Here is a 97,260-nt window from a genome sequence, read left to right on the forward strand (position 1 = left end):
CGGACCCCTCCGGCAGACCCAGATCCTCCCGGTCCCGCGCTCCCGGCCGCCGCGACGGGTCCGCGTCCGGCCGCGCCGGCACGTCGGACCGCTCCGGCAGGTCCGAGTCCCCTCCGCCGGGCACGCCGGACCCCTCCGGCAGACCCAGAGCCTCCCGGTCCCGCGCTCCCGGCCGCCGCGACGGGTCCGCGTCCGGCCGCGCCGGGACGTCGGGCCGTTCCGGCGGGTCCGGCATCCGGAACGCGTCGGACAGCAACTGCCGCATGTCGCGCGCGGCCGGAGCGGTGGTGTCCGTCCGGACCCGGCGCACGGCCGCCGCCCGGTCGTCGACGGTGCTCCGGCGGGCCCGGCGCCTGCGGCGGGCGCCCTCGCGCTCGGTCTCCTGCCGGGCCCTGCGGGCGTCGTCCCGGGCGGCGCGCAGCGCTTCGCGCGCGACGTCCGCCGCACGCGGCTCGGAACGGGCCGGCTCGTCACCCAGGGCGGACGACGCCCGCTCGTCGTCCCCGTGCCGCGTCCGCTCGTCGGGGGCGCTGCCCCTTTCGTCGCCGCCCTGTGCCCGAAGTGCCTCGCGGGCGATCTCCCCCGGCCTGGGGGCCTCGCCGCCGGTGTCGGCTCCTCCGGAACGGGGCGGGTCCTGCCGAGCGGGTGTGACCGGGTCCGGGGGTTGGGCCGCCGCCCGTTCCCGGGCCGCGCGCTCGCGGGCCTCCCGCAGGGCCCTGCGTGCCTCGTCCGCCGGGCGGGCGCTCACGGCGTGCTCCCCGGGAGGCGGAAGGACCGGCGGCGGGGCGTCATGACGTCCTCCGCAGGGACACCAGGTCGGACAGCTCGCGGTCCGTCAGTTCGGTCAGGGCCGACTCGCCCGAACCGAGGATCGCGTCGGCCAGGGCGCGCTTCGCGTGGAGCATCTCGGCGATGCGGTCCTCGACGGTGCCCTCCGTGATGAGGCGGTGGACCTGGACGGGCTGGGTCTGGCCGATGCGGTAGGCCCGGTCGGTGGCCTGTTCCTCGACGGCCGGGTTCCACCAGCGGTCGAAGTGGACGACATGGCCGGCCCGCGTGAGGTTGAGGCCCGTGCCCGCGGCCTTGAGCGACAGCACCAGGACCGGGACGGACCCGCTCTGGAAGCGGTCCACCATGCGTTCCCGCTCCGGGACCGGTGTGCCGCCGTGCAGGAGGTCGACAGGGACCGCGCGGCCGGCCAGGTGCGCGGTGATCAGCCGGGCCATCCCGACGTACTGCGTGAAGACGAGGGCGGAGCCGTCCTCGGCGAGGAGCGTGTCCAGCAGTTCGTCGAGCAGGGCGAGTTTCCCGGAGCGGGCGGCGAGCCGGTCGCCGACGGGGGTCTGCTCCTCCTTGAGGTACAGCGCGGGGTGGTCGCAGATCTGCTTCAGTGAGGTGAGCAGCTTGAGCACCATGCCGCGGCGGGCCATGCCCTCGGCCGTCTCGATGGCGAGCATGGACTCGCGCACCACCGCCTCGTACAGCGCCGCCTGTTCCCGGGTGAGCGGCACCGGGTGGTCGGTCTCGGTCTTGGGCGGCAGCTCGGGGACGACCCCCGGGTCGGACTTCTTGCGGCGCAGCAGGAAGGGCCGGACCAGGCGGGCCAGGCGCTGGACGGCCTCCTCGTCCTCGCCGGTCTCGACGGCCCGGGCGTGCCGGGCGCGGAAGGACTTGAGCGGGCCGAGCAGGCCGGGTGTCGTCCAGTCGAGCAGGGCCCACAGTTCCGACAGGTTGTTCTCGACGGGGGTGCCTGTGAGGGCCACCCGCGCGGGGGACGGGATGGTGCGCAGCGCCTTGGCGGTGGCGGAGTAGGGGTTCTTGACGTGCTGGGCCTCGTCGGCGACGACCATGCCCCAGCTCCGCTCGGCCAGGGCGGGGGCCGCCGAGCGCATCGTGCCGTACGTGGTGAGGACGAAGCCGCCGTCGAGGCCGTCCAGGGTGCGGTCGGGGCCGTGGAAGCGACGCACGGGCACACCGGGGGCGAAGCGGGTGATCTCGCGCTGCCAGTTGCCGAGCAGCGAGGCCGGGCAGACCACCAGGGTCGGCTCGGGGTGGGCCCGCTTCAGGTGCAGCGCGATGAGCGTGACGGTCTTGCCGAGGCCCATGTCGTCGGCGAGGCAGCCGCCGAGGCCGAGGGAGGTCATCAGATCGAGCCAGGCCAGGCCGCGCAGCTGGTAGTCGCGCAGGGTGGCGTGCAGGCCGGGGGGCGGTTCGGCGGGGCGGATGCCCGCGGTCAGGCGGTCGCGCAGGGCGGCGAGGGCGCCGGCCGGCACGGCCTCGACCGTCTCGCCGTCCACCTCGGCGGTGCCGGTGAGGGCGACGGACAGCGCGTCGACCGGGTCGAGCAGGCCGAGGTCCCGTTTGCGGGCCTTGCGCACGAGCGCCGGGTCGACGAGCACCCACTGGTCGCGCAGCCGGACGACGGGGCGGTGGGCCTCGGCGAGAGCGTCCATCTCGGCGTCGGTGAGCGGGTCGCCGCCCAGTGCCAGCTGCCAGCGGAAGGCGAGCAGGTCCTCGCTCTCGAAGAAGCCGGTGCCGTCGGTCGCCGAGCCGGGCGCGGGCCGCACCACCGCAGCCGCCGACAGGTCCTGGGCGAGGTCCCTGGGCCAGTGCACGGCGACCCCGGCGGCGGCGAGCCGGGTGGCCGCGACACCGAGCAGGTCGCTCAGTTCGTCCTCGCTCAGGGCCAGCACGTCGGGGACGTCCTGATCGGAGAGCCGGTCCAGCGGGGGCCAGATCCGTGCCGCCCGGCGGACGGCCAGGGCGGCGTCCACCCGCGCGCGGGGGCCGAAGGCGTCGTCGGCCTCGCCCGCCCACAGGGCCGCGGCGTCGGTGACGAGGGTGGGGTCGGCGAGGCTGTGCACCTGGACGATCGCCGCCCCGGCGCTGCGGCCGCCGTCCGCGCCCTCGTCGAAGAGGTCGTACGCCGAGAGGTCGAGGCGGAGCGAGATGCGCACTCCGGCGTCCATGCCGGCGGCGACCTCGGCGGCCCAGTCGTGGGCGGCCGGCAGGTGCTGTGCCTCGCGGGCGGCGAAGGGCCTGCCGGAGGTGTGCGGCGCGGCCGGGGTGCGGGGCAGGGTGTCGGCGACGGCGTCCAGGAAGGCGCGGACCAGGGCCTCGGGCTCGGGCAGGTGGAGGGGGCCGGGGCCGGGCAGCGGGACGGCGTGCCCTTCGGGGGGCAGGGCGGCGGCCACGGCACGCAGGTGGGCGATGTCGTCCGGAGCGAGGGGGCCTGCGCGCCAGGCGTCGTACCCGCCGGCGGTGAGGCCGGGCAGCAGCCGGCCGCGGGCGGTCAGCCGCAGCGCGTGCAGGGCGGCGGCGCCCCAGCAGGCGGTGGCGGGGTGGGCCGCCGGGTCGTGCCGGGCGCGCAGGAGCAGCGGCAGGGCGGCTTCCACGGGCAGGGACCGTGCCGGGGTGGTCCGCCGTCGCACTCCCGTGCCGTGCCGGCGTACGACGGTCAGTTCGGTGTCGGCGCCGGGCGGGGGTGTGCCGTCGGGGTCCCAGAACGCGACGCGTCCCTCGCGCGGCAGGGGCGCGGGCAGGAAGACGGCGGCGAGCCGGACCGGAACCGCCTCGTCCGCCACCCGCTCCCCTTGCAGCGCGGCCGTGCCGCCCATACGCCCTGTCACCTCCCGCCCCTGTGCCGGATCAGTCGTCTCCGACTCTACGGGCGGGGTCTGACAAACGGCTCCCGCGGCCGGTGCCCAGCGGACGCAACCCGGTCAGGGAACCGTGCGGGAGACGACGTAGACCCAGGGGTACGCCGGGTTGGACAGGTCCACGACCACGTCGTGCGTGGGGGCCGGGTTCTTCTGGCGGTGGACGAAGCCGTACCAGCCGTCGCCGCCGGGGAAGCGCCATCCCGTGATCTTGCGGTCGCGGGCGCCGATGGTGACGTCGCCCTGCTTCAGGTCCTTGCGGGTCAGGCCCAGGCCGGTGAGGTAGGCGTCGAGTCCGGCGGAGTTGGTCTCGAACTGGGCGTAGAGCCGGCTGGTCTTCCAGTTGTTGGTCTCGTAGTAGGCCACGTGCCAGGCGGGGTGCGGGATGGGCACCTGGTAGATGCGGCGCTGCAGCTTGGAGGGCCAGCCCGCGGTCAGACCGGTCGCCGAGTACTTCGCCTCCTTGTCCTTGCCGCTGTCCCGGCTCTGGTTGGCGGAGATCACCAGGTAGCCGGCCGGGATGCCGATGAGCAGCACGATGATGAGCAGGGTGAGGGCCCTGCGGCGGATCACGTGGCGGCGGTCCTCGGCCGGGCGCTCCTGGCCGTCCGGCCAGGAGCCCTGGTGCGGCAGCGAGGCGGTCACAGGGTCTCCTGGCTGCTGCGGAGCGACTGCGTGTACCGCTCGTAGCGCTCGTGGCGCTCCACGCGGCGGCGCTTGGCGCGGCGGAAGCGGCGGGCGACCAGCCGGGCGAGGTCGGCGGCGCCGACCATGCCGGCCTCGGGGCCGAGCTGGGCCCGGACGATGCGCGCCTCGGGGCGGTAGCCGCGGCCGGTGAGGTGCCGCTTGAAGGCGTCGCGGGCCGGGCCGATCAGCAGGTCGTCGGCGGCCGAGACGCCGCCGCCGATGACGAAGCAGGAGGGGTCGAGGGCGGCGGCGAGGTTGGCGATGCCGACGCCGAGCCACTGGCCGATGTCCTGCAGCAGCTCGATGCACATGGCGTCGCCGTCGCGGGCCAGCTCGGTGATCATCGGGCCGGTGATGTCGCCGATGCTGCCCTTGACGTGCTCGATGATCCCGTAGGCGACCGGCGAGTCCGCGGCGGCCAGCTCCCGGGCCTCGCGGACCAGGGCGTTGCCGGAGCTGTACTGCTCCCAGCAGCCGCGGTTGCCGCAGGGGCAGCGGTGGCCGCCGGGCACGACCTGCATGTGGCCGAACTCGCCGGCGACGCCGTACTTGCCGCGTTTGACCTGGCCGTCCTCCAGGATCGCGCCGCCGATCCCGGTGCCCAGGGTGATCATGACGAGGTGGTCCTCGCCGCTGCCGGCGCCGAAGCGCCACTCGGCCCAGGCGGCGGTGTTGGCGTCGTTGTCGACGAGCACCGGGACGGACAGCCGGCTGGCGAGGCGGTCGCGCAGCGGTTCGTTGCGCCAGGACAGGTGGGGGGCGAAGAGCACGCGGTTGCGGTCGGCGTCGACCCAGCCGGCCGCGCCGATGCCGACGGCGTGCACGTCGTGCCGGTCGGAGAGGTCCAGGACCAGCTCGGCGATGGTGTCCTCGACGACCTTGGGGCTCTTGGACTTGTCCGGGGTCTCCGTGCGGAGCTTCTCCAGGATGTTGCCGTCGGCGTCGACGACGCCCGCCATCACCTTGGTGCCACCGATGTCGATGCCGACCGTCGGCACGCGGGGCGCCGTCAGGTGCGAGCGGCGCTCCCGGGTGCCGACCGTGCGCAGCACGGTGGCACGGCGGGAGCCGATGGGGGCGGTGAGGTCGCGGTAGGTGCTCATCGCCGCCGATTCTGCCTCACGAGGAGGCGGGGTGCGGAGCAGAGGGGTGGTGCGGATCAGCGCCGAGTGGGGGCCGGTTGGGGCTCGTCGCGCAGGCCCCGCGCCCCTAGGAACGCACCAGCAACTGGAATTCGAAGCTGTAGCGCGTCGGACGGTAGGTGTGTGTGCCGTACTCGACCGCGCGGCCCGTGTCGTCGAACGTGACGCGTTGCATGGTGAGCAGCGGGGCGCCCGGCTCCTCGGACAGCCGCTCGGCCTCCTCGCGGGTCGCCGCCCGGGCGCCGATGGACTGGCGGGCGCTGTGCAGGGTGATGCCGGCGGCGCGCATCAGGCGGTACAGGCCGGTGGACTGCAGCTGGCCGGTGTCGAGGTCGATCAGGCCGGGCGGCAGGAAGTTGCAGAGGTGGGCCATGGGCTCGCCGTGGGCGAGACGGAGGCGCTCCACGCGGTGCACCTCGCTGTCCTCGGCGACGCCTAGGGCGGCGGCGACCTCGGCGGAGGCCGGGACGACGGTGTTGACGAGGACCTCGGTGGCCGGTCGCTGGCCGGCCGCCTCCAGGTCGTCGTAGAGGCTGCTGAGTTCCAGGGGACGTTTGACCTGGCTGTGCACGACCTGGGTGCCCACGCCGCGGCGGCGGACGAGCAGGCCCTTGTCGACGAGCGACTGGATGGCCTGGCGGACGGTGGGCCGGGACAGCCCGAGCCGGGCGGCGAGCTCGATCTCGTTGCCCAGGAGGCTGCCGGGGGTCAGCGTGCCGTGCTCGATCGCGGCCTCCAGCTGCTGGGACAGCTGGAAGTACAACGGCACGGGTGAGCTGCGGTCCACGCTCAGCTCGAGCTGCACGGTCGGGTCCACTTCTGGTTTCGGCACGGGCCGAGCGTAGCTCCGCGCGTTGTTGACGGGAAGTCGTGTAGTCAGATTGTCCGGACATACGGATTGACAGGGGCGGTCGGCGGCCGCACTTTGTTCCCATGCGCATCGGCGTCATCGGTACGGGCCGCATCGGCACGATCCACGCGAGGACCCTCAGCAGGCATCGCGACGTGGGCTCCCTGATCCTCACGGACGCGGATCCGGCGCGGGCCCAGGACCTGGCGCACCGGTTGGGCGAGACGGCGGCCCCGGGCGTGGAGGAGATCTTCCGCTGGGGGGTCGACGCCGTGGTGATCACGACGGCCACGTCGGCCCACGCCGAACTGATCGGCCGGGCGGCACGCTCGGGCCTGCCGGTGTTCTGCGAGAAGCCCATAGCGCTGGACCTGCCGGGGTCCCTGAGCGCCATCGCCGAGGTGGAGGCGGCCGGGACGGTACTGCAGATGGGATTCCAGCGGCGCTTCGACGCCGGCTACACGGGGGCACGCGAGGCCGTGCGCTCGGGCAGGCTGGGGCGGCTGCACACCGTGCGGGCGCTGACCAGCGACCAGGAGCCGCCGGCCGCGGCCTGGCTGCCGCTGTCCGGCGGGCTGTACCGGGACACGCTGATCCACGACTTCGACGTGCTGCGCTGGGTGACCGGCCGGGAGGTCGTGGACGTGTACGCGGCCGGGTCGGACGCCGGGCCGGCGATGTTCCGCGAGGCCGGGGACGTGGACACCGGCGCCGCCCTGCTCACGCTGGACGACGGCGCGCTGGCCACGGTCACCGCGACCCGGCTGAACGGAGCCGGGTACGACGTGCGCATGGAACTCGCCGGTGAGCGCGACCAGATCGTGGTCGGGCTGGACGACCGCACCCCGATCGCGTCCACCGAGCCGACCGGGCCGCCGGCCGCGGACAAGCCGTGGGCGGGTTTCCTGGAACGCTTCGGCCCGGCCTACGAGGCGGAGCTGAACGCGTTCGTCGACGTGGTGCGCGGCCGGCGGGCCAACCCCTGCGACGGGCGCGAGGCCCTGCAGGCGCTGCGGGTCGCCGAGGCGTGTGAGCTGTCCCGCCGCGAGCGCCGCCCGGTCCGCCTCGCGGAGATCGCCGGCGGGGCCTGAGCGGCGGAAGCCGCACCGGCACCGTGGCCCGGCGGTGCGCCGGGGTGAGCGTCCGCGGTGAGGTGCCGCGGGTGTGCGTCCGCGACCCCGGCGGGTGGCTGCGGTGAGGGCGTCACGAGTGCCGGTGAGGGCTGAGGTGCCGCGTAAGCGCCTGCCCGGCACCGCGACCCCCGCGAGTGGCCGCAGTGAGGGCGTCACGCCGGAAGCCGCACCGGCGCCGTGGCCCGGCGGTACGCCGCGGTGAGGTGCCAACGGTGAGGGTCCGCGTGGTGAAGTGCCGCGTAAGCACCGCACCAGCACCGCGACCCCCGCGAGTGGCCGCAGTGAGGGCGTCACGCCGGAAGCCGCACCGGCACCGTCGCCCGGCGGTACGCCGCGGTGAGGTGGGGGCGCGGCGCGTGGTCAGCGCTCCTCGTGTCCTTCCTCCAGCAGCCCCGCGTCGTGGGCGAGCAGGGCGATCTGGACGCGGTTGTTGAGGCCGAGCTTGGCGAGGATGCGCGAGACGTGAGTCTTGACGGTGGCGACGCTCATGTAGAGGCCGGAGGCGATCTCGGCGTTGGCCAGGCCCCGGCCGACCGCGACGGCGACCTCGCGCTCGCGGTCGTTGAGCACGACCAGGCGTGCGCGGGCCCGGCTGCGCCGGGTGTCGGCGGCGCTGCCCACGGCGTGCCGTACGAGCTGACGGGTGACGGTGGGCGACAGGACCGGGTCGCCGGCCGCGACCCGGCGCACGGCCGCGAGGATCTCGGCCGGCGGGGTGTCCTTGAGGACGAAGCCGGCGGCGCCGGCCCGCAGCGCCCGCAGCACCTGCTCGTCGGCGTGGAACGTGGTGAGGACCACCACCTGCGGGGCGTCCCGTCGGGCGCGCAGCCGCTCCGTGGCCGTGAGACCGTCGACCGCCGGCATGCGGATGTCCATGAGGACGACGTCCGGGCGGGTGCGGTCGACGAGGTCCTCCACCTCGGCACCGTCGGCTGCCTCGCCGACGATCTCGATGTCGTCGGCGCCGCCCAGCATGAAGGACAGCCCGGCCCGCACCAGCGGGTCGTCGTCGACGAGGAGCAGTCTGATCGCGGTCATGCGCACACCGTAACCACGGCCGGGCCGGACGAGAGGCCGGGATGGGCGCCGGACGGCCCGACGCCGCCTGCCTGTGAGCAGGGCGGTCGGGCCGCCCGGGCGGTGGGGGACGCTCAGGGCCAGGGCAGCCACGCCCGGACCTCGAAGCCGCCCGTCGGGGTGCGACCGTGTTCGAGGCGGCCACCCGCGAGGGTCGCCCGTTCGGTGAGGCCGATCAGGCCCTGGCCGGAGCCGGGCACGTGCGGCACCTCGCCCTCGGGGGGCGGGTTGTGGACCCGGATGCTCAGGCCGTCGCCCGGGCCCCCGGTGACGGTCACCGCGACCTCGGTGCCCGGGGCGTGCTTGCGGGCGTTGGTCAAGCCCTCCTGGGCGATCCGGTAGGCGGTGCGGCCGACGGACGACGGGACCGAGCCGGGGTCGTCGACGCGCTGGTCCAGACAGACCTTCATCCCCGCCTCCCGGGACTCGGCGACCAGGGTGTCCAGCGCCGCGAGCGTGGGCTGGGGACGCCCGGTGTCGTCCGGCTCGCCGGCCCGCAGGACACCGATGATCTCCCGCAGGTCCTGCAGGGCCTCGTGCGCGCTCTCGCGGATGACGCCCGCCGCCCGTGCCGTCTCGGCCGGGGGCGCGTCGGGCCGGAACTCCAGGGCGCCCGCGTGCACGCTCAGCAGGGTCAGCCGGTGGGCGAGCACGTCGTGCATCTCCCGCGCGATGGCCTCGCGGGCGAGCCGCTGTGCCTGCTCGGCCCGCAGCCGCGCCTCCGTCTCGGCCCGCCGCGCGCGGTCCCTCAGGCTCACCATCAGCTGCCGCTTGGCCCGGACGAACATGCCCCAGCCGACGGTCGCCACGGTGAACAGCACGGCGAGGACGACGGCGACCGGGTAGGGGATGTCGGCGTCGGGACGCAGCCAGTAGTACAGCGGGACCAGGGCCGTGTTCACACCTCCCACCCAGGCCGCGTAGCGGAAGGGGCGGTGCACGGCGAGGGTGAACAGGGCGATCAGGGCGGCGCCGCCCGCGGTGTCCGAGATCAGGGTGACGGGCGTCATCACCACCGCGAAGGCGAGGGGCCGGCGGCGGCGCAGCCAGACCGCGGCGCAGGCCAGTGCGCCGATCACCTGGTCGGCGACGGCGAGCCCGTGCGGCACGTTCGGGTTGTCGGCCAGCGCCTCCATGGCCGTCACCCCGAGCAGCACGGCCAGCAGGAAGCACGAGAAGTCGACGACCCAGTCGCGGGCCGTGCGCCGGGGCCGTCGTCCGGCCCGTGCGGTGTCGGGGTCGAGTTCGTGCAGCAGGGCGGACGGGAAGAACCACCGGCGCCCGGTGAGCAGCGCGGGCGCCTCTCCATCCGGCATCGGGGAAGCCTGCCCCGCTCGTTCTGCCTTCACGATCGGTCAATCTACGCAGCCGCGGGCCGTTCCACCCGGTCACGGCCGCGATCGTCGACCGAAGTCGCCCGGCCGCAGACTTTCGGCGCGGCCCGCGGCTCGCGCCCGAGACTTTGCGCCCCGGGTCCTCGCCCTGCGGCCGATGTCCGTGGGGGGGTCCGCGGAGCGAGGGTCGGGGGCATGAAGCAGGTACTGGAGATTCTCGGCTTCCTCGCCCTGGTGCAGGGCGTGGCGGGCCTGGTGCACGAGTTCACCGACTGGCACTGGGGCCTGGTGCAGCGGCTGGACTTCCTCGACGGGTACGAGGTCTACGCCAGCGTCGCCCTGCTCGTGCTGGGCGTCGCCCTGTTCGCGGCCGCCGGGAGCCGGAAGTCCGTCTGAGCGGGCGGACGGACCTCCGGCCGGGGCACCCGGTTCAGCAGCCGTGGTCGACGAGGTCGAACGACTCGTAGTGGTCGGCCGTGTAGTAGTCCTCCTGGCTCCGCTCACCGGTGACGATGCGCCGCGCACCGCGGGTGTCGGAGCCGGGGGTGACGACGGTGTACTCGTGGTAGTAGCCGGACGACCGGCCGGGCAGGATGCCCTCCCGGTTCTGGAAGACGGTGCCGTCCTGCTCGAACGGGAACGGGCCGCCCTGCTCGATCAGGTCGAGCGTGTCGTGGGCCTGTGACGGCAGGGCGCTGTAGCAGATGTCGCCGACGGCGGTGGGGGCGGCGCCGGCCGTGCCGGCGGAGACGGTTCCGCCGATGAGGAGGGCGGACAGGACAGCGGCTGCCGCGCCGAGCCGCGAGGCGTGTGGGGGGAATTTCATGCCGCTCATGATGACGCGCGTAGAGCGTGGCATGTCAATGACAAGCCCGGAGGATTTCCTGTGAAGCTCCCGGTGTTCGCCGGGAGTTCACCCCGGCCGGGGCCCCGCGCTGCTTCTCTCCCGGGCCGCAGGCGCGGCCGGTCTGCGGCTACGCGTCCTCCGGCAGGGTGAACTCGCCGTACTCCGGCCGGCCCTTCAGGTCGTACGTCTGGATCGAGACCCCGGCCCCCGTGACGCTGCCGCCGGTGTGCTCGAACGCCGTCGGTACGGCGCCCTCCGGGAACAGCCGGAATCCGGAGCCGAGCACGACGGGGAAGGTCAGCAGATGGAGGGTGTCGAGCAGGTCGCGTGCGAGCAGGGACCGGACCAGGGCCCCGCTGCCGTGGACCTGGATCTCGCCGTCGGTGCGGTCCTTGAGCGCGGTGACCTCCTGGGCGAGATCCCCGCGGAGCACGGTGGTGCCCGCCCACGCCGGGTCCTCCAGGGTCGCGGAAGGGACGAACTTGGGCAGGCCGTTGAGCTGGGAGGCGACGGGGTCGCCGGGGTCGGTCACCTTCGGCCAGTAGGAGGCGAAGATGTCGTACGTCCGGCGGCCGAGCAGGAAGGCGGACGGGCGGGCGAAGACCTCGTTGACGAACCGGCCGAAGTCCTCCTCGGCGTACGGGAAGCTCCAGCCGCCGTGGACGAAGCCGCCGCGGGTGTCCTCCTGAGGGCCTCCGGGGGCCTGGTAGACGCCGTCCAGGGTGACGAAGAGGGTGGAGACGAGCTTGCCCATGGCGGGTGCCTTCCCTTCGGGCTCGAGGTGCGTGGTGCGTGATGCCATCGGTTCAGACCGCGCCGGCGCCCGCAACTCATCGCCGGGCCGTGAGGCGGCCGGAGGTTCGACGTCCGTTGCCCGCCGGCGCGTGGACCCGCCGGCCGCTGGGATGGAGGCATGACAGTTCGAGGAACTCTGGACGGCAAGGTGGCTCTCGTGACCGGCGGGAGCCGTGGCATCGGCGCGGCGACGGCTCTGCGGCTGGCCCGGGAGGGCGCGGACGTGGCCGTCGGGTACGTCGACGGCGAGGAGGCGGCCCAGGCCGTCGTACGGAAGGTGGAGGCGCTGGGGCGCCGGGCGGTGGCGCTGCGCGCGGACGCGGCGGACGCCGCCGGGGCGGCCGGGGTCGTGGACGCGGCGGCCGGGGCGCTGGGCAGGCTGGACGTCCTGGTGAACAACGCGGGTGTGGGGGTGCTCGGCCCGCTGGAGGCCCTGTCCCTAGCGGACGTCGACCGCGTGCTCGCCGTGAACGTGCGCTCGGTGTTCCTGGCCTCGCAGGCGGCGGCCGCGCGGATGCCGGAGGGCGGGCGGATCGTCACGATCGGCAGTTGCATGGCGCAGCGGGTGCCGGGGCCGGGCGGCACGCTGTACGCGATGAGCAAGGCGGCGCTGATCGGCCTGACCAAGGCGCTGGCCCGGGAACTCGGCGCACGCGGCATCACCGCCAACCTCGTGCACCCCGGCCCGATCGACACCGACATGAATCCGGCGGACGGCCCGCACGCACCCGGCCAGGCGGCGCTGACCGCGCTGGGCCGGTTCGGCACGGCGGACGAGGTGGCCTCCACGGTGGCGTACCTGGCGGGGGCGACGTACGTGACGGGGGCGGAGTTCGCGGTGGACGGCGGCCACGCGGCGTAGCGGCCGGACGGCAAGGCGCGGAGCCGGGCGGCGACGCGGGGCTGCCCGCAGCCCCGCGTCACGGTCCGGCGCGCCGGGGAGGCCGGCGTCTCCCCGTGCGGCCGGTCGGCCGCCGCACCGGCCCCGCCGCCCGGCGTGGCGCCGGTGCGTCCGGATCAGCCGCCGAGCTCCTGATGGCGTGCCGCCAGACGGGCCGTGCCCTCCTGGGTGAGGGAGCCGAAGAGGCGCAGGCGGGAGATGCCGCCGTCGGGGAAGATGTCCACGCGCGCGTGCGTGCCGACGGCCGGCTCCGGCAGGACGAAGCGGTGGTTGGTGTCGGGCTGGAGGCGGGTGCGGGGCAGGATCTCCCGCCAGTCGCCGTCCTCGCCGTCCCTGACCGAGACCGACGCCCACCCGGCGCTGTTGCCCTTGAGGTACGCGGTGTCGATCTCCAGTGCGCGGATCTGCGCCTGGGCGCTGAGCCGGTAGCGGATCCAGTCGTGGCCCCGGTCGCGGCGGCGGCGGGTCTCCCAGCCGTCGTCCATCTTGCGGGAGCGGCCCGGCTGGATGGTGTGGGACGCGGGCGAGTAGAAGAGGTCGGAGGCGTCCTCGACCAGGCCGCCGTTCTCCAGGGCGACGACGTCGAACGTGCCGAGTGCGGCCAGCCAGGCCGGATCCGGGACGACCTCGCCGTGCACGCGCAGGCGGGCGATGCCGCCGTCGGGGTGCTGCCTGATCCGCAGGTGGGTGAAGCACTGCTCCGCGGCGACGGCGAAGCCGTTCGCCGCGTGGCCGCCGACCGGGGTGCGCGGGACGAGGGTCGTCCACTTCACGTCGTCGCCGAGGAGTTCGGCGGGCGACGGGGAGCCGGGCACGGCGGTGCCCTCGACGGACACGGCCTGCGGGTAGTTGCCGCGGAAGTGGGCGGTGTCGACGACGATCCCGCGGATCACGCCCGGGGCGCCGAGCCGGACCAGGGCCCAGTCGTGGTCCTCCTCGGCAGGCCAGGGGTGCTCGGCGGAGACGCCCCGGCGGCGCCGCGTCTCCCAGCCGTCCATGATCTTGCCCTTGTGGCCGAAGTGCTCGGGGTCGAACTCGGCGCGCTCCGGGACCAGCAGGTTCTCGCGCTCCGCGAAGAACTCGTCGTTGGCGGCGATGACGGCGGCACCCAGCCGCCGGTCGGCGAGGTTGGCGTACGAGGTGAAGGGGAGGTCGGCGGTGCGGTAGTCCGCGTAGGGGTCGCCGCCGGAGTAGGGGTTCGCGTCGCCGGTGAAGCTGGGAATCGCCGTCACGGTGATCAGGTCTTCCTTTCGGGTGTCCGGGATGGAGTGTCAGTCGGTCCGGGTGAGGAGCTGCCCCTTCGGCTCGGTGAACTCGCCGTCCGCCACGATCTTCCGCCCGCGCAGCCAGGTGGCCTTCACGACGCCCTGCAGGGTCCGGCCCGCGTAGGCCGTGACGCGGTTGCGGTGCTGGAGGGCGACGGGGTCGACGGTGAAGGTCTCGTCGGGGGCGAGGACGGCGAAGTCGGCGTCGCGGCCGGGCGCGATGGCGCCCTTGCGGTCGTCGAGCCCGACCAGGGCGGACGTCTTCGCCGACATCCAGCGCACGACGTCCTCCAGGCCGTGCCCGCGCCTGCGGGCCTCGGTCCACACGGCGGACAGGCTCAGCTGGAGTCCGGAGATGCCGCCCCAGGCCGTCGCGAAGTCGCCGGTCTTGAGGTCGGCGGTGGACGGGGAGTGGTCGGTGACGACGCAGTCGATGGTGCCGTCGGCCAGCGCCTGCCAGAGCAGGTCCTGGTTGGCGGCCTCGCGGATCGGCGGGCAGCACTTGAACTCGCTGGCGCCGTCGGGGACTTCCTCGGCGGTGAGGGTCAGGTAGTGGGGACAGGTCTCGACGGTGATGCGCACGCCCTCCGACCGCGCCTCGGCGATCATCGGCAGGGCGTCGCTGGAGGACAGGTGCAGCACGTGCACCCGGGCGTCGAGGGCCCTGGCCTCACGGATGAGCTGGGCGATGGCGGTGTCCTCGGCGTCCCGCGGGCGGGAGGCGAGGAAGTCGGCGTAGCGCGGGCCGGGCCGCTGAGGGGCGGTGGCGAGCAGGCGCGGGTCCTCGGCGTGCACGATGAGCAGTCCGCCGAAGGCGGCGATCTCGGCCATGGCGCGGGAGAGCGCCTCCCGGTCCAGGTGCGGGAACTCCTCGACGCCGGACGGCGACAGGAACGCCTTGAAGCCGAAGACGCCGGCCTCGTGCAGCGGGCGCAGGTCCTTGACGTTGCCGGGCAGGGCGCCGCCCCAGAATCCGACGTCGATGTGCGCCTTGTCGGCGGCGACCTGCTGCTTGGTCCGCAGGTGCGGGACGGTGGTGGTCGGCGGCAGGGAGTTGAGCGGCATGTCGACGAGGGTCGTGATGCCGCCGGCCGCCGCGGCCCGGGTGGCGGTCCAGAAGCCCTCCCACTCGGTGCGGCCGGGGTCGTTGACGTGCACGTGGGTGTCGACCAGCCCGGGCAGCAGGACGTGATCGCCCAGGTCCTCCAGGCGGGCGCCGTCCGGCACCGGGGCGTCGTGCGGGAGGACGGCCGTGATCGTCCCGCCGGAGACCGCGACCGACGCGGCGCGGGTCCCCTCGGGAGTGATGACACGCGTCGAGCGGAGCACCAGTTCAGCGTCGGACACCCGGACCCCTTTCTTCAACAATCTGTTGAAAGAGTCTTCACTCCCGCTCCGGCCCCCGTCAAGGGCAGACTGCTACAGGACGGCACCAGCGGCCACCCCTGGACTTTTCCGCGAAGCGGAATTAGCATACCGGGAAGCGAAATGCTATCGGAAAGGAACGCCCCGTGCCGACGTCCAGCGCCAGCACCACCGACTCCGCCCGGTCCTCGTCCAACGGTGGCGTCCAGTCCCTGGAGCGCGCCTTCGACCTGCTCGAACGGATGGCGGACGCGGGCGGCGAGGTCGGGCTGAGCGAGCTGTCCGCGAGCAGCGGACTGCCCCTGCCGACCATCCACCGCCTGATGCGCACCCTGGTGGCCTGCGGATACGTACGCCAGCAGCCCAACCGGCGGTACGCACTGGGCCCGCGCCTGATCCGCCTCGGCGAGTCGGCCTCCCGATTGCTGGGCACCTGGGCGCGGCCGTACCTGGCCCGGCTGGTCGAGGAGACGGGCGAGACGGCGAACATGGCACTGCTGGACGGCGACGAGATCGTCTATGTGGCGCAGGTGCCCTCCAAGCACTCGATGCGCATGTTCACGGAGGTCGGCCGGCGCGTGCTGCCGCACTCCACGGGTGTGGGCAAGGCGCTGCTGGCCGGTTTCCCGCCGGAGGAGGTGCGCGCCCTGCTCTCCCGTACGGGCATGCCCGCCGCGACGGACAAGACGATCACCACGCCCGACGGCTTCCTCGCGGCACTGGAGGACGTGCGCGTGCGGGGCTACGCGATCGACGACAACGAGCAGGAGATCGGGGTGCGCTGCCTGGCGGTCCCGGTGCCCGACTCCCCCACCGCCGCGGCCATCTCCATCTCCGGCCCCGCCGGCCGGGTCACGGAGACGGCGACGGACCGGATCGTGCCGGTGCTCCAGCAGGTCGCCGGCGAGCTGTCGCAGGCTCTCGCCAGCCAGAACCCCGCGTCGTGAGCGGCTTACGCACCTGGCCGGGCCGTTACACCGACCGGTACGGCAGCCAGGAACTCGCCTTCGAGTCCGACGGCCGGGAGCTGATCCGCACGACGATCAGGGGCGTGCTCTTCGAGGGCGAGACGATGGACACGCTCGGCGCCCTGGCCGGTGACCCGCCCGAGCGGATGTTCCGCTTCGCGGAGGGCCACCTGTGCTCCTGCCTCCTGGAGTGGGACGTGCCGCTCCCGGTCGAGGCCGCGGGGCAGGACCCCCGGACGGGTGTGCTGCGCTGCGCCCTGCGGCTGGGACACCCGGGGGCCTCCGGCGCCTTGGACGAGGAGAGCCTGACGGTGACCCTGTGGCTCGACGGGCGCGCCCACGGCGGGGAGGAGTACGGCGACTTCGAGACGGCCCTGCACGACATCCAGCGCCGGCTGGCTCCCGGGGACCGCCTGCGGGCCTGCATCGCGTGCGCCTGGTCCGACTACAGCCCGTCGGGCCACTCGATGATGACCGGCCTGGCCTGCTTCCGGGACACCAAGGACCGCTACCTGCGGGTCGACGGCAAGCACGGCCCGCAGGGGATCTTCGCGCTCTGGCCGCAGCTCACCGAGTTCGTTCAGGAGACGTATCTGTGCGGGGAGTTCGAGCCCCGCGGTGCCCACGGGGGTTACCGCGGGACCTTCCCGTGACGTCCGGCGGCCCGCTCACGCCTGCCGGCGTGCCGGGCGGCCGAAGAGGTCCACCGCGCGGCGCACGTCGGCCAGCGCCGGGGACAGGGCGCTCATCGAGCCGAGCGCGCCCGCGACCAGGAGCAGGGAACGGCGCAGGCGGGCGACGTCGGGAGCGCCGGTGGCGGCCAGGGCGTCCAGGGCCGCCAGTTCCTCCTCGGCGATGCTCCGGTCGGCGAACTCGCCCGGGTGGGCGGCGAGCCGGCGGCGCAGCCGGGACACCGCGGTGCGCAACTCGGGCACACGCGGGTCCGCACTCCCGCCGGCCGCGGGCCCCTGCCGCTCCTGCTCCGCGCTCCGCAACACGGTCCTCCCCCTCGCACCTCGTCGTGCGCCTGCCCTGCCGCCCCGAAGTCCCCCCGCCGCGGGCCCCGTTCGGGGACCCCGCCGGTTCGGTGCGGGCGACAGTAAACGACGCGGGCCGCCGCGCGCCAGTCCGTTGCGTCATCGGCTTGTTTCGCTGCGTGACTTTCCGGCCCCGGGCGCACACCCGTGCGAGACGCACCCCGCGCCGTCCCGAACGCGCGCGAGGCGTGCGGTATGCAGGAGCCATGACGACACCGGAGACGACGGACGGGACGCAGGCGGTTGCCGGGCTGCTGCTCGCGGCGGGAGGGGGGCGGCGGCTCGGCGGACGACCCAAGGCGCTGCTGACGCACCGGGGACGGCCGCTCGTGGAGCACGCCGTGCGCGTCCTGCGCGAGGGCGGCTGCGCGGCGGTCCACGTCGTGCTGGGCGCACGGTCGCAGGAGGTACGCGCGCGGGCCTCGCTGGACGGATGCGTCCTGGTGGACAACCCGCACTGGGAGCGGGGCATGGGGACGTCCCTGCGCGCCGGGCTGGATTCCCTGACCGGTTCACCGGCCGGGGCCGCCCTGGTGGCGCTCGTCGACCAGCCCGGCATCGGGCCGGAGGCGGTGGCCCGGGTGCTGGAGGCGTACGACGGCGAGGACGCGCTGGTGTCCGCCGCGTACGACGGGGTGCGCGGCCATCCGGTGCTGTTCGGCGCGACGCACTGGCCGGGCATCGCCTCGACCGCCACGGGTGATCAGGGGGCCCGCGCCTACCTGCGGGATCACGCGCCGGCGGTCCGCCTCGTCGAGTGCGGCGACGTGGCCCGGCCCTACGACATCGACACCGAGGCCGATCTGGCGCACCTGGAGTGAACGGGGTGGCACGCGGCGCCACCTTGCCTCGATCCGGAGAATCTCGACATCAACAAACGATTGAACTTCCACCATCTGGAAACTAGTATCCACTGATCAGAAGCGCCCTCCTCTCTGCGGGCGCCGATCGCCGTATCCGGGAAGACTGGCACCCGGTGCCAACCGCCGGTTCGTCTTCACAGCTCGCTGAAGGAAGTGACCGTTCATGTCCGCTCCAGCGCCGTCCCCGCTGGCCATCGTCGACGCCGAGCCCCTGCCCCGGCAGGAGGAGGTCCTCACCGAAGCGGCGCTCGCCTTCGTGGCCGAGCTGCACCGGCGGTTCACCCCCCGGCGTGACGAACTCCTGGCCCGCCGCGCCGAGCGCCGCGCCGAGATCGCCCGTACTTCCACCCTCGACTTCCTCCCGGAGACGGCCGCGATCCGCGCCGACGACTCCTGGAAGGTCGCCCCGGCCCCGGACGCCCTGAACGACCGCCGGGTCGAGATCACCGGCCCCACCGACCGCAAGATGACCGTCAACGCCCTGAACTCCGGTGCGCGGGTGTGGCTCGCGGACTTCGAGGACGCCTCGGCGCCCACCTGGGAAAACGTCGTCCTCGGCCAGCTCAACCTCATCGACGCGTACACCCGGAACATCGACTTCACGGACCCGGGGTCCGGCAAGACCTACGCGCTGAAGGCGAACGAGGAGCTCGCCACGGTCGTCATGCGCCCGCGTGGCTGGCACCTGAACGAGCGTCACCTCACCGACGCCGACGGCACACCGGTGCCCGGGGCGCTCGTCGACTTCGGCCTGTACTTCTTCCACAACGCCCAGCGCCTGCTCGACCTGGGCAAGGGCCCCTACTTCTACCTCCCCAAGACGGAGTCCCACCTGGAGGCCCGCCTCTGGAACGAGGTGTTCGTCTTCGCCCAGGAGTACTGCGGCATCCCGCAGGGCACCGTCCGCGCCACCGTCCTCATCGAGACCATCACGGCCGCGTACGAGATGGAGGAGATCCTCTACGAGCTGCGCGACCACGCCTCCGGACTGAACGCGGGCCGCTGGGACTACCTGTTCTCCATCGTCAAGAACTTCCGGGACGGTGGCGCGAAGTTCGTGCTGCCGGACCGCAACGCGGTGACGATGACCGCCCCGTTCATGCGCGCCTACACCGAATTCCTCGTCCGCACCTGCCACAAGCGCGGCGCGCACGCCATCGGCGGCATGGCGGCGTTCATCCCCTCCCGCCGGGACGCCGAGGTCAACAAGGTCGCCTTCGAGAAGGTCCGCGCCGACAAGGACCGCGAGGCGAACGACGGCTTCGACGGCTCCTGGGTCGCCCACCCCGACCTGGTGCCCATCGCCATGGAGTCCTTCGACAAGGTCCTCGGTGACAGGCCGAACCAGAAGGACCGGCTGCGCGAGGACGTCCACGTGGAGGCGGCCGACCTCATCGCGATCGACTCGCTGGAGGCCAGGCCCACCTACGCGGGCCTGGTCAACGCCGTGCAGGTCGGCATCCGTTACATCGAGGCCTGGCTGCGCGGCATGGGCGCGGTGGCCATCTTCAACCTGATGGAGGACGCGGCCACCGCCGAGATCTCCCGTTCCCAGATCTGGCAGTGGATCAACGCGGAGGTCGTCCTCGACAACGGCGAGCAGGTCACCGCCGAGCTGGCCCGCAAGGTCGCCGCCGAGGAACTGGCGACCATCCGGGCCGAGATCGGCGAGGAGGCCTTCGCGGCGGGCAACTGGCAGCAGGCGCACGACCTGCTGCTGCAGGTCGCGCTCGACGAGGACTACGCCGACTTCCTGACGCTGCCGGCGTACGAGCGGCTCAAGGGCTGACGGCGCCCGCTACCGCTCCGAGTGGCCCAGGGTCCTGCCCGGGGCCACTCGGTCGCGTACGGCCTTCTTCACGGCCGTCGGCTCCGGGAAGCCGTGCTCGCGCCGGTCCCAGACCACCTCGTCGCCGACGCGGACGACGAACACCCCGCCCGTTCCCGGCCTCAGGGCCAGCTCGGTCAGTTCGGCCTCGAAGGTGGTGAGCAGTTCCTGGGCCAGCCAGGCCGCGCGCGGCAGCCAGCGGCACTGCGTGCAGTACTCGATCTCGACACGGCCGTTCATCCCAGGTGCACCGACCAATCCTGCTCGGCCGCCGGCTTGCCGTGCAGGTCGGGCACCTGCCTCAGCCACGCGGGGCGTTCTCTCTGATTGCGCTGCGCCCGCCGGGTCTCCTCGGCGGCGAGCTCCTCCCGGCTGGGGAAGTCGGTGGGCAGCCACGCCGCCGACGCCTCCACGCGGGTGCGGAGGTAGCGCACGTACGCCTCGCGGGCCGCGTCCGGGCCGCTGAAGGCGGAGTCGCCGGCGAGCCAGTCGTCCGGCACCTCCGCGAGGATGCGGCGCAGCAGCTCCTCGGTGACCCTCGGGGCCAGTTCGGCGTCGGCGGCCCGGACGTCGGGCCCGTAGTGGCCGAGGGCGTGGTGGCGGAAGTCGTAGGCCTTGGCGGGGTCGGTGCCGTCCCAGCGGTGGTGGAAGACCAGCGCGGCGCCGTGGTCGATCAGCCACAGGCGCGGGCGGGCGACGCCCAGGGTGGGCCAGACCATCAGGTTGGAGCTGTGCACCGTGCGGTCGACGTTCACGGTCAGGGCGTCCAGCCAGACGATCCGCCCCGCCTCCAGGGGATCCACGGGGAAGACCCGGGCGATCTCCGGGGTGAGGTCGCGGGCACCGGGCAGGTGGTCCATGCCGAGGTTGAGGCCCGCGCTGGCCGCGTGCAGGTCCCGCACCTCCTGGTGCGGCTCGTCGCCGGCGACCGCCGGGTCGAAGTGCACCAGGACCAGTTCGGGGAAGCGCAGCCCGAGGGCGCGCGCCAGCTCGCCCACGACGATCTCGGCGACCAGCGCCTTGCGGCCCTGTGCGGAGCCGGTGAACTTCACGACGTAGGTTCCCAGGTCGTCCGCCTCGACGACGCCGGGGACGGAACCGCCGGAGTGCAGGGGTTCGACGTAACGGGTGGCGGTGACCTCTCTCAGCATGCCGCGAGGCCCCGCAGACGGTCCACCTGGCTCTTCACGGCCGACTCCAGCGCATACGCCCGAGCATACGCACCCCCGCCGCCCGTCGCGGCGGGGATCCCCCCGAGGCGGTAAGGGCACCCTAAGCGCGGCGGGTTAGGCTGCGACCGACCGTCCGACACGCACACCCGGGAGCCGGCCTTGCCGTACACGACCGACAAGGACGGCCGCGAGCCGCGCGCCCGGGCCGAAGACGGCTGGACCGAGCTGGAGTCGGCCGGGGAACTGCGCCGACTGCTGGGCGAGCCCTGGCCCGTGGTGATCGAGAAGGTGCACGACCGGCTCACCGGCCAGGACCGGGACATCCTGGCCCGCTCGCCCTTCTGCCTGCTGGCCACCTCCGACGCGCGGGGCAACTGCGACGTCTCGCCGCGCGGGGACGCCGCGGGGTTCACGCACGTCCTCGACCCGGGCACCATCGCCCTGCCCGACCGGCCGGGCAACCGGCGCGGCGACAGCCTCCACAACATCCTGGGCAATCCGCACGCCGGGCTGCTGTACCTGGTCCCGGGGGCCAAGGAGGTGCTGCGTGTGAACGGCCGGGCCCGGATCCTCACCGACGCCCCGTTCTTCGACGCCATGACCCGGGACGGCAGGCGTCCGGCACTCGCCCTGGTCCTGGAGATCGACGAGATCTACCTGCACTGCCCGATGTCGCTGCGCCGCTCGGGCGTGTGGGACCCGGCGTCGTGGCGGTACGCGGGGTGAGACCGTCACCGGCGACCGCCCGTGCCCGCCGAGGTGCACGGTCGCCGGGGGTGCCGGTGCCGTGGAACCAGCCGGTCCGAGCATCGATACCGCACGGGGTTGACATAAGGTCTTTGGATGCCTTCCCTTCGTGCACTGGAATGCCTCATCGCCGTCGCGGACACCGGATCGATCACTCAGGCCGCGCTGCTGCTGCACTCCTCGCAGCCCGCCGTGTCCCACCAGATCGCCTCACTGGAGCGCGAGACCCGCACGGCCCTGCTGCGTCGCGAGGCACGCGGAGTCAGGCTCACGGCCGCGGGGCGGGTCGCGGTCGCCGACGCCCGGCGGGCGGTCGAGGCGGCTGCCGCCGCCGTACGGTCGGCGCGGGCGGTGGGAGAAGCCGGGGGCGGGTCGCTGCGGATCGGCTGCGCGCAGAGCCTCACCGTCGCCTTGCTCGCCCCGGTGCTCCGCGACTGGCGCCGGCGCCACCCCGACGTGGCCATCACCCTGCATGAACTCGCCGTCATGGACGAGGCACTGAGGCTGGTCGAGTCCGACGACGTCGACGTCGCGGTGGTTCCGGACCCCCCGTCCGACCGATTCCGGATCACTGCCGTCGCCGAGGAGGAGATCGTGCTGGCCGCACCCACCGGCCACCCACTGGCCCAACGGGCCGAGCTGCGTGTCCAGGACCTCGACGGCGCGCCACTCGTGCATTTCACGGTGCACAACCGCCTCGGCGCCTGGCTCGACCAGTCCTTCGCCCGGGCCGGGGTCCACCCGGAGGTGGTCATGCGGACGTCCATCACCGCTACGGCACCCCAACTCGCCGCCGCCGGACTGGGCGTCGCGGTCTGCCCGGTGAGTGCGATCGGTGCGGGCTTTCCGGGTGCGGTCCGGCCGTTCTCACCGCGGTGGACCAGACAGTTGATGGCGGTGACCTCCGGCGACCCCGATCCGCTCGTCGCGCTGTTCATCGCGGGACTGCGCGGTCACGGAGTACGGGTTCCCCGCAGCGTACGGACGCAGCTCGACGAAGGCGCCGTGGGCTCGGGCGAGTGACCACCGAGCCTGTGACCTGCGCTTATCGAGACATGGAACAGGTGACCTCCAAGCTTTCGATGGATCGGGGCCGTGACTTGAGGAATCCTGAGGGGACGCCGACGGGTTCTGCTCGTCATGACACAGGCACACACCACATCTGAGACAACCCACGAGGCGGTCACGCGGGCCCCCAGGACACCCCTCGGGCTGTACGCGCTCGCTCTGGCCAGTTTCGCCGTCGGCCTGGCGGAGTTCGTGATCGCCGGCCTGCTGCCCGACGTGGCCGCCGACCTGTCGGTCAGTACCGGCAGCGCGGGCATTCTGGTGACGGCGTACGCGGTGGGCATCATCGTGGGCGCCCTCGCCCTGACCACGGCCTTCAGCCGGATTCCGCCGAAGTCGGCCCTGGTGCGGATCGGTGCCGTCTTCATCATCGGCAACCTCCTCAGCGCACTGGGACCGAACTTCGAGGTCGTCCTCGTGGGACGGATCATCGCCGGGATGACCAACGGCGCGTTCCTCGGCATGGGCATCGTCGTCGCCGTCAGCCTCGCCGACGCACGGAATCAAGGCCGGGCCATCGCCACCATGCTGGGCGGCCTGACGCTCGCGAACGTGCTCGGCGTGCCGCTGGGCACCGCGCTCGGCCAGCAGTTCGGGTGGCGGGTCGTCTTCGGCGTGATCGTGGCCCTCGCGGTCGCCGCGACCCTGGCCATCGCCGCGGTCGTCCCCCACGTGGCGTCCGCGCCGACGAGTTCCCTCGCCGACCTGCGGCATCTCCTCAACCGGCAGGCCCTCCTGGCGATGGGCATCGCGACGTTCGGGTTCGGCGGCATGTTCGGCGCCTTCACCTATGTGGCACTGACGCTCACGAAGGTCTCGGGCTACCCCACCAGCGCTGTTCCCTGGCTGCTCGTGCTCTTCGGCATCGGCCTCATGGTCGGCAACGCGCTGGCCGGCCGGCTGGTCGACCGCGCCCTGGACGCCACCCTGGCAGGGTCGCTCATGGGCCTGCTGGCCGTGCAGCTCCTCCTCGGATCGTTCGCCGGTCATCCTGTCGTGGCGGCTCTCTCGCTGGGCCTGATGGGGATGTTCGGCTTCGCCGCCGCGCCCGGCTACCAGCAGAAGGTGATGCGGCACGCGCGCGCCGCCGGAGCCATCGCGTCCGGCGCCCCGATCGCGGCGGTGAACCTCGGCAACGCGCTCGGCTCGTGGATCGGCGGACTCCTGATCACGGCCGGGCTCGGCTACACCTCCCCCATCTGGATGGGCGCGGTGGCCACCGGGCTCGCCCTCGTCCTCCTCACCGTCTCCGCCCGCACCGGACGACGACCGATGTCCTCGACATCGTCCGTCTGAGGTGTTCTCCGGCTCGCGCTACCGGCGGACGATCCCGCGCTCCGGCCGACGAGCCGCTCCAGGCAGGAACCCGCCGCGACCGCAAGGACGCCCCGCGCATCGAGCCCGGCGACCGGCCGAAGGCCCGTGGCCGCGATGAGGCGCTCCGGCACCCGGACGGGGACGAGGCATCCAGAAAATCTCTGGCTCGCCGTCGATTCATGCATGGTTTCGAGGGAACATCGGGCAGCCCGCGATCGCTGCACACCACATGGCTTCCCGCCCGCACCGAGCGGGAAGCGTCTCACACGAGAGAGAAGGCTCCCATGTCACAGGCATTCGTCACGGGTGGCTCGGGTTTCATCGGACGGGCCCTGATCCGCCGGCTCGTCGCAGAAGGCCACACGGTCCGCGCACTGGTCCGCAGCGCCGCGTCGGCCGACAAGGTCGCGGCCCTCGGCGCGCAGCCGGTGCAGGGGCGGCTGACGGAGCCGGCCAGCTGGCAGGACGCGGTGACGGGCAGCGACGTACTGTTCCACCTCGCCGCCGAGACGGACATCACCGCCGACCGCGAGCGCCAGGAGCAGGTGACGGTCGGTGGCACCCGAGCGGCCGTGGAAGCAGCCCGTGCCGCGGGGGTCGCCACCTTCGTCAACTGTGGCAGCGAGTCCGCGCTCCTGGCCGGCGAACCGCTGCTGGACGTGGACGAGACCGCACCGCTGCGGCCGGACTCGGAAGCCGCCTACTGCGCGGTCAAGGCCATCGCCGAGCAGGTCGTGCTGGACGCCGACGCACCGGGCTTCACCACCGTCTCCGTACGGCCGCGGTTCGTCTGGGGCCCCGACAGCAGCCTGACCGAGGGCCTGGCCGCCGCGGCCAAGGCCGGGCAGTTCGCCTGGATCGACGGCGGCCGGCACACCACCGACGTGACGTACGTGGACAACGCCGTCGAGGGCCTGATACGCGGATGGCGACACGGCCGGCCGGGGCAGGCGTACTTCGTCACCGACCAGCAGCGGGTCATCCTGCGGGACTTCCTGGAGACGCTTTTCTCGCTCTACGGCGTCGACGCGCCCATCCCCGACATGGACGCCGAAACCGCCGCCCAGGTGGTGCCGGTCCCCGCCCGGTGGTTCGTCGGACAGCCGTGCACGCTGCGCACCGACAAAGCCGTGAGCGAACTGGGATACCGGCCCGTCGTCCAGCACGCCGCCGGTTTCGCCGCCGTGAAGGAAGCGCTCGCCTCCGACGCCGCGTGACGGCCCGGCGGGTGACACCTGACCGTGGGGTCCGGCCCACTCGGGCGGTGGAACCAGTGCACATCCGGTGAGCACGGTCGTTCGACGGCCCCGCTTTGACGCCCGGCCATCCTGTGGTCGGGCGCACCGGTGCCGGGGGCCGGTCAGCGGTGTGGACCTGGACGCGGGGACGACCGGACGGTTACGCCCGGTGGCCTCACCGGCCGGGCCGGAACGGGGCGGACATGAGAGAGATAGGGTGCGGTCGCGTGATGCGTCTTGCGATTCTTGGTCCTGTTCGTGCGTGGCGGCGGGACGAAGAGGTCGACCTCGGGTCTCCACAGCAGCGGGGACTGCTCGCGCTGCTGCTCCTGCATGAAGGGCGCCCGGTGGAGACCGAGGCGATCGTGGAGGCCTTGTGGGGCGAGCACGGGCCTCGAGGCGCTCGGGGCACCGTTCGCACCTACGTCTATCGTCTGCGCCCCGTTCTCGGCGACATGGCGGTCATCGAATCGACCGGCAGCGGCTACCGCCTCACGGTGCGTGAAGGGACCTTCGATCTGAGAAGGTTCCGGGAGCTGACCGCCCAGGCGCACCGGGCGCGCCGCGCCGGCGCCGCGGCGAGCGCCGCCGATCTCCTGCGTCAGGCCCTCGACACATGGCAGGGACCGGCCCTGGCGGGTGTCCGGGGCCCCTTCTTCGACCTCGAGCGCGACCGGCTGGAGGAGCTGAGGCTGGCTGCCCTGGAGGAGGTGTTCGATCTTGAGCTGGAGGTCGGGGGGCACCCTGATCTGACGTCCGAGATCCGGGCGGCCGTGACGGAGCACCCGCTGCGGGAGCGGCTGCACGAGCAGCTCGTGCTGTCATTGTTCCGTGCCGGCCGCCGGGCCGAGGCCCTGGCCGCCTTCCAGCACACACGGCGGCTTCTGCGCGAAGAGCTGGGCGTGGACCCCGGGCCCGCCCTTCGATCTCTCCACAGCCGCATCCTGCGCGAGGGTGAGGATGCGCCCGCCGCCGCGGGCCGTGAGCCGTCCTCGGCCCTCGCGCCCGCGCCGGTTCCCGCCCAGCTCCCGGCGGACCCGGCAGTGTTCACCGGGCGCCGCGCGGAGATCGCGGAACTGTCCCTGACACTGCGTGACGCCGCGCACGCCCCGGTCGTCGGCATCACCGGCCTGGGCGGGATGGGCAAGACGGCGCTCGCCGTGCGCGTCGCGCACACCCAGCGCCATCTGTTTCCCGACGGGCAGCTCTTCGCCGACCTCGGCGGCTTCAAGGATCCGGTCGGCCCGCTGGAGGTGCTCGGCCAGTTCTTGCGTGCGGTCGGGGTGTCCCGGCTGCCGGCGTCGCTGGACGAACGCGCCGCGCTGTGGCGCACCACGGTGTCCGGCCGGCGCATGCTGATCGTCCTGGACGCGGCATCCAGCGGCGAGCAGGTGCGTCCCCTGCTGCCGGCCTCCCCGGGCTGCGCCGTCATCATGACCAGTGCGCGCCGCATCACCGACCTGCCCGGCATCCCCTGGTTGCGTCTGGGCGTTCTGCAGCCCGAGGACGCGTTGCAGTTGCTCGCCGCCATCTCCGGGACCCGGCGGGTGTTCGCGGAGCGGGAAGCGGCCAGCCACCTGGTGCAGGCGTGCTCCTACCAGCCGCTCTCGGTGCACGTGGCGGCCGCCCGGCTGGATGCCCGGCCGTCGTGGACGATCGACCAGATCCTGGCCCAACTCGACGACGACCTGCGCCAGCCGGTCGTCATGCACGAGGACTGCAAGATCGTCGACAGACCGTTCCGTGAGGCCCAGGCACGGATGGACGCCTTCCACCGCGACGCCTTCCACCTGACCGCCGTTCCCGACTGCGGCCGGCTGGACGCCGCCATGGCCGCGGCAGTGCTCGACCTCCCCGTCAACGAGGCCACCGCCGTCATGGAAGCCCTCGTCGACGCTCATGTGGTGGAAGCCGGCGAGAACGGCGACTACCACTTCCTGGGGCTCGTCAAGGCGTTCGCGCGGCGCCAGGCCCTCAACGGGCTGGGACACGAACACTGCCAGCAAGCGCTGCACCGGCTGCTGCGCCACTGCCTGACCGGCAAGGACACGGTCGGCGAAGAGGACCTGCGCGCGCTGCTGGACCAGGTCACCGACCTTCCGGACGCTCTCGCGGAGATGGTGTCGCTCTCGCTGCCCTGAGCCCTGCAGCGGCCGCGCGAGGCGATGCGTCCGCACAGGCCCCGCACCACGCGCGGTGAGAATCGTGCGCGGGACGACCTGCGGTCCGCGGGCGAAACTGCTTGTCGACGCGCCATCGACGCCACGTCGACACGGGCTCGATGCAATACACACATGCTCGATTCACTCACACACGCCGGTCTGGCAGCGCAGATCACCGGGCCCGTACTGGGACCGGAGGACGACGGGTTCGCCGCGGAGTGCGCGCCCTTCAACCTTGCCGTCACCCACCGCCCTTGCCTCGTCGTCGGAGCCGCGAACAGCACCGACGTGCAGGTCGCCGTCCGCTTCGCCGCACAGCGGCGTCTGCCGGTCGCCGTCATGGCCACCGGCCACCAGGCGACGATCCCGGCCGACGACGCCGTCCTCATCACCACTCACCGCATGACGCAGGTGAGCATCGACCCCGCAGCCCGCACAGCCCGCGTGACGGCGGGAGTCCGCTGGCAGCAAGTGATCGACGCGGCGACCCCGTTCGGGCTCGCCCCGCTCAACGGCTCCTCACCGCTCGTCGGAGTCGTCGGCTACACCCTCGGCGGGGGCCTGAGCCCCACCATGGGCCGCGCTCACGGATGGGCGGCCGACCACGTCACCTCCCTGGAGGTCGTGACGGCCGACGGCGAGTTGCGCTGTGTCGACGCCGCGTCGGAACCCGACCTGTTCTGGGCACTGCGCGGCGGCAAGAGCAATTTCGGCGTCGTCACCGCCATGGAGTTCGCCCTCTTCCCGGTGGAACGGCTGTGGGCGGGCGGACTCTTCTTCGACGGCGCCGACGCAGCGGCCGTCCTGCACGCCTATGCCCAGGTCACGGCCGAGGCCCCGGACGACCTGAGCTCATCGATCGCCCTGCTGCGCCTGCCGGCCCTGCCCGGCGTGCCCGACTTCCTCGCCGACCGCTTCGCCGTGCACGTCCGCGTTTCCTACCTCGGCCCGGCGGCCGAGGCCGACCGGCTGGTTGCGCCGTTGCGGGCGGCCGCCCCCGTCCTCGCGGACACGCTGGGTCCGATGCCGTACGCGTCCTTCGCCCAGATCCACAACGATCCGGCAGATCCGGCACCGTTCATGGAGCGCACCGCGATGCTGCGCTCACTGACCGCCGAGGCCGTCGAGGAGATCCTGGCCGCTGCGGGCCCGACGGCCGACTGCCCGGTGCACTTCGTCGAGTTGCGTCACCTCGGCGGCGCCCTGGCCCGGACCGCGGACAACGCCGTCGGACACCGGGACGCCCAGTTCGCGTTCTGGATCGTGGGTGTCGGGGCGCCCGATGCCTTCACCGCGATGAACGCCTACGCCGACGGGCTTCTGCAGCGGATGCGTCCCTGGTCCACCGGTGGGCGGTACCTGAACTTCATGGCCGCCCAGGACACCGGCGTGGCCGACGTGAGCGCGGCCTACGGCGAAGCCGACTACCGCAGGCTCCGCAGCATCAAGAGGCGCTTCGACCCGGACAACCTCTTCCGCCTGAACCACAACATCCCCCCCGAGGAGCGCCCGATGCCCGACGACAAGCTGCAGCTTCTGCTCGACCACGCCGCCATCGCCGACGCTCTGCACCGCTACACGGCGGGGCTCGACCACGGCGATGCCGAGCTGCTCGCCTCGTCACTGACGGAGGACGCCATGGTCGACCTGACACCGGCCACGAGCAAGATCGGTCTGGACTTCCCCGCGCTCAAGCCGCGCGACGCCGTCGTGGGAGCGCTCATCCCGGCGGTCGGCCCGCTCGACACCAGCCACGTGATCAGCAACATCCGCGCCAGCGTGAACGGCGACACCGCCCACGTGAACTGCTACGCCATGGCCCAGCACTACCTGCCCCGGGAAGGTCCCAGGCCGGACCGGACCCGGCACGCGCTGATGATGAACCGCTACGACGCGGACCTGACCCGCGACGGAAGCACCTGGCGCATCAGCCGGCTGACGATCGACAACGCCTGGTTCGAGGGCGACGAAACCGTCCTGCTTCCCGGCGACTGAGCTCAGGGCGAGCCCGTCCCACGGGGTGGCGCCCTCCAGTCGCAGGGCGCCACCCCGGTGCCGCCGTTCCCGGTCCCACTGCGGCGAACGCGGCCGCAGTGCGCCGACTCACGAACACGCCACCTGCTGACCACCCATGCCCACGATGCCCGCACTCCAGTACCCGTTTGGGAGCGTTCCGCGTGTCCACCACCCCTGATGAGCCGCACCCTCCTCGGCACCCACCCCTCGACAGCGTCCAGGGACGGCTCAAAGCGCTGATGCGGGACATCCGCCACGGCGCGTGGCAGCCGACCGGCCTCGAGCATCGTCTGGCCGAGCTGCTCGCGCAGTCGGCCGCCGGGACCGGGTCACTCGGCGCGGTCAGCGTCCGGGCCGCGATAAGGGAAGGCTCGATGGCGGCCATCCATGAGAACGGCGGACGCTTCATCACCCTTCTGGCCGACCTGCTGCCGCTGATCGAGAAACCCGGTGCGGCCGCACTGCACACGGCCGGCCTCGCCCTTGACCTCGTCGAGACGGTCACACAGACGGCACCGCGCCCACAGGGTGCTCCCCCACCGCGAGCCCTCCCCTGTCGGAGCGAGGCAGACAGCGCTCGGAGCGAAGAGACACCGCCCCCGCCGCCGCGGCTCGGCGACGACGGCAGGCGCCTGCGCGTGGACGCGGCGCGCAATCACGCCCGTCTGCTGAACGCCGCGGCACGGCTGGCGCGGGAGCGTGGCCTGAAGCACCTCACCATGGAAGCGGTGGCCACCGCGGCGGGTGTCGGCAAGGGCACCGTCTTTCGCCGGTTCGGCGACCGCGCGGGTCTGCTGCAAGCCCTGCTGCAGCGCTCCGAGGAGACCTTCCAGGCCGCACACCTCAGCGGCCTGCAACCAGCAGACGCCCGTGACAAGGCCGTCGAGCAGCTTCAGGCGTTCGGGGTGGCCGCCATACGGCGCTACGCCAAGGAGATGGAACTGCAACTGGCTGCCGAGCCTTCCCCCGAACAGCGCTACCGGCGCGCACCTCGCCGCTCGTATCACGAGCGGGTCAGCATCCTGCTCAGCCTGGCTGCACCGGAAGCAGACGCGGAGCTGCTCAGCCACGCGCTGCTGGGTTACCTGGAGCCCGCCCTTCTCTGGCACCTGAGCGACCAGTGCGGCGTCCCGCCGCAGCGGCTGGAGGACGGCTGGCTCGAGCTGGTCTCCCGACTCACCGGGACGCCACAGCCCCGCACGGCGTGACCCTCTTGGGACGTGCGCGGCCGAGCGATCAGGAGTCGACCTTCTCACTGACTCCGGCCCAGCCGTCGAGGTCGGCGAGCCGGGCGGTGAGAGCCTCGCGCATGGCGGTTGCGCTCACGGTACCGAGCGCCAGGCGGCGCGGCGGGTCGACGCTCGCAACGGCGGCGCGGATGCCTTCGGCGACCTTGCCCGCTTCCGACACCGGTGTCTCACTCTGCGGCGCGCGCACCGTCACGTCGTAGTCCGTCTGCGTGGTCTGGGCGGCGTCGATGTTGCCGCCGAACGCGGTGGCGGTCGGGCCGGGCTGGACCAGGGTCACGTGGATGCCCAGAGGCGCCACTTCCAGGGCGAGTGCGTCCGACAGCCCCTCCACGGCGTACTTGGTGGCTGCGAGCATGCCGAGCCCGGGGACGGCCGTCTGCCCGAAGATCGAGGAGCCCTGCAGGATGTGACCCGACCGCTGGCGCCGCAGGACGGGCAGGGTCGCCCGCAGCACGTTCAGGACTCCGAAGACGTTGGTGTCGAAGATGGCCCGGGCCTGGGAATCGCCGACTTCTTCGACAGCGCCGAAGACGCCGTAGCCGGCGTTGTTGGCGACGACGTCGATCCGGCCGAACCGTTCGACGGCTTGCTCGACTGCCTGCCGCACCGCGGCTTCGTCGCGCACGTCCGCATCGATCGCCAGCAGCCTGCCGGTGGAGTCGAAGTCGCCGAGCCCGGTGGTGTTGCGGGCAACGGCGACGACGGACTCGCCCGCGTTCAGGGCCTGACCGACCAGCTCGCGACCGATGCCTGAAGAGGCGCCGGTGATGAACCATACGGGCCGGATCGCGGGGAGGGTGTTCTCGATGATGTTCTCGTTCGCCATGGTTGCGACCATAAGCCATTCACTCCTAACTTCTCAAGCAACAGTCCAAAGACAGTTGCTACTGTTCGAGAAACAGTTCATATCCTGCGGTATTCTGCGTCCGTGGACGAGAACATGAGCAGCGACATCGTGCTGCGCTTCGTGAACACGCACGCGGACGCCGGGGGGCGGCGGGAGTTGTTCGGCACCGCCCGGGAGTTCGCGGACTGGGCGGTCGCGCACGAGCTCCTGTCGGCCGATGCCGTGGTGACCGAGTCGGACGCGGCCGCCGCGCGGGAACTGAGGGACGCGTTGATCACGGTCCTCCTCGCGCACGCGGGAGATCCGGCTCCGGGCCTGCCGGAGGCGGAGAAGTACCTGGCACAAGCCGGTGCGCGCTATCCGCTGACCGCTGTCGTCACCGTGCACGGCGCACGTCTCCGGCCGGCTTCCCAAGGTGTGCCGGGCGTGTTGGGAGGAGTGCTGGCGGCGGTCGCCGAAGCAGCCCAGGGCGACACCTGGAGACGGCTCAAGGCATGCTGCAATCCGCCGTGCCACTTCGGTTTCGTCGACCGCAGCCGCAACCGGTCCGGGAGGTTCTGCAGCCCGGGTTGCAGTTCCCAGACTTCGATGCGCGCACTGCGGCAGCGACGCAAGAAGGCGGGGCCACGCTGAGATCCCAGGTCGCTCCAACGCGCCACGCACGGGAGCCGTTGCCCCCGAGTGGCATCCCGGGCGCCCCGTTCAGCTCCTGGCCACCACCCGCAGGGGAGCGTGGCGCATGACGAAACCCATGGGGATCCACGGCCAGGCGGGCACCTTGGCCTGCGGGCGTTCGGCCTCGATGGCCTTCATCATCGACGTGACCCCCTTCTCCGTGGAGACCATCATCGGAGTCGGTTCGTCCCCGGTGGTCGTCATCTCGGACTCGATGTAGCCGGGGAACAGGGTTGTCACCTTGACCGGCGTGTCCAGCAGGTCGGCGCGGATGCCCTCGGCCAGCGTGGCGAGGCCGGCCTTGCTCGCGCTGTACGCGGTGAGATGCGGCAGTCCGCGCATCGCGCTCATGGAAGAGATGACCACGAGGTGCCCGCTGCGCTGGTCGCGGAAGATTTCGACGGCCGCCTCACACTGGGCCAGGGCGGCGACGAGATTCGTCTGCACGATTCTGGCGTTGGCCGGGAAAGCGCCGGTTCCGATAGGTGCCCCGTGGCTGACGCCCGCGTTGACGATGACCCGGTCGAGCGTGCCCAGGGCCTCCCGACAGGACCGGAAGACCTGAAAGACCTGGTCATGGGCGTTGACGTCGAGGGAGCGCACTTCCACCCTGATGCGGGGATGGGCGGCGCTCAACTCCCGCTGCAGGGATACCAGCCGGTCGGTGCGCCGAGCGCACAGAGCGAGGTCGGCGCCGCGGGCGGCGTGTTTGCGCGCCATGGCCTCTCCCAGGCCCGAACTGGCGCCGGTGATGAGGACGTTCTTTCTGACGGTCATGTTCGGAGCGCTCCTTGCTTGCGATTGCTTCGACGGAGCGTCATGCCGGCGTCTCGGCGGTCGCGGTCAGAACGGCTCGGCCCAGAGTGTGGCCGGCCATGGTGAAGCCCAGATAGGCCGGCGTGGCGTCGGCGGGGACGCCGATGTGTTCGGTGTCCAGGGCGTGCACGACGACGAAGTAGCGGTGCAGGCCGTGGCCGGCGGGGGGCGCGGCACCGATGTAGCGGGCGGCGCGGGCGTCGTTCGGCAGCTGGAACGCCCCCGAGGGCAGACCCGAGCCGGTGTCGTCACCCGCGCCTTCGGCCAGTTCGGTGACCGAGGCGGGAATGTCCGCCACCGCCCAGTGCCAGAAACCCGAGCCCGTCGGGGCGTCCGGGTCGTAGACCGTCACCGCGTAGCTCCTGGTGCCTTCCGGGGCACCGCTCCACGACAACTGCGGGGACACGTCCTTGCCACCGGGGACGCCGACGATCCCGGACATCTGCTCGATGTTCCACGCTGCTCCGTCGGACACGGTGGAGCTGGTGACGCTGAAAGCCGCCGCCTCGGGGAGGCGGGCGAAGGGGTTGTTCATGGTCTTCCTCTCGCGCACTGAGTGGGTACCGTCGATCGACCATAACACGGATAATCGATTATCCGCCTCTTCATCTATGATGCTGGCATGACCGAAGCAATGGACTCCTCTGAGCAGCAGGGACGGCGGATGCTCTCCGAGCAGGCTCACGCCCGCCTGCGCAGTGCGATCATGCGAGGCGAGCACCCGCCCGGCGCCCCCCTCAAGCCGCAGGAACTCGCCAAGGAACAAGGTGTGAGCCTGGCGGTGATGCGCGAAGCGCTGCTGCGGCTGGTCGGTGAAGGACTCGCCGACCGGTTGCCCAATCGGGGCTTCGCCGTGCCGGCCTTCTCCGACCGCCGCTGGCAACAGATCGCCGAGGCCCGCCAAGCCGTGGAGCCGGTCGTTCTGCGCCTGTCGGTGGAGCGCGGCGACCTTGACTGGGAAGCCCGCGTGCGGGCCGCGCACCACCGGCTCGCCGGTACGCCGATGTGGTCCGAGGACGAGGGCCCCTACTTCAGCGCCGCGTGGTCCGCAGCCCACTACGCCTTCCACCGCACCCTCCTGGAGGGGTGCCGGAACCCCGTACTGCTCGACACGTTCGACCGCATGTGGACGGCGAGCGAACTCGCCCGTCGCTGGTCGGGCCATCGCACGCCCGGTCGCGACGCCGTCGGCGAGCACCTCCTGCTGGAGCAGGCGGTCCTCGCACGCGATGCCGAGACCGCCGCAGAGGTCCTCACCCGGCACCTGGCCACCACCGCCGCTGCGCTGTCCGCCGACTGTGACGAGCAGAAGGACATGCCCTGATGCGCCTTGCCAACAGAAGTGGCCGCCTGCACCTGGTCACCGATACGGGAGCCGTCGACGTCGCCACCACCAGCGGCGGCAGGTTCGATGCCGACCCACAGAAGATCTATCCGAGATGGGCGGAGTTCCGTGCGTGGGCCGAGGCGGCCGAGCTGCCCGACGGCCGGCCGTTCGACCCGGCCGACTTGGGCTCACCCGTGCCCGCTCCGGCACAACTGGTGGCCGTCGGCCTCAACTACCACGACCACGCCGCCGAAACCGGCGTCGCGGCTCCCTCCCACCAGCCCTCGGTGTTCGGCAAGTTCACCTCGTCCATCAGCGGACCCTGCACGACCGTCCGTCTGCCACAGGGAAACGTCGACTGGGAGGCCGAACTGGCCGTGGTCATCGGCACCACCGCGGCCCATGTCACCGAAGCGGACGCCCCACGGCACATCGCCGGCTACACCGCCGCTCAAGACCTCACCGAACGACTGCTGCAGATGTCCGGTCCCGTCCCCCAGTTCGGCCTCGGGAAGTCCTATCCGGGCTTCACTCCGCTGGGCCCGTGGCTGGTGACGCCCGACGAGATCCCCGACCCAGGGGCCCTCCGCCTCACCTCCGCCGTCAACGGTGAAGTCGTTCAGGACGGCAACACCCGTGACCTCATCTTCGGGGTACCCGCGCTGATCTCCCACCTCAGTCAGGTCATCACTCTGTGGCCGGGGGACGTCATCCTCACCGGTACCCCAGCAGGCGTCGGCTGGGGCCGTCAACCACCCCGCTACCTCAGCCCGGGAGACACCCTCACCACTCACGTCGAACACATCGGAACCCTCACCCAGCGCTTCACGTGAACCGTCACGACTGTCGGCAGGACGCTCGACCGCCTCGACACCACATCGCTGACCAGGTCGCCGAGGCCGGGTCGGCCGGCAGGCTCGGCGCGACCGGGGTGTCCGGACACGTCCGGCCTCCAGCTTCCCTCGACCGTCGGCTTCAGCCGGATGCCCCTCCGACCGTGCGCTGCACCGATGCACGGAGAAGTCACACCACTTCAGAGACAGGAGACATTTCATGGACTCTCGTGGCACCGAGCGGACGCGGGCCCACACGGCCCGCGTGGACGACCCGCCTTTCTCGCCTCTGCGACTGGGAACATGGCCCACGCCGTTGGAACCGGCTCCCCGACTCGCCACGGCCCTCGGGCTGCGCACGGAGGACCTGTGGATCAAACGCGACGACCTCACCGGCCTCGCCGGAGGCGGCAACAAGATCCGCAAACTCGAATGGACGGTGGCGGGAGCCCTGGCCGGGCACGCGGACACCCTGATCACCACCGGCGCCGCCCAGAGCAACCACGCCCGCCTGACCGCGGCAACCGCAGCCCGCCTCGGCCTGGACGCGGTACTCGTCCTCCCGGGCAAACCGCCGGCCGCGGCGTCCGGCAACCTCCTGCTCGACAGCCTGCTCGGCGCCCGCCTGGTCTGGGCCGGCGACGCCGACGGCGAGGGTCTCCAGACCAGGGCCCGCCAGACCGCCGAGGAACTGCGCGGAGCGGGCGCGGCCCCCGCCGTGATCCCCTTCGGCGGCTCCAGCGTCCTCGGTGCGCGAGGCTACCGGGACGCCGGCAGGGAACTGCTCGAGCAGTGCCCCGGCGTCCGGCACATCGTCGTGGCCCTCGGCTCGGGCGGCACCATGGCCGGGCTGGTGGCCGCCGCCGGAGCCCGGCGCGTCCTCGGAGTGGACACCGGAGCCCGGCCCGAAGCGGTGGCGGCCGTCCACGAGTACGCGGCGGCCCTCGCACCGAGTCCCCTCGCAGTCGAGGAACTGCGGGTGCGTACCGACCAGATCGGCGCCGGCTACGGAACACTCACCCCGCAGACGGCCGACGCCCTGTCGCTGGCCGCCCGGTGCGAAGGCGTGGTCCTGGACCCCGTCTACACAGGCCGGGCCCTCGCCGGGCTGCGTGCCGCCGTCCGCGACGGGGACATCCGCCCCGGTGAGACGACCGTCCTGATGCACACCGGCGGGCTTCCCGGATTCTTCGGCCACTCCAAGATCCAGGCCCTGCTCGGCTGACGGACCGTGGCCGCTGTACCCGCAGCGGCCGGTCCGCACCGACACGGCACCAACCGCTCGACCGGACCCGTCGTGCCCGATTCCGCGGACGATCACACCATCGGAAGCGGCATCCGAAGAGCCTCGGTGAGCCGCTTGCCGCACGTCACGTCGCGTAGCCGAACCGGCGGAGGTTGGTCTTCATGAGGCGGGTGGCGATGGTCTTCTGCAGCGGGTTCATCTCCTGGCGCCAGCGGAGCGTCTTCGCCGTGTTGAAAGGCTGTCGGTACAACTGTGGCGTGAAGTAGGCCCCCTCCAGCACCACACCGACCTCATCCTCCGTGATGTTCTCCGGGTGCATCTGACGCGCCTCGGCTTGCAGTCCCAGGAATTCGAAAAGACGGCGGACCTCCTTGTCGGGATTGGCGACAAGCTCTTCGAACACGACTTGGTGCACCCGCTCGCTCAGGTCCTTCCGGGCCATCAGATCGAAGTAGGCGGTGGCGCAGGCGTTCCAGTGCCGGCTGACACTGAGAAGTGTGTCCCGTTCGGGATTGCGTTCCCCGCGGGCGCGGTAGCGGCGGTTGACGTCCATGTGGGACAGCACCACGTCACGACCGTCCCGGACCACGTTGACGAACACCGCTTCGGGCCACAGGTCGAGCAACGTCCCCGCGGCGAGGATGTTGCTGGGGGTCTTCTCCGACAGGTAGGCGGCTTCCGGGTTGCGATCGAGCACCTGCGTGAAGAAACCCTCGTAGAAGGCTCGGAACGCGTCCGCCAGTTGCCCGGCTGTGTAGTAGAAGGCCTGGCGATCGAGGCGCCAGTCCTCGGACATGCGCCGGTAGAGGTCGACGACGGCGCCGGTGTGGTCGAACTCGGGCCCTCCCGCGATTGCGGAGTGGCTCACCAGGAGCTTTTGAACCAGGGAGGTGCCGGAACGAGCCGACCCTCCGACGAAGACGAAGCGCATGGATGACCTCCAGAAGGCTTTCGACGGGGCGGTGCCGGAGCGGTGTCGGGCTGTCGCGTCACAGGGCGCGCTGCAGTGCGCTGCGACGGCTGCCCGGTCGGGCATTGCGCACCGGGCTGGTTGCTCGCAGGGGTGCGGCGGGGTGAGGGGGCGTGCGGGTCGGGGCGGTGTCGGCCAGGATTGCGTCGTGCAGGTCGCGCAGTGTCCGCGACGGTTCGATCCCCAGGTCCTCGACCAGCAGGCGGTAGCCGCTGCGGTAGGTCGACAGAGCGGCTGAGCGGTCGCCGGATCTGCTGAGGGCCAGCATCAACTGGTAGCGCAGGTGCTCCTGTTGCGGATAGGCAGCCACCATCCGCCGTAGCTCGGGAATGGCTGCACGGTGCCGACCGGTCTCGAGCATCAGCCCGAAGTACTCTTCGCACGCCATCAGGCGCATGTCCTCCAGCATCCCGATCTCGGTGTCCAGAGCGACCGTGCCGGCCAGCAGCTCCAGCGGTTTGCCGCGCCAGAGTTCCAGCGCCTCCCCGAACAGCACGGCCGCTTGGTCGAGGCGGTGGGCCCGCCGGGCGCGCGAGGCGTCGCGGACCAGCCGTCGGAAGACCTCGGCGTCCACCCGCTCGGAGTCGATGTCGAGCTGATAACCGCGGCTGACGGTGTGCAAGCGGCAAACCGAGTCGATCTCGCCGAGTGCGCGCCGGATCCGGCCCACGTACAGCTGAACGTTCTTCACCGCGGACGGGGGCGGGTCGTCCCACAGGACTTCCAGCAAGCTGCTCACGGAAAGAGGCCGGTTCGGGTTGAGCAGGAAATGCGCGAGCAAGACCTTCTGCTTTCTCGGCCCGAGGGGGAGCTCCTTTTTCCGGTGGACGACGCAAAAGGCCCCCAGCAACAGGAACTTCGTTTCGCTTCCGTCGGCCTCTCCGCTTTCACGAGCGGGTTCCGCAGGAGGCATCCGCGTCATCTCGCATCTCCGTCGCCGGTCCGAGCGCAGGAGAAATGCTGCGCTCATTCCACAGTAGCGACAGCGGCGACGAGCTTAAGTCACGAGAATCCGCCTCCTGCCGGCACCGCCGGCCGGACTCTCCTGTGTCGCCGCCCTTTGAGCGCGGCGGCCGCAGCGGCGCGGGAGGTGACCGGTCCGGTGCCGGCGGGCCTGCGCCCGGCCCGCCGGTGCCGCGTGTGATGTCGAATTCAGGCGGCATGAGACGTTTCGTGCCCCGGAGGCGGTTGGTGCAGGGCAACTTGGTGACAGGTGTGCTCACAGGTCCGCGCACCGACCACGGCCGACAATGAAGGCGTACGTTCGCACCCGCCGCCGCCTGCGGGCACCGGTGGTCGCAGTCTGCCTCGGTTCCCGTCCGCCTGGAGACGGCCAGAGAGAAGATGGGGAAGTTGTGAGCAGTCACGTCACGACGGGCGCGTCCGCGCTCAGCACTCGCGAGATAGAGGTGCTGAGGAACCTGGTGCAGGGGAGAACCTACTCGGCGACCGCCAGGAGAATGAACATCAGCCCGCACACGGTCGACACGTATCTGCGCCGCATCCGCCTCAAGACCGGTGTGAACAACCGCGCTCAGCTCCTGCTGCTGGCCCTGTCGGTGGCCGGTAGCGACATCGGCGGGTGACGCCGGGCACGGGGCGGCACGCACGGCCGGTGAGCCGACAGCGCGCGTGCCGCCGACGGCGCTCCCGCCCGTTCACGCGACTCCGGCGAGGCTGCTCACCGCGCGCGAGAGCACACCCCGCCCACCTGAGCGGGCGGCCAGCACATCGGCGGCTTCGCTGAACTCCAGCTGCCGCGGCGGGGCGGGTTGCCGCAGGGCCCGGGCGAGCAGGTCCAGGGCCCGGCGCTCGACCGCTGCGCTCGCCGCGTCGACCGCAGTCGGCGTGAGGGATCCGGCCGGCAGGAACTGCTCCCAGAAACGCGCCGCATGGTGCAGGCACCCCCGTATGTTCACCCCGCGCAAGAAGGGTGCCACCAGCTCGTCGGTGAGCCGGCGGACATACCGGCGTGGACCTCGGCTGCCCGGCCGCACCCCGCTGAGGGCGAGCAGGGAAAGCGTGCGGCACCGGTCGTTGAGCACCCCACCGTTCGCGACACCGACCAGATACAGCGGTGACAGCAGGTCGTGGTACGGCTCCTGCCGTGCGGCCGCCGCCCAGGCCATCCGCTCGAAGGAGAAGCCGCAGTCTATGACCGAGAAATCCGGGGCGGTCGGGCCGTCCACCTCGTAGTACCAGTTGATTTCGCCGAGTTCGATCCCGGCGCTGTTCACGTCGGCCCTGCACCCCCGGTAGGGGCCGTAGGCGCATTCCTCGTCGGTGAGCGCCACGGTGATCTCGCGGGCGTGCAGACCGATGGCCGACAACCCGTCGAGCCACAGGTCGAGGTGTGCCGGCACGCGGTGCAGCAGGTCCCCCTCGTCGGCCTCCAGGGAGGAGAGGTTGACGAAGGACGAGGAGACGCCCTCGTCCCGGCCGGCGCCGGGAAGGTAGCGCCATCGGACGCACGGCTGGGACAGGATCTGCAACCCCTGCGGCCGTGGGGCTCCGTCGTGGACGACAGGGTCGAGGTACTGCAGTGCGGAGACGATCAGGTCGGTGTCACGGGCGACGCCGGTGGGGTCGATGGCGAAGGGCGTCAGGCCCCTGCCCCGGAAGACGGCGTGCATCCGCTGCCACTGGGCGGGAACCGGACGGGCCGGCGGGCGAACGGCGTCCGTCCCGGGGAGGGACGCCGTGCCCGGACACCACGGGCTGCCGCACGCCGCCGCCTTCTTGGCGAAGTACCGGCGTCCGCAGTGGGTACACCGGCTCGGTCGCCAGCCACGTGGGCCCAGGTATCCCGCGAGGGCGCGGTCGAAGGCGGCTGCAGGCGAACGTGTCATGTCAGTGGACCTTCGGACGTTGCTCCTGTACGGAGCGGACGGTGATGACCTCGGTGCCGAGGTAGGGCACGAGGAGTTCGGGGACGCGGACGGAGCCGTCCTCCTGCTGGCAGTTCTCCAGGATGGCCAGGATCAGACGGTCGCAGAACCCGGTGGCGGAGATGGTGTGCGGGAAGCCCTTCTCCTCGCCGATCTTGTAGCGGATGCGTCCTCGGCGGGCCTGGTAGTCGCCCATGTTGGTGTTGGACGTCATCTCGCGGTAGCGCCCCTGGGAGGGCAGCCACGCCTCGGTGTCGTACTTGATCCGGCCGGGCGCGCCGAGGTCCTTGGACCCGGTCAGCACCACCTGGTAGGGAATGCCGAGCTCGGTCATCAGCCATTCCTCGTTGTCGAGGCACAGCTGGTGGTAGTGCTCGCTCTCGTCGGGTCGGCAGTAGACGAACTGTTCGAGCTTGTAGAACTGGTGAACACGCAGGATGCCCGCGGTGTCACGGCCGTAGGAGCCGGCCTCGGTGCGGAAGCACATCGAGTCGCCCAGATAGAGCAGCGGCAGCCGGTCGAGGGTCTCGCCGACGTGCATGCCGAGCAGCGACTGCTCGCTGGTGCCGATCAGCGTCAGGTCCTCGCCGACGGCGAAGTTGTCCTTGCTCTGGAACGGCAGGTATCCCGAGGCGAAGAGCGTCTCCCGGCGGGCCAGATAGGGCGGGGAGACAAGCTCGAACCCTTGCTGACGGGCCCGCTTGGCGAAGAGGTCGGTCAGGGCGTAGCGCATCTGGACGGCCTCGTTCATGAGGAGGTAGAAGCGCGAGCCCGCGACGTTGACGCCGTGGGGGATGTCGATCGTGGCGGTGAGCCGGCCGATCTCTTCGTGCGGGCGGGGCTCGAAGGCGAGGGCGGGCGGTTCGCCGACCGTGCGGATGATCCGGTTGTCCTCCTCCCCGCCGACGGGGACACGCTCGTCGAGCATGTTCGGCAGCCAGGAGAGGACCTCGCGCAGCTCGGCCTCGACCTTCTCCGTCTCGGCCTCGCGCTGGGCCCGTTCCTCCTTCAGGGCGACGGCACGACGGCGGTGTTCGTCCTTGTCGGTGGCGTTCTTCCACTGCTGGCCGAGCACGGTGATGTTGTGCCGTGTCTCGTCGAGCCGTCCGATGGCGGCTCGGCGCTCGCGGTCGAGGCGGACGATGCGCTCGATGTCGATGTCGTAGCCCCGGTCGGCGCAGTTTCGGACGACCTCGTCCTGGTGCTGGAGCACGTAGTTCAGGTCAAGCACGGGATTTCCTCACGTTGTTTCTCTGACCGGGGGCTGAGGCACCATGCGTCGGAGCCAGCAAGGCCTGGTAGGCGGCATACTCCGCATCAGCCACGGTGCTCCAAGAACAGTAACGGCTCGCGAAACGGAGGGCTTCCTCCGACCCCGTCAACTGTGCCTCGGGCACCAGCAGTTCACTCAGGCGTCGTGCCATGGCACGGGCCGATCCGTAGCGCACCGTGCTCACCGCGGGTGTGTCCCCGTACACCAGTCGGGTGAACGGAACGTCGTAACAGACCGCCGGAAGGCCACAACTGAGGGCTTCCAGCAGGCACAGCGAGAAGGTGTCGGCTGAACGCGACGGGTAGCAGAAGGTGCGTGCCGATCCCAGTACCCGGTACTTCTCCTCACCGGTGAGCCAGCCGGCCAGGTGGACGGCGTCACGCAGGCCGAGGCGGTCACGGGCGGCGAGGTAGGAGCGCTCCACCCGCCGGCTCTCGAAGGAACCGATCACCACCATGCGCGCCCCGGGGCGGAGTCTGCGCAGGTGCCGCATCACACGGAGCGTGTCGAACAGGCCCTTGCCCCTGGTGAGTTTGGCCATGAAGGCGACGTCGTAGCGGGCTTCGGCGGGTTGTGCGGCGGTGATCGCGGCAAGGTCCACCGCGTAGCCGGGGATGGCCCGCGCGGCCGGGGCTCCGGGGAAGTAGCCTTCGAGGTAGTGGCCGACGGTCTCGTTGATGATGATCCTGGGCAGGGTGCGCATGAGGCCGACCTGATGGATGTGGGTGAGCAGGTACCGCCAGGCGTGGCCGCGGCGCTCGCCGGGCAGGTGACGCACCAAGTCCCAGGTGAACGAACGGGTGGGGTGCGACACCGCGTCCAGGAACGGCACGGAATGCGGCACGACCGCGAAGGGCACACCGAGTTCGGCGAGGACCGGTGGCAGCGCGTGCATCAGGTCCCAGATCTCGCGGTAGAGGACCACCAGGTGGGGTCGCTCGTCGCGGACCGCTTCTCGGACCCGGTTCAGCAGCGGGAGCAGATCCTTGACTCTCCAGCCGTCGAGGGCGAACGGCACCACGCGGGTGGAAATCCCGCTGTCCGCCAGGACTGGGCCGCAGACGGCGTCAGCCGGCCCGAGGGCGATGAGCGAGATCTCGGCCCTTCGCGCGAGATGCGGAAGCACGTGGGCGAGACGGGTCACGGGTCCCCGGCCGCTCTCCACGTCCACATCGCTGATCAGCATGATTCTCATGGGGTCGCGTGCTCCAGGCGGCCGGCGCGGGCGGCGCCGGCCAGCAGATGGCCGGCGCGGGCGGCCAGGGCCATGATGGTCAGGGTCGGGTTCTGCCATCCGGGGGTGGTGAAGGCAGCACCGTCCGCCACGAGGACGTTCGGGGCCTCCCACAGCCGGTTCGACGCATCGGTCACGGAGTCGGCGGGCGTGGTGCCCATGGCCGCGCCGCCCAGTTCGTGGACGGAGGTGCCGGGCACGGCGGGAGTATCGGCGACCTCGGCGACGTCCAAGCCCGCCGCCGCCGCCATCTCGGCCATCGCAGCCGCCTGTTCGGCCGCCGCCTGCCGCTCCTGTGTGCCGTATCGCAGATGGATGTGGGCCTGCGGTATGCCCCATGCGTCGGGGGCCTCGGCGAGCCGGATGCGGTTGTCGCGGCGCGCGGGGATCTCGCCGCAGGACCACATGCGAAACGGCGCGGTGCCGGACGCCGCGGACGCCGCCCACTCGGCGCTGCGGGCGCTCAGGGGCAGGACCTCGGGGGCCAGGAGGGTGATGCCGTAGCCGAGCCGGTCGGGCTCGTCACCGAAGTGGGGGACGTGATCGACCGGCACGAACCCGGGAGCGGCCGACGGCTGCGGCGCAACGTCGGTTCCCGGCAGCGTGCCGCTGACGGACGGACCGGTGAGATGGTCGCAGAAGTAGCGTCCCAGGAGGTCGTGGCGGTTGCCGAGGCCTTCGGGGTGCTGCGGGGTGCGGGTGTTGAGGAGGATGCGGACCGATTCGATCGCCGAGGCGCACAGGAGGATCGCCCGGGCCCGGCGCCGGTACCAGCGTCCGGTGAGACGGTCGGCGAAGACGACACCCCGTGCCCGTCCGCCCTGGGGATCGAGTTCGAGATGGGAGACGACGGCGTTGGGGCGCAAGGTGGTCCTCCCGGTGTGCAGAGCGGCCGTCAGCACCGCGTCGGCGTCCGCGCGGGCGACGCGCCCGGCAAGGACCTGACGTGCGGGCCACCGGGCGGCGAGGGTGTCCGCCAGCAGCCGCCCGACGAGGCCCGGCCGACGGATGTCGACGCCCTCGGGAGCCGGTGCGGCCGGGGAATGCTCGCCTCCGCCCCACACCCGCAGAAAGGACTCGACCCGTCGGTAGTACGGGGCCAGATCCCGGTATCCGAGGGGCCAGGCCCGGGGCCTGTCTCCGGGGGACGGACGGGCGGCGAACTCACGGTCGGACATCCGCAGACTGACGCCGGCCCACAGGTGGAGCCGGCCTCCGAGCTGCCGGCCCCGGAACCAGTGGAAGGGCGCGTCCTCGTCCGTCTGGTAGGGGTGGTCGATGTCGTCGACGAAGAGGTGGTCCGTCATGGGCTCGTAGGCCGAGCACAGGGACTGCACCGGTTGACGGTGCGCGCCGTGCACGGCCCGGTCCACCCGGTGGTCGCCCGGCAGCAGCGGGCCGGCCTCCAGGACCAGCACGCGCGCGCCCCGTTCAGCGAGCGAGCGGGCGGCCCAGCCGCCTGCGGCGCCGGAACCGACGACGATCGCGTCGTAGTCGGTGTCGCTCATCGCCCGGCCGTCTCGGCCACCGCGGTGATCCCCAGGCGCACACCCGCGTCGCCCAACAGGCGCACCAGTTCGCCGTCGTCGAGGACGACCGGTTCCAGACAGGGGGCTTCCGGCAGGAACGGCTCCGCGAGACGCGCGTGCGGGGGTGCCGACATCAGCCAGCGCACCACCGAGCCCAGCAGGCCGTGGCCCACGATCAAACGGGGACCGGGCACCTCCAGGCAGGCGGACAGGCCGTCCAGCATCCGCCCGACCGCCTGGCACCAGGACTCGGTGGCGCCCGGCGGCGTGGCGTGCGGACCCGCCTCGGCCAGCCACGCGCCGTAGCGGGTCCAGGGGCCCCCTTCGAAGGCGCCGTAGTCGATCTCGTCGAGGCGGCGGTCGCTGTGCATGACGACCCGCCGGTCGCCGAGCAGTGCTCGTGCCGTCTGCCGGGTGCGGGTGAAGCCGCTGGTGACGCAGGTGGCGACGGTGTCCAGCCAGGGAGCGGTCACGGCACGGCAGGAGGCCGTGCCCTGCGCGTCGAGGGGTACGTCCACCTCCAGGGAGCCGTTGACGACATGGTGGGCGCTGTACGTCGTCCGCGCGTGCCGGACGAGGTAGGTCGTGTGCCGGGCAGAGGTCATCGCGGTGTCCCTTCGTTCGTCAGCAGGGGTTCGTACTCGCACAGCGGCTCGTCACCGAGCCCCAGCAGTCGGGCGACCGCTGTGATGCAGCGGCCGGTGGCGCGCCCGTCGCCGAACGGGCTGACCGCGGCCGCCATGCGCGCGTGCCGGCCGGGGTCGTCCCACAGGGCCTCCACGGCGGCGCGGACCTGGTGCGGTTCCGTGCCGACCAGCGTCACCCCGCCCGAGACGGTGGCCTCCTGCCGTTCCGTCACCTCGCGCAGCACCAGTGCCGGGGTGCGCAGGCCGGTGCACTCCTCCTGCACTCCCCCCGAGTCCGTCACCACGATGTGTGCCCGGCGGATCAGGCGCAGGAAGGTCGAGTGCGGCTGGGGGCCCACGGTCACGATGTTGGGTCGGCCGCTCAGTGCGGGCAGTAGTGCCCCGCGGACCCGCGGGTTGGGGTGCACACAGGCGACGATCAGCATGTCGGAGTGCTCGTCGGCGAGTTCGGCGAAGGTGCGGGCGATCCTGTTCATGGCCGTGCCCCACGACTCACGGCGGTGGACGGTCAGAAGCACCATGCGGCGCGGATCGCGGTCGAGGATCTCCAGCGCGGGGTCGGTCCAGGCGCCGGCCGAGCCCAGCTGCATGTGCATGGCGTCCAGCACCGTGTTTCCGGTGACCACCACGGTGGACGGGTCCACGCCCTCGTTCAGGAGGTTGGAACGGGCCTGGGGTGTCGGAGCGAGGTGGAGATTGGTCACGAGGGAGGTGACACGGCGGTTGATCTCCTCCGGGTAGGGGGCCCAGCGGTTGCCCGAGCGCAGGCCCGCTTCGACGTGGACCAGGGGCACCATCCGGTAGAACGCCGCCAGGCTGGCGCCCAGGGTGGTGGTGGTGTCCCCGTGTGTGAGCAGGGCTTGTGGGCGGTGCCGGGCAAGCACCTCGTCGACTCCGGTGAGCACGGCGCCCGTGAGTTCGGCGAGGGTGTGCCGCTCACGTCGTACGCCGAGGGTGATGTCGGCTTCGACGCCGAACTCAGCCAGTGCCTGGTCAACCATGTCGGTGTGCTGTCCTGTGGTCACCACCAGCGCGCGGAACTCCTCGCGTGAGGCGAATCCCTTGATCAGGGGAGCCATCTTGATGGCCTCCGGCCGGGTGCCGAAGACGAGCGCGACGGTCCGCCGCTGCATGTGGGTCACTCCTTCGCGATGGGGCCGTGCGCCCGGGCGTGTTGTTCCGCCGGCCTGTCACACCAGCAGCCGGATCCACTCGGGGGGAAGGGGCAGCCCGCCGGCCACCCGGGCGTGGAAGGTCAGAGCCTGGTGGGCGAACATCGCGCACCAGGTATTGCCGGAACCGGGAGCCGCGGATGCCCGGGACGCCGCCGGCACGGCCGGACCCGTGCCGCCGTCCTCGAACGGCAGTGCGCCCAGGGGTGAGACCATCGCCGTCAGCCGCCGGGCGAGGAGGGGCAGCACCTGCCTGCCCGCGCTGTCCAGCCGGTCCTGGGAGGCCAGCACGGATCCGACGCGCAGCATCTGGGCGATCACATCGCTGCGTACCCGGCTGTCCGGCTGCCGGGTGTACTCGGGCAGGACTCCTTCGGCGACGTGGGCCGCCAGCAGGGCGTAGCACTCCTCCAGCTGTCCCCGGTACCCGTGGTGTCCGGCCGTCTCGGCCTGCAGGAGTCCCTCCAGCGCGTACAGCGCCGGGTGGCTCATCGCGGGCAGCCCTGCCGGGAGGCCGGGTGCATGGCGGTGCAAGGTGGCCGTCGCCGCCGTGGTGAGGGACGGCGTCCCGGTTCCGTGCGCCAGCGCCAGCACTCCCCCGGCGACCTTCAGCAGATGCGGGCCCGCGGTGGTCGACCAGCGCGGTGGCGGTGCGGGAGCCCCGGGGTGGGGCAGGCACGCCAGCCAGCTGCCGTCGTGGTCGCGTAGCCGGTCCAGCAACGCGGCGGTCCTGGTCAACGGCGCCCAGGCGTCCCGCTGCTCGGCTCCGGCGCCGGCTGGGAGCGAGGCGGCGAGTCCCCGGTGGACCATGCCCAGGTCGAAGGCGAACAGGGCGTGGTTGCGCCACTCGTCGGCCGGCTCGGCCGCGCGGGTGAGGTAACGGCGCGTGCGTGGGCCGCGCTCGGCGGCCAGTTCCCGCGCCAGCCAGTCGATCACTTGGGTCCTGACGGCGCCGGCCCGCGCGGCCTGCGGCGCGTCCGTGGCTTCGAGGAAGGACAGCCACGTCAGGTAGTACCCGGCGATCTCCGGATAGACGTAGTCGTGGTCCGGGCCGGACACGCTTCCCCGGACTCCGCCGCAGTGCGGGCCGGTGGTGACGCGGGGGCGGTCCAGCAGCCAGTCCGCCAGGGCCGTCGCCGTGGCGGGTGGCGTCACGGCCCCTGCGGATGCCGTATCGGTGCGCATGGTCAGTAGAGCCGGATCGAGGCGGAAAGCAGGTCGTCGGTGATGGTGGTGACGTCGGACAGCACCGACTTGACGGTGACTTCCACCAGGTTGGCGTCGACGGGACCCTCGTGGGCGACCACGACCTCCCAGGGGTCGTCGAGATCACGTCCGGCCTGCCCGACCACCCAGACCCGGAAGCCGGTGTCGAAGGCGGCGGCGAGTTCGTCCGCGATGCGCTGCGCGGCCACGGTGTAGATCTTGCCGGTGTGGTAGACCGGGTTCTTTCCGCAGACCCCCTCCATGGTGTAGGGGCGGGCGGTGGCGATCAGTCCGTTGGCACGGTTGCCGCGGCCGACCAGTCCCTCGTCTCCGCTCTCGATGGAGGAGCCGGTGGCGGTGAGGTACAGCTCCGGGATGTCGTACTTGTCGCGCGTGTTGGTGAACAGCTCGACGGTGTGGCCGGGCAGCATCCGCGCGGCGAGGTCCAGGACGATGCCGCGGGCGGTATCGATGTTCGCCGCGTACGCGTCGAGGTCCGGGACCTCGTCGGCGATCTGGGGCAGGCACATCGTCAGGTCGAGACTCGTGCCCCTGCGTACGGCGAGCACCTTGATGTCGGTGCCGAGCCACGGCAGATCGTGTTCCTCGTGGAGTTCCTTCTCGACCCGGAGCACGAAGGTCTCCAGCGGGCTCAGCGGTGCGTAGGCGGTGCCGATCGACGTGTCGTTGCAGACCAGGTGCGTCAGTTCGCGCAGGTCGGACAGGTCTCGCGGGGCGAACCAGTGCCGCCGGTAGGACTCCTTCTCGGAGGAGGCGTCGACCTGGCCCGGGCTGCTGCCGCTGCTGAGGTTCCACAGGAAGGTCAGGTCCTGCTCCGGGTCGATCTTCGGCAGCCTGGCTCCGAGGAACTCCCGGGTGGCGCTGACGATGATGTCCTCGACGGGGATGTCCTCGTCACCGAAACGGTTGCTCGTCCGGCCGTTGACCAGGACGCGGATGGGTGAGGTCATGCGGCCGCGGCCGAAGTCCACCTCGCTGCGGCCCCCGAGGAGACCCACCTTGTCGAAGTTGTGGTGCAGGACCGCTCCGAACCGTTCCCGCGTGTAACGGGAATACGCGACGGAGAGCGCTTCCGCCAGCCCGTCGGAAAGCGAGTCCGGGTGGCCCGTCCCTTTCCGCTCGACGACCTCGATATCGGCGACGGGGCCGGCCTCGATGAGGTTGAACCGCATGACTGCTCTCCTAGGGCAAGGCGAATGGGAGGGCGTCCGGGCCAAGTGGCCTCGAACACAGGGCAATTGTTGACAGCGGCCCGAGGAGGGTGTCAAGCGCGAAAGCGAGGTGCGGATTCTTTGTATTCCGCGAATATACCGGCGCCGCGTAGCGTGTTGACCATGATGGATCCAATGGCCGCTGACGTGCGACGACTTCGCCAGTCCGGGCTTCCGCGTCCCGTTCCGCGACGTATGAGCATGCAGATCACGAATCTGTGCAACTCCCGGTGCACCATGTGCTCGATCTGGGAGATATACCGGAAGGAGAAGGGCCTCTACAGCACGGAACTGACCGGCGCGGAATGGCTGCGGGTCGCTGAATCCGCCATCAGCCAAGGGGTCACATCCATTGACGTGACCGGCGGTGAGCCCTTCCTCAAGGAAGGCGTGGTAGAACTCCTGAGCATGGTGCTGCGGCGGACCGGATTCGCCGCGGTCACCACCAACGGGCTGCAGCCGAAGCGCATTCTGGGCATGGTGCGGAAGATTCTCACCGAAGCCCCGGAGGAGTCGCTGTTCGTGGTGAGCGTCTCGCTGGACGGCTTCTCCGACACCTACGGCAGGATCCGCGGGGTCAGGAACGGCTACGACCGCGCCCGCACCCTGCTGCGGGACCTCGCTGAACTGCGTGAGTCGTTCCCGCAGCTGAGCCAGCAGATCAGCTTCACCATCATGGACGACAACGTCGACGAACTGCCGGCTCTCATGGCCGACGCACTGCGCACCGGGCTGGTCAGGGAACCGGACGACTTCGCCTTCCGGCCCGTCGCCTCCGGTCACTACTACGCGAAGAACAACACCCTGGAGGGCAGGCAGAAGCTCATCCGCACGGTGGAGCAGCTGAACCGGGAGTATCGCTTCGAGCGCACGCTGCCCTTCGTCGAGCGCATCCCGCAGAGCGTCAACTCGCCGAAAGAGATGATCGTTCCGTGCTACGCCATGTTCGCGTCGCTGTGGATCGACCCCTACGGCGGCATCGCCCCGTGCGTCACCATGACCGAGGACGTCATCGGCAACGTGCGCGACACCGGTTACGACATCCTGCCCCTGTGGACGGGGAGCCTCGCCCAGCAGGCCAGGGACCGGATCAGGCGCGACGACTGCGCGGTCTGCTGGACGGACTGCCAGGCCATGGAGAGCATCGCCTACGAGAACGCCGGTGCGCGATGACCGTCCGCGATCGCGCTCTGCCTCCTGTCGTCACCCCGGCCAGCCGGCTCGATCCGTACCCGCTGTACCGCATGCTCCGTGACAGCAGCCCGGTGCACTGGGACGAGGAGACCCGATCCTGGTACGTCAGCCGCCGCGACGACATGGTCGAGCTGCTGCGCGATCCCCGACTCGGGGCGCACACCTATCCGGACTGGGTGCACCACCTTCCGCCGCCCGAGCGTCGGGACGTCGTGCCGGTGGAGGATCATCTCGCCCGGTGGCCGGTCTTCTCCGACCGGCCGGCGCAGCACGTGCTGCGGCGGCGTCTGCAGCCCGCCTTGTCCCGTACAGCCGTCGCACCGATGGGCGAGGCCATCGGAGAGATCACCCGGTCGCTGGCACGAGGGTTGGGCGAAGGGCCCGCCGATCTGCTGACCGGGTTCGCCAGGCCCGCGGCGACATGGACGCTGAGCCGTCTGCTCGGTGTCTCTCCCGAGGAGGACGGCCCACGGCTGGTGCGGTGGTCGGACGCCCTGGTGCGGTATCTGGGGAGCACCGGGGTCGATGTACGGCTCGCCGGGGCCGCACGCGTCGCGGTGGAGGAACTGACCGGCTACGTCGTCTCCCGCATGCTGACCGATCCCGTGACCCCGGTCGCCCAGGCTCTCGCCCGGGCCCTCGAGGGCGAGGAAACGGTCGAGCTGGACGACGTCGTGGCGATGGTGGCGCAACTGGTCACCGGCGGTGTCGAACCCACCGCGACGGCGACGTGCGTCATGGCCCTGCGGCATGCGCAGTCCCCGCAGACGGCCACGCCCGGTACCGACACCCGCGCGCAAGCCCCCGTCGGACCGGACGCACCCGCCGACGGCGTGTGGGCGGACGTCCAGGTGGAGGAGGCGCTGCGGTTCGATCCCCCGTTCCATTTCGCGCCCCGGGAGGTGAAGGAGGACTTCCACTACCGCGGGCACTCCTTCGTCACCGGGCAGCGGGTGGTGCTGATCCTGGCCTCCGCCGGACACGACACCGCAGGCGGCGAAGCGACGTCCCGGTGCCCGGTGTCGGGAGCCACGGGAGCATCGGACGGCGCGGGCCGGCCTCCGGTGGCGAAGGCCGAGCGAGCAACGGACCACCTGGCTTTCGGACGCGGCCGCCACTACTGCCTGGGCGCCTCGCCGGCCCGGCTCCATCTGCGCATGGCCTGGCTGGCTCTGGCGGAGGCGCGGGTGCTGGAGCGCGTCGACGCCGCAGCCGTGGAGCGCATCCCCGACTTCGGCATGACGTCGTTCCGCGCCTGTCCTCTGCGACCTGCCCGGGAGATGTCCGACCGGTCGGGCCGTGGACGCCGCTCCGGGCGGTAGCGAGGGTGCTCGGCGCACGCTGTGCCGGCGCCTCCAGCGCGTACGCCGGCCCGGCGTGACGTGAAGCCGCCGGGTTCGTGCCCGCCCACGCCCCTGCGTGAACGGTCCGGGACGTGCCGGGCTCGCCCGGCAGGCGCACCGGGCGAGCAGGTGCGGTGCCCGTACCGGGGCGGGGGTGCGCGAAGAAGCCGGACGCGGATCGACGGAAGCCCGTGCGCTACGGCACGCGACGGTTTCCGGGCCCCAGCAGCCCCGCCTCGAAGCGGCGCCGCGCCTCGGTGACGCGGACTTTCCCGCTGGTCGTCACGGGCAGCGTCCCCGGCGGGACCAGGACGACCTCCGTGACGAAGAGACCGAGCACGTGGGCCAGGCGGTGCCGCGCGTCGCGGGCGGTCCCGGTGCCGTGCTCATCGCCCTGTGCGGCGTGGTCGCGTTCGGCCACCAGGCAGACGTGCACGGGCGGCGCGGCATGCTGACGGCGGGTGTCGACCTGCTGCCGGCCGGCCCGCGGAGGCCGGACGGTCCGGAAGACCGCGATGCGGCCGGGGCGCAGGCCGGGCAGACCGGCCAGAGCGTCCGCGATGTCCGCGGCGTAGTAGTTGCGTCCCTGGTGGACGACCGTGTCGTCCACGCGCCCGAGGACGAACAGGTGCCCTTCGTGGAGGAAACCGCGGTCCCCGGTCCGATGCAGCCGCCGGGTGACACGGGAGTCCGGTCCATCCGCCCAGTAGCCGTCGAAGAGTTGCGGTCCGGCGATCCACACATCGCCGACGTGCCCGTCCGGCAACCGCCGCCCGTCGCTGTCCCGTACGACGACCTCGGTGTCCTCCAGGGGCGTTCCGGAGGACAGCAGGGTGGTGACCTTGCCGCCTTCGGCCTCGTGCGGACCGGTGACCGGCCGGATGTCGTCGGCCTGCAGAGCGCACCTGGCCACAGTCAGGCGCCGGGCCGGGCGGTGCGGAGTGGCCGTGGTGACCGTGAGCGTCGCCTCAGCCATGCCGTAGGAGGGGCACAGGCTGCGGGCCCGGAAACCCGCGGGAGCGAAGTGCGCGGTGAACAGGTCGAGGGTGTCCGCCCGGACGACCTCTCCGGCGTTGCGTGCGACGCGCCAGCGGCTCAGGTCGAGCGAGGCCACCGCGGCGGCGGGGATCTTGCGGACGCAGTGGCCGTAGGCGAAGTCGGGTGCGCTGGAGAGCGTTCCGCGCAGCTCGGACAGCGCGGTCAGCCAGGACAGCGGTGAGCGGGCGAACTCCCGGGGAGCCAGCAGAACCGAGGGGTATCCGCTGTACAGGGGGCGCAGCACCCCGGTGACCAGCCCCATGTCGTGGGAGAGCGGCACCCACGTGACGGCCGCGTCCTCGCTTCGTTCCCGGTAGGCGCGGGCTGCCCGGGCGCACTGCGCGGCCACCGCACGATGGGTGACTGCGGCGCCTTTGGGCCGGCCGGTCGAGCCCGAGGTGTACTGCACGAAGGCCACCGCGTCGGCCGTCGGCGCGGGCGGGCGCCGGAAGGAACGGGTATCGGGCGGTGGGGAAGCGCACAGCTCCTCCCAGGTGTGCACCGTCACCGAAGCGACGTGTCCGGGCCCGGAGGGCCTGGCCGCGTGCAGCACGGCCTGCGTCTGCCGCACCCACGGCTCCGCGGTGACCACCCAGCGGGCACCGCAGTCGGCGGCCATACCCAGCAGCCGGTGCTCCGCGGCCATGCCGGACCCGCCCGGCGGTGGGGCCGGCACGGCGATCAGGCCGGCGGCGAACACGGCGAGCAGGGTCGCGGTGAAGGACACGGAGTTGGGCAGCAGGACGACGACCCGGTCGCCGCGCCGTGCGCCGCGGGCGGTCAGGGCCGCGGCTGTTCGGTCGGCGAGCGCCAGGAGTTCGGCGAACGTGACGGTGCGCACGACGGCACCCTCGTGCCATTCGGTGACGGCGGTGGCCCGGGGGCGAGCGTGGGCGTGCCGTCGCAACCAGTCGTACGCCGTGCCCTGCGGTGTGCGGGCCCCGCCGTTCACGCCGTCGCTTCCCGGGTGGTCGTCCACCATGTGCCGAGCCCTGCCCTCCGGATCTTCCCGCTGGGCGTCCTGGGCAGCGTGCCCTGGGTGACGGGCCTGACCACGGGCCGGGCGAAGCCCAGCAGCTCTGCCGCGCGCACGATCTGCCGTGCAGTGCGCTCCTGTTGCCCCGGCAGGGTTTCCACGTAGCACACCGGAGCGGCGCCGCCGGTGACCGCGACGTCGGCGACACCTGCGAGCAGGCGGACCTGGTACTCGAGGTGCGCGGGGTCCGGGCCGTCCTGGTGCGCGCCCGTCTTGCGGCCGACGACGAACAGGTAGCCGCCGTCGTCGACGAAGCCCAGGTCCCCCGTGCGCAGCAGCTCCGGATCGCCGCTCTCGCGGTCGGCCGTTCGCAGCCTCACACAGATCTCACCGGTCTCGCCGGGTGCGAGGGCGCGCCCTTCCCGTGCGATCTCGATGCGGATGCCGGGCAGGGGCAGGCCGACGGAGCCCGGGTGCTCCAGCCACTCCTGGGTGGTGATCTGGGTGAGGGTGCTTCTGGAAGTGCCGTAGTACTCGTGCAGCACCGGGCCGAACAGGTCGATCGCGGACCGTTTCACGGCGGGCGGGCAGGCGGACCCGCCGTGGAAGAGGATGCTCAGCCGCCGGGCGGGGGGGCGATCCGCCACCACGGCGTCGACGAGCTGGTCGATGCCGAGGAACGCGCTGTCGGCGCCGTGCCGGTCCACCAGGTCGGCGAATCCGTCGGCGGACCACGTCCGTTGCACGACGACGGCGCTGCCGGCCTGGAGGGCGTACAGAGCGGGGCCGAGGGTGCCGAGGTGGTAGGCGGGGTTGCCCATCACGTGCGGTCCGAAGGCGAGGCCCGCCGCATAGCGGTCGTCCACGGCGACACCGCGGTAGGCACGCGGCGGGCGGGCACGCGGCACGGCCTGCGGTTCGCCGGTGGTGCCGGAGGTGACGAAGGCCAGGTGCCCGGCTCGGGCCGCCATCGGCAGAGGGCCTCGCCGGGTCGCTGACGCCAATGCCTCGTCGGTCAGGGAGGGGACCGGCAGTCCCTCCGCGCCGGCAGCAGCCGGGTCCGTGCCGCTGACGTGGAGGACGGCGTTCGCGTCGGACATCAGCCGGGCCGCCGTCCCGGAGCCGAACAGGGAGGGGGCGACGGGCAGCAGGCCGTAGCCGTACCTCAGGGCGGCGAGGGCGAGGGCGAAGAAGCGGGGGCCGGTGGCGAGGTCCGTGGTGAGGACCGCGCCGTCCTCGACTCCGGCCGAGCGCAGCCCACGGCCGAGCGCGTCGGCACGGACGGTCAGCTCGGCGAACGTGCAGTGCTCGCCGTCGGCCAGTACCGCCGTGCGGCCGGGCTGCTCGGCGGCGGTCAGCCAGGGGTCCCACAGGTAGGGCTTCACCGGACCTCCCCCGCGGCCGGGTCCCGGTCGGCGGTCCCGGCCGCCTGCAGCAGGTGGTGCGCGAGATCGCGGAAGCTGCCGGTGTTGAAGATCAGCCGGGAGTCGACCTCGATGTCGAGACGTTCTTCGAGCCGGGTGGCCAGCTCCACGGCCGCCACGGACTCGCCCCCCAGGGCGAAGAAGTCGTCCGCGGCGACGACTCGGTGCCCGAACACCTCCTCGGCGGTGGTCAGGACCAGTGCGAGCAGTGCGTCGGCGTCCGGTGCGCTCGGGGGCGTGAACTTCGTCATGATGACTTCCTCGGTGTGCGGACGTCCGTGGCGCAGGCGACGGTGAGGTCGGCCGCGAGGCATCCCAGGATGGCCTGGGCCAGTTGCCGGCCCACACGATGTCCGTCGAAGAGCAGGTTGATGAACAGCCGGTCGCGGTGTTCGTCGCAGCGCAGCTGCAGTGCCGACGCGTTGGCGAAGGTGACGCGCCGCAGTGGATAGGCGTCGGGCGTTATCCTCAGGTCACCGTCGTGCCGGGTCCCCAGGTGATCCCCTTCGAACCGGCGCAGATTGATGTGGATGTCCCGGCCCAGCCACCCCTCGTCGGGAGCCAGCTCGCGCAGCATCGTGCGCATCTGCCGCCCACCGAGCTGCTGGTAGCGCAGCGCCTCGAGCACCTGTCCGCTCACCTCGGCCCTGACCTCGGAGAGCGGAGCCGTGGCGTGCTCCACCTTGAGCGGGGCGACACCGGCGAACATGCCGACGACGTCCCGCTCGGCGGCGCGCCGGGAGTCCATGGAGGTCCACAGGCTCAGTCGCCTGCGACCGGTGCATTGAGCGACGGCACGGGCGAAGGCCGCTACGACCCACTGCAGGAGGGTGCAGTGCTCGCGTTCGCAGGCCTGCCGCAGCGCAGCCACCTGGGCGGCTCCCAGTTCGGCTCGGACGGCGCCGTCCGCACTGGCCGCCGCGTGGTCGGGGCGGTGCCAGGGGTTGAGTCCGGCGAAACCGGCCCGGTCGTACCAGCTCTCCTGCGCCCGCCGCAGGTGCCGCGGCCCGAAGGCGGTGCGCTGGCGCAGGGCAGCCGCGGCGAACGAGGGGGCCGTGAGGGGAGGCTCCTCGCGCCTGCGCAGCGTTTCGTAGTCGCGCCAGATCTCGTGGGCGAACAGATGGTGGGCACGGCCGTCGAAGACGAGGTTCTGGAAGGTCGCCAGGAAAGCGTGGTGCTCGCTCGTGTACCGCAGCAGGCGCAAGGTGTAGGGGCGGTGGCCCGTGGTCCAGGGTTTCCGGAAGTCACGTGTCAGCACGGCCCCGGCGTAGACGCCGAACTGCTCGGCGGAGACCGCCTTCACGTCCTGGTGGTGCACGATCCGTTCGTCCGGGCCCAAGGGGCGTACCCGCTGCGCGGCCGTCGGGGTGCGCTCGTTCAGCGGCAGGACCTCCATGCGAACGGCGTCGTGACGGGCGACGAAATGGTGCACGGCCTGCTCGAACAGGCTGCGGTCCAGCGGTCCGAGGATCTCGTAGGACAGGCGTACGTTCTTGTGGACGGTGGCCTGCCGGACGTTGGTGTCGTACCACTCCTGTTCGTAGGTGAACGGCACGGCTTGTGCGGGTCGCGAGCCAGGTGGCGTGTGGTTCAGGCCAGGCACAGGAACTCGCCTCCCGCCGCTCTGAGCGAAGCCGGTGAGCCCGATTCCACGATCCGGCCGTCACGTACCACGAACACCTGGTCGGCCCGGTCCAGCACGGTGAGCCGGTGGGCGATGGCGATCACCGTGATGCCGGCCCGCAGCAGCCCGTCGAAGATCTCCTCCTCCAGGGCGGGGTCGAGGGCGCTGGTGGCCTCGTCGAGGATGAGCAGGCCGGGTTTGCGTGCCAGCGCCCGGGCCAGGACGATCCGCTGCCGCTGCCCGCCCGACAGTCCGTGCCCGCCGGGGGTCACCAGAGTCTCGTAGCCCATGGGGAGCGCGGCGATCTCCTCGTGGATGCGGGCGAGCCGGACCGCCTCCACCAGATCGTCGTGGTCGAGGTCGTCGGCGCCGAAGGCGATGTTGTCGCGGATGGAGGCGCCGAAGAGGTGGGCGTTCTGGTTGACGTAGCCGATCTGCCGCCGATAGGCGGAACGGTCCACCGCGGCGAGATCTCGTCCGTCGACGCGGATCGTGCCGGAGCCGGGTTCGTACAGACCGGCCAGCAGCATGCCGAGCGTCGATTTGCCCGAGCCGGACCGGCCCAGTACGGCGACGAACTCCCCGGGCCGCACGTGGAGTCGGGCGTCGGCCAGAGCCGGCCGGGAGGCACCCCGGTACGTGAAGGACACGTCCTCCACGGAGACGGCGGCCGGCTGCCCGCGCGGGGATGGCGGGCTGAGCTCACCCCGGGGTTCGGGCTCGGCTCGCAGGACGTCGTCGAGGCGGGCCAGCGCCGGCCGGACGGCGGCCAGCTGAGCGGCGGTGTCGAAGACACTCTCCAGCGGGGCGAACAACGCGGTGGTCAACGCCATGAAGGCCAGGGTTCCACCGAGCGATCCGTGTCCCGACAGTACGCGCCAGATGCCGATCACCACGACGGCGAGCGGCGCGGCGAACTGCAGGGTGCGGCTGAGTGCCGTGGACACGGACAGCGAACGGCGGGCGTCCTGCCGCTTGTTGATCTCGTGGATCAGGGAGTGTGACCAGCGTTCCGCGGCCGCGCCCTCGGCCCCTGCCGCTTTGAGGGAGGTCATGCTCTCCAGCAGTTGCACCAGTTCGCTCTGGGTACGGGTCTGCCGTTCCAGTACTTCGTGGCTCAGCCGGACCTGGCGCCTCCAGGCCATCACCATGACGCCGATCTGGACGGTGATCAGAGCCACGACGATCGAGGCGAGGACCGGGTCGACGATGAGGACCGCCACCAGGTAGCCCGCGATGAGGCAGCTGTCGAAGACGGCCGACAGCGCGGACAGGCTCAGCACCTGGGTGAGGGTGCTGCTGGTGCGCGCCCGCATGGCCAGGTCACCGGAGTTGTGCAGGGTGAAGAAGTCGTAGGGCAGGGACGTCAGATGGGCCACGACACCCCACGTCATGCGCTTCTCGACCAGTGACTGCCGCCGCGTCAGGACGAAGGCGCGGGTCAGTTGCGCCGTCAGGAACACGAGGGTCACCAGGGTCAGGACCAGGGCGGTGAGCGACAGCATGTGCTGCCGGCCGCCGGTCACGACGTGCCCGACCAGGAAACCGAGCGCTGCCGGAAGGGCGGCTTCCAGGCCCATGAGAACGGCGGACAGCGCACCGATGCGACCGAACTCCCCGGCGCTGGGCAGGAAATGCCGCATGCGGTGCCAGGGGCCGGCCGAGCCGAACCCGCCGGACAGCGGACGCCTGCTCTCGCCGATCGGTGCGGTGAACTCCAGAGCCACACCGGTGAACGCGGTGGAGACCGCGTCGTGACCGAGCCGGCGGCGGCCGAAGGCGGGGTCGACGATATCCGTGAACGCCTCGGTGGCCCGTTCGAGCACGACGAAGTGGTTGAAGTTCCAGAACAGGATGCTTCCCGGCGGCAGGTTCCGCAGCCCTTGCACATCGGTGCGCACTCCCCGCCCCTCGAGACCGTGGGTGCGGGCCAGGTCGAGCAGCGTGCGGGCGGAGGCACCGTTGCGTCCGGAGTTCACCTGGTCACGGACGTCGTCGAGATGCACGTCGTGACCGTGGTGACGAAGCGTCATGACCAGACAGGCCGGTCCACAGTCGCTGACCTGCGTCTGGAAGCAGATCGGGATGTTCCGCCTGCGGCGCAGATCACGCAGGGCCACGCCCAGCGCCCGGACGCGTTCGGCGGGGCTTCGGGCCGGGTGCCCCGTCTGCGGTTCGTGACCGAACACGGGGCCGAGGCCGTCCCGTCCGTGGTGGTGCTCGAGAGCCTGGGTGCGGAAGCGTTGTTCACTCATCGGTCAGCTCTGTCCTTGGGTCCGCGGCAGTGGGCCGGGGAACGGTCCCCGGCCCACTCTCGGTACTGCGGGGGAAGCGTGACGCTTCCATGCCCGGGCGGTCCCTCGGCCGGCGAACCGGCGGTCGGGACCGCCCGGAGCGGCGGCCGTCAGATGCAGTTGGCCGGAACCATGAGCGCACCGCCCACGATGTCGTCGAGCTCCTCGTCGGTGAGGGCGGTGATGTCGACCTGGTTGTTCTCCATGTCATTTCCTTTCTGTCTTTTCCCGAACGCACCGGCAACCGGGACGGAGACCGGCAATCGGACGGGTCCTATCGACATCCGCATTCTGCGGTGTGCCGTTGAAAAGAACGCTAGCCCGCCTTTCCCGCCCCGATCAACAGCTCACACGCAAAACCTGTGCACCGCCAGGAATGATTGCTGACATACCAGGCAAAAATCGCCTACATTTCGGGCATAGCACCCTCGCCTTTCCCTTCTCCATCTCGCCGGCGAGACAGAAGAAAAATAGGCGCCGAAAGGCACGCGAAAACCAGAGGGAGTTTTCGCGTGCCTTTCGGCGCCCACGGGAAGCGCCTGCGCTGGTACGTGCCGTATCGGCTCAGCTCTGGTAAGCCTCAGCCATTTCGGTCAGTGAGATGACGTGCCTCGGTGCGGGCATTCTGGCTCGCTGAGAGCCCCGGGCGAGGTCCACGAGTTGCTCGGGGGTCAGCTCGGCCAGCCGGCCGCGGGCTCGTTCGATCAGTTCGCCCGCCGCGTCGGCGATCGAGCGGTCGTCCAAGGGACGGGGGGCCATCCTGAGCCCCTCGAAGGCCGTGCGCTGGAGCACACGGAAGAGGTCGACCACGCCCACCTCCCGGATCGTCAGGGACAGGTGCGCCGACAGGCCGCCGTCTCCCACGGCCTGGTGCGCGAACCCCCGGGGAATGTAGAGGACTTCACCGGCCTGTACCGTCGCGCGCAGCACCTCGGCCGGTTCGGCCCCCTGACAGGGGCCCGGGTTCCAGTTCCCGTCGGCCGGCCCTTCGTGCACGGACCACTGCTTGCTTCCCTCGACCTGGACGACCAGCACGTCGGCGTCGTCGCGGTGAAGGGGCAGGCCCTGCCGCCCGGCCGGCGTGACGAAGCAGAAGGCCTCGACGGCCAGGCCCAGTTCCCCGGACAGCGCGGCGACCGTCTCGCCGGTGGGCGCGTGCCACTGGTCGACGCATCGCAGGAGCAGTGTGGCCCCGTCCTCCAGCGCCTTGCCGATCTTCGCTTCGTCCGCGAACCCCTCGTGGGAGGAGAAGTGGACGGTGCGTGCCGTCGTGTACGTCTCGCTGCCCAGCGGCTCTTCCGCGCGGGCCATCTCGACATAGGGCGTGCGCAGGAACCCACTGGCCAGCGCCCCGTCGGCGTCGGCCAGTCCGAACGGGCTGGGTGCCCCTCCCGGTGGGCGGAAGACGGCCGGCTCCTTGCGCCAGTACGACGTCATGAAGCGGTCGGGGTCACCGACCCACCGTGCAAGAGTCGGACGGTTCACATGCATCCTCCTGGCCGGGACGGAATTCGTCCCTTCAAGGCTCTCCCGGCCTTCGCCGGGCGAACAGTCACATGTTCTCGGGACCGGTACATCGCCCTGCCGGAACGGACCGGGGGCGGATCGGCGAGGCCGGCGAGTACGTGGACCTCACCGCGCGACCCCGGCGGGCGGGGCCGCCCACCCGTGTGCGCGGCGACGGCTGCGCAGCGGCGAGGTGACGGCGGCGGCCTGCGTCAGCGGCTCACGTCCGCCGCCCGGTCCGCCAGCCGGTGCAGCCATGCCGCCACGTCACCGTCCTCGGCCGCTGCCGCCCGCTGCCATTTGCCCCAGCGTTCCCCGTCCACGTCCAACAGCAAGCGCGTGGAGGATCTCGCACGTGCGGGGCCGCCGGCGTTCACGGCACGCAGACGGTTCCGGAGTTCGGCCTTCGACCAGCCGTGCTCGGTCGCCTGACCAAGCCAGTGGTCCTGGTCCTCGGGTGCCAAGGCCGCCACTTCCTGATGGTGCTGGAAGCTGAGTTCGGCCCTGCGGCGGCCCACGTCGACCTTGCGCGCCACCCAGGCGTAGTTGCGCAGGGTCTGGTAGTCGAGCGCGGTCGCCTCGGCAGCCTGCCGGTAGCGGTCGGGGAAGGCCGCACTGCCGTAGACCAGCCAGTCCCCCGCCCACCAGGCGGCGGAATCCGCAAGGCGGTGCAGACGGCGACCGAGTTGCGACCATGCCGAGAAGGACAGACCGTCGGGGAGAAGCAGCGCGGTGGGACGCGTCTGGCCGATGCCCGCTCCCGCACCGGCGGCCGACGCCACGGTCCCGGACGGCTGGGGTGTGCGGGTATGCCCTGCGTGCATCGGGCGCGGGGGGCTGGCACGTCGGCGAACGGCCGGTTGGGCAGCCATCGGTGGCCGGAGCGGCTGTGCGCCGGGACCAGGGGGCATGAGGCGTGTCCTCGATTCACGGTAGATGCCGGTATGCAGGCCGTCCGCCGGACCGCATGCGGTAGGTGGCACGGGGTCCCGGCCGCATGCCCTGGACCCCGTGGCACGGGAACGAAGATGCCGCCGGCCACCCCGTCGGAGCGGAGTGGGAGCGGGTCACGCGTGTCAGCCGCCCCAACCCGAGTCGTCGTTGCCACCGGCACCGCCACCGCCGTCCGCCGACATGGCCACGTAGCGGGTGCTCCCCGAACCGTCCGCGCCGGACAAGGTGTCCTCCGACGCCTGACCGAGCAGCCCCAGGGCTGCGGCGACCAAGATCGCGGTGACGAGCGCGTGACGCATGACTGACTCCTGTACCTGTGTCGTGCCGAGTGGCGATCTTTTCCTCGGGGCCAGATTGCCGTGCCGTGAGCGGACGCTCCACCGAGGAGGGCCTTCACCAAGTTGCCACGCAGCAAAGCGGCACGGAGAAAAATCGGGCGACATCCCCCAGAAGGGGCATAGGGGGGTCTGAGCTGGAGCGGTGAAGAAAGATGATGCCTCTCGACGACACGGGCGCGAAGTGTGCAGGTCTGCTTTCGGAGGACGCCGTGCGGTCGGCCGCTCATCATTCAGCGCAGCATCCGTGCATTCTTCGGTACCGTGGACACGTGACTGGAAAGAGTCCGGCCATTCCAGGAACATAGGGCGGCTCCCCCACACCGGACGCGACTCCGTCTTCTCTTTTTCGAGCGACGATTCGGCGCTCCGTCATTCATCCACTCTGACGGCAACGATTGGTGCGACGATGTCCGCTCCCGGCAAGGAAGACGAAAACGAGGACGTGTTCTTCCGTGACATGGCCGAATGCGTGTCCACCAACCAGGAGGCGGGCCCGGCCCTTGTCTGGCCGCGCAACGCCGACCGCATGCTCGAGCGACTGAGAACGGAGCATGATCGCACCCTGGAGGGTGGAACCGGGCCGCACGGGCTCACCGGCCGGCGGGAGGAAGAGCCGGCTCGGCCGCTGGCGCGACTGATGGCCTACCGGTTACGGACGCTGCTGGGCGTCTCGGCGGTGCGAGCCGACGTCCGGGACCTGGTTGCCGGGCAGGCCAGCGGCCACCTGCCGGCGGATGCGGACACCCTGTTGGTCATGCTCCGGGGCGCGCTGGAGTGTTCGGTGGGGCCCGCCTCGGCCGACACCCCGGAACGGCACCTGCCGCTGACGCTGCGCATGCGCGTGGGCGAAGTCCTGTACGTGCCCCGCGCCTACCCGTTCTCTCTCACAGCCGGACGGGCAGCCGCGACGGTGCTGCAACTGGGCCTGGTCCGCTCCGCTCCGCGGCCGGCGCTTTGACCGGTCCGGGCAGCCCTGCGGGGACCGGCGGAGCCGACGTCGCGACGCACCCTCACCCAAGGTTTGTTAAAGGTGCAACCATCGGTTGATCTTCAGGGGATCGGTGGGGGGAAGCTGGGGGGTGTTGTTGGGTACGCGTCGGCCGGCAGGCCGACGGCTTCTCAGGGAAGGCCTTTCGTGCAGATCTCTCCGGGTGGTGGCGTCCTGGAGCCGGCAGATGCAACCCACCCGTCGAAAGCCGAAGCCAGCCTGTACGGGTGGGTGGTGGTACATGAGCGGATGGACGTCGACGCCGCCGCCGCGGAGCTGGAGCTGACGCCCGGGGAGGTGGAGGAGGCACTGGAGTCTCTGCTGGCGCGGCGGTTGGTGCACCGGTCGGCTCGAGATCCCTCCCTGCTGCGGGCGGTGGACCCTGACCTGCTGGCCGCCGTGGCGACCAGCCCGATCGAGGAGAGAATCAGGAATCAGAGAAGGCTGCTGGAGGAGGTGCGCGACCGCTTCGCCGGTCTGCGGGAGCACTACATCAACGGCCTGAGCCAGAGGAACGCGCTCATCGAGGTGATTCCACGGGTGGACGAGGTGCGGGTGGCGCTCAACCGCGCCTCCGCGCAGTGCCGGGGAGAACTGTTGACGAGCCAGCCGGGCGGCAGTCGCAATCCGGAAGTGCTGGCCGACGCACTGGCCCGCGACACCGCGCTGCTGCGTCGAGGCGTGCGCATGCGCACGCTCTACCACCACACCGCACGGTTCAACGGGCCGAGCCAGTCCTACGTCGCAGCGGTGTCGGCACTGGGCGCGCAATACCGTACCGCGCACGAACTGTTCGGAAGGCTGATCGTCTACGACCGCGAGGTCGCCTTCATTCCCGAGGCCGCCCACGCCTGGGGAGCCGTACTGATCAGGGAACCCTCGATCGTCCGGTATCTGTGTGACATCTTCGAGCAGACCTGGAGCCTGGCGCAGCCCTTCTCCGATGCCGCGCTCGACGGACTCGAAGCGGTGTCCAAGGACATCGACCGCACGATCGTCAAACTCATGGGCGCCGGCCTCAAGGACGAGACCATCGCCCGCCGGCTCGGCATGTCCCTGCGCAGCGTTCGCCGCCACATCGCGGACATCATGGAGTCCACCGGAGCCGAAAGCCGATTCCAACTCGGAGTCCTCCTCACCCGGCAAGGCATCCTCGACCCCGACACCGCCTGACGCGCCGGCGCCCACCGGCGAACGCTTCCACGAGCTCACCCGCCGTCCGGCCAAGCAGGCGCTGACGCCCTGACCGCCCGGCCCGGGCCGGCGTGCGTGGCCCGCCGACCGAGTCCGGACGTACCCCTTGTCAAGGCGATATTAGGTTAGGCTAACCTTCGCCTTGTGAGATCTGGTGAAGAACCCGTGGGCGGACCGCGTCTGCGCGGGCATCAACTGTCGGCCACCGGCGTGACCGTGTCCTACGACGGCACCGATGTCGTGCACGACGCGGCGCTCGCGCTGCGGCCCGGCGAGGTGACCGTGCTGGTCGGCCCCAACGGCAGCGGCAAGTCGACGCTGCTGCGCACGATCGCCAGGCTGCAGCGGGCCCGCCGGGCGGAACTGACGCTCGACGCGGTCACCGACGGACTCGCTCTGTCCGCCAAGGAGTTCGCCCGGTACGTGGCCCTGCTGACACAGGGCCGGCCCACGCCGAGCGGACTCACCGTGCGCGACCTCGTGGAGTTCGGCCGCTATCCGTACCGGGGCCGCTTCGGCCGTCCGGACCCGGACGCGCAGGCCGCCGTGGAACGGGCGCTCGCGCTGACCGGGGTGAGCGACCTGGCCGAGCGCGGCGCCGACCACCTGTCCGGAGGGCAGTTGCAGCGCGTCTGGCTGGCCAGTTGCCTCGCGCAGGAGACCGGCGTGCTCCTGCTGGACGAGCCCACGACCTATCTCGACCTGCGCTACCAGGTCGAACTGCTCGACCTCGTCCGCGACCTGGCGGACGACCACGGGATCGCCGTGGGCGTCGTCCTGCACGACCTCGACCAGGCGGCGGCCCTCGCCGACCGGATCACGCTCCTCCAGGCGGGCCGGATCGTCGCCGACGGCCCGCCCGAGGACGTCCTCACCCCCGAGCGGCTGACCGCCGTCTACGGCATCCGCATCGACGTCGACACAGATCCGCACACCGGCCGCATACGGACCCGACCGGTCGGCCGGCACCACACCCGCAGCATCCGAAGCGAAAGGCTCGGCACCACCACATGAGACGCCTCCTGCTCACCGCGGCCACCACCACCGCCGCGGCGCTCACCCTCGCCGCCTGCGGCACCACCGAGCCGGCAGCCGACGGCTCGAAGGAGAAGACCTCCGAGGCCATCACCCTCACGGACTCCACGGGCGCGAAGGTCAAGCTCGACGGTCCCGCCAAGAAGGTCGTCGCCACGGAGTGGAACGAGGTCGAGAGTCTCATCACGCTCGGCGTCGACCCGGTGGGCGTCGCCGACGTCAAGGGGTACAAGATCTGGGGCTCCGCCGTCCCGCTGAGGAACGAGCCGAAGGACATCGGCACCCGGGGCGAGCCGAGCATGGACACCATCGCCTCGCTCTCCCCCGACCTGATCGTGGCCAGTTCCGACCTGCCGGACGCCGCCGTGAAGCAGCTGCGGAAGGTCGCCCCGGTCCTGGAGATCAAGTCGGCGGACGCCTCCGACCAGATCGGCCAGATGTTCGAGAACCTCGACCTCATCGCGAAGGCCACCGGCACCACCGACAAGGCCGAGGCGGCCCGCGAGAGCTTCGACGCCAAGGTGGCCGAGGGCAAGAAGACCCTCGCCGACGCCGGGCTCGCCGGCGCCGACGTCGCCTTCGCCGACGGCTATGTGACGTCCAACCAGGTCTCCCTGCGCCCCTACACCGGCGGCTCCCTGATCGGCTCGGTCAACGAGCGGCTCGGGCTGAAGAACGCCTGGAAGGTCAAGGGCGACCCGGTCTACGGCCTCGGCACCACCGACGTCGAGGGCCTGACCGGCCTGCCCGAGGACGTGCAGTTCGCCTACATCGGCAATGACGGCGACAAGTCCAGCAACCCCTTCGCCGGCCAGCTGAAGAAGAACGCCGTCTGGACCTCCCTGCCGTTCGTGAAGGCGGGCGACGTGCACCGGCTGCCCGACGGCATCTGGATGTTCGGCGGTCCCCGGTCGATGGAGGCGTACATCGACGCCCTCGTCGACGCGCTGCAGAAGTAACGCCCGTCATGGCCGTCACCGAAACACCCCCCGCCACCCGTCCGCCTGCGGCCGCGTCCCGGACGGGTGCGGCCGCGGTGACGGCCGGACTCGTCCTCGCGGTCGCCGTCCTCGCCGTCGTCGACATCACCCAGGGCACCGCGGCCGTCGGGCCCTCCCAGGTGTTCAAGGCCCTGACCGGGCAGGCCGATCCCGGCGACGCCTCCGTGGTCGTCGCCTCCCGGCTGCCGCGGATGACCGCCGGCATCCTGGTCGGCGTCGTCCTCGGCATCGCCGGAGCCGTCCTGCAGGCCGTCAGCCGCAACGTGCTCGCCTCGCCCGACACCCTCGCGGTCAACGCCGGTTCCTACCTGGCGCTCGGCCTGGCCGGTGCGTCCGGCGTCTCGCTGCCGCTGCTGGCCTCCTCCGGTGTCGCCTTCGCGGGCGGACTGGTGGCGGCGGCCGTCGTGCTGGCCCTGTCCGGCCTGGGCACGGGCACCGTCCGGCTGGTCCTCGCCGGCACCGCGCTCGCGCTGGGGCTGAACTCGGTCACCGAGGGGCTGCTGCTGCTGTTCCCGCAGGAGACCGAGGGCCTCTACCAGTGGAACCAGGGCAGCATCGGCCAGAACGGCTTCGACGGCGTGCTGCAGATGCTGCCCGTCGCGCTGGCCGGACTCGCCGGGCTGCTGCTCGTCGCCCGCCGGGTCGACGCCCTCGCCCTCGGGGACGACGCGGCGCGCGGACTGGGCGTCCCGGTCACCGCCACCCGGATCACGGTGGTCGTCCTCGCGGCCCTGCTGTCGGCGGCCGCCGTCACCCTCGCCGGGCCGCTGGGCTACGTCGGTCTGTGCGCACCGGCCCTGGTGCGTCCGCTCGCCCGCCGCTTCCGGGGCTTCGTGCGCGCCCGGGCCGCCCTGCCCGTGGCCGGACTGGCCGGTGCCGCGCTGGTGCTCGGATCGGACGTGCTGCTGCGGGCGCTGATCCCCGCGGACACCGCGGTCGCCGTCCCCACCGGCATCGTCACCAGTCTGGTGGGCGCGGTGTTCCTGGTGGTGACGGCGCTGCGGCTGCGCGACACGGCCGGAGCCGAGACCCCGGACCGGCTGCGCATCCCCAGCCGGGCGGTGTTCGCCGTCACCGTCGTCGTGCTCGCCGCCGTGGTGGTCGGCGTGAGCGTGGCCGGTGTGCTGCTGGGCGACAGCAAGCTGCTGCTCGGCGACGTCGCCAACTGGGCGCAGGGGCGCGCGGGTCGGGCCGTGTCCTTCGTGCTCGACACGCGGGTGCCGCGGGTGCTCGCGGCCCTGTGCGCGGGCGCCGCACTGGCCCTGGCCGGCACCCTGGTGCAGGCCGTGACCCGCAACCCGCTGGCGGAACCCGGCGTGCTGGGCGTCTCGGGCGGGGCCGCGCTGGGTGCCGTCCTGCTGGTGACGACCGTGCCGTCCGCGGGGTCCTGGGGGATCGCCGGTGCAGCGTTCGGCGGGGCCGCGCTGGCCTCCACCGTCGTCTTCGGGCTCGCCGCCCGCGGCGGTTACCGGCAGAACCGGCTGGTCCTGGTGGGCATCGGCATGGCGGCCGGTTCCACGGCCCTGATCAGCCTGCTCATCGTGCTCACCGACCCGTTCAACGCCACCAAGGCGCTGACCTGGCTGTCCGGTTCGACGTACGGGCGGACCACGGCGGACGTCGTGCCCGTCGCCCTGGTGCTGGTGCTCGGTCTGGCCGTGGCGGTCGCCCGGCGCACCGAGCTGGACCTGGTCTCCCTGGACGACCACACCCCCCGGCTGCTCGGTCTCGCCCTGCCCCGGGCCCGGCTGGGTTTCCTGGTGGTGGGCGTCCTGCTCGCCGCGACCGCCGTGGCCTCGGCCGGCACCATCGGCTTCGTGGGCCTGGTGGCACCGCACGCGGCCCGCGCCCTGGTGGGCCGGCGGCACGTGCGGGTGGTGCCGGTGGCCGTGCTGCTGGGCGCCGCGCTCGTCGGGACGGCCGATCTGATCGGACGCACCGTCATCGCCCCCGCCCAGCTCGGCGCCGGGCTGATGACCGCGGTCATCGGCACGCCGTACTTCCTGTACCTGCTGGTCCGCGGCCGGAGGGCGACATAGGGCGGCACACGACGCGCAATGTCCGAATCGCTCTGATCACCCCTGTTGTATGGATCCACGCACAACGGGAGTGAGGGAGCATGGCCAAGGACATCACGGACGCGGACCCGCCGCCGTCCGCGAGCCTGAAGCCCGATGCGATCGGGTTCCTCGACGCGCTGGTCATCGGGCTCAACGCCACCTCGCCGGCGTACTCGGTGGCGGCGGTCATCGGGCCGATCGTGGCCCTGGTGGGTCTGTACGCCCCCGGGGTCATGCTCGCCTCGTTCGTGCCCATGCTGCTGATCGCCTCGGCGTTCTACCACCTCAACAAGGTCGACCAGGACTGCGGCACGACGTTCTCGTGGGTCACCCGGGCCATGGGGCCGTGGGCGGGCTGGCTCGGCGGCTGGGCCATCGCGATGACCGGCGTGCTGGTCGTCGGGTCGCTCGCGGACGTCGCCGTGACCTTCTTCCTGCTCGCGGTCGGTCTGGACGGCTGGGCGGACCACGACGTCGTGCGCCAGGTCCTCACGGTGCTGCTGATCCTGGTGATGACGGCCCTGTGCGTGATCGGCACGGAGGTGTCGGCCAGGGTGCAGAACGTGCTGATCCTGGCGCAGGTCGCCTGCCTGCTCGCCTTCGCGGTCGTGGCGCTCCACCGCGTGTACGCCGGGACCGGCACCCTCGACGCGATCCGACCCGAGTTCGAGTGGCTGGATCCGTTCGGCGCGGGCGGTGCGCCGCTGACGGCCGCGCTGCTGCTGGGGGTGTTCATCTACTGGGGCTGGGAGTCGGCGGTCAACCTCACCGAGGAGGTCGAGGACTCCGCCACCGCGCCCGGCAGGGCCGCCGTCTGGTCGACGGTGCTGCTGCTGGTGACCTACGTGGCGGTCGCCTTCGCGGTCGTGGGCTACGCCGGCACCGCCTACCTGGCGGAGAACGCCGCGGAGGAGGAGTTCGTCTTCGCACTGCTCGCCGGGGAGGCGATGGGCGGCTGGGACTGGGTGGTGCTGCTGGCGGTCTCCACCTCAGCGCTCGCCTCCACCCAGACGACGATCATCCCCGCGTCGCGCACGGGACTGTCCATGGCCCGCCGTCACGCGCTGCCCGCGCACTTCGGCCGCGTCCACCCGCGGTTCCGCACGCCCGACGTGAGCACCTGGTGGGTCGCCGGCATCGCCATCGCCTGGTACCTGGTGCTGTACAACCTCAGCGAGAACGCCCTGTTCGACTCCCTCACCGCGCTGTCCCTGCTGATCGCCTTCTACTACGCCCTCACCGGTGTGGCCTGCGCGGTGTACTACCGCCGCCGGCTGACCCGCCGCGTCCGCGACTTCCTGCTGATCGGGCTCGGCCCGCTGGCCGGCGCCGGGCTGCTGGCCTGGCTGCTGGTGGAGTCGGTGTCGGACATGGCCGATCCGGCCAACTCCTACAGCGGCGTCTCGTGGTTCGGGCTGGGTCCGCCCCTCGTCATCGGCATCGGCATCGCGCTGACCGGTGTGGTCCTCATGGCCGTGTGGCGGCTGCGGGCCCCGGCCTTCTGGTCGGAGCGGCCGGGCGTGGTCGACCCGGTCCTCCTCGACGGCAAGGAGTCCTGACGATGTCGGTGGTCCTCGGCTACGACGAGTCCCCGGGCGCGCGGCGCGCGCTGCAGGTCGCGATCGAGGTGGCGAGCGCGTACGACGAACGGCTGGTCATCGTCTACGGGGCCGCGGCCCCCGGCGTGACCGGCGAGGAGTACGGCGCCCACCACGACGCCGTCCGGGAGGCCGGGAACACCGCGCTCGGCCACGCGGTCCGGGTGGCCGAGGAGGCCGGGGCGCGCACGGAGGTCGAACTGGTCGACGAGCGGCCGGCGCAGGCCCTGCTCGACGCCGCCGCCCGGCACGGCGCTCGGGTCATCGTGGTGGGCACCTGGGGGGAGAGCCCGGTGCGCGGCGCGCTCCTCGGCTCGACCCCGCACAAGCTGCTGCACCTGTCGAGCGTCCCGGTGCTGTGCGTACCGGCCGCGACCTGAGCCGGGGCGCCCACCGGCCCGTGCGGTCGTGCCGCGCGACGGTCGGGCCCCGGGCCGGGCGGGTGTCCCCGGGCGGCTGTCCCCCTGTCAGGTTCCTGCGAGCGGGCTGGGCAACGGCAGGTAACGGGCGTCGGCGCCGTCCGCCCCGGTCCAGCGCAGCAGCAGGTTCGTCTTGGCGGGGAGGGTCGGCGAGGCGAGCAGGGCGGGGATCTCCGGCACGTCGTGGCGGGACAGTTCGCGGCGGACGGCGGGCCAGGGGTCGAACCCGGCGTGCCGTTCGGCGAGGGCGGCGGCGATCTCGGTGAGGTGGTTGACGACCAGGCAGTACACCAACCGCTCCCAGCCCGCCTCGCGCGAGACGTCCGGCAGCAGCTTCACGCCCTCGGCGTCCCGGTACAGCGCCTGCACCGGGACGCCGAGGGCGTCGACGGCGACCAGCGTGTTCTGCAGGTGGGCCTCCAGGACGACCCCGTGCCGGGCGAACGCCCACAGGACCGGGGGAACCGCGCACGCCAGGTAGGCCGTCCACCAGCCCTCCGGGTCGGCGGTGCGCTCCAGGGGGCTCCCCTCGAAGCCCTCGGCCAGGCCGGCGGCGAGCAGCGGGGTCGCCCCGGGCAGGAGCCGGCCCGCGAACCCGTCGCGGACCAGGACGGCCAGGGCCTCGAAGGCGAACCCGGCCGTGCGGTACCCGCGGTCGCCGAGCCAGGCCGGGGGCCCGTCGAACGTCTCGAACGCGGCGCACACGGCCGCGTCGGTCCGGCGCAGGGCGAGCAGGTCGTGGCGCCACAGCCGGCGGATGTCGTTGGTGATCCGCACGTCCAGGCTGAACTTGAGGAACACGTCGTGCCCGGGCGCGTACAGCGTGCGGACGGCGGCCGTGGGCCAGCTGCCGGGAGCGGCCGTGCCCAGGTGGACGAGCCGGCCGTCGGCGAACGCGGCGGCGAGTTCCGCTCCGGCCAGGTGGAGCTGCCAGGGGTGGGCCGGCAGCAGCCGGTAGCCGGGCGGGGCCGTGCCGAGCGCGTCGAGCGCCGAGGTGTCGCCCTCCTCGACGACGGTGTCCTCGCGCACGCCCAGCAGGGTCACCGGGAAGGCGGCGTACGCCTCGGGGGCGTAGGGCAGCCAGCCGGCGGCGGGGCCGCCGCCGCGGGCCTTGGGGGCGGGATGGTGGGTGTGGCCGGTCAGGAGCGACTGCTCGGAGCGCCGGTAGGGGTCCGCGGGCGGGGCGGTCCGGGCCCGGGCGGCCAGCAGTGCGGCGACCGCGTCGCGGCTGTCGAGCATCTCGGCGGGCAGTTCGTGGTTGGACAGGCCGGTTCGGCGGCGCAGTTCGTCGGCGACGAGTGCCACCAGCCCGGCGTGGTCGAGGCGGTGCCAGGCGTCCCCGGTGCGCACCTCCGGCGCGGCGGGCCGCCGGGCGCCGCGCACGCGCAGCAGGCGGTCGCCGCCGGGCAGGTGGTACACCCGGTGTTCGCCGTCGCGGCGCACCGGCCGGGCCACTTCGCGCAGCAGGCAGTTCAGCAGCGGCACGGCGGCGTACGCGTCGGCGAGGCCGGCGGTGGCCGGGTCGTCACCGTGGGCCGAGTCGTCGTCGGCGGGCGGGGGCATGAGGTCCACGCGTTCCACTCGTCCCTGTGGTCCTTCCAGCGTTCCGGGCGGAGATGATCAGTATGTCGGTCGTCACCGTCCCGCTGCGACGCCCTATCCGTACCCGAGGAGCCCGCCCGTGCACCGTTCCCCCAGCGCCGAGACCGAGGCAGCCGAGGAGCTGGCCGTCGTGCGGCCCGCTCTGCTGCCGCGGTACGAAGCCGAACTGCCCGGTGCCCGGGCGGCCGTGCTGTCCCGCCTGTGGCGTGGTCTGGCCCATGACCCGCTGCCCTGGGCCGGCCGCCGGGAGACCGGTGGGGGCGGGCTGACCCTGCACCTGGCGGACGGGCGCCGGCTGCACGGGCCCCGGCCGGACCCCTACGCGACCGGTGCGTCCGTCGCGGCGGTCCGGCTCGACGGGACGGACCACGACGACCCGGCGCGGCTGATGGCGGAGCTGGCCGTGCCGCACTCCGCCTCCTTCGCCGCCGAACTCGGCCACAGTGTCGCCTCCATGGCCCTGTCGCGAGCCGGGCAGTCCGGAGCCGGTGAGGAGTGGCCGGAGCACGACTGGGAGTGGGAGCAGCGGATCGTCGACGGGCACCCGTTCCATCCGGCGTGCCGGTCGCGGCCCGGCTTCTCGGTGGCCGAGCAGCTCGCGTACGGGCCCGAGCACCGGCCGGTGGTGGAGCTGGGGATGGTGCCGGTGCGGGCGCGGGAGTGCCTGGTGTCGGGCGTGTGGCCGCAGGAGCTGCGGGACGGGGAGCACCTGGTGCTGCCGGTGCACCCCTGGCAGGCGGCGCACGTGCTGAAGCGGACCTGCGACCAACGGCGCCCCGGGCATCCGCTGATGGCCCTGCGGACGCTGGCGCTGCCCGGCGGGCCGCACGTGAAGACCTCGCTCAGCGCCCGGCTGACGTCCTCCGTGCGGGACATCTCCCTGCCCTCGGTCGCGGCCTCCGCGCTGCTGTCGGACTTCGCCGCGACGCCCGCGGCGCGCACGGAGGGCCTGCTGCACGTCACGCGCACGCTGGGCGCCGCCGCGGCCGGTTCACCCGACTTCGCGGCCGTCCTGCGGGAGTCTCCGCAGACGTACGCGGCACCCGGCGAACGGGTCCTGCCGGTGGCGGCCCTGGCGACCACCGACCTGCCCCGCTCCCCCGCCTGGCTGGCCGGGTTCGCGCGGCTCGCCCTCACCGTCGGCCTGCGGCTGCTCGACCTGGGGGTGGCCCTGGAGGCGCACGGCCAGAACCTGCTGGTCGTGCTGTCCGCCTCGGGGGAGCCGCTGCGGCTGGTCTACCGCGACCTGGCCGACATCCGCGTCAGCCCGGCCCGCCTGACGCGGCACGGCATCGCGGTGCCCGACCTGCCCGCGCGCATGGTCACCGACGACGAACGCACGCTGCGCCGCAAGCTGTTCGGCTCCCTCGTGGCGGGCGCCCTCGCCGGCACGGCGGGCTCGGGCGAGGCTCTGGCCGCGGCGCTGGAGACGGCGGTGCGCGATCTTCCGCCCACCGCGGACCTGGCCGCGCTGCGCTCCGATCCCCTGCCGGCGAAGGCGCTGACGCTGATGCGGCTCTCGCCGCGCACGCCCGGGGACCAGTGGGCGGAACTGCCCAACCCGCTGCGCTGAGTTCCGTTTTGGAGCCCGGCCCGGGTGATCAATAGGATCCGCCGATGATCACAAGTACACGGCTGGCGGCGGGCGTGTGCGTCCTGCTCGCCGCGCTCACGGCCGGGCTCGCCTTCCCGGCCGGGGCGGCCGTCGGCGAACCCACGGGCCAGGACGCCCCCAAGGTGGATCTCGTCCTCGACGTGAGCGGCTCGATGCGGGCGCGCGACATCGACGGCAGGTCGCGGATGGCCGCCGCGAAGCAGGCCTTCGACGAGGTGCTCGACGCCACGCCCGAGGAGGTGGAACTCGGCATCCGCACCCTCGGCGCCGACTACCCGGGCGAGGACCGCAGGACCGGCTGCAAGGACACCGCGCAGCTCTATCCGGTCGGCCCGCTGGACCGCACCGCGGCGAAGGCGGCCGTCGCGACGCTCACGCCGACCGGCTGGACGCCGATCGGCCCGGCGCTGCTGAAGGCGGCCGACGACCTGGACGGCGGCAACGGCTCCAAGCGCATCGTGCTGATCAGCGACGGCGAGGACACCTGCGCCCCGCTCGACCCGTGCGAGGTGGCCCGGGAGATCGCCGCGAAGGGCATCGGCCTGACCATCGACACCCTGGGCCTGGTGCCGACCGCCGAGCTGAGCCGGCAGCTCAGCTGCATCGCGGAGGCCACCGGCGGCACCTACACCTCGGTGGAGCACCAGGACGAACTCACCGACAAGGTGAACGAGTTGGTGGACCGGGCGGCCGATCCGGTGGTGACGCCGGTGCCGGCGGAGGGTGCCGCCGCGTGCGCGCAGGCGCCGGCGCTGAAGTCCGGCCTGTACAGCGACCGTGAGGAGTTCGGGCAGCAGCGCTGGTACCGGGTGGACGTGCGGCCGGGCCAGGAGCTGCGCGCCTCGGTGAGCGTGGCGGCCGACCGGGCCGTGACCCCGGCCTACGGCGTTCTCCTGCGGGCGGTCACCGCCAAGGGCCGCGAGATCGTGCGCGGCGAGGCGGCGGGCAGCGGCCGCACCGACGTCGTCTCGACGGGTCTGCGCTATCCGAAGGCCGGGAGCGACGAGGAGGGGGCCCCCGCCGAGGCGGTCTGCCTTGCGGTCTCCCACTCCTTCTCGGCGGCTTCCGGTGTGAAGACCACACCGGGGCTGCCGCTGGAGCTGACCGTGGACGTCGTGGACGCCCCGGACCCGGCGGGCGACGTGGCCGCCTTCGGTCTGGGTCGCGGCTGGTGGCTGCTCGGCGTCCTCGTCGTCGCCGGCTTCCTCGCCGGTCTCGTGTGGGGCTGGCTGTCGCGCTGGCGGATCGCGGTCTGGAGGAGCAGCTGATGCGAGTCGTGCGTGTGACCGTCGCCGCGCTGCTGACCGCGGGCCTGGCGGCCGCCCCCGCCGCGGCCGGCCCTTCGCCGAGCCCGTCGCCGGACGGTTCCGCGGCACCCTCGCGGGCCGGTACGTCGTTCCGTACGGCGACGGAGATCGACCAGGGGCGGCGGGCCGCGGCGGGCGCCTCCACCGGTGACTACCTGTACTGGTCGTTCCCGGCCGACACCGGACAGCGCCCCACGGTCAGGGCGACGGTGAAGCTCCCGCGGACCCACGCCGCCCAGACCTGGCAGATCGACGTCTACGACGGGCTGCGCCGCCGCCAGGCCTGCCGGTACGGGGCGCAGACGCGCACCGCCGCGGCGGACGCCGCCTCGGTGGAGCTGGCCTGCGCGCTGCGCACGGTCCGGGCCTGGTCCGAGCCGTGGGCCGCCGATCCCCTGCCGGGCACGTACTACCTGCGCCTGACGGCCACCGGTGTCGGCACCGGCGACCTCGGCCTGCCGGTGGACGCCGAGGTGCGGGTGGACTCCGAGGACGCCGGCGGCGCCGCGGCGGTGGACGGTTCGCTGTCCGAGCCGCTGGTGCCGGGGATCGCGACCGCGCCGGAGGAGGAGCGCGCGGACGCGGCGGTGCCGGCCGGCCTCGAACCCGAGGACGGCTGGAGCTCCGGCAGGTGGTCGGACCGGTGGGTGTGGACGGGACTGGGCGGCGTGCTGGCCGCGCTGGCCGGGGTCGGCGGCTACGCGCTGACACGCGGCACGGGGCGGCCGTCCCGGGTCCCGCCGGGCGCCTGACCTCTGCCTGACGCCGCACCAGAAGGCCCGCCCCGTGCGGGCCTTCTGCCGTTGGAGGGCGCGGCGCGGCCGGACAGGACTGCCGGCGCCGCCGTCGGGCGAGGTGGTCCGGGGTCGCGGCTCAGGCGTCCCGGAGCGCCTTGGCGAGGGCGCCCTCGCCGCCCACCTCCACCCGGCCCGCCCGGACGGCCGTGGCCAGGTCCAGCTCCCCTCTGGTCAGCGCCGTGCACGTGGCGGTGTCCAGGGCCAGCCGGGCGTCCGGCTCCACGGGGGCGGGCCCGTCGCCGTAGACCGGCCCCTCCCCGGCACCCGCGTACAGGTGGAACCGGCCTTCCTCCAGACGGACTTCGACCAGGCCCTCGCCGTCCAGCAGGCGCAGCAGAGGCAGGGCGAACCAGTGCGCGCGCACGGCGTCCGTGGGCCTGCGCTCCCCCAGCTCCGCCTCGCCCCACGCGCCGAGCGCCTGCAGCACCGGCAGCAACTCCCGCCCCCGGCGCGTCACTTCGTACACGGATGCGGCGCCGGGCGGGGGCAGTCTGCGCCGGGTCGCGAGGCCGTCGCGCTCCATGTCCCGCAGCCGCGAGGCGAGTACGTCCGTGCTGACGCCGGGCAGGTCCGCATGCAGGTCGGTGTAGCGGCGGGGACCGGCGAGGAGTTCCCGGACGATCAGGAGGGTCCAGCGGTCGCCGACCAGGTCGAGGGCGCGGGCGACGGAGCAGTACTGGTCGTAGCGTCGGCGAGGTGGCATGCGGGCAGTCTAGACAACGTGTTGGACTTTCCAAGCGACTACTTGGTAAAACCAAGCAGCACCAGTCGCCAGAGGGGAAGCAGCGCATGGAGTTCCGCCAGTCGAGCAAGCTGAGCGAGGTCTGCTACGAGATCCGCGGCCCGGTGATCGAGCACGCCGACGCGCTGGAGGAGGCCGGGCACAGCGTGCTGCGGCTGAACACCGGCAACCCGGCGCTCTTCGGCTTCGAGGCGCCGGAGGAGATCGTCCAGGACATGATCCGTATGCTGCCGCGAGCGCACGGCTACACCGACTCGCGCGGCGTCCTGTCCGCCCGCCGCGCGGTCGCCCAGCGGTACCAGACCCTCGGCCTGGAGGTCGGCGTCGACGACGTCTTCCTCGGCAACGGCGTGTCCGAGCTGGTGTCGATGGCCGTCCAGGCGCTGGTCGAGGACGGCGACGAGATCCTGGTCCCCGCCCCCGACTTCCCCCTCTGGACGGCGGTGACCACCCTGGCGGGCGGCAAGGCGGTCCACTACCTCTGCGACGAGCGGGCCGACTGGTACCCCGACCTCGACGACATGGCCTCGAAGATCACCCACCGCACGAAGGCGGTCGTGATCATCAATCCGAACAACCCCACCGGCGCGGTCTACCCGAAGGAGATCGTCGAGGGAATCCTCGACCTCGCCCGCCGCCACGGCCTGATGGTCCTCGCCGACGAGATCTACGACCAGATCCTCTACGACGACGCCGTGCACCACTCGGCCGCCGCGCTCGCCCCCGACCTGGTGGTCCTCACCTTCTGCGGACTCTCCAAGACCTATCGGGTGGCGGGCTTCCGCTCCGGCTGGCTGGTGGTCACCGGTCCCAGGCAGCACGCCAGGGACTACCTGGAGGGCCTGACCATGCTGGCCTCCATGCGGCTGTGCGCCAACGCGCCCGCGCAGTACGCCATCCAGGCCGCGCTCGGCGGCCGGCAGTCCATCGGCGAGCTGACCGCGCCGGGCGGGCGGCTGCGGGAGCAGCGGGACGTGGCCTGGCGCAAGCTCAACGAGATCCCGGGCGTGAGCTGCGTGAAGCCGAAGGGCGCGCTGTACGCCTTCCCCCGGCTGGACCCGGCGGTGTACCCGATCCACGACGACGAGAAGTTCGTGCTGGACCTGCTGCTGCGGGAGAAGATCCAGGTGGTGCAGGGCACCGGCTTCAACTGGCCCACGCCCGACCACTTCCGCATCCTGACCCTGCCGTACGCCGACGACCTGGAGGCGGCGATCGGCCGGATCGGACGGTTCCTCGCCGGGTACCGGCAGTAGGCGCCGGGGGCCGGTGGCAGGGCCCCTCTCGGGGTTCCGCGGCCGGTCGGGAAGGGCGGTTGTCAGTGGCGGGCCGTAGCCTGCGGGCAGGTGGGGCGAGTGCCCCGGGCCCTGCCGACGCCGGAGAGGAGCGCGCCGTGACCCGACCGCCGACCGCCGCGCAGCGGCGGGTCATCGACGCCGCCGACCCGGTCACCGGGCGGCTCAGAGGCACGCCGGCGCAGCTCGCGGCGCTGGTGCAGCGAGGGTTCGCCTTCCGGCACCCCAGACCGCCGCACGACCACTTCCTCACGCCGGAGGGGCACCGGGTCCGCCAGGGCATCACGCAGGCACCCGAGCCCGCCGCCGAGAGCCCCTCCTCCCCGTCCGGCGTGTTCGCGGCCCGCACCGGGGGCGAGGCGGATCCCCCGCCGTCCGGGCCCGCGCGGCGCCGTGAGGTGCACAGCGCCTGGCAGGGGCTGGTGGAGCTGCGCCGGATGACCAACCCGGACGGGTCGGTGGACCGGCCCTGCGGCTGGGAGCGCGCCCATCTGGTGCAGGCGGCGGCCCTGGCCCTGGAGGCGGCCGGGCACCACCCGGCCGGGCCGGACGACGGGGGCTACCGGGTGCGGGACACCCCGCAGCCGGAGGCCGTCGCCGTCCACGAGCCGGACTCCGAGGCGCTGCGAGCCTGCGCGGCCACCCTCGAAGGCGCTGGCTGGCAGGTGAGCGAGCACCGCGAGCCGCGCACCGGCACCCGGTACCTCCTGGCCTCACCGCGCAGGACGTGATGAGCATGTCAGGATCGGTGGATCGTTGCGCAGTGCACGAGAGTCGCGAAGGGGAAGCCGTGAGCCAGCCGTTTTCCGTCCCTGTGACCGTCCGCGGGTACGAGACCGATGTGCAGGGGCACCTCAACCAGGCGGTGTACCTCAACTACGCCGAGCATGCCCGCTGGGCGCTGCTCCAGGCGGCGGGGATCACGCAGACCGCCCTGGTCGGCACCGGTGTGGGCCCGGTCGCGCTGGAGACGACCATCCGCTACCGACGCGAACTGCTCGCGGGCGACGAGGTGGAGGTGACCTGCGCCTTCCGGTGGGGCGGCGGCAAGACGTTCCGGATCGAGCAGGCCGTCGTGAAGGCCGACGGCACGGTCGCCGCCGAGATCACGGCGGTCGGCGGGATCCTGGACCTCGAGCGGCGCAAGCTGGTCGCCGATCCCGCCGCGGTGTTCCGGAAGCTGGCGTCGGATCCGGGCCTGTTGGGACTTTAGAGCCCGTGCCGGCCGGACCGGCCGTGGCGGTCCTGCCCCGGCCGGTGCCGGACCGGCCGGGGCCGGGCTCGCAGAGAGGGTCCCGTGTCCTCAGGACGAAGCGGCCGGGGCGGTGGGGACGCCCGTCAGCTCCTTGCCCGTCTCCATCGGGTGGGTCACGTCCCGGGCGTCGCGGCCTCCCCCGCCCAGGTGGTTGAAGACGAGGTTGAGCAGCACGGCCGCCACACAGCCCGTCGAGATGCCCGAGTCCAGGACGATGCGGGCCGTCTCCGGGAAGGCGTGGTAGAACTCCGGCGCCGTGATCGGGATGATGCCGACCGCCAGGGAGACGGCCACGATCAGGACGTTGTTGTCCTTGTCCAGTCCGGCCCGGACCAGTGTCTGGATGCCGCTGGCGGCGACCGAGCCGAACAGGACCACGCCCGCCCCGCCGAGCACGGGGCGCGGCACGACGGCGATCAGCGAGGCCGCCATCGGGCACAGGCCCATCAGCACCAGGAACCCGCCGCCCGCGGCGACGACGTACCGGCTGCGGATCCGGGTCATGGCGACCAGGCCGATGTTCTGCGCGAAGGCGCTGCACATGAAGCCGTTGAACAGGGGGCTGATCGCCGAGCCGAGGGTGTCGGCGCGCAGGCCGGCCGCGATGGTCTTCTCGTCGACCGGGCGTTCGACGATCTCGCCGAGGGCCAGCATGTCGGCGGTCGACTCGGTCATCGACACCACCATCACCACGCACATCGACAGGATCGCGGCGAGCTGGAACTGCGGTGCGCCGAAGTGGAACGGCGTGGGGAAGCCGACGACGGCCGCGTCCGCGACGGGACCGAAGTCGGTGACGCCGAACGGGATCGCGATGAGGGTGCCGACGACCAGGCCGAGCAGCACGGCGATCTGCTTGACGAAGCCCCGGGTGAACCGACGCAGCAGCAGCACGATCAGCAGGGTCGCACCGGCGAGGCCCAGGTTGGTCGCCGAGCCGTAGCCGTCCGCCGCCGGGTTCGGTCCCTGCGCCCAGCCGAAGGCGACGGGCAGCAGCGAGATGCCGATCAGGGTGATCACGGATCCGGTGACGACCGGGGGGAAGAAGCGGATCGCCTTGCAGAAGACGGGGGCCGCGAGGAAGCCCAGCAGGCCGGCGACGATGACCGCGCCGAAGATGATCGGCAGGGCGTCGGACTTGTCCTCGGTGGAGGCGACGATCGCGGTCATGGGGGCGACACCGGCGAAGGTGACGCCGTTGACGAACGGCAGCCGGGCGCCGATCTTCCAGATGCCGAGGGTCTGCAGGAAGGTGGCGAGGCCCGCGGTGAACAGGCAGGCGCCGGTGAGGAAGGTCAGGTCGGTGGCGGAGAGGCCGATGGCCGCGCCGACGATCAGGGGTGGGGCGACGACTCCGGCGTACATGGCGGCCACGTGCTGCAGGCCGGTCGTCGCCATCTTGAGCGCGGGGAGTTTCTCGTCAACGGGGTGGTCGGCCACAGCGGCGTCCCTCCGGTCGGTTACACGGCTGCGCCGAGCGGCGCCCGTGGGTGTCAAGGAGGTGGTGCGGGTGGTCGTGCGGGACCGGCGGACGGTGGTGACCGTCTCCGGGGGCGCGCGCGTGGGCGCACGCCCCCCGGAGACAGCCGCCGCGGACCCCGCTCGGGTCCACGGCCACCGGCCGGGAGCCGTCCCTCCCGGCCGGAGTATCCGGGTGGTCAGGCCTGCGCGGCGATCCTCGCCAGGCGCCGGGCCTCGTCGCGCGTGGCGCGGGCGATGGCGTCCTCGTCGACGGTCAGCAGGCGCCCGTCCTCGACGATCTGCCGGCCGTCCACGAAGGAGGCGGTGACCGGGGCGGCCGCGCCGAAGACCAGGGCGGTCACCGGGTCGGCGATGGAGGCGTGGGCGAGCGTGTCCATCCTCCACAGCACCAGGTCGGCGAGCTTGCCGGGCTCCAGGGAGCCGGTCTCCGCCGCCCGCCCGAGGACCTGGGCGCCACCGTAGGTGCCCAGGCGCAGCGCCTGGCGGGCGTTGAGCGCGGCTTCCTTGTGGCCGCCGAGGCGGTTGATGAGGAGCGCGTTGCGCAGTTCGGTGTGCAGTTCGCCGGACTCGTTGGAGGCGGTGCCGTCCACGCCGAGGCCGACCGGGACGCCCGCCGCGAGCATGTCGGGGACGCGGGCGATGCCGGCCGCCAGGCGGGCGTTGGACGACGGGCAGTGCGCGACACCGGTCCGGGTGCGGGCGAAGGCGGCGATGTCGGAGTCGTTCATGTGGACGCAGTGCGCCATCCACACGTCCTCGCCGAGCCAGCCGGTGGACTCGAAGTAGTCGGTCGGGCCCATGCCGAACAGCTCGTGGCAGAACTTCTCCTCCTCGACGGTCTCCGAGCCGTGGGTGTGCAGCCGGACGCCGAGGCGGCGGGCCAGCCGGGCGCCGTCGCGCAGCAGTTCGGTGGAGACGGAGAAGGGCGAGCAGGGCGCGACGGCGACCTGGGTCATGGCGTCGAAGGAGGAGTCGTGGTGCCGGCGCACGGTCTCCTCGGTGGCCTCCAGGGCGCCGTCGAGGGTTTCCACGGCGAAGTCCGGGGGCAGGCCGCCGTCCTTCTCGCTGCGGTCCATGGAGCCGCGGGCGAGGGTGAAGCGGACGCCCATCTCGCGGGCGGCGCCGATGATCGCGCCGGCGAGGTCGCCGGAGCCGTGCGGGAACACGTAGTGGTGGTCCATGGCGGTGGTGACGCCGCCGCGGGCCATCATGGCCAGGGAGCCCTGGGCGGCCGCGCGGACCATCGGCTCGTCGATGCGCGCCCAGGTGGGGTAGAGCGCGACGAGCCAGTCGAAGAGGTTGTGGTCGGTGGCCAGTCCGCGGGTGATCCACTGGTAGAAGTGGTGGTGGGTGTTGATCAGTCCGGGGGTCACGAGGTGGCCGGAGGCGTCGATGCGGCGGGCCACGTCCTGAAGGCCCTCGGGGGCCGGGCCCGCGCCGAGGGATTCGATGCGGTTGCCGGCGATGACGACGTGTCCGGAGGCGTACTCGGTGTCGTGTCCGTCGACGGTCGCGATCGCACAGTTCTCGATGACGATGCGCCGGTCTGCTGCCATGGTTCGTCCTTTGCGCTGATGTGGAGAGGGCACGGCAGGACCCCGGAGATTTGAGTGCCGTGGCCGGGGGACGGGTTCCCCCGGCCACGGGTGCCGAAAAAGGGGGACCTCAGAGGTTGGTGAGGTCCTCGGGGATCCGCGCCTCGCGGCCGTCCCGCAGGATCGTCGCCTCGATCAGGCCGTAGGGCCGGTCGGCGGCGTAGTAGACCTCGTTGTCGTTCTTCAGGCCGAACGGCTCCAGGTCGACCAGGAAGTGGTGCTTGTTCGGCAGGGAGAAGCGGACCTCGTCGATCTCGCTGCGGTGGTTGATGATCCGCGCGCCCATCTGGTACAGCGTCTGCTGCAGCGACAGGGAGTACGTCTCGGCGAAGGCCTGGAGCATGTGCTTCTTCACCTGCTCGTAGGACTTCTCCCAGTTGGGCATGCGCTCGTCGTCGTCGGTCCAGTTGAACCGCCAGCGGCCCGACACCTCGGTGGCCAGGATGCGGTCGTAGGCCTCCTTCAGGGTCGTGTACTTGTCCTTGACGTAGCCCCAGAACTCGGAGTTGGTCGAGTTCATCACGACCAGGTCCTTCAGGCCCGAGATCACCTCCCACTTCTCGCCGTCGTAGGTGACCTGGGTGAGCCGGGTCTCCTGGCCCTTGCGGACGAAGGAGTGCTTGACGTCGTCGGCGCCGATGAACTGCGAGGTGGCGTCGGAGGCCTCGATCCGCTCCCAGGCGTACTCCTCGATGCGGATGCGGGCGCGGTGGATCGGCTGCTGGCTGGTGACGAAGTGCCGGGCGAGGTGGATGCCGAACTGCTCGGCGGACTCGATGCCGTGTTCCTTGGCGAAGGCGAACACCGTGTTCTTGGTGGTGTCGGTCGGCAGGACGTTGGCGTTGGAGCCCGAGTAGTGGACCTCGTCCATGTCGCCGGACAGGGCGACGGAGACGTTGAGGTCCTTGATGTGGTGGGTGGCGCCGTCCCGCGTGATCTTGACGACTCGGTTCTCCGCCTTGCCGTACTGGTTCTGTCCCAGGATCACAGGGCGGGCAGGGCGGGAAGTGTCTGAGCGGGCAGGGCGGGAAGTGTCTGCCATCTGTAGCTAGCTCCCTCGGTAAACGGAGTAGCCGAACGGGTTGAGCAGCAGCGGTACGTGGTAGTGCTCGCCCGGCACGACGGCGAACGTGATCGCCACCTCCGGGAAGAACACACCGGCGCCGCTGTCCCGGTTCGCGGGGGCGTCCTGCTGCGCATCGGCTTGCTTGTCGGTGAAGTACGGCTCCACGGCGAAGTCGAGCCGTACGTGGGTCGTTCCCTCCGGCAGGGCCGGCAGGTCCTTGCACCGCCCGTCCGCGTCGGTCGCCGAGCCGCCGAGCGCCTGCCAGTCGGCCGTGCGCCCCGAGCGGGCGGACAGGTAGACGGCGACGCCCTCGGCGGGGCGGCCGGCGCTGGTGTCCAGGATGTGCGTGGACACGGACGCGGTGGCGGAGGTGCTCATGGTGCGGTCAGTCCCCTTCGACGAGTCGGGCCAGACGGATGCGGTTGATCTTCCCCAGTTCGGTGCGGACGATCTCCCGCTCCTGCTCCGGCGTGTTGCCGAGGCGTTCCCTGAGCGCGTCGCGCATCTGCTCGCCGGTGCGTCCGGTGGCGCAGATCAGGAAGACGTGACCGAACCTCTCCTGGTAGGCGAGGTTCAGCTCCAGCATCTCCGCCCTGAGCGCGTCGGAGGCGCCGGCCATGCCGCTCTGTTCCCGCGCCGAGGTGGGGTCACCGGGCTTGGGGCGGCCGATGGGCGGGTGGCCGGCCATGGCCTCGTCGAGGTCGGCGGCCGTGAGCTGCGCCGTGGCGGCGTCGCTCGCGGCGTACAGGTCCTCGGGGGCGAGGAAGGGGCGGGCGGCGAGCAGTCGCCTCGCCCACGCCGTGGACGCGCACGCCTCATGGAGCGCGGTGAGGGCCGCGTGCTCCTCCGATGCGTTGAACCGGGCCAGGCCCGGTGGCGTGGAAGTGGAAGTCACGGGAGCCTCCGTGGCCGGCAACGGCCTTCGTGCTGAACGGGCGTGCCGATAGCTAACGCCCAACCGCGACAGTGCGTCAACAGTTTGTTGAAAATTCGGTGGCGTGAAACCGGGGGCGACGGGCGCCTCCCCGTCAGGCCCCCTTCTCGCGGTTGAGGTAGTTGTAGACGGTGAAGCGGCTGACGCCCAGGGCGCTCGCGACGGTCTCCACGCCGTGCCGCACGGAGAAGGCGCCACGCGCCTCGAGCATCCGGACCACCTCCTGCTTGGCCTTGCGGTCGAGATCGGCCAGCGGCATGCCCTTGCGGCGTTCCATGGCGGCCAGGATGTGATCGAGGGAGTCGGCGAGCTGCGGCAACCGCACGGCGACGGCGTCGCGCCCTTCCCAGGCCAGCACGACGTCGTCGGGGCCGGCCTCGTCGGGCGGGATCATCTCGCCGCCCATGGCGTCGACGAGGGGCTTGACGGCCGCGATGAACGACTCGTCGCCCGTGCCGCTCACGAGCCGTCCCCGTCGATCACGTTGACCTGGAGCGAGACCCGGGTGGCACCGGCCGCCAGGGCCTTGCGGAGCAGGGCGTCCACGGCGCCGAGCACGTCGTCGGCACCGCCCTCCGCGGTGTTGCCGAACGGACCCACGTCCACGGCGTCCAGCTCGGCGGCCTCCACGACCTCGCGGGCCACCACCGCGTGCGCAGGGGCCTCGTCGAGGTCGAAGGGCTCGGTCGTGAACTCCACTCTCAGTCGCACGCGCTCAACCTAACGCGCGCTGCGGACTTTCCGGCAGCCCCTCTTGACAGCCGGAGCACCCCACAGGCAGTCTTCCGTTAAGCAGAAACAGGATTCCGCATTACGGAAACAAGCTGGAAGACAAGGAAGGGAGCGCCGCCCCGATGGGATTCGCAGACCAGCGCTTCAACGTCAACCTGTCGATCCTCTTCACGGAGCTCCCCCTGCTCGAGCGCCCGGCGGCCGCCGCGGCCGCCGGGTTCGGCGCGGTCGAGCTGTGGTGGCCCTGGGTCGACTCGCCCACGCCCCCGCAGACCGAGCTCGACGCCCTGCGGCGCGCGATCGAGGACGCCGGCGTCCGCCTGACCGGCCTGAACTTCTACGCCGGGCAGTTGCCGGGCCCGGACCGCGGCGCCCTGTCCGTCCCCGGCGAGGAGTCGGAGCGGTTCCGGGCCAACATCGACGTGGCCGCCGGTTTCGCCGCCGCGCTGGGCTGCACGGCCCTCAACGCCCTGTACGGCAACCGCGTCGAGGGCGTGGACCCGGCCGAGCAGGACGCGCTGGCGCTGGAGAACCTGGTGCTGGCGGCCCGCGCGGCCGACCGGATCGGCGCGGTGCTGCTGATCGAGGCGCTGAACGAGCCCGAGTCGCCGCGCTACCCGCTGGTCTCCGCGCCGGCCGCCGTCGAGGTCGTCGACCGGGTCGACGAGGCGACGGGGCTGGGCAACGCGCGCTTCCTCATGGACCTCTACCACCTGTCCATGAACGGCGAGGACCTGCCCGCGGTGATCGAGCGGTTCGCCGCGAGGACCGGTCACGTCCAGATCGCCGACAACCCGGGCCGCGGCGCGCCCGGCACCGGCTCGCTCCCCCTCGAGGACCTCCTCGACCAGCTCAAGAAGGCGGGCTACGACGGCTGGGTGGGCCTCGAGTACAAGCCGGGCGACCGCCCGAGCGCCGAGGCCTTCGACTGGCTGCCCCGCTGACCCCCGCACCGAAAGGCACCCCATCATGAGCAGCACTCTCCCCAAGGTCGCCTGGATCGGCCTCGGCATCATGGGCTCGCCCATGTCCGAGAACCTGATCAAGGCGGGCTACCAGGTCACCGGCTACACGCTGGAGCAGGACAAGCTGGACCGCCTGGCCGCCGCCGGCGGCACGGCCGCCTCCTCGATCGCCGAGGCCGTCCGGGACGCCGACGTCGTCATCACGATGGTCCCGGCGTCCCCGCAGGTGGAGGCCATCGCCTACGGCCCGGACGGGATCCTGGACAACGCCCGGTCCGGCGCGCTGCTGATCGACATGTCCTCGATCACGCCGCAGACGTCGGTCGATCTGGCGAAGGCGGCGAAGGACAAGGGCATCCGCGTCCTGGACGCCCCGGTGTCCGGCGGCGAGGCCGGCGCGATCGAGGCCGTGCTGTCCATCATGGTGGGCGGCGAGCAGGCCGACTTCGACGAGGCCGAGCCGATCTTCCAGGCCCTCGGCAAGACCATCGTGCTGTGCGGTCCGCACGGCTCGGGCCAGACCGTGAAGGCGGCCAACCAGCTGATCGTCGCCGTGAACATCCAGGCGTGCGCCGAGGCCGTCGTCTTCCTGGAGAAGTCCGGCGTGGACCTGAAGGCGGCCCTGGACGTCCTGAACGGCGGCCTGGCCGGCTCCACCGTGCTGACCCGCAAGAAGGACAACTTCCTCGCCCGCGACTTCAAGCCGGGCTTCCGGATCGACCTGCACCACAAGGACATGGGCATCGTCACGGACGCCGCCCGCACCGTCGGTGCGGCCCTGCCCGTCGGCGCCGTGGTCGCCCAGCTGGTCGCCTCCCTGCGCGCCCAGGGGGACGGCGGCCTGGACCACTCGGCGCTGCTGCGGGCCGTGGAGCGCCTCTCCGGCGCCCAGGTCTGACCCTCCCCGGCCTCGTCGCGCCGGGGCCCGAGACCCCGGGCGGTGCCGCCCCTGACACCTGTCCTGTCGCGCCCAGAGGGGCGGCGCCGCCCGGAACCAGCCATGCCCAGCGCTTCAACAAACTGTTGACGCTCCGATCACCCCGACCCTAGGCTCCACAAAGCGGAAACACTTTTCCGCTGCCCTCTCGTACGGAAGGTCACGATGTCGCAGCGCGTGCTCACCACCGAGTCCGGCGCCCCCGTCGCCGACAACCAGAACTCCGCCTCCGCCGGCGTCGGCGGCCCGCTCCTTCTCCAGGACCAGCACCTGCTGGAGAAGCTGGCGCGCTTCAACCGCGAGCGCATCCCGGAGCGCGTGGTGCACGCCCGCGGCTCCGGCGCCTACGGCCACTTCGAAGTGACCGACGACGTCACGGACTTCACCCACGCCGACTTCCTCGGCGAGGTGGGCCGGCGCACCGAGGTGTTCCTGCGCTTCTCCACCGTGGCCGACAGCCTCGGCGGTGCCGACGCCGTGCGCGACCCGCGCGGATTCGCGGTCAAGTTCTACACGGCCGAGGGCAACTACGACCTGGTCGGCAACAACACCCCGGTGTTCTTCGTCAAGGACCCGGTCAAGTTCCCCGACTTCATCCACTCGCAGAAGCGCGACCCGTTCACGGGCCGTCAGGAGCCGGACAACGTCTGGGACTTCTGGGCCCACTCCCCCGAGGCCACGCACCAGGTGACCTGGCTGATGGGCGACCGCGGCATCCCGGCCTCGTACCGGCACATGAACGGCTACGGCTCGCACACCTACCAGTGGACCAACGCCCGCGGCGAGGCCTTCTTCGTCAAGTACCACTTCAAGACGAACCAGGGCATCCGCTGCCTGAGCAGTGAGCAGGCCGCCGAGCTCGCCGGCAAGGACCCCAACTCCCACCAGACGGACCTGCTGCAGTCCATCGAGCGGGGCGTGCACCCGTCCTGGACGCTGTACGTGCAGATCATGCCGGCGGCCGAGGCGGCGGAGTACCGCTTCAACCCGTTCGACCTGACCAAGGTCTGGCCGCACGGCGACCATCCGCTGCGGCGCGTGGGCCGGCTGGTCCTCGACCGCAACCCGGACAACGTCTTCGCCGAGGTCGAGCAGGCCGCGTTCTCCCCGAACAACTTCGTGCCGGGCATCGGCCCCTCGCCCGACAAGATGCTCCAGGGCCGCCTGTTCGCCTACGCGGACGCCCAGCGCTACCGCCTGGGTGTCAACCACACGCAGCTGGCCGTCAACGCGCCCCGGGCCACGACCGCCGAGAACTACGGCCGGGACGGTCTCATGGCGTCCAACCCGCAGGGCCGGTACGCCAAGAACTACGAGCCGAACTCCTACGACGGCCCGGCCGAGACCGGCCGCCCGCTCTCGGCACCGCTCGCGGTGCACGGCCACACGGGCACTCACGCGGCGCCCCTGCACACCAAGGACGACGACTTCTTCCAGGCGGGCGAGCTGTACCGGCTGATGTCCGCCGAGGAGAAGTCCCGCCTGGTCGCGAACATCGCCGGGGGCCTGTCCCGGGTGTCCCGCGACGACGTGATCGAGAAGAACCTCGCGCACTTCCACGCCGCCGACCCGGAGTACGGCCGGCGCGTGGAGGAGGCGGTCCGCGCGCTGCGCGAGGACTGAGACTCCCTGACCGTGTCCGACCGCCCGGGGACGACCCGGATGAGGGGTGGTCACCCCGGGCGCGGACACGGTCAGGGCGAGGACCGCGGCGGCGTGCGAGCCAGTGCGGTGGTGAAGGATCCGGTGGCGGCGTCTCGACCTGAGGGAGGCCGCCCCGGGATCCGTCGCACGCGCCGCGGTCCCCATCCGGAGAACCCACCCCTCCCCGAGACCCCGTCCGGCGGCGCGAACGTACTGTCGCGCCCAGCCTCGCGCCGCCGGACGGCCACAGCGCCCGAGGTGCGTGAGCGGCCCGGGCACCGCAGCCTGAAGGCATGGCACCTCCGACCGAACACCCGCACGTCGTGGTCCACGCACCCGCCCTGGACGGCTCCCGCCGGGTCACCCTGGGCGAGGAGCCGCTGGGCGTCGCCACGCACTCCGACGACGTCGCCGAGATCCTGCGGCTGGCGGACCTGTACGTCACGGACGTCGCGGACAGCGACCTGGTCGAGTGGCAGGGCGGCGGACCGGACGACTGGCCCGGACTGTCCGAACACCACGAGGCCTGACCGTCACGAGGCGTGAGCGGCCCGGCGTGGCCCCGCAGACACCCGTACGGCACCGGTCGTACCCGCCGTACGGAACCCTCAAATGAACCTCTGAACCCGGCCCCGGGGGCTTCAACCGCCCCCGGGGCCGGGCACATTCTCGGCACACGGGACCCGTCGGCACGGGGGCGGCGGGTCCCGGCCGGGCCCCTGGCCCGCGCCGGGGGCTGTACGGGGTGGAGCCATGGGCGAGGGGACGGCGGCGCGGCCGGAGCCGCACGGGACCGCACTGCCGGGACGGGGCTCCCGGGCCGCCGTGACCGTCGCCGTGGTGGAGCAGTACCTGGGGGGGCATGGTGGAGGCCGGCCGGGGACGGTGCGCCGGGGGGGGTCGCCGACGTCCGGCCGGCCCCGGCCCCGATGCGCATTCCGCTCGCCGAAGGGGAGCGGGCGCGGGCTCACGGACGACGAGCGCCTGCCGGCGGTCGCGCCGCACGGTGAGGCGGCCCTGCGGGGGCGGCGCAGGCGGCGGGGAGTGAAAGAGACACGGAGGCGGGGGAACGCGGCAGGGGCGGTCCGTCCTGGTGGACGGACCGCCCCTGCGGCTCGGCGTCAGACCTTCAGCGTCCTGATGGACGTCGGCGCGTGGCCGGGTTCGGTGGCGAGTTCCTCGAACTCGACCACGTTGCCGATGTCGTTGGTGGTCGACATGGAGATGTTGGTGACGCGTTCCAGGATCGCCTCGACGACGACCGGGACCCGGTACTCGGCGGCGAGCTTCTTCGCCTGCTCGAAGGCGCTGCCCAGTTCGGCCGGGTCGGTCACCCGGATCGCCTTGCAGCCGAGGCCCTCGGCGACCTTGACGTGGTCGACGCCGTAGACGCCGATCTCCGGCGAGTTGAGGTTCTCGAACTCCAGGTTGACCTGGAAGTCGATCTCGAAGGCCCGCTGCGCCTGGCGGATCAGCCCCAGGTAGGAGTTGTTCACCAGGACGTGGACGTAGGGGATCCGGTGCTGGGCGCCGACCGCCAGTTCCTCGATCATGAACTGGAAGTCGTAGTCGCCGGACAGGGCGACGACGGACGCCTCCGGATCGGCCTTGGCGACGCCGAGGGCGGCCGGGATCGTCCAGCCGAGCGGGCCGGCCTGGCCGCAGTTGATCCAGTGGCGGGGCCGGTAGACGTGCAGCATCTGCGCGCCCGCGATCTGCGAGAGGCCGATGGTGGAGACGTAGCGGGTCTCCGGGCCGAAGGCCTTGTTCATCTCCTCGTAGACGCGCTGCGGCTTGATGGGGATGTCGTCGAAGTGCGTGCGGCGTTGCAGGGTCGCCTTGCGCTCCTGCGCCGAGGCGGCCCAGGCGGAGCGGTCGGGCAGCCGGCCGGCCGCCTTCAGTTCGCGCGCCACCTCGACGAACAGTTCCAGGGCCGCCTTGGCGTCGGAGGCGATGCCGTAGTCGGGGGCGAAGATCTTGCCGATCTGGGTCGGCTCGACGTCGACGTGGACGAACTTCCGTCCGGCGGTGTAGACGTCCAGCTTGCCGGTGTGGCGGTTGGCCCAGCGGTTGCCGATGCCGAGGACGAAATCGGACTCCAGGAAGGTCGCGTTGCCGTAGCGGTGCGAGGTCTGCAGGCCGACCATGCCGGCGTTCAGCTCGTGGTCGTCGGGCAGGATGCCCCAGCCCATCAGCGTGGGCACGACGGGCGTCCCGGTCAACTCGGCGAACTCCACGAGCAGTTCGCAGGCGTCGGCGTTGATGACACCACCGCCGGCGACGATCAGCGGCCGCTCGGCGGCGTTCAGCATGCCGAGGGCCTTCTCGACCTGGGCGCGGGTCGCGGCGGGCTTGTAGACCGCCAGCGGCTCGTACGTCTCCGGGTCGAACTCGATCTCCGTCAGCTGCACGTCGATCGGCAGGTCGATGAGGACCGGGCCCGGGCGGCCGGAGCGCATCAGGTGGAACGCCTGCTGGAAGACGCCCGGGACCTGCGCGGCCTCCAGGACGGTCACGGCCATCTTGGTGACCGGCTTGGCGATCGAGGCGATGTCGACGGCCTGGAAGTCCTCTTTGTGGATCACGGCGGTCGGGGCCTGACCGGTGATGCACAGGATCGGGACGGAGTCGCCGATCGCGGAGTACAGGCCCGTGATCATGTCGGTGCCGGCCGGGCCGGAGGTGCCGATGCAGACGCCGATGTTGCCCGGACGGGTGCGGGTGTAGCCCTCGGCCATGTGGGAGGCACCCTCGACGTGCCGGGCGAGGGTGTGGGCGATGCCTCCGGAGGCCTTGAGCGCCGCGTAGAAGGGGTTGATCGCCGCGCCCGGGACACCGAACGCGTCGGTGACGCCCTCACGCCTGAGGATCTCGACTGCCGCACGGGCAGCGGTCATACGAGCCATGGAACTACTCCTGGTTCGGCTGTCGGATACGCACTCCCGTCGCGCCCCGCCGTGAGCACCTTCCGTATTGCGGAAACTAGTTTCTACTATCTGGAAACAATGTAGGGGGGTGCGGACAAGCCGTCAAGAGACGTCCGGACAACGGGCCGAGCAGCGGACAAGCACGGTCCCGCGGGTGGACGATGGGGGGCATGTCCGAGAGCGTGCCGGTGCGCTGTCCGGCCTGTGGACGCGCCCATCTGTTCGCCGTGCCGTCCTACGCGTGCGCCTGCGGAGCCCCCGTGGCGCCCCCGCTCGATCCGCGCGCCGAACCGGCCGTCGTCACCCACCGTTCCTGGGAGGCGGAGTGGGTGACCGTGCACTGCGCGGCCTGCGGCCGTCCCTCCGCGTGGCCGTGTCCGGAGCTGGGCTGTTCCTGCGGCACGGTGCTGCGGTTCCCGGTGGCGGACGCGCGCGACGCCCGGCGCGACATCCCGCCGCGGCCGGTGCGCCCCGCCTTCCGGCCGGTGGCCATCCGCACCGCCCGGGACGCCGTCACCGCCGCCGCCCTCTATCTGCGCTGGCTCGGCCACCGGGACGTGCGGCGCGCCGACCGGCGCCCGCCCTCCGGCACAGGGCTCGCCGCCCCGGGCGTGCTGGCCTGGGTGGATCCGACCGTCCGCCCGGCGGACACGCGGGACGTGGAGTGCCTGTGGCTCACCGCGATGACGGAGTCCGCGGCCTGCGTCTACTTCTCCCTCGCCGGGTACGGCGACGAGGCCCGCGCCCGCGCCGACGCGCTGGGCGTGCCGCTGTTCGTGCTCGATCCGGCCGGCACGCCGCAGCCGGTCAACCGGCCGGCCGAGGCGTTCGCCGCCTGACCCGCGGGCGCGGGACGGCGCCGGCCCCCACGGCCGGGGAGCCGGCGCCGTCGTGCGCGGTGTTACGGGTTGACGCAGGTGATCGAGCCGACCGGCAGGTTGTTCCCGGTCGAGGTGGCCGTGAAGCCGAACGTGACGGTGCCGTCCGGCGGGATCGTGCGGTTGTGGTCCACGTGCCTGACCGTGACCGTGCCGTCGGTGCCCGTGCTCAGGCTGCCGTTCCAGACCTGGCTGATCCGGGTGCCGGCACCCGGCTGCCAGCGCACGGCCCAGCCGTCACGCGCGGCGGTGTTGTGGTTCATCACCTCGACGGACCCCTGGAAGCCACCGCCCCAGGAGTTGGTCACCTTGTAGATGGCCATGCACCCGGTGTGCGGGTCGGTGGGCGTCGGGGTCGGCGTGGGCGTCGGGTCCGGGGTGCCGCCCGAACCGCGGATGCCGGTCACCTCGCCGTTGCCGCCGTCGAAGACGATGTCGGAGCAGGAGAAGAAGTTCTCCTGGCTGTCCGAGCGCACCCACTGGATGAACATCATGGCGTCACCCGAGCGGCCGGACGGCAGCTTCAGGTCCCAGTAGTAGTGGCCGGAGTCGCTGCCCACCGAGCCGGACTGCGGCGGGTTGGTGACGGTCTGGATCAGCTCCAGGTCGCCCCAGCCCAGCGGCTTGGCGGGTGAGTAGCCGGGCTTGGAGACGTACACCCGGAAGTCGCCCGGGTGCGCCGCCCAGTTGCTGTGCTTGATACGGATGGTCGCCCCGGAGGTGAGGTGCGTGCGGGGCCAGTCGGCGCGGGCGGCGTTGTAGCCGGTGAAGTTGTACGGCGAGCGGTCGCCGGCGCTGCACAGCTTGCCGTCCGGGACGTAACCCGGGCCGCGTCCGCCCGCGTTGGAGTCGAGCACGGCGAACCAGTTGTACAGCGAGCTCGCGCCGCTCTCGGCGAGCGCCGCCTTGCACGCGGGGTTCGTCGGGTCCAGGGAACCGGTGCTGGTCTTGGCGTCCAGCCAGCACAGGTAGGTTCGCGAGCCGGGCGTCATCGTCACGCCGTGCGCCTGCGCGCTGTTCTGGCCGATCAGGGCCAGACCGAGCCCGCTGAGCAGGGTGACCAGGACCGCCAGTAACGACAGGGGGCGTCTGGTGCTTCGAGCCATGTTCTCTCCTGTGGGGATGGTGGGTTCGGTTGTCTCCCCGGGGGTTCGGGGCGGGTCAGGCCGGCGGGGTGCCCCAGGCCAGGGCGCCGTTCAGGTAGGCGGGGATCCTGGGGGCGTCGGTGTAGGAGGCGGCGGTGGTCCGGCTGTGGTCGTCGCTCTCGTCGAACGCGGACCAGTCGGACTTGGCCAGGCGCAGCTGGAGGTCGCCGGTGTCCTTGCCGGCGGCGAGGGTGCCGCTCTTGAAGCCGACCTCCAGATAGGCGTCCGCGCCCGCGACCGGGGTGCTCAGCGGCACCACCCGCAGGGTGAGGTTGGAGCAGCCGACGGCCGCGTGGTCGCAGAAGGCGTTCACGGTGGACGAGCCGCCGTCCCGGGTGAAGTAGTAGCGGGCGGTGACCTTGGTGAGGTCCACGGAGGCGCTGCCGGTGTTGGCGATCCGCAGGCCGGGGCGGATGCCGTTGTCGGTGGCCGAGGCGTCGTTGTTCTTGTAGGTGACCTTGAGGCCGCCGGCCGGGTCGGGGCCGCCGCCGCCCGCCTCCGTGGTGACGCTCAGCGCGGTGGAGGCCGCGGAGACGTTCCCGGCGGCGTCGCGGGCCCGGACGGTGTAGCTGTACGCCGTGGCCGCGGTCAGCCCGCTGTCGGTGAACGTGGTGCCGGTGACCGCCGAGGCGTTGACCTTGGTGCCGTCGCGGTACACGTCGTAACCGGTGACGCCCACGTTGTCGGTGGCCGCCGTCCAGGCGAGGGAGACGCTGGTCGCGGTCTTCGCGGTGGACCTCAGACCGGCCGGCGCGGTGGGAGCGGTGGTGTCGGCCGGGTCGGGCTCACCGCCGCCGTCCGTCGGCACGGCCGGGTACGCGTTGCGCACCAGCATCGAGAACTGGTTGTGGAACCAGTGGCCGGCGAGCGGCGCGTCCGGCATGGCGCCGGTCGGGTTGCCGCCCGCGTTGGGCGCCGTGTAGTCCGGGTTGCACATCGGGTCCGGACGCTTGCCCTCGTCGTTCGGGATGTCCTTGCTGGCCCCGTCCGACTCCCCCGGCGGCTTGATCCACAGGAAGGCGTCGAGGTGCGAGTCCGGGTAGCCGGCGGGCGAGGCCTGCGGGGGCTGTCCGAGGCCGGCGCCGTTGACGTTGCACCACAGGCCGCGGTGGGTCCGCCGGTCCACCTTGGACTGGCTGACGTAGGTGTCCAGGACCGTGCTGGTGGACTCGGCGGTCGGCCGGGCCGCGCCTCCCCAGCCGTTGCGGGAGGTGTCGACGACCATGCCGGTGGAGGCGGGCCAGCCCTGTGCCACCAGCGTGGTGTGCACGGCCTTGGTGAAGTCCGACTCGTCGAAGTTCGGGTTCCACTCGTAGTACTTGCCGGACCGTATCTGGTTGCCGCCGACCGTCTTGTTCGGGTCGGTCAGGAACGGTTCGGCGAGCGGCGTGTAGTTGGAGACGTTGGTGATCAGGCCGTCCACGCTGCGCAGGCCGGCCGTGGTGCCCTTGACGACGTCCGTGTACAGCTGGGTGGTCTGGGAGAGGTTGGTGTCCCAGCCGAGCCAGCCCGAGTGGGCGAAGTCCATGTACGTGTACACGTTCGGGATGGCGTGCAGCTTGTTCAGGGCGTACCGGATGGCGTCGACCTGGATGCCGCTGCTCTTGGCCTGGGCGCACTCGGGGTCGGAGAGGTTGGTGACCAGGTTGGGCAGGCCGTCCGGCTCGATGACCGTGGTGATGCGGATGTCCTGGTACTTCGGGTTGGCGAAGACCTTGGCGATCTCGTCGATGTACTCGCTCTTGTAGCGGGCCAGACCCGCCGCGGTGAGGGGCAGTTCGCCGTTGGAGGCCAGGGCGGAGCAGTCGCGGCCCGGCAGGTCGTACACGACGAACGTGGCGACGAGCGGCCGGCCGGGCTTCTTCTGGGCGAGCGCCAGGTCCAGATGGTCGGCGAGGCTCTTGCGGCCCGCGTTGGCCTCACCGCCGTGGATGGCGGCGATCCGGTCCAGCCAGACGGCCGTCGGATAGGTCTTGACCTTCTCCATCCTGGCCTTGAGCGTCGCGTCGCTGGTCTGGGCGATGGATCCGTCGACCAGGCGCGCGTAGTCCGGGTTGACGTAGAACGAGGCGCCCGCGAACGGGTTGTCGACGTGCGCCTCCGCGGCGGACGCCTCGGGTGCGGTCAGCTGGGCCGCCGCGCCCAGCAGCAGCGTGCTCACCGCGGTGGCCAGGGCCGCCGTCCGCTTGCGGTGCGGCCTGCGCGGGCGGGTGTCCGCGCGTCTGGTCCGGTCTGTCATGTGCTCTCCTCGGTGCGGGGGTGCGGGTTTCGGGTGTGGGGACGTCCGCGGGATCAACCGGTGGGGAGAACCGTGGGTCCGGTCAGGCAGGGGTGCAGCGCGGGGCGGGGGTGCCCGCGGTGCCGTTCGCCGTGTAGCCGAACGAGGTGGTGGCGCCGGCGGCGAGGGTGCCGCCCGAGCCGGTGCCCCGGACCGTGATCCGGCCGTCGGCGACGGTGTGGGTGCCGTTCCAGAGGCTGGTGACGGTCGCGCCGCCCAGGTCCCAGTCGACCGTCCAGCCGGTGATCGGGCCGGTGCCGGTGTTCTTGACGGTGACCTCCGCCTGGTGGCCGCCCGGCCAGGAGTTGACCGGCTTGTGGGTGGCGGTGCAGGCCTTGACCGGGATCGGCTCCGGATCGGGGTCCGGATCGGGGCCGGGGTCGGTGCCGTAGGTCAGGCCGCGGCCGTAGGGGAAGAGCGGGCTCTTGCCGTCGCCGTCGTTGATCGGCTGCTGGGAGGCGCTGCGCATCCAGGTCACGGGCAGCTTGCCGGTCGGCGCGTGGTCGCCGAACAGCACGTCCGCCACCCCGCCGCCCTCGGTGCCGGGCAGCCAGGCCGCCAGCAGGGCCTTCCAGTCCGGCAGTTGCGCGGCGATGTCCAGCGGGCGGCCGGAGACCAGCACGACCACGACCGGCACCCCGCTCGCCTTCAGCCGGGCCAGGGTCTGCAGGTCTTCCTGGTCCAGGCCCATGCCGTCCGGCCGGTCGCCGCGCATCTCGGCGTACGGGGTCTCGCCGACGACGGCCACGGCTGCCGTGTAGCCGCCGTCGATGCCGTTGCCGTAACGGTCGTAGGTGACCCGGGAGGGGTCGGCGACGGCGGCGCGGATGCCCTGGAGGACGGTGGTGCCCTCGGTGACGGGGCCGCTGCGGCCCTGCCAGCCGACGGTCCAGCCGCCGCTCTGGTTGCCGATGTCGTCGGCGGACTTCCCGGCGACGAACAGCCGGCCGGACTTCGGCAGCGGCAGCACGCCGCCGTCGTTCTTCAGCAGCACCTGCGAGGCGCGCACCGCCTGCCGGGCGAGGGTGCGGTGGGCGGCCGAGCCGACCGTGGCGGTGTACGAGCGGTCGGTCGACGGGCGTTCGAAAAGCCCGAGTTGGAACTTCTTCGTCAGGATGCGCCGGTTGGCGTCGTCGATCCGGGCCTGGGAGATCCGGCCCGCGGTGACCTCGCCGCGCACCAGACTCAGGAACTTCTTGTAGTCGTGCGGGACCATCACCATGTCGACGCCCGCGTTGACGGCGGTGGCGATCTCGGCGCCGGTGAAACCGGTCTGCCCGTCGAGCTGGTCGACCGCCGCCCAGTCGGAGACGACGAAGCCGGTGAAGCCCAGTTCGCCCTTGAGGACGTCCGTGACGAGGTACTTGTGGGCGTGCGACCGTACGCCGTTCCAACTGCTGTAGGAGAGCATCACCGAGCCCACGCCGCGCCGGATCGCCTCCTTGAACGGCGGCAGGTGGACCGCGCGCAGCTCGGCCTCCGTGAGCTGGGTGTTGCCCTGGTCGACTCCCCCGGTGGTGCCGCCGTCGCCCAGGTAGTGCTTGGCGGTGGCAAGCACGGAGGCCGGATCGCCGCCCAGGGTGCCGCCCTGCAGGCCGGTGATGAACGACGTCATGGCGGTGGGCAGTTCGGGTGTCTCGCCGAACGACTCGTAGGTGCGCCCCCACCGGTCGTCGCGGGCCACGCACAGGCAGGGGGCGAAGGACCAGTCGATGCCGGTGCCCGCGACCTCCTCGGCGACCGCGCGCCCGACGCGCTGCACCAGGGCCGGGTCCCGGGTGGCACCCAGGCCGATGTTGTGCGGGAAGATCGTGGCGCCGCGCACCGCGTTGTGGCCGTGCACCGCGTCGATGCCGTAGATCATCGGAATGCCGAGCGGCGTGGTCAGCGCCGTGCGCTGGAGGGAGTCGTACGTGTCGGCCCAGGTCTGCGCGTTGTTGGGGCTGACCGTGGAGTCGCCGCCGGAGAGCACCGAGCCGATGCGGTAGGTGGCGAGGTCGGATTGCGGGACCAGGGCGTCCTTCTCGATCTGGGTCATCTGGCCGAGCTTGTCGTCGAGCGTCATCCGGCCCAGCAGGTCCTCGACCCGCTGCGGCACGGGCAGGGCCGGGTCCCGGTACGGCAGCGCGGCGGCGGCCCCCGCGGTGTCCCGCTCGGGCGGGGCGGCGGCGGTGAGCGCGGTCACGCCGAGCGCGGCGGCACACAGGGCGGCGACGAACGCCGGGCGGCGGGCGCCCCGGTGGGCGCGAGGGTGGGCTCGGGCTGCGGGGAGGAGCGGGATCATGGCGGAGCCTTTCCGGATGCGGGCCGGAGGGGCGGGGGCGCGGTGCGGCCCGGGGACGGTGCACGGTGCCGGAGACGGGGAGGCGCGGCGGACGGGACGTACCGGTGGGCCGGTGGGCCGGTGGGCCGGTGGGCCGGTGGGCCGGTGGGCCGGTGGGCCGGTGGGCCGGTGGGCCGGT

General features: G+C 72.1%; 86 protein-coding genes and 1 pseudogene. 39 read left to right on the plus strand and 48 right to left on the minus strand.

Going from position 1 to position 97,260, the window contains the following annotated elements; all coding sequences use genetic code 11:
* The 5 genes and pseudogenes from Q5694_RS30610 to Q5694_RS30630 all read right to left on the minus strand — a co-directional run.
* Nucleotides 1–748, minus strand: a pseudogene (locus tag Q5694_RS30610) (SWIM zinc finger family protein); the annotation flags it as partial.
* Between the two features lie 40 nt (nt 749–788).
* A complete protein-coding gene (locus Q5694_RS30615) occupies nt 789–3,617 on the minus strand; it encodes a DEAD/DEAH box helicase (protein ID WP_333936830.1) in 2,829 nt (942 codons plus the stop codon).
* Nucleotides 3,618–3,722: 105 nt separating this feature from the next.
* A complete protein-coding gene (locus Q5694_RS30620; RefSeq protein ID WP_333936741.1) occupies nt 3,723–4,304 on the minus strand; it encodes a sugar kinase in 582 nt (193 codons plus the stop codon).
* Nucleotides 4,301–5,449, minus strand: a complete 1,149-nt coding sequence (locus tag Q5694_RS30625; protein WP_333936742.1) for an ROK family glucokinase — start codon at nt 5,447–5,449, stop codon at nt 4,301–4,303. Before Q5694_RS30625 ends, Q5694_RS30620 begins: the two co-directional genes overlap by 4 nt.
* A 106-nt stretch (nt 5,450–5,555) precedes the next feature.
* Nucleotides 5,556–6,293, minus strand: coding sequence for a GntR family transcriptional regulator (locus Q5694_RS30630; RefSeq protein ID WP_333936831.1), 738 nt, complete (start codon nt 6,291–6,293; stop codon nt 5,556–5,558).
* Between the two features lie 128 nt (nt 6,294–6,421).
* Between Q5694_RS30630 and Q5694_RS30635 the strand changes: the two genes are divergently transcribed.
* Complete coding sequence (locus tag Q5694_RS30635) at nt 6,422–7,429, plus strand: Gfo/Idh/MocA family protein (protein ID WP_333936743.1); 1,008 nt, start codon at nt 6,422–6,424, stop codon at nt 7,427–7,429.
* A gap of 402 nt (nt 7,430–7,831) precedes the next feature.
* Here the strand turns inward: Q5694_RS30635 and Q5694_RS30640 are convergent, their stop codons facing one another.
* On the minus strand, nt 7,832–8,509 hold the full coding sequence (locus Q5694_RS30640) for a response regulator transcription factor (protein WP_333936744.1): 678 nt from the start codon (nt 8,507–8,509) through the stop codon (nt 7,832–7,834).
* 113 nt (nt 8,510–8,622) lie between these two features.
* Nucleotides 8,623–9,864, minus strand: coding sequence for a histidine kinase (locus Q5694_RS30645; RefSeq protein WP_333936745.1), 1,242 nt, complete (start codon nt 9,862–9,864; stop codon nt 8,623–8,625).
* A 213-nt stretch (nt 9,865–10,077) separates the two neighbouring features.
* On the opposite strand from Q5694_RS30645, the gene Q5694_RS30650 reads away from it, so the two are divergent.
* The gene (locus Q5694_RS30650) at nt 10,078–10,278 is read left to right on the plus strand and encodes a hypothetical protein (protein WP_333936746.1); all 201 of its coding nucleotides are present in this window, start codon (nt 10,078–10,080) and stop codon (nt 10,276–10,278) included.
* A 34-nt stretch (nt 10,279–10,312) separates the two neighbouring features.
* Here the strand turns inward: Q5694_RS30650 and Q5694_RS30655 are convergent, their stop codons facing one another.
* Nucleotides 10,313–10,708: a ribonuclease domain-containing protein gene (locus Q5694_RS30655; protein ID WP_333936748.1), complete on the minus strand. Its 396-nt coding sequence runs from the start codon at nt 10,706–10,708 to the stop codon at nt 10,313–10,315.
* A 148-nt stretch (nt 10,709–10,856) separates the two neighbouring features.
* Nucleotides 10,857–11,483 carry a dihydrofolate reductase family protein gene (locus Q5694_RS30660; RefSeq protein WP_333936832.1) on the minus strand — a complete coding sequence of 209 codons (627 nt, stop codon included), beginning with the start codon at nt 11,481–11,483 and terminating at the stop codon, nt 10,857–10,859.
* Nucleotides 11,484–11,642: 159 nt separating this feature from the next.
* Here Q5694_RS30660 and Q5694_RS30665 point away from each other — a divergent pair, with 159 nt between their 5' ends.
* On the plus strand, nt 11,643–12,386 hold the full coding sequence (locus tag Q5694_RS30665; RefSeq protein WP_333936749.1) for an SDR family oxidoreductase: 744 nt from the start codon (nt 11,643–11,645) through the stop codon (nt 12,384–12,386).
* Nucleotides 12,387–12,541: 155 nt separating this feature from the next.
* Here Q5694_RS30665 and alc read toward each other — a convergent pair whose 3' ends face one another.
* Both alc and allB read right to left on the minus strand, forming a co-directional pair.
* Nucleotides 12,542–13,657, minus strand: a complete 1,116-nt coding sequence (alc, locus tag Q5694_RS30670; protein WP_333936750.1) for an allantoicase — start codon at nt 13,655–13,657, stop codon at nt 12,542–12,544.
* Nucleotides 13,658–13,696: 39 nt separating this feature from the next.
* A complete protein-coding gene (allB, locus tag Q5694_RS30675) occupies nt 13,697–15,037 on the minus strand; it encodes an allantoinase AllB (RefSeq protein ID WP_333936751.1) in 1,341 nt (446 codons plus the stop codon).
* Nucleotides 15,038–15,201: 164 nt separating this feature from the next.
* Here allB and Q5694_RS30680 point away from each other — a divergent pair, with 164 nt between their 5' ends.
* The gene (locus tag Q5694_RS30680) at nt 15,202–16,002 is read left to right on the plus strand and encodes an IclR family transcriptional regulator (protein ID WP_333936752.1); all 801 of its coding nucleotides are present in this window, start codon (nt 15,202–15,204) and stop codon (nt 16,000–16,002) included.
* Complete coding sequence (locus tag Q5694_RS30685; RefSeq protein WP_333936753.1) at nt 15,999–16,676, plus strand: DUF6304 family protein; 678 nt, start codon at nt 15,999–16,001, stop codon at nt 16,674–16,676. The genes Q5694_RS30680 and Q5694_RS30685 overlap by 4 nt, the downstream gene beginning before the upstream one ends.
* Before the next feature lie 15 nt (nt 16,677–16,691).
* On the opposite strand, the gene Q5694_RS30690 is transcribed toward Q5694_RS30685, so the two are convergent.
* Nucleotides 16,692–17,021 (minus strand): DUF5955 family protein, encoded by a 330-nt coding sequence (locus Q5694_RS30690; RefSeq protein WP_333936754.1) that lies wholly within the window; start codon nt 17,019–17,021, stop codon nt 16,692–16,694.
* Nucleotides 17,022–17,266: 245 nt separating this feature from the next.
* On the opposite strand from Q5694_RS30690, the gene Q5694_RS30695 reads away from it, so the two are divergent.
* Nucleotides 17,267–17,881: a nucleotidyltransferase family protein gene (locus Q5694_RS30695; RefSeq protein ID WP_333936755.1), complete on the plus strand. Its 615-nt coding sequence runs from the start codon at nt 17,267–17,269 to the stop codon at nt 17,879–17,881.
* A gap of 205 nt (nt 17,882–18,086) precedes the next feature.
* A complete protein-coding gene (gene aceB, locus Q5694_RS30700; protein WP_333936756.1) occupies nt 18,087–19,712 on the plus strand; it encodes a malate synthase A in 1,626 nt (541 codons plus the stop codon).
* Nucleotides 19,713–19,721: 9 nt separating this feature from the next.
* On the opposite strand, the gene Q5694_RS30705 is transcribed toward aceB, so the two are convergent.
* Together Q5694_RS30705 and Q5694_RS30710 are read right to left on the minus strand one after the other, a co-directional pair.
* A complete protein-coding gene (locus Q5694_RS30705) occupies nt 19,722–19,991 on the minus strand; it encodes a SelT/SelW/SelH family protein (protein WP_333936757.1) in 270 nt (89 codons plus the stop codon).
* A complete protein-coding gene (locus tag Q5694_RS30710) occupies nt 19,988–20,902 on the minus strand; it encodes a HipA family kinase (RefSeq protein ID WP_333936758.1) in 915 nt (304 codons plus the stop codon). The genes Q5694_RS30705 and Q5694_RS30710 overlap by 4 nt, the downstream gene beginning before the upstream one ends.
* A gap of 180 nt (nt 20,903–21,082) precedes the next feature.
* Between Q5694_RS30710 and Q5694_RS30715 the strand changes: the two genes are divergently transcribed.
* From Q5694_RS30715 to Q5694_RS30745, 7 genes are all read left to right on the plus strand, one after another.
* Nucleotides 21,083–21,649: an MSMEG_1061 family FMN-dependent PPOX-type flavoprotein gene (locus Q5694_RS30715; RefSeq protein ID WP_333936759.1), complete on the plus strand. Its 567-nt coding sequence runs from the start codon at nt 21,083–21,085 to the stop codon at nt 21,647–21,649.
* Between the two features lie 117 nt (nt 21,650–21,766).
* Nucleotides 21,767–22,693: a LysR family transcriptional regulator gene (locus tag Q5694_RS30720; protein ID WP_333936760.1), complete on the plus strand. Its 927-nt coding sequence runs from the start codon at nt 21,767–21,769 to the stop codon at nt 22,691–22,693.
* Nucleotides 22,694–22,810: 117 nt separating this feature from the next.
* On the plus strand, nt 22,811–24,034 hold the full coding sequence (locus Q5694_RS30725) for an MFS transporter (RefSeq protein WP_333936761.1): 1,224 nt from the start codon (nt 22,811–22,813) through the stop codon (nt 24,032–24,034).
* A gap of 305 nt (nt 24,035–24,339) precedes the next feature.
* The gene (locus Q5694_RS30730; protein ID WP_333936762.1) at nt 24,340–25,272 is read left to right on the plus strand and encodes an NAD-dependent epimerase/dehydratase family protein; all 933 of its coding nucleotides are present in this window, start codon (nt 24,340–24,342) and stop codon (nt 25,270–25,272) included.
* 251 nt (nt 25,273–25,523) lie between these two features.
* On the plus strand, nt 25,524–27,434 hold the full coding sequence (locus tag Q5694_RS30735; RefSeq protein ID WP_333936763.1) for an AfsR/SARP family transcriptional regulator: 1,911 nt from the start codon (nt 25,524–25,526) through the stop codon (nt 27,432–27,434).
* A 153-nt stretch (nt 27,435–27,587) separates the two neighbouring features.
* Nucleotides 27,588–29,450: a nuclear transport factor 2 family protein gene (locus tag Q5694_RS30740; protein WP_333936764.1), complete on the plus strand. Its 1,863-nt coding sequence runs from the start codon at nt 27,588–27,590 to the stop codon at nt 29,448–29,450.
* Nucleotides 29,451–29,632: 182 nt separating this feature from the next.
* Nucleotides 29,633–30,679 carry a TetR/AcrR family transcriptional regulator gene (locus Q5694_RS30745; RefSeq protein ID WP_333936765.1) on the plus strand — a complete coding sequence of 349 codons (1,047 nt, stop codon included), beginning with the start codon at nt 29,633–29,635 and terminating at the stop codon, nt 30,677–30,679.
* Nucleotides 30,680–30,707: 28 nt separating this feature from the next.
* On the opposite strand, the gene Q5694_RS30750 is transcribed toward Q5694_RS30745, so the two are convergent.
* Nucleotides 30,708–31,547: an SDR family NAD(P)-dependent oxidoreductase gene (locus Q5694_RS30750; RefSeq protein WP_333936766.1), complete on the minus strand. Its 840-nt coding sequence runs from the start codon at nt 31,545–31,547 to the stop codon at nt 30,708–30,710.
* Nucleotides 31,548–31,649: 102 nt separating this feature from the next.
* On the opposite strand from Q5694_RS30750, the gene Q5694_RS30755 reads away from it, so the two are divergent.
* On the plus strand, nt 31,650–32,201 hold the full coding sequence (locus tag Q5694_RS30755) for a CGNR zinc finger domain-containing protein (protein WP_333936767.1): 552 nt from the start codon (nt 31,650–31,652) through the stop codon (nt 32,199–32,201).
* Between the two features lie 69 nt (nt 32,202–32,270).
* Here the strand turns inward: Q5694_RS30755 and Q5694_RS30760 are convergent, their stop codons facing one another.
* Together Q5694_RS30760 and Q5694_RS30765 are read right to left on the minus strand one after the other, a co-directional pair.
* Nucleotides 32,271–33,020, minus strand: a complete 750-nt coding sequence (locus tag Q5694_RS30760; protein WP_333936768.1) for an SDR family oxidoreductase — start codon at nt 33,018–33,020, stop codon at nt 32,271–32,273.
* Between the two features lie 40 nt (nt 33,021–33,060).
* Nucleotides 33,061–33,594: a YbhB/YbcL family Raf kinase inhibitor-like protein gene (locus tag Q5694_RS30765; RefSeq protein ID WP_333936769.1), complete on the minus strand. Its 534-nt coding sequence runs from the start codon at nt 33,592–33,594 to the stop codon at nt 33,061–33,063.
* A gap of 87 nt (nt 33,595–33,681) precedes the next feature.
* Here Q5694_RS30765 and Q5694_RS30770 point away from each other — a divergent pair, with 87 nt between their 5' ends.
* The 3 genes from Q5694_RS30770 to Q5694_RS30780 all read left to right on the plus strand — a co-directional run bounded on the left by Q5694_RS30770 (nt 33,682) and on the right by Q5694_RS30780 (nt 36,444).
* The gene (locus tag Q5694_RS30770; RefSeq protein WP_333936770.1) at nt 33,682–34,383 is read left to right on the plus strand and encodes a GntR family transcriptional regulator; all 702 of its coding nucleotides are present in this window, start codon (nt 33,682–33,684) and stop codon (nt 34,381–34,383) included.
* Nucleotides 34,383–35,219: a fumarylacetoacetate hydrolase family protein gene (locus tag Q5694_RS30775; RefSeq protein ID WP_333936771.1), complete on the plus strand. Its 837-nt coding sequence runs from the start codon at nt 34,383–34,385 to the stop codon at nt 35,217–35,219. Before Q5694_RS30770 ends, Q5694_RS30775 begins: the two co-directional genes overlap by 1 nt.
* A 220-nt stretch (nt 35,220–35,439) precedes the next feature.
* On the plus strand, nt 35,440–36,444 hold the full coding sequence (locus Q5694_RS30780) for a pyridoxal-phosphate dependent enzyme (RefSeq protein WP_333936773.1): 1,005 nt from the start codon (nt 35,440–35,442) through the stop codon (nt 36,442–36,444).
* A gap of 145 nt (nt 36,445–36,589) precedes the next feature.
* Here the strand turns inward: Q5694_RS30780 and Q5694_RS30785 are convergent, their stop codons facing one another.
* Together Q5694_RS30785 and Q5694_RS30790 are read right to left on the minus strand one after the other, a co-directional pair.
* Nucleotides 36,590–37,396: a sulfotransferase family protein gene (locus Q5694_RS30785; RefSeq protein ID WP_333936774.1), complete on the minus strand. Its 807-nt coding sequence runs from the start codon at nt 37,394–37,396 to the stop codon at nt 36,590–36,592.
* A 58-nt stretch (nt 37,397–37,454) separates the two neighbouring features.
* The gene (locus Q5694_RS30790) at nt 37,455–38,357 is read right to left on the minus strand and encodes an AfsR/SARP family transcriptional regulator (protein WP_333936776.1); all 903 of its coding nucleotides are present in this window, start codon (nt 38,355–38,357) and stop codon (nt 37,455–37,457) included.
* Nucleotides 38,358–38,790: 433 nt separating this feature from the next.
* Between Q5694_RS30790 and Q5694_RS30795 the strand changes: the two genes are divergently transcribed.
* Nucleotides 38,791–39,021, plus strand: a complete 231-nt coding sequence (locus Q5694_RS30795; protein ID WP_333936777.1) for a response regulator transcription factor — start codon at nt 38,791–38,793, stop codon at nt 39,019–39,021.
* A gap of 72 nt (nt 39,022–39,093) precedes the next feature.
* Here the strand turns inward: Q5694_RS30795 and Q5694_RS30800 are convergent, their stop codons facing one another.
* The 8 genes from Q5694_RS30800 to Q5694_RS30835 form a co-directional block, all read right to left on the minus strand.
* Nucleotides 39,094–40,068, minus strand: coding sequence for a hypothetical protein (locus Q5694_RS30800; protein ID WP_333936778.1), 975 nt, complete (start codon nt 40,066–40,068; stop codon nt 39,094–39,096).
* Nucleotides 40,069–40,285: 217 nt separating this feature from the next.
* On the minus strand, nt 40,286–41,554 hold the full coding sequence (gene serS, locus Q5694_RS30805) for a serine--tRNA ligase (protein ID WP_333936779.1): 1,269 nt from the start codon (nt 41,552–41,554) through the stop codon (nt 40,286–40,288).
* Nucleotides 41,547–42,791 (minus strand): glycosyltransferase family 4 protein, encoded by a 1,245-nt coding sequence (locus tag Q5694_RS30810; protein ID WP_333936780.1) that lies wholly within the window; start codon nt 42,789–42,791, stop codon nt 41,547–41,549. The genes serS and Q5694_RS30810 overlap by 8 nt, the downstream gene beginning before the upstream one ends.
* Nucleotides 42,788–44,338 carry a GMC family oxidoreductase gene (locus Q5694_RS30815; protein ID WP_333936781.1) on the minus strand — a complete coding sequence of 517 codons (1,551 nt, stop codon included), beginning with the start codon at nt 44,336–44,338 and terminating at the stop codon, nt 42,788–42,790. The genes Q5694_RS30810 and Q5694_RS30815 overlap by 4 nt, the downstream gene beginning before the upstream one ends.
* The gene (locus Q5694_RS30820) at nt 44,335–44,964 is read right to left on the minus strand and encodes a histidine phosphatase family protein (RefSeq protein ID WP_333936782.1); all 630 of its coding nucleotides are present in this window, start codon (nt 44,962–44,964) and stop codon (nt 44,335–44,337) included. The genes Q5694_RS30815 and Q5694_RS30820 overlap by 4 nt, the downstream gene beginning before the upstream one ends.
* Complete coding sequence (wecB, locus tag Q5694_RS30825; RefSeq protein ID WP_333936783.1) at nt 44,961–46,139, minus strand: non-hydrolyzing UDP-N-acetylglucosamine 2-epimerase; 1,179 nt, start codon at nt 46,137–46,139, stop codon at nt 44,961–44,963. Before wecB ends, Q5694_RS30820 begins: the two co-directional genes overlap by 4 nt.
* Nucleotides 46,140–46,196: 57 nt before the next feature.
* Nucleotides 46,197–47,333 carry a hypothetical protein gene (locus tag Q5694_RS30830; RefSeq protein WP_333936784.1) on the minus strand — a complete coding sequence of 379 codons (1,137 nt, stop codon included), beginning with the start codon at nt 47,331–47,333 and terminating at the stop codon, nt 46,197–46,199.
* Between the two features lie 32 nt (nt 47,334–47,365).
* On the minus strand, nt 47,366–48,577 hold the full coding sequence (locus tag Q5694_RS30835; RefSeq protein ID WP_333936785.1) for a methionine adenosyltransferase: 1,212 nt from the start codon (nt 48,575–48,577) through the stop codon (nt 47,366–47,368).
* Between the two features lie 240 nt (nt 48,578–48,817).
* Here Q5694_RS30835 and Q5694_RS30840 point away from each other — a divergent pair, with 240 nt between their 5' ends.
* Nucleotides 48,818–49,789: a radical SAM protein gene (locus Q5694_RS30840; protein WP_333936786.1), complete on the plus strand. Its 972-nt coding sequence runs from the start codon at nt 48,818–48,820 to the stop codon at nt 49,787–49,789.
* Complete coding sequence (locus tag Q5694_RS30845; RefSeq protein ID WP_333936788.1) at nt 49,786–51,132, plus strand: cytochrome P450; 1,347 nt, start codon at nt 49,786–49,788, stop codon at nt 51,130–51,132. The genes Q5694_RS30840 and Q5694_RS30845 overlap by 4 nt, the downstream gene beginning before the upstream one ends.
* A 217-nt stretch (nt 51,133–51,349) precedes the next feature.
* Here Q5694_RS30845 and Q5694_RS30850 read toward each other — a convergent pair whose 3' ends face one another.
* From Q5694_RS30850 to Q5694_RS30885, 8 genes are all read right to left on the minus strand, one after another.
* Nucleotides 51,350–53,173: an AMP-binding protein gene (locus Q5694_RS30850; protein WP_333936789.1), complete on the minus strand. Its 1,824-nt coding sequence runs from the start codon at nt 53,171–53,173 to the stop codon at nt 51,350–51,352.
* Nucleotides 53,140–54,552 (minus strand): class I adenylate-forming enzyme family protein, encoded by a 1,413-nt coding sequence (locus Q5694_RS30855; RefSeq protein ID WP_333936790.1) that lies wholly within the window; start codon nt 54,550–54,552, stop codon nt 53,140–53,142. The genes Q5694_RS30850 and Q5694_RS30855 overlap by 34 nt, the downstream gene beginning before the upstream one ends.
* Nucleotides 54,549–54,842, minus strand: coding sequence for an acyl carrier protein (locus Q5694_RS30860; RefSeq protein ID WP_333936791.1), 294 nt, complete (start codon nt 54,840–54,842; stop codon nt 54,549–54,551). The genes Q5694_RS30855 and Q5694_RS30860 overlap by 4 nt, the downstream gene beginning before the upstream one ends.
* The gene (locus tag Q5694_RS30865; protein WP_333936792.1) at nt 54,839–56,146 is read right to left on the minus strand and encodes a condensation domain-containing protein; all 1,308 of its coding nucleotides are present in this window, start codon (nt 56,144–56,146) and stop codon (nt 54,839–54,841) included. Before Q5694_RS30865 ends, Q5694_RS30860 begins: the two co-directional genes overlap by 4 nt.
* A 35-nt stretch (nt 56,147–56,181) precedes the next feature.
* Entirely contained in the window at nt 56,182–58,470 is a 2,289-nt protein-coding gene (locus Q5694_RS30870) for a peptidase domain-containing ABC transporter (RefSeq protein WP_333936793.1), read from the minus strand.
* Nucleotides 58,471–59,073: 603 nt separating this feature from the next.
* Complete coding sequence (locus tag Q5694_RS30875; RefSeq protein ID WP_333936794.1) at nt 59,074–60,000, minus strand: JmjC domain-containing protein; 927 nt, start codon at nt 59,998–60,000, stop codon at nt 59,074–59,076.
* 227 nt (nt 60,001–60,227) lie between these two features.
* Nucleotides 60,228–60,839: an LmbU family transcriptional regulator gene (locus Q5694_RS30880; protein WP_333936795.1), complete on the minus strand. Its 612-nt coding sequence runs from the start codon at nt 60,837–60,839 to the stop codon at nt 60,228–60,230.
* Nucleotides 60,840–61,091: 252 nt separating this feature from the next.
* A complete protein-coding gene (locus Q5694_RS30885; protein ID WP_333936796.1) occupies nt 61,092–61,268 on the minus strand; it encodes a hypothetical protein in 177 nt (58 codons plus the stop codon).
* A 445-nt stretch (nt 61,269–61,713) separates the two neighbouring features.
* Between Q5694_RS30885 and Q5694_RS30890 the strand changes: the two genes are divergently transcribed.
* From Q5694_RS30890 to Q5694_RS30920, 7 genes are all read left to right on the plus strand, one after another.
* Nucleotides 61,714–62,265, plus strand: coding sequence for a hypothetical protein (locus Q5694_RS30890; RefSeq protein ID WP_333936797.1), 552 nt, complete (start codon nt 61,714–61,716; stop codon nt 62,263–62,265).
* Between the two features lie 177 nt (nt 62,266–62,442).
* A complete protein-coding gene (locus Q5694_RS30895; RefSeq protein ID WP_333936798.1) occupies nt 62,443–63,468 on the plus strand; it encodes a helix-turn-helix transcriptional regulator in 1,026 nt (341 codons plus the stop codon).
* 165 nt (nt 63,469–63,633) lie between these two features.
* The gene (locus Q5694_RS30900) at nt 63,634–64,503 is read left to right on the plus strand and encodes an ABC transporter ATP-binding protein (RefSeq protein ID WP_333936799.1); all 870 of its coding nucleotides are present in this window, start codon (nt 63,634–63,636) and stop codon (nt 64,501–64,503) included.
* Nucleotides 64,500–65,483 carry an iron-siderophore ABC transporter substrate-binding protein gene (locus Q5694_RS30905; RefSeq protein WP_333936800.1) on the plus strand — a complete coding sequence of 328 codons (984 nt, stop codon included), beginning with the start codon at nt 64,500–64,502 and terminating at the stop codon, nt 65,481–65,483. Before Q5694_RS30900 ends, Q5694_RS30905 begins: the two co-directional genes overlap by 4 nt.
* An 8-nt stretch (nt 65,484–65,491) precedes the next feature.
* The gene (locus Q5694_RS30910; RefSeq protein WP_333936801.1) at nt 65,492–67,564 is read left to right on the plus strand and encodes an iron ABC transporter permease; all 2,073 of its coding nucleotides are present in this window, start codon (nt 65,492–65,494) and stop codon (nt 67,562–67,564) included.
* 80 nt (nt 67,565–67,644) lie between these two features.
* Entirely contained in the window at nt 67,645–69,144 is a 1,500-nt protein-coding gene (locus Q5694_RS30915; protein ID WP_333936803.1) for an APC family permease, read from the plus strand.
* Between the two features lie 2 nt (nt 69,145–69,146).
* Nucleotides 69,147–69,563, plus strand: a complete 417-nt coding sequence (locus tag Q5694_RS30920; protein WP_333936804.1) for a universal stress protein — start codon at nt 69,147–69,149, stop codon at nt 69,561–69,563.
* An 87-nt stretch (nt 69,564–69,650) separates the two neighbouring features.
* Here the strand turns inward: Q5694_RS30920 and Q5694_RS30925 are convergent, their stop codons facing one another.
* Nucleotides 69,651–71,183: an IucA/IucC family protein gene (locus Q5694_RS30925; RefSeq protein ID WP_333936806.1), complete on the minus strand. Its 1,533-nt coding sequence runs from the start codon at nt 71,181–71,183 to the stop codon at nt 69,651–69,653.
* Nucleotides 71,184–71,283: 100 nt separating this feature from the next.
* Here Q5694_RS30925 and Q5694_RS30930 point away from each other — a divergent pair, with 100 nt between their 5' ends.
* Genes Q5694_RS30930 through Q5694_RS30940 form a run of 3 tightly spaced genes read left to right on the plus strand, consistent with a single transcriptional unit; the run spans nt 71,284 to nt 74,878 of the window.
* Complete coding sequence (locus Q5694_RS30930; RefSeq protein ID WP_333936807.1) at nt 71,284–72,777, plus strand: IucA/IucC family siderophore biosynthesis protein; 1,494 nt, start codon at nt 71,284–71,286, stop codon at nt 72,775–72,777.
* Nucleotides 72,778–72,821: 44 nt separating this feature from the next.
* The gene (locus tag Q5694_RS30935) at nt 72,822–74,087 is read left to right on the plus strand and encodes a VWA domain-containing protein (RefSeq protein WP_333936808.1); all 1,266 of its coding nucleotides are present in this window, start codon (nt 72,822–72,824) and stop codon (nt 74,085–74,087) included.
* Nucleotides 74,087–74,878 carry a hypothetical protein gene (locus tag Q5694_RS30940; protein WP_333936809.1) on the plus strand — a complete coding sequence of 264 codons (792 nt, stop codon included), beginning with the start codon at nt 74,087–74,089 and terminating at the stop codon, nt 74,876–74,878. The genes Q5694_RS30935 and Q5694_RS30940 overlap by 1 nt, the downstream gene beginning before the upstream one ends.
* A gap of 121 nt (nt 74,879–74,999) precedes the next feature.
* Here the strand turns inward: Q5694_RS30940 and Q5694_RS30945 are convergent, their stop codons facing one another.
* Nucleotides 75,000–75,626 carry a winged helix-turn-helix transcriptional regulator gene (locus Q5694_RS30945; protein WP_333936810.1) on the minus strand — a complete coding sequence of 209 codons (627 nt, stop codon included), beginning with the start codon at nt 75,624–75,626 and terminating at the stop codon, nt 75,000–75,002.
* An 86-nt stretch (nt 75,627–75,712) separates the two neighbouring features.
* Here Q5694_RS30945 and Q5694_RS30950 point away from each other — a divergent pair, with 86 nt between their 5' ends.
* From Q5694_RS30950 to Q5694_RS30960, 3 genes are all read left to right on the plus strand, one after another.
* A complete protein-coding gene (locus Q5694_RS30950) occupies nt 75,713–76,921 on the plus strand; it encodes a pyridoxal phosphate-dependent aminotransferase (RefSeq protein WP_333936811.1) in 1,209 nt (402 codons plus the stop codon).
* Between the two features lie 137 nt (nt 76,922–77,058).
* On the plus strand, nt 77,059–77,691 hold the full coding sequence (locus Q5694_RS30955) for a hypothetical protein (RefSeq protein ID WP_333936812.1): 633 nt from the start codon (nt 77,059–77,061) through the stop codon (nt 77,689–77,691).
* A 59-nt stretch (nt 77,692–77,750) separates the two neighbouring features.
* Nucleotides 77,751–78,173, plus strand: a complete 423-nt coding sequence (locus Q5694_RS30960; protein ID WP_333936813.1) for an acyl-CoA thioesterase — start codon at nt 77,751–77,753, stop codon at nt 78,171–78,173.
* A 90-nt stretch (nt 78,174–78,263) separates the two neighbouring features.
* Here the strand turns inward: Q5694_RS30960 and Q5694_RS30965 are convergent, their stop codons facing one another.
* From Q5694_RS30965 to Q5694_RS30995, 7 genes are all read right to left on the minus strand, one after another.
* Nucleotides 78,264–79,655, minus strand: coding sequence for a nucleobase:cation symporter-2 family protein (locus Q5694_RS30965; protein WP_333936814.1), 1,392 nt, complete (start codon nt 79,653–79,655; stop codon nt 78,264–78,266).
* A gap of 218 nt (nt 79,656–79,873) precedes the next feature.
* On the minus strand, nt 79,874–81,253 hold the full coding sequence (locus Q5694_RS30970) for an 8-oxoguanine deaminase (protein ID WP_333936815.1): 1,380 nt from the start codon (nt 81,251–81,253) through the stop codon (nt 79,874–79,876).
* Nucleotides 81,254–81,362: 109 nt separating this feature from the next.
* Nucleotides 81,363–82,334 (minus strand): factor-independent urate hydroxylase, encoded by a 972-nt coding sequence (pucL, locus tag Q5694_RS30975; protein ID WP_333936816.1) that lies wholly within the window; start codon nt 82,332–82,334, stop codon nt 81,363–81,365.
* A 6-nt stretch (nt 82,335–82,340) separates the two neighbouring features.
* Nucleotides 82,341–82,736: a hydroxyisourate hydrolase gene (gene uraH, locus Q5694_RS30980; RefSeq protein WP_333936817.1), complete on the minus strand. Its 396-nt coding sequence runs from the start codon at nt 82,734–82,736 to the stop codon at nt 82,341–82,343.
* Between the two features lie 7 nt (nt 82,737–82,743).
* Entirely contained in the window at nt 82,744–83,253 is a 510-nt protein-coding gene (gene uraD / locus Q5694_RS30985) for a 2-oxo-4-hydroxy-4-carboxy-5-ureidoimidazoline decarboxylase (protein ID WP_333936818.1), read from the minus strand.
* 133 nt (nt 83,254–83,386) lie between these two features.
* Nucleotides 83,387–83,755, minus strand: coding sequence for a helix-turn-helix domain-containing protein (locus Q5694_RS30990; RefSeq protein WP_333936819.1), 369 nt, complete (start codon nt 83,753–83,755; stop codon nt 83,387–83,389).
* Nucleotides 83,752–84,003: a hypothetical protein gene (locus Q5694_RS30995; RefSeq protein ID WP_333936820.1), complete on the minus strand. Its 252-nt coding sequence runs from the start codon at nt 84,001–84,003 to the stop codon at nt 83,752–83,754. The genes Q5694_RS30990 and Q5694_RS30995 overlap by 4 nt, the downstream gene beginning before the upstream one ends.
* A gap of 143 nt (nt 84,004–84,146) precedes the next feature.
* On the opposite strand from Q5694_RS30995, the gene Q5694_RS31000 reads away from it, so the two are divergent.
* The 4 genes from Q5694_RS31000 (at nt 84,147) to Q5694_RS31015 (ending at nt 88,100) form a co-directional block, all read left to right on the plus strand.
* The gene (locus Q5694_RS31000) at nt 84,147–84,968 is read left to right on the plus strand and encodes a TIM barrel protein (protein WP_333936821.1); all 822 of its coding nucleotides are present in this window, start codon (nt 84,147–84,149) and stop codon (nt 84,966–84,968) included.
* Nucleotides 84,969–84,993: 25 nt separating this feature from the next.
* Nucleotides 84,994–85,887 (plus strand): 2-hydroxy-3-oxopropionate reductase, encoded by an 894-nt coding sequence (locus Q5694_RS31005; RefSeq protein WP_333936822.1) that lies wholly within the window; start codon nt 84,994–84,996, stop codon nt 85,885–85,887.
* 204 nt (nt 85,888–86,091) lie between these two features.
* The gene (locus tag Q5694_RS31010; RefSeq protein ID WP_333936823.1) at nt 86,092–87,549 is read left to right on the plus strand and encodes a catalase; all 1,458 of its coding nucleotides are present in this window, start codon (nt 86,092–86,094) and stop codon (nt 87,547–87,549) included.
* 314 nt (nt 87,550–87,863) lie between these two features.
* Complete coding sequence (locus tag Q5694_RS31015) at nt 87,864–88,100, plus strand: hypothetical protein (protein WP_333936824.1); 237 nt, start codon at nt 87,864–87,866, stop codon at nt 88,098–88,100.
* Nucleotides 88,101–88,691: 591 nt separating this feature from the next.
* On the opposite strand, the gene gcl is transcribed toward Q5694_RS31015, so the two are convergent.
* The gene (gene gcl / locus Q5694_RS31020; protein WP_333936825.1) at nt 88,692–90,476 is read right to left on the minus strand and encodes a glyoxylate carboligase; all 1,785 of its coding nucleotides are present in this window, start codon (nt 90,474–90,476) and stop codon (nt 88,692–88,694) included.
* 182 nt (nt 90,477–90,658) lie between these two features.
* Here gcl and Q5694_RS31025 point away from each other — a divergent pair, with 182 nt between their 5' ends.
* Nucleotides 90,659–91,336 carry a hypothetical protein gene (locus Q5694_RS31025; protein WP_333936826.1) on the plus strand — a complete coding sequence of 226 codons (678 nt, stop codon included), beginning with the start codon at nt 90,659–90,661 and terminating at the stop codon, nt 91,334–91,336.
* Nucleotides 91,337–91,398: 62 nt separating this feature from the next.
* Here the strand turns inward: Q5694_RS31025 and Q5694_RS31030 are convergent, their stop codons facing one another.
* The 3 genes from Q5694_RS31030 to Q5694_RS31040 all read right to left on the minus strand — a co-directional run bounded on the left by Q5694_RS31030 (nt 91,399) and on the right by Q5694_RS31040 (nt 97,082).
* Complete coding sequence (locus tag Q5694_RS31030) at nt 91,399–92,481, minus strand: lytic polysaccharide monooxygenase (protein ID WP_333936827.1); 1,083 nt, start codon at nt 92,479–92,481, stop codon at nt 91,399–91,401.
* A 55-nt stretch (nt 92,482–92,536) separates the two neighbouring features.
* Entirely contained in the window at nt 92,537–94,759 is a 2,223-nt protein-coding gene (locus Q5694_RS31035) for a glycoside hydrolase family 6 protein (protein ID WP_333936828.1), read from the minus strand.
* 82 nt (nt 94,760–94,841) lie between these two features.
* Nucleotides 94,842–97,082, minus strand: coding sequence for a glycoside hydrolase family 3 N-terminal domain-containing protein (locus Q5694_RS31040; protein ID WP_333936829.1), 2,241 nt, complete (start codon nt 97,080–97,082; stop codon nt 94,842–94,844).
* Between the last annotated feature and the right edge of the window lie 178 nt (nt 97,083–97,260).

The sequence above is a fragment of the Streptomyces sp. AHA2 genome (assembly GCF_036857595.1).
GTDB lineage: Bacteria > Actinomycetota > Actinomycetes > Streptomycetales > Streptomycetaceae > Streptomyces.

Coding starts and splice junctions, on each gene's coding strand:
- Q5694_RS30640 (WP_333936744.1), bottom strand. CDS start 8,509: ATGACCGCGATCAGACTGCTCCTCGTCGACGACGACCCGCTGGTGCGG.
- Q5694_RS30910 (WP_333936801.1), top strand. CDS start 65,492: ATGGCCGTCACCGAAACACCCCCCGCCACCCGTCCGCCTGCGGCCGCG.
- Q5694_RS30655 (WP_333936748.1), bottom strand. CDS start 10,708: ATGAAATTCCCCCCACACGCCTCGCGGCTCGGCGCGGCAGCCGCTGTC.
- Q5694_RS30950 (WP_333936811.1), top strand. CDS start 75,713: ATGGAGTTCCGCCAGTCGAGCAAGCTGAGCGAGGTCTGCTACGAGATC.
- Q5694_RS30665 (WP_333936749.1), top strand. CDS start 11,643: ATGACAGTTCGAGGAACTCTGGACGGCAAGGTGGCTCTCGTGACCGGC.
- Q5694_RS30615 (WP_333936830.1), bottom strand. CDS start 3,617: ATGGGCGGCACGGCCGCGCTGCAAGGGGAGCGGGTGGCGGACGAGGCG.
- Q5694_RS31025 (WP_333936826.1), top strand. CDS start 90,659: ATGGGGGGCATGTCCGAGAGCGTGCCGGTGCGCTGTCCGGCCTGTGGA.
- Q5694_RS30635 (WP_333936743.1), top strand. CDS start 6,422: ATGCGCATCGGCGTCATCGGTACGGGCCGCATCGGCACGATCCACGCG.
- Q5694_RS30735 (WP_333936763.1), top strand. CDS start 25,524: ATGCGTCTTGCGATTCTTGGTCCTGTTCGTGCGTGGCGGCGGGACGAA.
- Q5694_RS30885 (WP_333936796.1), bottom strand. CDS start 61,268: ATGCGTCACGCGCTCGTCACCGCGATCTTGGTCGCCGCAGCCCTGGGG.
- pucL (WP_333936816.1), bottom strand. CDS start 82,334: ATGGCAGACACTTCCCGCCCTGCCCGCTCAGACACTTCCCGCCCTGCC.
- Q5694_RS30935 (WP_333936808.1), top strand. CDS start 72,822: ATGATCACAAGTACACGGCTGGCGGCGGGCGTGTGCGTCCTGCTCGCC.
- Q5694_RS30730 (WP_333936762.1), top strand. CDS start 24,340: ATGTCACAGGCATTCGTCACGGGTGGCTCGGGTTTCATCGGACGGGCC.
- Q5694_RS30625 (WP_333936742.1), bottom strand. CDS start 5,449: ATGAGCACCTACCGCGACCTCACCGCCCCCATCGGCTCCCGCCGTGCC.
- Q5694_RS30890 (WP_333936797.1), top strand. CDS start 61,714: ATGTCCGCTCCCGGCAAGGAAGACGAAAACGAGGACGTGTTCTTCCGT.
- Q5694_RS30785 (WP_333936774.1), bottom strand. CDS start 37,396: ATGCGCTTCGTCTTCGTCGGAGGGTCGGCTCGTTCCGGCACCTCCCTG.
- Q5694_RS30765 (WP_333936769.1), bottom strand. CDS start 33,594: ATGAACAACCCCTTCGCCCGCCTCCCCGAGGCGGCGGCTTTCAGCGTC.
- Q5694_RS31030 (WP_333936827.1), bottom strand. CDS start 92,481: ATGGCTCGAAGCACCAGACGCCCCCTGTCGTTACTGGCGGTCCTGGTC.
- Q5694_RS30750 (WP_333936766.1), bottom strand. CDS start 31,547: ATGGCGAACGAGAACATCATCGAGAACACCCTCCCCGCGATCCGGCCC.
- Q5694_RS30880 (WP_333936795.1), bottom strand. CDS start 60,839: ATGCACGCAGGGCATACCCGCACACCCCAGCCGTCCGGGACCGTGGCG.
- Q5694_RS30780 (WP_333936773.1), top strand. CDS start 35,440: ATGGACTCTCGTGGCACCGAGCGGACGCGGGCCCACACGGCCCGCGTG.
- Q5694_RS30705 (WP_333936757.1), bottom strand. CDS start 19,991: ATGAACGGCCGTGTCGAGATCGAGTACTGCACGCAGTGCCGCTGGCTG.
- Q5694_RS30710 (WP_333936758.1), bottom strand. CDS start 20,902: ATGCTGAGAGAGGTCACCGCCACCCGTTACGTCGAACCCCTGCACTCC.
- Q5694_RS30940 (WP_333936809.1), top strand. CDS start 74,087: ATGCGAGTCGTGCGTGTGACCGTCGCCGCGCTGCTGACCGCGGGCCTG.
- Q5694_RS30915 (WP_333936803.1), top strand. CDS start 67,645: ATGGCCAAGGACATCACGGACGCGGACCCGCCGCCGTCCGCGAGCCTG.
- Q5694_RS30920 (WP_333936804.1), top strand. CDS start 69,147: ATGTCGGTGGTCCTCGGCTACGACGAGTCCCCGGGCGCGCGGCGCGCG.
- Q5694_RS30850 (WP_333936789.1), bottom strand. CDS start 53,173: ATGGTGGACGACCACCCGGGAAGCGACGGCGTGAACGGCGGGGCCCGC.
- Q5694_RS30760 (WP_333936768.1), bottom strand. CDS start 33,020: ATGACCGTCAGAAAGAACGTCCTCATCACCGGCGCCAGTTCGGGCCTG.
- Q5694_RS31005 (WP_333936822.1), top strand. CDS start 84,994: ATGAGCAGCACTCTCCCCAAGGTCGCCTGGATCGGCCTCGGCATCATG.
- Q5694_RS30815 (WP_333936781.1), bottom strand. CDS start 44,338: ATGAGCGACACCGACTACGACGCGATCGTCGTCGGTTCCGGCGCCGCA.
- Q5694_RS30875 (WP_333936794.1), bottom strand. CDS start 60,000: ATGCATGTGAACCGTCCGACTCTTGCACGGTGGGTCGGTGACCCCGAC.
- Q5694_RS30725 (WP_333936761.1), top strand. CDS start 22,811: ATGACACAGGCACACACCACATCTGAGACAACCCACGAGGCGGTCACG.
- Q5694_RS30905 (WP_333936800.1), top strand. CDS start 64,500: ATGAGACGCCTCCTGCTCACCGCGGCCACCACCACCGCCGCGGCGCTC.
- Q5694_RS31015 (WP_333936824.1), top strand. CDS start 87,864: ATGGCACCTCCGACCGAACACCCGCACGTCGTGGTCCACGCACCCGCC.
- Q5694_RS30820 (WP_333936782.1), bottom strand. CDS start 44,964: ATGACCTCTGCCCGGCACACGACCTACCTCGTCCGGCACGCGCGGACG.
- Q5694_RS30740 (WP_333936764.1), top strand. CDS start 27,588: ATGCTCGATTCACTCACACACGCCGGTCTGGCAGCGCAGATCACCGGG.
- Q5694_RS31010 (WP_333936823.1), top strand. CDS start 86,092: ATGTCGCAGCGCGTGCTCACCACCGAGTCCGGCGCCCCCGTCGCCGAC.
- Q5694_RS30945 (WP_333936810.1), bottom strand. CDS start 75,626: ATGCCACCTCGCCGACGCTACGACCAGTACTGCTCCGTCGCCCGCGCC.
- aceB (WP_333936756.1), top strand. CDS start 18,087: ATGTCCGCTCCAGCGCCGTCCCCGCTGGCCATCGTCGACGCCGAGCCC.
- Q5694_RS30650 (WP_333936746.1), top strand. CDS start 10,078: ATGAAGCAGGTACTGGAGATTCTCGGCTTCCTCGCCCTGGTGCAGGGC.
- Q5694_RS30835 (WP_333936785.1), bottom strand. CDS start 48,577: ATGCGGTTCAACCTCATCGAGGCCGGCCCCGTCGCCGATATCGAGGTC.
- Q5694_RS31040 (WP_333936829.1), bottom strand. CDS start 97,082: ATGATCCCGCTCCTCCCCGCAGCCCGAGCCCACCCTCGCGCCCACCGG.
- wecB (WP_333936783.1), bottom strand. CDS start 46,139: ATGCAGCGGCGGACCGTCGCGCTCGTCTTCGGCACCCGGCCGGAGGCC.
- Q5694_RS30810 (WP_333936780.1), bottom strand. CDS start 42,791: ATGAGAATCATGCTGATCAGCGATGTGGACGTGGAGAGCGGCCGGGGA.
- Q5694_RS30800 (WP_333936778.1), bottom strand. CDS start 40,068: ATGCACGCCGTCTTCCGGGGCAGGGGCCTGACGCCCTTCGCCATCGAC.
- Q5694_RS31035 (WP_333936828.1), bottom strand. CDS start 94,759: ATGACAGACCGGACCAGACGCGCGGACACCCGCCCGCGCAGGCCGCAC.
- Q5694_RS30870 (WP_333936793.1), bottom strand. CDS start 58,470: ATGAGTGAACAACGCTTCCGCACCCAGGCTCTCGAGCACCACCACGGA.
- Q5694_RS30660 (WP_333936832.1), bottom strand. CDS start 11,483: ATGGGCAAGCTCGTCTCCACCCTCTTCGTCACCCTGGACGGCGTCTAC.
- Q5694_RS30770 (WP_333936770.1), top strand. CDS start 33,682: ATGACCGAAGCAATGGACTCCTCTGAGCAGCAGGGACGGCGGATGCTC.
- Q5694_RS30775 (WP_333936771.1), top strand. CDS start 34,383: ATGCGCCTTGCCAACAGAAGTGGCCGCCTGCACCTGGTCACCGATACG.
- Q5694_RS30840 (WP_333936786.1), top strand. CDS start 48,818: ATGCAGATCACGAATCTGTGCAACTCCCGGTGCACCATGTGCTCGATC.
- Q5694_RS30790 (WP_333936776.1), bottom strand. CDS start 38,357: ATGACGCGGATGCCTCCTGCGGAACCCGCTCGTGAAAGCGGAGAGGCC.
- Q5694_RS31000 (WP_333936821.1), top strand. CDS start 84,147: ATGGGATTCGCAGACCAGCGCTTCAACGTCAACCTGTCGATCCTCTTC.
- gcl (WP_333936825.1), bottom strand. CDS start 90,476: ATGGCTCGTATGACCGCTGCCCGTGCGGCAGTCGAGATCCTCAGGCGT.
- Q5694_RS30645 (WP_333936745.1), bottom strand. CDS start 9,864: ATGCCGGATGGAGAGGCGCCCGCGCTGCTCACCGGGCGCCGGTGGTTC.
- Q5694_RS30695 (WP_333936755.1), top strand. CDS start 17,267: ATGACGACACCGGAGACGACGGACGGGACGCAGGCGGTTGCCGGGCTG.
- Q5694_RS30720 (WP_333936760.1), top strand. CDS start 21,767: ATGCCTTCCCTTCGTGCACTGGAATGCCTCATCGCCGTCGCGGACACC.
- Q5694_RS30845 (WP_333936788.1), top strand. CDS start 49,786: ATGACCGTCCGCGATCGCGCTCTGCCTCCTGTCGTCACCCCGGCCAGC.
- Q5694_RS30970 (WP_333936815.1), bottom strand. CDS start 81,253: ATGGCAGCAGACCGGCGCATCGTCATCGAGAACTGTGCGATCGCGACC.
- Q5694_RS30860 (WP_333936791.1), bottom strand. CDS start 54,842: ATGACGAAGTTCACGCCCCCGAGCGCACCGGACGCCGACGCACTGCTC.
- uraH (WP_333936817.1), bottom strand. CDS start 82,736: ATGAGCACCTCCGCCACCGCGTCCGTGTCCACGCACATCCTGGACACC.